Below are 113111 nucleotides of genomic sequence, written 5' to 3' on the forward strand. Positions count from 1 at the left end.
ACGCCGAGGATCTGGTGACTGCAGAAGCGAACCGTCCGGTCCGTCGCTGCGGTGACACCCCTCTAGGCAGGGCCGTTGATTCGGTCAAACGCTTTTTTGCACTTTTCTTTCAATCGCGCGTCAAACCCGCGGAAACACTGGAACTCAGGGCTCCTTAAGGCTTTGCCGCTAGCAGGTGCAGGATGGCCTCCTCGACCGAATCTCCTTCCCGTCCGTCCGACTCGCTGGCCAATCAGGTCCGCAACGCCGTGATCTGGCGGTCGGGCAGCCAGATCCTCGCGCAGCTGGTGCAATGGGCCTCGACCTTCCTCGTGATTCGGCTGCTCGATCCGCACGATTACGGTCTGTTCGCGATGACCGGGGTCGTGCTGGTCTTCCTCAACATGCTCAACGGCTATGGGCTCGCCAGCGGGTTAATCCAGCAACGCGTGGTGACGCCGCTCGCGATTCGCCAGCTGTTCGGGATGCTGCTGCTGCTCAACGCCGGGCTCGCAACGCTGCAGTGCCTGATACTCGCCCCCGCCGCGGCGGCCTATTATCGCCAGCCGGTCGTCGCCGACATGCTGCGCGTCCAGGCGCTGCTCTATCTGACGACCCCCTTCATTGCGCTCCCTTATGCATTGCTGTCCCGCGCGATGGATTTCCGGATGCAGGCGCGCGCCAACATCGTCGCGTCGGTCGCCGCAGCCGGGGCAGCGCTCGCCGGTGCGCTCGCCGGGCTGGGGGTATGGACGCTGGTGCTCGCGCCGATCGTGCTGTTCACGGTCCGCGCGATCGGCATGACGATCGCGGCGCGCTCGCTGGTGTGGCCGAGCTTCGACTTCCGGGGAGCGGGGACGCTCGCGCGCTATGGCGGCGTCATGGCGGTCGGCCAGCTGTTCTGGTTCGCGCAGAGCCAGGCCGACGTGTTCATCGCCGGGCGCAATTTCACGCCGTACAGTCTGGGCCTCTATACCGAGGCGCTGTTCCTCACCCAGATCTTCGTGTCGAAGATCGTCCCCCCGCTCAACGAGGTCGCCTTCTCGGCCTATGCCCGGATCCAGCACGACCGTGCCGCGGTCGCCGTGGCGTTCACGCGGAGCGTGCGGATCATCATGCTCGCCGCGCTCCCCTTCTATTTCGGGTTGGCGGTCGTGGCCGAACCGCTGGTGGTGACGGTGATGGGCGACAAATGGCGCGAGACCGCGCCGGTGGTGCACCTGCTTGCGCTCGCCATGCCATTCATGACGCTGCAGGTGCTGCTGCAACCCGCGTGCGATGCCTGCGGACGTCCGGGGATCGGGGTGCGCAACGGTGCCTTTGGCGCGCTGATGCTCGCGATCGGGTTCCTGGTCGGGGTGCGTTATGGGCCCACCGGGCTCGCGGTCGCGTGGATCTGTGCCTATCCGGTGTATCTGGGATTCAGCCTGTGGCGATCGCTGCCGGTGATCGGCGCATCGCTTCGGGCGGTCGCTCTGGCGATCGCACCGGCGCTGGTCGCGGCGACCGCGATGGCGCTGGGCGTGCTCCTGGTCGACTCGCTGCTCCCCGCGATGGCGCCTTTCGCAAGAGTGCTGAGCCTGGTGGCGAGTGGCCTGGCGCTATACGCCGGGTGGCTCGGTCTGTTTGCGCGCGGGGTGTTGCGTGAGGTGCGCGATACGATCCGCAAGACGCCCCAGGAACGCGCGGAAAGCGATGCCACTTCTGCGGTGAACGTCGCGATCGGGACATGAACCGCCGTCACCGCGGCGAAGGCATGGTTTCCACCGAACCATCGGCGTTCTCCCGCGACCGCGGGAGTCCGGGAGTCGCGCGATCCATAGCCGTTTTGCGCCGTGGCCCTGGATTCCCGCCTTCGCGGGAAAACGGCGAATGACCGGTCGGCAACCCGATGCCGTGTCAGGCGGACTGGATGTAGCTGCGCATCGCCTCGGCGTCCGCCTCGATCCGGTCGATGCGGTATTTGACGAGGTCGCCGATCGATACCATGCCGACGACCCGCTCGCCCTCGACCACCGGCAGATGCCGGATCCGGCGACGAGTCATCAGCGACAGCGCACCGATCACCGCTTCCTCCGGGCCGACGGTGATCGCAGGCGCGGTCATGATGTCGGCGACGGTCCGCGCCAGCGCATCGTTGCCATGCGCGGCGACCGCGTAGATCACGTCGCGTTCGGAAAAGACCCCGACGACGCGCGTGCCTTCCAGCACCGGCACCGCGCCGATCCGACGTTCGGCGAGTAGCGCCACCGCCGCGCGCACGCTCTGATCCGCCGTGACCGAGATGACTTCGCGGCCCTTGCCGCCCAAGATGGCGCTGATCGTCATATCACTCTCCCGCTTCGCTCGTTGGTGAGTCTCGAGGCGCTTGAGAGTTTCACGTTTGCGCGCCAATGGGAAGCATGGCGAAGCGTTCAGGACTCGAGGATCCCGCTTATGCCGCGTTCGCCTGGGCGCGGTATCGTCGGATCCTGGGCTGGATGGGGGTGGTCGCGATCCTGTTCATCGCAGGCGCGATCGGCGTGCTGGATCGGCTGTACGGGCCGCTCGGCTGGGTCGCGATCCTCGCGGTGATCGGCGGGGCGGGCGGTTCGATCATGCTCACCGCGGCGCTGATGGGGCTCGTCTTCCTCAGTTCGGGAAGCGGCCATGATGAATCGATCGACGATCTGGAATAGACGCGGCCGGCAGGCGCGCGGCTGACCGCCCGGACGAGTCCGGGCGGTCATCGTCGGTCAGGCGACCGGGTCGGTCTCGCGCACGATCGGCGGCCGACCGCGGCGACGACGGGGCTTTTCCGCGCCATCGGCATCGGGCTCGTCCGGAACGACCGCCGAGACGTTGAGCGACGGCGGCAGCAGATCGGCCGAGAAGCCGTTGTCCTCGTCCGCGTCCCTGCGCTCGGGCTTGGCGGCGGCGGGCGTTGCCGACGCGTCGCGGCGCGGGCGGCCACGGCCGCGCTTCGGCGGCTCGACCGCGTCGGAGTCGCCCTGGGTCGCGCCGGTCTGGGGCAACAGGCCCGCTTCCGCGCCTACCGGTGCGAGGTCGAGCGTGGGTTCCTCGGTGCGGGGCTCCGACTGGGCGTAGCGATCGTCGGCACCGCGGGGGGTGTCGCCGCGCTGGCGGTCGTACCCGCCCTCGCTTTGGCTGGCACCGTTCTGGCTGGCGCCGTTCTGGCTGCGACGCGGACGATCGTTCTGATCCTCGGTGCCGCGCGCCTCGGCGCTGCCGTTCTGCATCTCGCCATTGGCGCGGTTGCCGCCCCGCTGATAGCCGCGATCGCCGTCGCCACGCGAGTCCTGCCGGGGCTCGTTGCGATTGCCGTCCTGCCGCGTGTCCTGGCGCGCGCCATCCTGACGCCCGCCGTCCTGACGGTAGCTGTCCTGGCGGGGCCCATCCTGGCGGGACCCATCCTGGCGGGACCCATCCTGGCGGGAATTGTCGGAACGATTGCCCTCGGACCGGTTGCCGTCCTGGCGGTAGCCGTTCTGGCCGCCGCGCGGTTGCTCGGCGGGGAGGACGCGTTCGCCCTCGTCCTCGAACTCGGTATCGTCCTCGTCGAGCGTCGCGCCCTGGATGCGCCGCTGGACCGGACCACCATTTTCCTCGATGCGCGCGCGGGTTTCGGCCAGCACGCGGAAGTAATGGTCGGCGAACTGGAGGTAATATTCGACGTTGACGCGGTCGCCCTGCATCTGCGCGTCGCGGGCGAGCGTCTTGTATTTCTCGAGCAGCTGCGCCGCATTGCCGCGGGCGCGATTGTCGATCCGGTTTCCGGTATCGAGACGGCCCGGATTGCCACCACCTTGCGAGCGCTGTTGCTGCCCGCCACGGCCGCGACGGCGACCGGCCTGACGATTGTTGATCAAGTTCTTGTTGTCCTGTCCTTGGAAACCAACCGGGTCGTGCTCCAGAAATATGGATGCAAATGCCCCTTGCGCACCGATCGCCGCCCATCGGCGAAGCGCGCTTGCCAGCGTCGCCGGACCGGGCGACTGCATGACGAAGGGAGCGGGCAACAGCCCATTTTCAACACGTTACGATGAAAATGCGTGCCCCTAGGGGTTGCAATAGCGGTTTGCGGCGCATTCTCCAAGCGGAATATTGGAAAAGCCATGCGATCCGTCAAGCCGCGTGTGTCGCAATCAACGCGCGCGGGTTGCCGCCCAGATCGTGGCGCAGGGCGACATCGAAACCCTCCTGTCCGAGCAATGCGCCGACCGCGTCCGACTGCGTCGCGCCGATCTCGAGGATCGCCGCGCCGCCGGGCGCGAGCAGGGCACCGAGCTGCGGGACGAGCCTGCGATAGTCCGCCAGCCCGTCCGCCCCGGCAAACAGCGCGGCACCGGGTTCGTGCTCCGCGACCTCGCGCGGGAGGTGCTCGACTGTCCCGATATAGGGCGGGTTTGCCAGAATCAGGTCGAAGGTCGCGTCGATCCCGTCCGCCCAGTCGCCCCGCACGAAGCTCGCCCGCTCCGCCATGCCGAGCGTGGCGGCGTTGGTCCGGGCGAAGCCGAGCGCGACGTCCGACTGGTCGATGCCCGCCCCGGTCGCGGCCGGCCATTCCGCAAGCGCTGCGAGCAGCAAAGTCCCGGGACCGGTGCCGAGGTCGAGGATGCGCACGGGCGGTCGCTTCGCGAAATGATCGACCGCGGCGTCGAGCAGCGTCTCGCTGTCCGCGCGGGGGACGAGGACGCCGGGGCCCACCGCCAGCTCGATCGTCCAGAAGCCGCGCGTGCCAGTGATATAGGCGATCGGTTCGTGCGCGAGCCGGCGCGCGAGCAGCGGGGCGAAGGTGTCGGGCACCGCGGCGTCGAGCGCGTAGAGCAACAGCCGCTCGCGCGGGATGGCGAGCGCGTGCGCCATCAGCAGTTCCGCATCAAGCCGCGGGGTTTCACTGAAGGTCGCGAGCGCGGCGGTTGCAGAAACAAGCGCCGCCCTTATTCGCCCCTCCCCTTCAGCGGAGGGGTCGGGGGTGGGGGACGCCTCGCAGAGACCACCGGGGTTGGGTACGCTGGACGGCCCCACCCCAACCCCTCCCCCGAGGGGGAGGGGCTTGCGCGCGGCCTCTTCTTCTCGCCCCTCCCCTTCAGGGGAGGGGATGGGGGTGGGGGAAGCCTCGCAGAGACCACCGGGGTTGGGTACGCTGGACGGCCCCACCCCAACCCCTCCCCCGAGGGGGAGGGGCTCGCGCGCGGCTTCTTCTTCTTCTTGCCCCTCCCCTTCAGGGGAGGGGTCGGGGGTGGGGGACGCCTCGCAGAGACCACCGAGGTCGGGCGCGCTGGACGGCCCCACCCCAACCCCTCCCCCGAGGGGGAGGGGCTTGCGCGCGGCCACTTCTTCTTGCCCCTCCCCTTCAGGGGAGGGGTTGGGGGTGGGGGGAGCCTCGCAGAGACCACCGAGGTCGGGCGCGCCGAACGGCCCCACCCCAACCCCTCCCCTGAAGGGGAGGGGCTTTCCCCCGTTCGCCGGCTCAGCCATCCAGCGACGCCAGCCGCTCCGCTTCGTCCTGCGCGATCAACGCGCCGAGCAATTCTTCCATCTCACCCTGCAGGATCTCCGGCAACCGGTGGAGCGTCAGGTTGATGCGGTGATCGGTGACGCGCCCCTGCGGGAAATTATAGGTGCGAATCCGCTCCGACCGGTCGCCCGACCCGACCATTGATTTGCGCGCCCCCGCGCGTTCGGTGTGGAGCCGCTCGCGCTCGGCCTCGTAGAGGCGCGTGCGCAGGACCTTCATCGCCTTGGCGCGGTTCTTGTGCTGCGACTTTTCGTCCTGCTGGATCACGACCAGCCCGGTCGGGATGTGGACGATCCGCACCGCGGAATCGGTCGTGTTGACCGACTGCCCGCCCGGCCCCGACGAGCGATAGACGTCGATCCGCAGATCCTTGTCGTCGATCTTGACGTCGACCTCTTCCGCCTCGGGCAACACCGCCACCGTCGCTGCAGACGTATGGATCCGCCCCTGTGCTTCGGTCGCGGGGACGCGCTGGACGCGGTGGACGCCGCTTTCGAACTTGAGCTTCGCGAACACGCCCTTGCCCTCGACCGAGGCGATCGCTTCCTTGAAGCCACCGCTTTCGGAGCTGGACGCGGAGATCAGCTCGACCTTCCACCCCTGCCCTTCGGCATAGCGCTGGTACATGCGGAACAGGTCGGCGGCGAACAACGCAGCCTCGTCGCCGCCGGTCCCGGCGCGGATCTCGAGCATCGCGGCGCGTTCGTCTGCAGCATCACGCGGGAGCAACGCGAGCGACAGCGCGCGCTCGGCGTCGGGGAGCGTGCCGCGGATTGCCTCGATCTCCTCGCGCGCCATCGTCTTGATCTCGGGGTCGTCGTCGGCTTCCATGCCCGCGAGCACGCCGAGCTCCGCGCGCAGCCGCCGCACTTCGCCCGCCGCGCGCGCGACGGGTTCGAGCTCGGCATATTCCTTCGACACCGCGACGAAACGGTCGGACGGGAGATCGCCCGTCGCCATCAGCGCGGACAGTTCGTCACGCCGCGCCTCGATCTGCGCGATCCGTTCTGGAGAGATGGAGCTCATGCGGTGCGCATACCCTTCTGCGCTTCCTTTTGCACTTCCCGGGCGACCTTCAGCACTTCCCCGGCGAAGGCCGGGGCCCAGTCGGGATGGCCGACGGAAGCGGGGACAGCCTGAGAAAAATTGCCGTTCCACGACTGGGCCCCGGCCTTCGCCGGGGAAGCAAGTAAGGAAAGCACGATCATGCGCCGACCAACCGCGAGGTCAGTTCCTTGACCGTCTCATGCTCAGCAACATCCGCCGCCGCGCGCGTGCTGAACACCGGCGCATCCGCGTCGAGCCGCAGCCCGACGACGACCTTCGCCCCCAGCTTCGCCGCCTTGTCGAAGCGTTTGCGCGGCGACCCCGTCGCGACCATCTCGGCGGACAGGCCATTCTCGCGGAACAGCTTGAGCGCGCGAAACGCGGTGGACATCGCGCCATCGTCCTCGACCGCGATCACCACATCGATCGTGTCGACCGCAGGCTCCTCGAGCAGCATCGCCAGCCGCTCGATCCCCGCCGCCCAGCCGACGCCGGGCGTGTCCGGCCCGCCGAGCGACCCGACCAGCCCGTCATAGCGCCCGCCCGCGAGCACGGTACCTTGCGCGCCCAGCCGGTCGGTGACGAATTCGAACGCGGTATGGCGGTAATAATCCAACCCCCGCACCAGCCGCGCGTTGCGCGTCCAGGCCACGCCAGCCGCATCCAGGCCCGCCGTCACCGCATCGAAGAAGGCGCGCGCTTCATCCGTCAGATAGGCATCGATATCGGGCGCGCTGTCGGCGACCGGGCGATCGCGCGGATCTTTCGAATCGAGGATGCGCAACGGATTCTTGTCGAGCCGCGCAAGGCTGTCCTCCGACAACACGTCACGGTGCGCTTCGAAATGCGCGACCAGCGCGGCGCGCCACGCATCGCGCGTCTCGGCATCGCCCAGCGTATTGAGCTGCAACGTCACACCATCCGCGATCCCCAGCTCGTGCAGCAACTGGTCCGCGAGCACGAGCAGCTCGACATCGGCGGCAGGCTCGGCCGCGCCGATCACTTCGGCGTCGATCTGGTGGAACTGGCGGAAGCGCCCCTTCTGCGGGCGTTCGTAGCGGAACACCGGCCCGTGCGTCGCGAGTTTCAACGGCGCATATTGCTGCCACCCCTCGGTCAGATAGGCGCGCGCCAGCCCCGCGGTGAATTCGGGCCGCAGCGTCAGCGAATCGCCGCCGCGATCCTCGAACGTGTACATTTCCTTCGAGACGACATCGGTCGTCTCGCCGAGCGACCGCGCGAAAACCGCGGTGCTCTCGAACACCGGGATGTCGACGCGCTGGAAGCAGTACAGCTTGCGCACGCGGTCGAACGCTTCGACCACGCGCGTGAAGCGACGCTGGTCGTCGCCAAAGATGTCCTGCGTGCCGCGGATGCGCTTGGGGGTTTCGATACGAGCCATAACCCGCGATTCTCTAGGCGAGCCCCGCGCCTAGCGCCAGATGCTTGTCGCATGCCGCCGCCGACGGCGCTTGACAGGGTGTTCGCTGCATCGCAGCATCGCGGCAACGGGGGCGACAACAGCCCCTTGCCAGCATCCGCAGGACCGCACCGATCTCGCTTTCGGAAAGGGTTTCCATGCGCCTGCCGCCTCCCCGAATTTCAATGATTTTCCTGGGCCTCGCCAGCGAGCGATCGGCATGAGCGCGCTGATCGCCTGGGCACCCGCCATTGCCGCCATGCTTGCCGCCGGGCTGTTCGCCGGCTTTGCGGCGGGATTGTTCGGGATCGGCGGCGGGTTCGTCGTCGTTCCCGCGATGATCGCGCTGCTCCCGCTGCTCGGCGGGGACCATCGCGAATATACCCATGTCGCGATCGGCACGTCGTTCGCGACGATCGTCGTCACCGCGCTGCGCTCGACCCTGTCGCACGCCAAGCGCGGTGCGGTCGATTTCCAGATCCTCAGGAGCTGGGCGCCGTGGATCGTGGCCGGGGTCGGCATCGGCGTGTTCGTCGCGCAGCGAATGACCGGACAGACGCTGACCTTCATCTTCGCGGGCGGAATCGTGCTGATGTCGATCAACTTCCTCGTGCCCAAACTGGCGCGGCGACAGGTCAGCGACACGATGCCGACCGGCGCCACCCGCGCCGCGATCGCGGGATCGCTCGGGCTGTTCTCCTCGCTGCTCGGAATCGGCGGGGGGACGGTCGCGGTGATCGTGATGACGCTGTGCGGGCGCACGATCCACAAGGCGATCGCGACCGCGGCGGGGTTCGGCTTCATCATCGCGGTGCCGGGGACGATCGGCTGGGTCCTGATCGGTCTCGGCAAGCCGGGGCTGCCAATCGGGTCGCTCGGTTATGTCAACCTGCTCGGCGCGGTGGTGATCACCTCCATGTCGATCCTGACCGCGCCGCTCGGCGTGGCGGCGGCCCATGCGCTCCCGGCCGAGCCGCTCAAGCGCGTGTTCGGGGTGTACCTGCTGTTTATTGCCGGCGTGATGGCAAATCGGGCGCTGCATATGTGACGGGCGGGATTGCGACGGCGCACAACCTCTGCAACACCCCGCCCATGTCTTTCGATGTCGGCAACAAGATTGCTCCGCCCCGGTTCATCCTCTTCACCGTGCTGTTCGTAGCCGGTCTATTGCTCGCGATCCCGCCGCTCGGCTGGGGTCGCGGGACGATGGCGGCGTTCGACGTGGCGGGCACGGTGTTCCTGGTCGCGATCGCTCCGCTGCTCCGTCGCGGCGAGGCGACGCAGATGCGCAAGCAGGCGGCCGCCAACGACGCCAACCGCGCCGGGCTGCTGGTGCTGACCGGGCTGACGATGATCGTCATCCTGACCTCGGTGTTCAAGGAAACGCAGGGCAAGACGAACTTCACGGGCACGCTGCTGATCATCGGGACGCTGGTGGTGGCGTGGCTGTTCTCGAACACGATCTACGCGATGCACTATGCGCATCTGTTCTATTCCGACTGCGACGAAGACGGGAAGGACAGCGGCGGGATCGACTTTCCCAAATGCGACGAACCCGATTATTGGGATTTCCTGTATTTCAGCTTCACGCTCGGAATGACCTTCCAGACCTCCGACGTCGAAGTGTCGTCGCGGCGGGTGCGGCGTACCGTATTGGGCCAGTGCCTTGCCGCGTTCGTCTTCAACATCGGCGTTCTCGCCTTTACGATCAACGTGTTGGGCAGCAGCAGCAGCGGCGGGGGCGGGTGACGGGCTGGACGTACGCCGCCTTGCCAGCTTAAGTCAGTGTAACAGCGTGTCTTCTTCTCCCCTTATCGGAAAGTCCCCTGCATGATCCGTCGCGTCGCGCTCACCGCCGTCTTGCTGTCCACCACCGCGCCGGTGCTGGCGGAGAATTCCAAGCCGCAACCGGTGCCGTTCGTCGACACGATCCCGGCCGCGCAGGACGTCCCCTTCCCCGGCACGATGACGCTCGACATCGACGCGACCGACACCGCGCGTGGCATCTTCACGACGCACGAGACGCTGACCGGCGTGCGCGCGGGGCAGATGGCGTTGCTCTTCCCGAAATGGCTGCCCGGCAACCATTCGCCGACCGGCCAGCTCGACAAGCTCGCCGGGCTGCACATCCGTGCGGGCGGCAAGGAGCTCGCGTGGACGCGCGATCCGGTCGACGTCTACGCCTATCACATCGACGTGCCCGCGGGCGTGAGCAAGCTCGACATCGACCTGCAATTCCTGTCGGCGACGAAGGAAGACCAGGGGTCGATCGTGATGACCCCCAACATGCTGCGGCTCCAGTGGAACTCGATGAGCCTGTATCCGGCGGGCTATTTCACCCGGCAGATCCCGGTGAAGGCGACGGTCAGATATCCGGCCGGATTCACCGCCTCGTCGGGCCTGCCGTCCAGGGCGAGCGGCGCGACCTATTCGTACGAGAAGACCAATTATGAAGTGCTGGTCGATTCACCCGTCCTCGCCGGGCGCTATTACAAGCAATGGGCGCTGAGCCCGCGCGTCAACCTCGACGTCTATGCCGACACCGCCGCCGAGCTCGCCGCGACCCCGGAGCAGATCGCCGCGCACCAGCGGCTCGTCGACCAGGCGGTCAAGCTCTACGGGTCGCAGCATTACGACACCTATGAATTCCTGCTGTCGATCTCGGACCTGATGGGCGGGATCGGGCTCGAGCATCACCGCTCGTCGGAAGACGGCGTGAAGCTCGGCTATTTCACCAAGTGGAACGACGGCCCGGGGCCGCGCAACCTGTTGCCGCACGAATATAATCACAGCTGGGACGGCAAGTTCCGCCGCGGAGCGGACCTGTGGACCCCCGATTATCGCACTCCGATGCGCGGCAGCCTGCTGTGGGTGTATGAAGGGCAGACGCAATTCTGGGGCTATGTGCTCCAGGCGCGGTCGGGAATCGTCTCGAAACAGGACACGCTGGACGGCTATGCGATGATCCTCGCCAGCCTCGACAACCGTCCTGCGCGCGACTGGCGCGACATGGTCGACACCACCAACGATCCCGTCATCTCGCAGCGTCGCCCCAAGGGCTGGCTGAGCTACCAGCGGTCGGAAGACTATTACAACGAGGGGCTGCTGGTGTGGATGGAGGTCGACTCGATCCTGCGCCGCCAGTCGGGCGGCAAGAAGTCGATCGACGATTTCGGCCGCGCGTTCTTCGGGTTGACCGATGGCGATTATGGCGAAGTCACCTACACGTTCGACGATGTCGTCAAGACGCTCCAGGCGATCCAGCCGTACGACTGGGCCGGGTTGCTGACCAAGCGCCTGACCGAGACCGGCGCGCGCGCGCCGATCTCCGGGTTCGCGGCGAACGGCTACACGCTCGTCTATACCGACACCCCGACGCTGACCTTCAAGAACGGCGAGGCGACGCGCAAGACGACCGACCTGACCTATTCGATCGGCACCTCGCTCAACAAGGACGGCGGCGTGACGGGCGTGGGCTGGGACAGCCCGGCGTTCAAGGCGGGCATCACCGTCGGCGACAGCATCGTCGCGGTCAACGGCACGACCTATTCGGACAGCGTACTGAAAGCCGCGATCACCGCCGCCAAGACCGGCAAGGCGCCGATCACGCTGCTCATCAAGGCGAACGACTCGATCACGCCGGTCAATCTCGAGTATCACGGTGGGCTGCGCTATCCGCGGCTTGAGAAGAGTGGGACGGGCGAAGGCGGTCTGGATCGCCTGCTGATGCCCCGCTAAGGCAGACCGGCGTTTTTCCTTTCGTACTCATTCAAATCAAGCAGACAGGACGACCCAAATGCGCATCGACATGATCCCGGTCGGGAAGAGCCCGCCCGACGACCTCAACGTCATCATCGAGGTTCCCACCGGCGGCGAGCCGGTCAAGTACGAGTTCGACAAGGCGAGCGGCGCGCTGTTCGTCGACCGTATCCTCCACACGCCGATGCGCTACCCGGCGAACTACGGCTTCGTGCCGCACACGCTGTCGCCCGATGGCGATCCGCTCGACGCGCTGGTCGTCGCGCGCTCGCCGTTCATCCCGGGCTGCGTCGTCCGTGCGCGGCCGATCGCGGTGCTCAACCTCGAGGACGAAGCCGGCGGCGACGAGAAGCTCGTATGCGTGCCGGTCGACTCGACCTTCCCTTATTATTCGAACGTCAACGAGCGTGGCGACATGCCCGAGATCGTGTTCGAGCAGATCGAGCATTTCTTCACCCACTATAAGGACCTGGAAAAGAAGAAGTGGGTTCGCGTCGGCAAGTGGGGCGACCGCGAGGAAGCGCGCAAGGTCGTGATCGAGGCGATCGAGCGGTATGAGCAAGCCAAGAAGGCCGGCGATCCGGCCCCGGGCATGGACGTCGACGCCTGACACACGCGCCCGTGCGTGCGCGCACGGGCGATATCCCCGTCACCCCGGCGCAGGCGAAATCTTTGCGAACGTCGGGGTACGGACCTGCCATTTGCCGTTTTCCCGCGAAGGCGGGAATCCAGAGCCAAGCAAGACAACGGCCTACCGTTCTCGCAACTCCTGGACTCCCGCCTCCGCGGGAGAACAGCTACGGTTTTGCAGAGGCCATGCGCAGGCCGGGGTGACGGTCATTTCGCGGTTTTCTTCCGCTTCACCGGTGCCCGCATTCCCGCCGCAACCCCGAGCAGCGCCCATTCGCGCAACGTATCGGCATCGTCGTACACATCGTCCGGTGCGCGGCGATAGTTCATCGTGCCCGTCCGCCCTTCCCCCATTTCGAAGCTGAAGCGCGCGCACCCGGCGGCATCCCAGGCCGCGTCGCTCGTCGCATCCGCCTTGAACCACAGCAGGTCATTGGCCACGATCCCGAAGATCGTCCCGTCGAGATACAGCGTCGCGCCGCCCATCATCGCGCGCTTCGTCACGCCGCCGACCGGCGCGAGCGCCTCCTCGACCCAGGCGATCAGTCCCGGGTCGACCGCCATCAGGCCTTGTCCGCGAGCGTCGCGAGCGCGTCGCCGGTGACGCGGTACACCGTCCATTCCTCCATCGGCAGCGCGCCGACCGAGCGGTAAAAGGCGATCGCCTTCTCGTTCCAGTCGAGCACCGACCATTCGAACCGCGTGCAGCCGCGCTCGACCGCCAGCGCGGCGAGATGCTTCAGCAACGCCTTGCCGACGCCGCTCCCGCGCGCCTCGGGGGTAACGTAGAGATCCTCGAGATACAGCCCGCGCCACCCGGTCCAGGTCGAGAAATTGTGGAAGAACAGCGCCATCCCGACCGGCGTCCCGTCGAGCGACGCGATCGCCGCTTCCGCCGCGGGATGCGCGCCGAACAACGCGTCGTGGAGCAGCGGCTCGGTCGCGACGACCTTGTCGGCGGCGCGCTCGAATTCGGCGAGTTCGCGGACGAAATGCAGGATCAACGCGACATCGTCGGCGGTGGCGGGGCGGATTTCGATCATGCGGCGGCCTCGGTCTGGGGTGCGCGAGCGGCGGTGCCGCGGATCGCGAAAACGCACCCCGCGATGATCAGTGCCGCCCCCGCCACGGTATAGGCCGACACCCGCTCGTCGAACACCCACCAGCCGAACATCCCCGCCCAGACGAACGCGGTATATTCGACCGGCGCGAGCACTTGCGCCTCGGCATGGCTGTACGCCCACGCCAGCGCGATCGCGGAGATCGACCCGAGCACCGCCGCGCCGCCGATCGCGGAGAGCTGCGCCACGCTCGGGACCGCGGCGAACCACCACGCGCCGACGAGCAACAGCCCGGTGAGCACGATGCTGGTGAACAAGGCAACCTCGAGCGGATCGGCGACCTGCGCCTGTTGCCGCAGCAGGATCAGCGAGTAAGCGTAGAAGATCGACGCCGCGAAGATCGCGAGCGAGCCGAGCACATGCGCGGTCGAGGCATGCGCCTGCACCTCCCCCGCCGCGATCGCGAGCACGCCGAGGCTCGCGATCACCGAACCGAGGATCGCCGCGCGCCGGATCGTCTCGCCGAGCAGGACGGCGGCGAAGAACAAGGCGATCAGCGGGGCAAGAAAGGTCAGCGCGACGCCCTGCGCCATCGGCACGCGCACCAGCCCCCAGAAGAACAGCAGCACCGAGATCCCGCCGGTCGCCCCGCGCAGCGCATGGAGTTTCAACGCCGCCCGCCCCGGGAAGGCCCGGCGCTTGAGCAGGAACACCGTACCGAGCAGCATGACCCCGACGAACGAGCGCCACAGCACCGCGCTATACGCGCCGCTGGTGATGCTGAGCCCCTTCATCAGGACGTCCATCGCCGAATAGGTCGCGATCCCCATCGCGGCGACGGAGAAAGCCAATGAGGAGGAAACAGGCCGCATCGCTGCCCCATAGCGAGGAGCGCCACCAACGTCACGCATGGCGCAGAAGCGGGCTACCGGATCATGCGGATATCGACTCCGATATCGAGGTCGACCCATGCGCGATCTGCAGAAACGACCGGCAGCGCGGAAGCAAGCGCGAGCGACAGGCACGCACGATCGGCAAACGAGTCATTCTTGCCGACCCGGGGCTTGAGATCGGCCGCCAGGCGCGCCTGATGCTGATCGAACGGAACGATGTCGATCTTCAGTTCGGTGAGTGTCGGCAGTACCGCGTCGCAGGTGCCCGTCCTGCGTGCGATCTTCTCAAGAATTTCGGTGAGATTGACCGTGGAGAGCCGTGCGCCACGTGCCGAGGCGGTCGCCACGTCCGCGCCACGTTCCCCAAAGAGGATCGCAAGGACCGCGGACGCATCCATAACCACGCTCATTGCGCCGGATGCGACCGCAGCCATTCTTCGAGGTCGGCCTCTTCGCGTGCGGCTTCCGCCCGCCGTTCCGCGAGTAGTTCATCGACCATGCTGCCGCTATAGTCGGGCGGCAGCATCGCGCGAAACGTACGCTGCACCTCTTTGACGATCTGCGCGTAGGTCTTGACGATCAAGCCGCCATCCTCCGCCCGTTCGATCACCAGCGAGTCGCCTTCCTTGATTCCCAATTCTGTAAGGAGTTCCGGAGGGATGGCGATCGTACCGCCAGCGATTACTTTGGCATGGTAGGTCATGGTGGGTCCTCCAGGACCCACCAGATACCACAGGACCTATTCCGCCGCCACGGGCACCGGCACCGCCGCCGCCAGCGCCGCGTCGTGCGCCTCGATCGCCGCGGCCTTGTCTTCGACCAGCTTGACGATGTGCTCGAGCATGTCCTCGCTGTTGACCGTGTGATCGGTCACGCCCGACAGATACACCATGTGCTTGCCGTTGCCGCCACCGGTCAGCCCGATGTCGGTCTCGCGCGCTTCACCCGGACCGTTGACGACGCATCCGAGCACCGACAGCGACATCGGCGTGCGGATATGCTGGAGCCGCTCCTCGAGCGCCTGCACGGTGCGGATCACGTCAAACCCCTGCCGCGCGCACGACGGGCACGACACGACGCGCACACCGCGGTTGCGGATGCCGAGCGCCTTCAAAATCTCGAACCCGACACGCACTTCGTCCTCGGGCTCGGCCGAGAGCGAGACGCGGATCGTGTCGCCGATCCCGGCCCACAGCAGCGAGCCGATTCCGATCGACGACTTGACCGTCCCGCCGACGAACCCGCCCGCCTCGGTGATGCCGAGATGCAGCGGGCAATCGACCTGCTCCGCCAGCTGGTGATAGGCCGCGACCGCGAGGAAGAAGTCGGACGCCTTCACCGCGACCTTGAACTCGTGGAAATCATGGTCCTGCAGGATCTTGATGTGATCCATCGCGGATTCGACCAGCGCATCCGGGCACGGCTCGCCGTACTTCTCGAGCAGATGCTTCTCGAGCGAACCGCCGTTGACGCCGATCCGGATCGCGCAGCCGTTCGACTTGGCCGCATCGATCACTTCGCGGACGCGCGACGCCGAGCCGATGTTGCCCGGGTTGATCCGCAGGCACGCCGCGCCAGCGTCCGCTGCTTCGAGCGCGCGCTTATAATGGAAATGGATGTCCGCGATGATCGGCACGCGGCTCGCGCGGACGATCTGCTTCAACGCGGCGGTGCTCTCGACGTCGGGGCAGGAGACGCGGATCAGATCGACGCCGGCGTCCTCGCAGCGGCGGATCTGGTCGATCGTCGCGCGCGGATCGCTGGTCGGGGTGTTGGTCATCGTCTGGACGGTGACCGGCGCGTCGCCGCCCACCGGCACGTTGCCGACCATGATCTGGCGGGACTGACGGCGCATGATATCGCGCCACGGACGTAGGGACATGGGGGGAATTTCCTTCGCTGCGGGGCCGATATAGCGTCTCGATCGCCGAACGGGAACCTTTTGCCGCGCGAAAGCGTGGGCGCTCGCCCGGTCGCGCTGGCCAAAGCGCGATCATCGGCTAAGGGAAGCGCGATGGAACGGCATTATGGTCTGGACTGGCTGCGAATCGGCGCGTTCGGCCTGCTCATCTTCTACCATATCGGCATGGTGTTCGTCCCCTGGGGCTATCACGCAAAGACCGCGCACACGATTCCCTGGGTGGTGATCCCGATGCTCGCGCTCAACAGCTGGCGGTTGCTGCTGCTGTTCGTCGTTTCGGGCTATGCCAGCCGCGCACTGCTCGCACGCGGGCACGGCGCGGGGCGGTTCGCCCGCAACCGGACGTGGCGGCTGCTCCTCCCGTTGCTGTTCGGCGTGCTGGTCGTCGTGCCGATCCAGCCGTGGATCGAGCTGACCACGCAGCGCGGTTACGCCCATGATTTCGGCTATTTCCTGCTCCACGACTATTTCCGCTTCGCGCGCGTGCGCGGGCTGCCGCTGCCGACGTGGCAGCATCTGTGGTTCGTCGGCTACCTCTGGCTGTACACGATGCTGCTGGTGGTGGGGGTCGCGCTGGTCGGGCGGCGGAGCCTGCAGCCAGCGTTCGACCGGGTGTTCGGGTCGGTGCTGGTGTGGCTGCTGCCGATGGCGTGGCTCGTGCTGGTCAGCGCGTGGCTGTTCCCGGGGATCGGACCGACCAACGACCTCGTCCGCGACAGCGTGTCGCACGCGCAATATCTCCCCGGCTTCCTGTTCGGCTTCGCGCTCGCGGGCTCGCCCGCGGCACTCGCGGCGATCCATCGCTGGTGGCTCGCGGCGCTGATCGTGGCAGTCGCGAGCTACGCGGTCGCCGCCGCGATCGAGCTGCGCTGGCCCGGCGGACGTATGCCCGGCTGGCCCTATGGCACGCTGTTCGCGGTGTCGCGCGCGGTACAGGGGTGGAGCACGGTCATCGCGCTGATCGCGCTGGCCGATCGCTACCTCAATTTCGACCGGCGCTGGCGGCGGACGCTGACCGAGGCGGTGTTCCCCTTCTACATCATCCACCAGACGATCATCGTCGGAGTCGAGGGCGCGCTGCTGCCGTTCGGCCTGTCGCCGCTTGCCGAATTCGCGCTACTGGTCGTCGCGACGATCGGTGGTTGCTGGCTGTTTTACCTGATCGGGCGCGAGATCGGCTGGCTGCGGCCGCTGATCGGGCTGCGCCCCTTCCCGCACAAGGAACATACGACATGAGCTGGACCCTGATGCTCCACGGCGGTGCCGGGCAAATGACGCGCGATACGCTGACGCCCGAGCAGGTCGCGGGGGCCGAGGCCGCTCTGGGGCGTGCGCTCGATGCCGGCGCGGCAGTGCTCGCGGGCGACGGCAGCGCGCTGGATGCGGTCGAGGCGGCGGTGCGCGTGCTCGAGGACGATCCGCACTTCAATTCGGGGCGCGGGGCCGCGCTGACGCACGACGGAATCGCCGAACTCGACGCCGCGATCATGGACGGGCGCGACCGGGGCGCCGGGTCGGTCGCGGGCGTCACTGCGACGCGCAATCCCGTCTCGCTCGCGCGCGCAGTGATGGAGCACAGTCCGCACGTCCTTCTCAGCGGCGAAGGCGCGGATACTTTCGCGCGCGAGCAAGGCTGCGAACCCGCGACGCAGGACTGGCTCGTCCTCCCCGAACGCCGCGCGCAATTGGAGGAAATGCTCGCGGGCGGCGGCAAGTTCGACGTCGACATGAAATACGGCACCGTCGGTGCAGTCGCGTGCGATTCGCACGGCCATGTGGCCGCCGCCACCTCGACCGGCGGCGTGACCGGCAAACGCTGGGGCCGGATCGGCGATTCCCCGCTGATCGGCGCGGGCACCTATGCCGACGATCGCGCGGGCGCGATTTCGTGCACTGGCTCGGGCGAATTCTTCATCCGCGTCGGCGTCGCGCACGAAATCTGCGCGCGCGCGCGAATCGGCGGGGAGCCGGTGGCCGACGCGGCAAAGGCGGTGCTCGACGAAGTCCGCGCGATGGGCGGCACCGGCGGCGTGATCGTCGCCGCGCCGGATGGCACCGCGGCATGGCATTTCACCACCCCCGGCATGTACCGGGCGCGGCTTTCGTCCGAGGGCGGGCGCGAGATCGGGGTGTTCGCGGACTGACACACACAGTGGCGCGCCCTCCGCCAAGGCGCTACAGCGCGCGCCATGACTCGTATCCGTCGCGTTCGTTCAGCGTTGATCGCTGTTTCCATCGGTCTGGCTGCGGCCGGGGCGACCCCCGCCGCGGCCTATTGGGAATATGGCCACCAGACGATCGCGCAGATCGCCGCGGCCAACATTCGCCCGCAGACTCGCGTCGCGATCCGCCGCTTGCTCCAGCAGCAGGCGCTGCTCGACACGCCGACCTGCAAGGCGGGCACGATGAGCGAGGCGAGCACCTGGGCGGATTGCATCAAGCCGCTCAAGGACGCCGACGGCAAGCCGCGCCTCGGCTATGCCTACACGTGGCATTTCCAGGACGTCAGCATCTGCCGGCCCTTCTCGCTCACCGACGCTTGCAAGGACGGCAATTGCGTCTCGGCGCAGATCACCCGTGACGTCGCGACGCTCAAGAACCGCCGCGCATCGCAGAAGGACAAGCTTCAGGCGCTCGTCTTCCTGATCCACTTCGTCGGCGATCTCCACCAGCCGCTCCATGCGGGCGAGAAGGACGACAAGGGCGGGAACGACGTCAAGGCGTCCTATGACAGTTATGGTCCGCCGCGGCTCAACCTCCATTCGGTGTGGGACGGGCTGCTCGCCGAGCGCGCGATCACTTCGGGGCCGTCGCTGGTGCACCGCTATGCGCCTGCGGTGCGGGCGAAGGTCGCGGCGGGCGACGTCACCGACTGGAGCCGCGAAAGCTGGCAGGTCGCGCATGACGCGACCTATGCGAGCGTGATGGCCGATCCGTGCGCGCCGACGCCCGAGCGGGTGACGCTCGACGAGGCGACGATCGAGAAGCTGGTGCCGGTCGCGCGGCTGGAAGTGGAGCGCGGCGGGTTGCGGCTCGCGAAGCTGCTGGATGCGGCGCTGGGGTAAGGCCCCCCGTACCAACGCGGTTGACGACAAGGACATGACGGCCCCGGCCTGCGCGAAACTTCTGCGAAAGTCGCTTGATCCCGCATCCCTTGCCACGGCGAAGGCCGGGGTCGTGTCGTTACCCGGGCGTGGCGGGACGGCAGGATGCGGCATCGCCGGTTTTACCCGATAACCTGGCGGCCCCGGCCTGCGCCGGGGTGACGGGGGCTGTCGTCACCCCGGCGAAGGCCGGGGCCGCCAAGTTGGCGCGCGCAACCGCTGTCGCAGGCGGACCCTACCCCCGCCCGCCCCAACGCCACTTTAAACCACCCGGTGTCTTGCGCATCACAACCAGCGTGAACAGCAGTATCAGCGCGAAGAGCACCCCGTTCCCCGCGACGCGGTTCGGGAGCTGCGTCACCGCAAGCATCGAAAGCGCCACGAAACCGAACGTCAGCGCCCACCCCTGCCACGTCACCGGGGTGGCTCCGATTCCGAACGCATGCGGCACGAACCAATAGCCATCATTCGAGTCCCGCATCACCATCCTCCTTCGGTGGCCGCCCGCGTCGGGGCGGGTTGGGCGCCTCCAGCTTCACCCCGCGCCGTGCGAGCGCCTCGCGCAGCAGGCATTCGACCTGCGCGTTGACGCTGCGCAATTCGCCCGCGGCGAGTCGTTCGACCGCCGCATGCAGCGCGGGATCGAGCCGCAGCGCAAACGCCTTCCTCGCGGGGGGATCCGCCATCCGTCCGTGCCTATTGGTACAGCGAGCCGGTGTTGACGACCGGCTGCGTATCGCGCTCGCCGCACAGCACGACCATCAGGTTCGACACCATCGCCGCGCGGCGTTCGTCATCGAGTTCGACCACGCCCTTCGCCGACAGCAGGTCGAGCGCCATCTCGACCATCCCGACCGCACCCTCGACCAGCGTCTTGCGCGCGGCGACCACCGCCTGCGCCTGCTGCCGCCGCAGCATCGCGCCCGCGATCTCGGGCGCATAGGCCAGATGCGTGAAACCGCATTCGTCGACCGTGATCCCCGCCGTCACCAGCCGCGCGATCAGTTCGGTCCGCAGTTCCGCCCCGACCTGGTCGTGGTTGCCGCGCAGCGTCACTTCCTGATGCTCGTAATCGTCATAGGGATAGCGCGCGCCGATCGTGCGCACCGCCGCCTCGATCTGGACGATCACGAACGCCTTGTAATCGTCGATGTCGAACAGCGCCTGCGCGGTGTCGGTGACGCGCCACACGACCTGCGCCGCGATCTCGATCGGGTTGCCGCGCAAATCGTTGACCTTCAATCGCTCGGAAATCATGTTGTTCGCGCGCAGCGACACACGCTTGCGCCCGAGCCATGGCAGCACCCAGCGCAACCCGGTCCTGCGATCGGTCCCCTTGTACGCGCCGAACAATGTGATCGCGGTCGCCTGATTGGGTTGCTGCATGTAGAAACCGCCGGCCACGAACACGCACACCAGCGCGGCGGCGGTGATGATCACGCCGCCGAAATCGGACTCCTGGCGGAGCGCCGTCAGGCCGAAGCCCGCGAACGCGATCGCGGCAACCATCACCAGCAGCATCGCGTACCCGCTCGACGTCGTCGCCGATTGCTCGGCGGACAAGGTGAGCGCGGTGTTGCGTGCGATCGACTCGGACATGCGGACCTCCCGTTTATTATGATATCATATTTATATCAATTTCGGGGCGGCGTAAAGGAGAGGTGGTCACAGTGCCACGCACCCGTCTTCCCGAACTTGTTTCGGGATCCAGCGGCGTCTTTTGGCAAACGCCCGTCGGATGTGCGGCACGGTGGATGCCGAAACGAGTTCGGCATGACGGCGGTATGAGGCGACGGGTAACGCGCCCCACTCTACGCCAGTGTGGAGTGGGGGCGGCCACCCCACCCCGTTCGCCCTGAGCGCAGTCGAAGGGCCTGCGCCGTGCAAGGGGCTTCGACTACGCTCAGCCCGAACGGAGGATGCGGAAGCGTCGCCCACCGTGGAACAGCGAACGCACAAAAAAAGGGCGGCGCCCTCCCGGACACCGCCCCCTTCCCGACCGATCCGTAATTGGATCAGTTCAGGACGATCGTCACCGCGCGACGGTTCTGCGCGAGGCTCTGCTCGTCCGAACCCAGCGCGATCGGGCGCTCCTTGCCGTAGCTGATCGTCGAGATCCGCCCCGCCGCGACACCGCGCGCCGCGAGGTAGTTCTTCGCCGAATTGGCGCGGCGGTCGCCCAGCGCGAGGTTGTACTCGCGCGTGCCGCGCTCGTCGCAATGGCCTTCGAGGCTGACCGTCACGTTCGGATATTTGGCGAGCCACGCCGCCTGGCTGTCGAGGATCGCGCGCGCCGAACCGTCGATGTCATAGCTGTCGAGCGCGAAGTTAACCGTGTTGCTGGTGACCGAGCGTTCGAAATCCGCACGCGACCCCGGAATGATCGCGCCATTGCCGCCGGCATTGGGATCGACCGGCGCAGTATTGCTCGGCGCGGGCGGAATGACCGCAGGCCGCTTCTTGTTGCACGCCGTCGTCGCAAGCAGCGCGGTCGCGATCAGGATCGAGGTCGTTACTTTGGCCATCAGGTTTCTCCTTGGGGAATGGAACGGCACATCCGGTTACACGAGATGCGTAAGCTTGCACCCGGTGATTTGATCCACGTCTATGTCAGGGGCGTAACGGTCCCCACGCGGGATCGGATCCGTCGAGGACGGTCGGCACGCGCCGCACGTTGACTCCGGTCAGATCGACCGACCACAGATCCGCCTTGCCGCTGCCGCCGCCGGTCGAGCGGAAGAACATCAGCACGCGCCCGTTGGGCGACCAGCTCGGGCCCTCGTCCTGTGCGCCATCGGTCAGCAGTTTCTCGTTGCCGCCCGCCGGGCTCATCACGCCGATGCGGAACGCCCCCCCGATCTTGGTATAGGCGATCAGGTCGCCGCGCGGGCTCCACACCGGAGTCGCATAGCGCCCGGAGCCGAAGCTGATCCGCTGTTGTTGCGACCCGTCGGCGTTCATCACGTACAATTGCTGCGTGCCGGAGCGGTCGCTCTCGAACGCGATCCGGCTGCCGTCGGGCGAATAGGTCCCGCCGGTGTCGATCGATGGGGACTGGGTCAGCCGCTGCGGCGTCCCCCCGCCCATCGGCACGCGGTAGATGTCGGTGTTGCCCGAGCGCGCCATCGAGAACAGCACCCACCGGCTGTCGGGCGAGACGCGCGGCGCGAAGGTCAGGTCGGTGTTGGGGACCAGCAACCGCTGCCGCCCCGACGCCATGTCATAGACATAGATCGCGGGGCGATCGTTGAGATAGCTCATGTAGACGATCGAGCGCTGGTCGGGTGACAGTCGCGGGGTCAGCGCGATCGCCTGGCCGTTGGTCAGGAAACGGTGGTTCTCGCCGTCCTGGTCCATGATCGCGAGCCGCTTGATGCGGTGGCCCTTGGGGCCGGTCTCGGAGACATAGACGACGCGGCTGTCGAAATACGGGCCTTCGCCGGTCAGCTTGGAATAGACCATGTCGGCGCACTTGTGCCCGGCACGGCGCCAGTCGCTAGGCGGAACGACGAACCCCTGCCGCGCGATCTCGTTGCGCGAGGTGACGTCGTACAGATAGCAGCCGACCGTCAGCGTGCCGTCGCCGGTTGCGCGGACATAGCCCTGCACCAGCGCGGACGCCCCCGCCCCGGACCAATATTCGAACGTCGGGGCGGACACTTCGGGCACCGTCACGGGCTTCAGTCCGGCCTCGAGCGGCTTGAACAGGCCTGAATTGCGCAAGTCGGTGGTGATGATCTTCGACAGCTGCGCACCGAGCACGTCGGTCCGCCCCGCCGGGGTATCGACCGCCTCGCTGGTCGGCATCGTCGGGACCGCGATGCCGAGCGGCGCGGCGATCCCGCCGACCACGTCTACGACCAGTTCGCCCTGTTGCTGCGCATTGGGCTGCTGCGAGTTCGCCACCCCGGCCTGGGGGGCCGGCGCGGGTTGCGATGCGGGCGCGTCCTGCGCCGCCGCGGTCCCCGCGATCAGCGCGGCACCGGACACCGCCAGCAGGGTCTTGAGCATCATCTTGGGAAGCATCGGCAATTCCTCAGCCCGGAAGTTTGTAGCGCAGGGCGAACTTCTTCCACCCGTGCGGCACGTCGTAAAGCTCGGGTGGCAGACCGCGGAGCGGCGCACATCCGGTAAAAGTCGCAATCGCATTGCGGTCGACCACGTCGACATAGCGCCGATTCTCATCGTCGACGCCGAGACGGTCATCCGAAATTGTCGGTCGAGCGGCAAGCGATCCATCGCGGTTGAGCAGCAGGTGGACCAGCACGACGATGCGCGACGCGCCCGGGCCCGGAATCGGCTGGCGATCCGCGCATGGCTGGACCTGTCGCTTGATCGCCGAACCGATATCGGCGGCCGCCTTGCCGTCCATCGCCGCGGCGGGCGCGGCGTCGGAGGTCTTGGCCTTGCTCGCGCTCTGCGTCAGGCCCTTGCGGAAATCGTCGTCGAGCAGCGATCCGGTCGCGCGCGCCTTGCTCGACTTGGCGTTCGCGCCATTGCCCTTGGCCGCGGCGTTCTTGCTGGCCGCGGCCTTGGCGGCCGCCGCGGCTTTCGCTGTCCTGGCATCGGCCACCGCCCTGGCGTCGGCCGCGGCCTTGGCCTCGGCGGCCTTCGCCTGTGCGGCCCTGGCCTGGGTGGCCTTTGCTTCGGCGGCCTTTTCCTGCGCGGCCTTGGCCACGTCTGCCTTGCTGGGCTTGGCGGGTTCCGCCTTTTCCGGCGGAGACGGTTTTTGGACCGGCTTCGGCTTGGCTTGCGCCTTTGGTTCGGGCTTCGGCTGTGGTTTGGGCACCGCAACGGGCTTGGCCACCGGCTTGGGCTCGGGCTTTGGCTGCGCGACCGGCTTGGGCTGTGGTTTCGGTTCTGCTTTTGGCTGGGGCTTTGGCTCGGGTTGCGGCTCGGGTTCGGGCGCAGCCGGCGCTGCGGCGGCCGGAACGGCGTCGGCCGGGGGGGCGGCGTCTTCGGGCGGGCCGGAGTCGGGCGCGGCGGATTGTGCGGGCGGCTCGGCGGCGGCGGGCGCGCGCTGGTCGAGCGCGACGTCCTGCACCAGCGACACGTCGATCGGCTTGGTCGCGGGCGGCGGCAGCTTGGCCGCGCTCCAGCTCAGCGACAGCAACGCGAACAGCGCGACATGGCCGAGCGCGGCGATGCCGAGCGCGATCCCCTCGCCGCGGGTCATCCGCCCGTCCATCTCAGTTGCCGTCCTGGCTGACCGTCACCAGCGCCACGCGGTTCAGTCCGGCGCGGTTGAGCTCGCCCATCACGCGCATCACCTTGCCGTAATCCAGCTTGGTGTCCGCGCGCAGGAACACCTGCGGCGGCTTGGCGGGATCGGCCTTGGCGGCGAGTTGCGACAGGATGTCGGGCAGCATCGCATCGCCGACCAGATCCTTGGCGACGAACACCTGGCCCTGATTGTCGATCGAGATCTCGATCGGCTTCTGGTCCTGGTCGAGCGCCTTGGCGCGGCTGTCGGGCAGGTTCACCGGCACGCCCGCGGTGAGCAGCGGGGCTGTCACCATGAAGATGATCAGCAGCACGAGCATCACGTCGACCATCGGGGTCACGTTGATGTCGGCCATCGGCGCGCGTCGACCGCGCCCGCGCTGCGAGGGGAGGTTCATCGCCATCGCTCAGCGCCGCCCCTCGCTCTCGAGCTGCCGGCTGAGCGTCGCGTGGAAGCCGTCGGCGAAGCGGTTGAGGCGCGCCTCGATCCGGTTGATCGCATGGCTGAAGCGGTTGTACGCAATCACCGCCGGGATCGCCGCGAACAGGCCGATCGCGGTGGCGAACAGCGCCTCGGCGATCCCCGGCGCGACGACCGCGAGCGACGTGTTGTTCGCGCTCGCGATGCCGGTGAAGCTGCGCATGATCCCCCACACCGTGCCGAACAGCCCGACGAACGGCGCGACCGAGCCGACCGTCGCGAGGATGTTGAGCCGGTCGGACAGGAGGTCGATCTCGTTCGCGACCGATGCGCCCATCGCGGTGGCGAGCCGTTCCCGCGTCGCCGCGCGGTCGACCTGCCCGCCGACGGTCGAGCGCCGCCATTCGGCGACGCCCGCCACGAACACGCGCGCGATCGGCAGCTTGCTGTCGACATGCTGCTTGTAGAAGGCGTCGATATCCTCGGCCTTCCAGAATTCCTTCTCGAACGCGGCGATCTTGCGGCGCGTGCTGCCCAGCCGCAGGACGAAGCTGATGATGATCGTCCAGGTCCAGACGCTGGCCAGCAACAGGCCGATCATCACGCCCTTCACCACCAGATCGGCCTGGAGGAACAGCGCGATCGGCGACATGCTCGCCGCATCGGTATTCAGCATCATCTCGTTCACGACGTCTTTTCCCCTGATGGTGTCTGCGTTTCGCCCAGCACCTGCTGAAACGCGGCAATCCATTCGCGTGGCTGGCGCAGCGGCCGCCCGGTGGGCGACACCAGCGCCGCCGTCACCTCGGCGTCGGTCAGTATCTGACCGCCGCACATGACCTGTTGATGAATATCGACCGAAGCGGCGCGAATGTGCCGCAGCCGCGTCACCACCACCAGCGCATCGTCGAGCCGTGCGGGCGCCTTGTAGCGGATCGCGAGCGCGGTCACCGCATAGGCGCCGCCGCCCGCCTCCTGGTGCGCGCGCTGGTCGATCCCGGCGCGCACCAGCATGTCGGAGCGCGCCCGTTCCATGTAGCGCAGGTAATTGGCGTGGTAGACGATCCCCGAGAGATCGGTGTCCTCGAAATAGACGCGCAGCGGGAAACGGTGCGCGCCCGCCACGATCCGTCCGCTGGCGGGCTGGTCGTCGACCGTTGCGCCGGGCGACGGCGGCGGATCGCGCGGGACATCGCCGCGAGCGGACCCCATCGGAACAGGCCCCGTCGGAACAGGCCCCGTAAGAACAGGCCCCGTCGGAGCAGGCATGGCGGGATCGGTCTGCGGCATTCCGCCTCGCTCTAGCGGCAAGTGGTCGCAACGAAAACCCCGCGCGGCGACGGCGATCCGGCTGGACGGCACCAGTGTACCGCTTAAACAGAACAGATGACCGATTCAGCGCTGCGCATCCGGGGGCTTGCGAAGAGCTTCGACAAGCCCGTCATCCAGGGTCTCGACCTCGATATCGCGGCGGGGCAGTTGTACGCGCTGCTCGGGCCCAACGGCGCGGGCAAGACGACGACCTTGCGGATGGTCGCGGGACTGGCCATGCCCGATGCGGGGACGATCGAGATCTTCGGGATCGACACACGGCGCAATCCGCTCGGCGCCAAGGCGATCACCGCGTGGCTGCCCGACGAGGCGATGCTGTACGACAAGCTCACCCCGCTCGAATATCTCGCCTTCGTCGCGGGGCTGTGGCGGATGGACCCAGCCCATGCCGCCGCCGAAGCCGACCGGCTGCTCCACTGGCTCGACCTGTGGGAGCAGCGCGATACGCGCTGCGAGGGGTTCTCGCGCGGGATGAAGCAGAAGGTCGCGCTCGCAGGCGCGCTGATCCACGATCCGCGGCTGCTGATCCTCGACGAACCGCTGACCGGGCTCGACGCGAGCATGGCGCGCCTGGTCAAGGATGCGCTGCGCGCGCAGGTCGATGCGGGCAAGACCGTGATCGTCACCACGCATATCCTGGAGGTCGCCGAGCGGCTGGCGGACCGGATCGGGATCATCGCGGGCGGGCGGCTGCTGGCGGAAGGCACGCTGCAGGACCTGCGCGACCGTGCCGGGACCGAGGGCATGACGCTGGAGGACACGTTCATCCGCCTGACCAGCGCGCCCGCGGTCGCCGCATGAGCCTCGCGCGCCCGGCGAGCTTCACTTGGCTCGCGCTGCACGAACTGCGGCTGGCGTTTCGCGCGCGGCCGCGGCGGGGCGTGGCGCGCTGGATCGGCTATCTGCTGCTCGCCGCCTGGTGCCTGATCGGGGTCGCGCTCGCCTGGGGGTTGCGCGACCAGCCGATCCCGATCCCGCCCGCCGCGATGACCGGTCTGCTCGCGATCTGCCTGCTCGCGCTCAGCTTCATGACCGCGCAGGCGATGATCGGCAGCCAGCGGACGCTGTACCAGAGCGGCGATTTGCAACTGCTGCTGTCCGCGCCGATCCCGGGGCGGACGGTGCTGCTCGCCAAGCTGCTCGGGATCGTCGCGACGATCGCGCTGACCTATGCGGTGCTGGTGCTGCCGATCGTCGTGCCGGTCGCGGTGCTGGGGCATCCGCGGCTGTTCGGGCTGGTCGCGGTGCTGGTGGCGCTGGCACTGGTCGCGGCGTCGCTCGGGCTCGGGCTGACCCTGCTGATCGCGACGTCGGTCGGCCCGCGCGCCGCGCGCACCGTCGGACAGATCGCCGCGGCGGTGCTGGGCGGGTCGCTGTTCCTCGCGACGCAGCTGATGCCGCGCAGCGCGAGCGGCCGCAGCACCTTCGTCGCGCTGTTCGAGCGGCTCCAGGCAGCGGGGATCGGCACGACGGGGATCAGCGGTCTCCCGGCGCGCGCGGCGTTCGGCGATCCGCTCGCGATCGCGCTGGTGCTCGGCGCCGGTCTCGTCCTGTTCGCGGGCGCGGGGGTGACGCTCGAACGGTCGTTCCTGGCGGGGTATCTCGACGGCGAGATCAAGCTGTCGCGCACCCGCCCCACCGGGCGCGCGAGCGGACGGTTGTTCCACGCCGGCCTGACCCGCACGGTCTTCGCCAAGGAATGGAAACTGCTCGCGCGCGACCCCGCGCTCGCCTTCCAGATCGTGCTGCGGCTGATCTATCTCGCGCCGCTGGTGCTCGGGCTGATCGGCAATCGCCACGCGGTGCCGATCCCCGCCGCGCTCGCCTTTGCGAGCGTATTGATCGCGAGCCAGCTGGTCGGCAGTTTCGCCTGGCTGACCGTCTCGGCCGAGGACGCGCCCGACCTGCTCCAGGTCGCCCCGGTCGCGCGCGACGCGGTCGACAATGCCAAGCTGCTCGCCGCCTTCGCGATGGCCGCGCCGTTCGTGCTGGTCCTGCCGATCGTGCTGTCGCTGCAGACACCGGTCGGCGCGGTGATCACGCTGGCGATGACGGTGCTGGGCGGCGGCTCCGCCGGCTATGTCGAGCTCAAGCTCGGCAAGCCGGGCAAGCGCGGCGCGTTCAACAAGCGCCGGTCGGGATCGATCGTGGCGGGGATCCTGTCGCTGCTGATCGCTTTGGTGTTCGGCGGCGGCGCGGCGGCGCTGGTGTTCCTGGTGGGCGGGGGGATGGCGACGCTGCGATGATCCCGCGCGCGGCGCGGCGGTTGCCCGGCGGCGTCAGTCCGCGTTGTCGAACGTCCTGACCTCGATCGCCTGTTCATCGAAGCCATCGAGCAAGCGCGCGTTGATCCCCATCTTCCCGAAATCCTCCCCGAGCGACTGCCAATGGGTTCCGCAGCCGCACACCGGGCAATGATGGATGCCGATCATCCGGTCGCCCCAGACATAGGCGGTCGTTTCCCCCGTGATGCGGACCTGGTCGGGCGGGAAATAGGCGACGCGCCAGGCGAGCCGACGGCACAGCGAACAGGTGCACGCCGCGACCCACGCCGGCGCATGCGGCAGTTCCACCCGCACGTTTCCACAATGGCAGCTTCCCTGGACGACCATGCCGCCATTTTACACGCAGCGCCGGACGGGCCGCAAGCGGTGCTCAGACGGTTGGTGACGGATCGCGCGCGCGATGATCCCGGGTTTTGGTGGCCGATCTCGGGCGGGGCGCGGCCCTTGGCGGAGCTGACGGTGGCGGGGGGCGGAATGTCTTTTAGCCCACGCGCCATTCCCGCGGCGGCAAGTCCTCCGCAAAAGTCGCTCGGCGCCCGGCCGTCACCCCGGCGCAGGCCGGGGCCGTAGGGTTCCCCGGGCGTGCCGGAGCGATCGAGCGCCGGATCGCCGGCCGGGGCTGGCCAACCGGGCGGCCCCGGCCTGCGCCGGGGTGACGGGGGGGGCAGCGCGACCTGCGCAGTGATCGCGCCTGGGCGGGACTCCATTGGCCCGGTCCTTCCCGTACTGCGCCGTCCGCCAGTATGGATCCCCGCCGGCGCGGGGATGACGGAAAAGGGGGCGTGTGACGCTGTGATGCTTGCAACCGACGCGTCAGGTTGAACGGCGAGAGTTGGTCGATTGCGGTCGGCGCGTTCTGGGACTTTGCTGACATACCTATCTGCCCATTCGAACGACGGCTTTCGCCACGAGCGGACGAAGCCGGCCATGCGAAGAGGAGGCTTTGGAGCCTTATGCTCGCACGCGTTCTCATTGCTTCTTTTGCTGCCACGCGATCGCCTTGCGCAGAACGCGGGACAGCTGCTCGACCGAGTACGGCTTATGGAGCAGCTCGAACCCGTGATTGCCGTTCTGGGCCAGCACGTGACTGTAGCCGCTGGTAAGGATCACGGGAATAGTAGGGTAGAGCCTGCGGATTTGTTGGCCCAACTCCAACCCACTGGTTCCCGGCATGACCACGTCTGAGAAGACGATGTGGAACCGGGTGCAATCCTTTTCCAGTTCGACCAGCGCTTGGGTTGCGTCGCTTGCGAAGACACTTTCGTAGCCAAGCTCGCTCAGCGCCTGCGTTGCGAACTCGCCTACCGCTTTGTTGTCTTCGACGACAAGGACGCAAACACCTTTGCCGTCGACGGTTGCGGGGACGTCCGGCACGATATCCGGTTGCGGCTCGGCATCAAGCACACGCGGCATGTATAGCGTGAAAGTCGTGCCATGCCCCATTTGGCTATCGACACGGATATCGCCTTCAGACTGCTTTGCGAAACCAAACACTTGGCTCAAGCCAAGGCCGGTTCCCTGCCCAAGCTGCTTCGTCGTGAAGAAGGGTTCAAAGATGCGCGCGATCTCGTCGTCGGCTATGCCAGTGCCCGTATCGGTGATCGCCACGGCCACGAAATCGCCGGCGATCGGCGGATGCGTTCGAAGCGCCGGGATGCCGGATACGGGGCCGATCGCGATCGACAACCGGCCTTCGCCATCCATCGCATCACGTGCATTGATCGCCATGTTGACGATTGCTGTGTCGAACTGGCTGCGATCGGCGAGTACCATGCACGGTTCCGGGGGAGCGAGCGTTTCCAGGACGATCCGCGAGCCGGTCAGCGTGCGCACCATAGACGCTACGTCAAGGATGCTGGCGCCAGCGTCGAACACCTCCGGCTTGAGTGCCTGGCGCCGGGCGAAGGCCAGTAGCTGCCCGGTCAGCGCCGCCGCGCGGTCAGCAGTTTCGCCGATCGCGTCGATATATCGCTCACGTCGTTCGGCGGGGAGGTCGGGCCGGCGCAGCAAGTCGACCGAGCCTCGAATAACGGTCAGCAGATTGTTGAAGTCGTGCGCGACGCCGCCGGTCAGCTGCCCGACCGCCTCCATTTTCTGAGCCTGCCTCAGCGCATCCTCGGCCAATTCCAGATCGGCCCCACGCTGCCGTTCGGCGGTCACGTCGCGCGCACTCGAATAAAGCTTTCCATTGTACGGAACGGCAACCCAGGACAGCCACCGCCAATTGCCCGATGTCGTGCGATAGCGGTTCTCGAACTTGAGCAGGGGATTGCCATCGGCGAACCTCGCAAATTCCTGGTCGCTGCTGCCCATATCCTCTGGGTTGACAAAGACGCTGTAATGGACGCCTTCCATTTCCTCCGCGGTCCAGCCGAGCATTTGTTCCCACGCAGGATTAACGCGCTCGAAAAGACCCGTCTTCAAATGGATGACCGACAGCAGTTCGGAACTGACAGACCATGTCAGCGCCCGTTCGCCGACGCGCTCGACCACCTGACGTTCTAAATCGGCATTTAACTCGCGGAGCCGTGCCTCGCTCGCACGGCGTCCATCATCGGCGGCGATGCGCTCGCTAATGTCGAGGAAGGTGCAGATAGCACCGTCGATCCTGCCCTGCCGAATGATCGGGATCGCCCAATATTCCACCGGCAACGGCTCACCATCGATCGGGAAAAACAGTTCATCGCTGACATGCGCGCGGGTGCCAACCCGCGCGCAGATGTAAATCGGACACTCGGTTTTTTCGTAGTCGCGTCCGTCGCGGTGGCTGTGGTGGATAACGTCGTGCAGCTTGCGGCCGACCGCATCCTCCTTGCGCGCGAACCCCATCATGCGCAGGAAGGCGGCGTTGCAATCGGTGGTCACGCCATCGCGGTCGACGGCATAGAAACCCTCCGCCATCGAATCGAACAGGAGTCGCGTGCTAGCCTCGGCCTCGCGCAATGCTTCCGCCGCCAAGCGCTGTTCAGTGCGGTCGCGAAGTACTTTAACGAAGCCAATGACGGTGCCGGCGTCATCGCGCAAAGGCGTCATTTCGCCATTTGCCCAGAACCGTTCCCCATCCTTGCGGATGTGCCAGCGTTCATCGTTACCTGCTCCCCGTTCGAGAGCGCATTGCATTTCAATCTCGGGCCGGTCGGCGGCGATATCTTCCGGGGTGAAGATGCGATCGATTCGCTGGCCGATCATGTCCGACTCAAGCCAGCCGAAGATTCGGCGTGCCCCCTCGTTCCAGGTCGTCACGCGGCCTTCGGTGTCGGTCGCGACGATCGAGAAATCGGTCGCGCTGTCGATGATCCAGCGATTGATAGCTGCGTCTTGCATCTTTCCCCCACGACGTGATCGCCACGCTACGGATTTACCCTGGATTTGTCCCGCGTCGCAGTTCGACCGGCGGCAAGCCGACGATATCGTAAGTCGCCGAGGCGATACCGATGTTGGCCTCGTCGAGTGCGGCAATGATCTGCCGGCTCATCGCGTCCTTGATGGCACGGATCCGGTGGGTGGTGACGATGAAGCGGACGGTGAGTTCGAGCCAGTTGTCGGTGATGCGGAAAAACACCTTAGGATCGAGATCGATTGGATCGACCCCGAACCGGGTTTCCATGTCCGCTTTCGCGTCGGCAGCGATGTCGCGTTCGCTGCCGGCGAACGCGCGCGCGGCGTCGAGCAGGATCGCCTCAACTTTGGCGCGATCCGCTTCGTACGTAATCGGGATCGCCATCTCTTCCCACATGAACGGGAAGTCGCGCGTGTAGTTGAAGACCGGTTCGGAAAAGATTTTGGAATTGCTGACCGTGACGATCCGCCCGGTGAACTGCCGACTTTTCACCCACATGGCCGGGTCGGCGCCTTGAACGCTGGGCGGCTGGCCCATCTCCATGATCGTGGTCTGGATGAAGCCTAGCCGCAGGACATCGCCGCGCACGCCGCCCATCGAGATGCGATCGCCGACGTTGAAGGTACTGCCACGCAGGACCACGAAATAGCCGGCGATCGCGGTCACCGGCTGCTGCAACGCGAAAGCAAGCCCCGCGGTCACCAGCCCGAGTGCAGTGGCCAACCGGGTTGGATCGCTGAACCATATCGACAGGAGGCCCAGAATCAGAATAACCGCGCTGAGCAGGCTAATGCCTTGCCGCGTCCAGAATTTAGTCTGCAATCCGGCAGTATCGGTATTGCGCAGGATAACGCCCACAAGCCACCGGAGGACTCGGCTGACGACGACGACGATCATGACGAAAGCGAGCGAGAGCAGCAGCTTTTGTCCGTTCTCCGGATTTACACCGACCCAGTCAATCCCGAGAAATCGCATTGTACCGCCCCGTTGGCATTGCCGCGTCGCTGACGCGCGCCTGAAAATGCAAGGAGAGGCCGGGTGGCGTACCGCCGCCCGGCCTCCATAATGATCCTTAACGGATCATACGCAACCGTTCAGAGATCGTCGCCAAGCGCTCCCTTGACGCTGCCCTTTACGTCCTGCGCCGAGCCCTTGAGCTGCTGGGCCTTGCCCTCGGCCTCCAGTTTCTGGTTGTCGGTCATGTCGCCGATCTCTTCCTTGACCTTGCCGGCAACCTTGTTGCCCGCGGCCTTCATCTTGTCGGTGAACTCACCCATCGTCATTCTCCTTGGTTGATACGGTTCAGTCGTTCTCGTACTGTGCTATCTGACCGCGGGCGCCTTGTTGGCGACGATCGCATCGCGCTGCTCCTGGCTCATGGCGCTGACGTTCATGTCGGCTGCCTTGATCGCATCAGCTCGGGATTCTCCGCGATCGCGCGCAGCACCGGCCCGATTGTCGAGCATCGCGGCTTGATTGCGGAGCTGGTCAGCATTCTGCTCCATCGTGTCCGCGCGATTGTCTGCAGCGTTCTCGACACGTCCGGCGAGCTTGTCGGATGGGCTCTTGCCGCAGGCGCCGAGCGTCAGCGCGGAGGCAACCAGCCCGAGGATGACGATCTTCTTCATGGTGATATTTCCCTGTTAATGTGGTGGATCAGTGCGCGGCGCCGCAACGGATTCCTTGGATCTTGCACGATAACCTTCGCCCTAGGTGGAGCACACCGCTTCATGCAACATGAGTTAAGCTGTCTGGAACGCGCCACAAAGATGTGATTGCATCAAGCGATCAGACGCAAATGCCCCAAGACGTGAAATTATTGGCGCGCTAGGAATGCCCCCAACCACAAGGACGCGATCATGGCCAAACGACCAGACGGGCACAGCTTGATCGGAGTGCGCGAAACTGCCGATCTCGACAACCTTCGTCTGATCGTCTCGGGCTTGCGCGAAGGCGTGATCCTGCTCGATCCCACCGGCACGATCTTGTGGGCGAACGACGCTGCGTTGGCGATGCACGGAGTGACGACCGTCGACACGCTCGGCCAAGACGCCGCCGGTTATCGCTCTCGGTTCGCGCTCCGCTATCGCAACGGCCATGTTTTACGGGCCGAAGATTATCCCATCGAACGCGCCGTGGCGGGTGAAACGGTCGTAGATATCGTCGTCGAAGTGACCGCAGCCAAGGCCGACGGGATGCGGTGGGTGCACCAGATGCGCAGCCTGATCCTCGCTGACCAGCGCGGCGCGATCGAGGGCCTCGTCCTCATAGTCACCGACATCACCGAGCGCGCCGAAGCCGAGCATCGCTTCCGACAGGCGTTCAACGCCAACCCCGCACCAGCGCTGATCGCGCGGCTGACCGATCTAAAGGTCGTCCGCGCCAACCAGGGCTTCCTCGACATGACCGGCTATGCCGCGGACCGTATTGTCGGGCGCACCGTGTACGAGCTCGATCTGTTCACCCGCGCCGAGCGCCGCGATCTGGCCCACGAGCGGCTCGCGGCAGGCAACCCTGTCCCGCAGATGGAGACCGAGGTCGACTTGCCCGAAGGCGAAACCAAGCTCGTGATCGTCGCCGGCCAGCCAATCGGGTTGGAGGACGAGGATTGCATGCTGTTCACCTTCGCCGACCTTGAACCGCGGCGGAAGGCGGAGACGGCGCTGCGTCATAGCGAGGAGCGGTTCCAGCAGGCGTTCGACCTGGCCCCCGTTGCGATGGTCGTCGCCTCGCTAAAGAACCATGCCTTGCTCGAAGTGAACCAGGCGTTCCGCACGATGACCGGTCACTCCGAGACGACGCTGGTGGGGCGCAGCCCCGGCGAACTGACGCTGTGGGACACCGCGGTGACGCGGCGGCGAATGGAAGAGCAGGTCGAGGCGACCGGCAAGCTGCGCAACGAGGATGCGAAGGTGCGCACCAGCACCGGTCAGTTCCTCGACTGCCTAGTTTCGGCGGCGACGATCGACCGCGCCGGCGATCGCTGCGTGCTGTGGGTAATCCAGGACATCACCGAGCGGCGTCAGTCGGAACTTGATCTGGTCGCGGCGATCGAGGCGGTGATGAGCGACGCCAGCTGGTTTAGCCGCAACGTGGTCGAAAAGCTAGCAAACCTCCGCGCCGACCGGGCGGGTAAGCCACTCAAGGAAACCGCGCAGCTCACCCGGCGCGAGCGGGAGGTGCTGGGACATCTAGGCCAGGGTCAGGACGACGAAGGGATAGCCGACGCCCTAGGTCTTACGCGCACGACTGTGCGCAATCACGTGTCGCGGATCTACGGCAAGATCGGCGTCAACAAACGCGGCGCGGCAATCATTTGGGCCCGTGAGCGTGGCATCGGCGGCAAGGGAATTTCATGACAATCCAACCAGCAGCTCCGAACGGCCGCGATGCGATCAATCCTTGGGCGATGCCATGGCAGGCATGGAGAGCTGTACTGCTGCGCACCTGGAACGAGGCGGGCGACGACAATGTCGGTCTCGTCGCCGCCGGCGTGGCATTCTACGGGTTCCTTGCGCTAGTCCCGCTGCTCGGCGCGGTCGTGCTCAGCTATGGACTTGTTGCTGACCCGGCCACCGTGATCGGGAATGTGCGGGGGCTGATGTCCGTCATGCCGGCCGATGCCGCCAAGCTGATCGGCGAACAACTCCTCAACGTCGTCGCGACGTCGGGTGAGAAAAAAGGCTTTGGCTTGCTGCTTGCGCTTGCGCTCGCCGTTTTTGGCGCCCGGAGCGCCGCCGGCGCGATCGTGACTGCGCTCAACATAGCCTATGAAGAGAAGGAGCGCCGAAGCTTTATCATGGTGAACCTGCTGGCGCTCGGTATCACCGGCGCAGGCGTGCTGGTGATGGTGCTGGCGGTGATCGCGATTGCGGCGCTCGGCCACCTGGAGGACATGCTGCCGACAATGCCTAAACCAGTTGTGGTCGCCGGCAAGATCGCCTCCTATTTGGCGCTCGTGTTGGCGGGCGCCGCTGGGGCCGCCACACTATACCGCTACGGGCCTTCTCGCGAGCGACCGCGCTGGGTCTGGCTGACCCCGGGATCACTGCTCGCTGCGCTGCTTGGGCTCGCGCTAACGTTCGGCTTCGGTATCTATGTCGCCAATTTCGGGAATTACAACGCGACCTACGGGTCGCTCGGCGCGGTCGTGGTCATGCTGACTTGGCTCTATCTGTCGAGCTATCTCCTGCTGTTCGGCGCGGAGCTCAACGCTGAACTCGAGCATCAGAGTGCGCAGGACACAACGCACGGAGCAGCGGCGCCGTTAGGCGAACGCGGCGCGTGGGTGGCGGATCATGTCGCAGGTCAGCAACCGGATGACCAGAAGGACGCTCCTGCGATTGCAGGATCAGACATCGACGACGGACCCAGCGACGCCTCTCGCACTGCCGTTCTGTCAGACGTCAATATCCGGCAAGAACCTTCTCTGCCGGCGCGACTAATCAACTTGTACGTCGGTTCCAAGCTGGGAAAGATCGCCGGAGGCGGCGCAGCCGGCCTCGTTGGGCCGGTTCTAGGCGGAGTCGGCTTCTCGCTTCTGCGCCGACGTGGTCGCGCACGTCTTGGCATTGTGGCAATCGCGGCTGCCGCTGTTTTAGGGTTGGCGGGAAGAAGCTCTGACACATGACAAAGATGAGAATTGCCGGCAGAGAAGCTGGCGCCGATACCACCGGAAATAAATCAAAGGGGCGACGGGATGGCGAACGGTAGGTGTGTATTGGTGAGCGGCGCGGAAAGCGGAATCGGAGCTGCGTGCGCTATCTCGTTCGGAGCGATCGGTGACAGAGTGGTGGTGCTGTTCCACGATGCCCATAACGATGGAAGCGAGACCGTCGCCAAGGTGAGGGCGGCTGGCGGCGAGGCGATCGCGGTCCAGTGCAATGTCGGGGACGAGGTATCGGTGGATGCGGCGTTCGCGGCTGCCGAGAAGGCGTTCGGGCTCGTCACTGTGCTGGTCAATTCCGCCGGAATAAACATGGCGGGCGTGCCAGTGCGACAAATGACGATGCCGCAATGGCAGCGCATGCTTGATACCGACCTGACCGGCGCGTTCCTTACCTCGCGTCGGTTCGTACGAGACCGGCCTGCGAACAGCCCCGGCACGATCATCCACATATCATCGATCCACGCCTATGCGGTGCGGGCCGGCGGCGCGGATTACTGTGCGGCCAAGGGCGGCCTGACCAACTTAATCGAGACGCTCGCGATCGAAGAAGCGCCCAACGGCATCCGTGTGAACGCGATCGAGCCAGGCATGATCCTGACACCGATGAACGAGCGCGCCAGCACCGATCCGGTCTATCGCAAGACGCTTGAACAGAACATCCCGATGGATCGGGCGGGACAACCCGAGGAGGTCGGCGATCTTGCCGTGTTCCTCGCCTCGGACAAGGCGTCGTACATTACCGGCGCGCGTATCGTGATCGACGGTGGCCTGTCGCTGATGCAGGCACTCGGCGCATGATCGGGAGCAAACCCGCAATGCCCGCTTCGACCGCCGGCGCCACGAACCAGTCGGAGATCGCGCCCGGCGTGCCGATCGTGCGGTCACGCCTGCCTGCCGACAGCGTGACCGGGGATCGGAAGGTGCTGGTCTACCCCTCGTCGAATGTCGTCGATTTCAATGTGCAAGAGTTACAGGAGATCCACCTGATGGGTCCGGCGCCACTGATGGCGCGCGATCTGATGAGCCCGTATGTCTGGCTGGAGCCGGACGGCCGGTTCGGCATCATGGTGCGCGCGGTGACGCAGCCCGGCGAGCCGATGACTGACACCGGCATCATCTGGGCCGGCTGGAGCGATGACGGCGTCCACTTCGAGATGCTCGACCAGCCCGCGATCGTGCCCGGCGGCCCCGGCGAAAAGGATGCGGGCGGGGTGGAAGATCCCACCGTGGTGAAGATGGAGGACGGCAACTACGTCGTCTATTACACCGGCGTCGAGGCCGACATGGCGCATGGCGAAATGTTCTATGCCGCTGGGCCGACCATCGACGCCCTGGTGAAGACCGGCGTTGCGCTGGCCTCCACAAAGTCGCTTGGCAACACGAAGGAAGCGACGGTTGACCGCGAAAAGGATGGGCGATGGAGTCTGTTCTACGAATATGCCGCCGACGAGGCCAGTCGCGTGGGCCTGGCGATCGGCCCCAAGGTGGACGGACCGTGGGACGAGCAACCAACGCCGTTCATGCCGCGCGAGGACGGATGGGACAATTGGCACCTCTCGACAGGCCCGATGTTGCTCGACGACCCTGAAATGCCGGTGATGTTTTACAACGGCGCAACGCACGACGCGCGTTGGCGGATCGGCTGGGTCGCGTTCGACCGCGAACTGACCCGCGTGGTGGACCGATGCATCGAGCCGCTGATCACACCGCCGCCCGCAAGAGATCGGACAGCGAGCGACATAGCATTTTCCGCCTCGGTCACCAGTCGCGACGGCGAGGTCTGGCTATATTATTCCCTCGAGGACCGGCGACTGTCGCGAGCGCGGCTGAAGCGGAGCTGAAAGCCGTAAGGTGGTGGAAACTCGTATTAGGCAGACATCCGGCACGGCGAAGGTAGCTACAAGACCCATAGCCGTCAGTCCGGCATTCAATCGGCTCGCCGAAAGCGAACGTTCATTCATATGCTGGGATGAGTTCTGTCTCGTGATAGAGAGGGCCGATGGCCCCAATCTATCAATTTGGAGCGCTAACAACGTGACGTAGCGGTCAGCATGGTCGCGGCGCTTTGCGTGACGATCCTTGTGACGGCAGCGTGCATGTACTGCAGTATCTCAGCTTCACAAGGCGGTTCATTAAAATGGTGCCACCGAGCTGTTCGCGCATGCGCTCGTCGGGCTGCTGCTCGGCGTACCGGCCTTGCTTGGGCTCGGTGTTATCATGATCGCGGCAATGGCGTGCGCGCCATTCTTGCACAATGGGCCGACGGTGCTGGTACTCGGCCCGATCGCGGTCGGCGTAGCGCGCGGGCTGCACCTCAACCCCGATCCGTTCCTGATGGCGGTGGCGACGGGTGCGGGTTGCCATTTCCTCACCCCAATCGACCACCGGTGCAACACCTTGGTGATGTGCCCGGGCGGGTATAAATTCGGGGACTATTGGCGGCTGGGACTGCCTCTTTCATTGCTGATAATCGTGGCCGGGGCGCCCCTCATCGATTTTGTCTGGCCGCTCCGATAACATCGCCGATTCGCCCTCCGATCCCGTGGAGCTGGCCGCGTGTCTTACGGAGCGATCGCCCGGTCGTTCGTTGGTCCTGTAATGACCTATCGCAGAACGCGCCCTCGAAGCTCGTAGCGGAAGGCTGCAAACGATCTCTAATCCGATTGCGAGAGCGTATTGGTTGCAGCGTTGTTCATGCCAATGCGGTATCCAAGCCGGCGGAGCGGTGCAACGCTCAGGCGAGGGTCGCCCCGCTTACCCGCGTCATCGTACCGGTCGAAACCGCAGCGCCGCACCGCCATTGGCATGGGCATCGAGAATCAAACTGCCCGACCGCGAGCGCACCGCCCCTTCGCGTCGGTCGATGGAGGTGTAGACCGTGCCGTCGGTCCAGCTATCGACGTGCCAACGCCCCTTGCCGAGGAAGGAGAGCGGGATCGCCAGATGCCGCGGATGCTCGTCGGTCAGCACGCCAACGAACCAGTCGCTCCCCTTGCGCCGCGCAACGATGATAGAGTTGCCGAAGGTGCCTCCCAAAGCGCGCGTCTCGTCCCACGCGGCGGGCACAAGCTTAAGGAAATCCGCGCCGGGGACCGGGCGGTGTGCGGCATCCTCATAGGCCGAGGGCGCATCGGCCAGCATCATGAACGGACTGGGATAGACCACGAACAGCGCGAGCTGCTGCGCCCGCGTCGTCATCACCATCGGTCCGATCGAGCGTTCCTGGAACTGTGCCGGCGGAACGTTGCGGAAGCCGCCCGGCGTATAGTCCATCGGGCCGACGATCGCGCGGGTGTAGGCGGTGCGAACATTGTAGCCGGACGTCACCTTGGTCGACCAGCGATTGTATTCGAGCCCCATCACCCCTTCTTGGGTCAGGAAATTGGGATAGGTGCGCGCCAGCCCGCGCGGAACCATCGCGGCGTGCAGATCGACCATTAGATGATGCTTGGCCGCTTCGCTGAGCAAGCGATGGTAGAAAGCAACGATTTCCTGATCCTGGCGATAAATGAAATCGACCTTGATCCCGGCGATTCCGAGCCGTTCGTAGAGCGGCAGCGCCTGCGCCATTTGCTTGTCGAGCGTCAGCCAATTGACCCACAGCCACACCTTCACGTGCCGCGCGCGCGCATAGCGCACCAGTTCGGGAATATGCACACCGACTGCGTTGCGTGTGATATTGGCATTGGGCAGATCGACGCTTTCGCCCGGCGGACGCCACGCCCACCCCTTGTCGATCATCATATAGGGCAGGCCAAACCGGCCGGCGAAATCGATATAGACCTTGTAGGTTGCGTCGTTATGCCCAGCATGCGGGACGCTGGGAGCGAGCGATCCCGACCACCAGTCCCACGCCGCCTTGCCTGGCCTGACCCAGTCAGCGTCGGCGACGCGCGAGGGGCTGGCAAGATCATCGACCAGCGTCGAGGCGATCAGATCTTCAGGCCGGTCTGCCAGCATCACTACGCGCCACGGAGTCACGACCGCGCCGTGGGCTATTGTCACCGGCGGCGCTTTCGGCTTGGCCGGGTTTGGCGTCAGCCGCAGTCGTACGCCGTTTTTGTCTCCGTTTCCCGCGAAATAGGCGGCTGCGAAATTCTCGAGCCCGCTTTCGGTCAGCGCCAGCGTTTCGCCGCCGCGGCCGGTGCGGCATACCAAAGGCAGGTCATAAAGGCCACTGTGGGCCAGCGCGCTCGCCTTGATCGGCGTATAGCCGCCTTCATGGCTGTTCTTCATCTCGTAATGCCGCACGGCGAGACAAGCCCGGTCCTGCGGAAACACGAACTGCGTGCGATCGGCTGCGACCGCGATCTGGTCGATGCCGGCCTGCCGCGGGACGACGATCCGCACTGCAGCGCCCTGGTCGCTCACCCGCGCTTCGAGGTTGAAGCGCCGCACCGGCGCTTGGCGGCTTTGCACGTGCATCGTCATCGTCATGAAATGCGAGACCACGGGCGTAGCCCGACCGGGCATCGCATAGCGCTCGTCACGCTTTCCATGATCGACCGCAGTGATCACTAGGTGGTCGAAGCGCACGGCGGTGCCACGCTCGGTCATGTCGAGCGCGAGCGTCGAGGGCGCGATTACGTCGCGGCCGTCGCGGCGAACGCGGAACAATGGGCTGCCGTCATGGGCCAATCCGATTTCGAGCGAAATCCGCGCATTGGGTGAAAGGACAATGCGCGAGCTAACAATCGGCGGCTTCGTGCAACCGGCCAGCGATACGGCAGTCAGGAGCGCGCAACCCGCCCATAAACGGATCGCCAACACGTCCTCCTTAGTCAAATCTGTAGCGGCGCTACGCGATCACACGACGCTTGACGAGTGGGCGCACGATAGATCGATCGCCACGTCAGCCTCACAAGTGTATCCGAACGGCAAAGCCTGTGCGACGAGTGCGCTCACGGCATCGGGGCTCATCTCGGTCGAGCGCTATGGAACAGGAAGCTGCGATGGACTGGCATACGTGGCTCGCAAATGCCGGCGTCACCATACCGAATTCGCCCGATGTGGAGTCGCTCGTTGTTGCCGTCGTGCTGATCGCGGGTGCGGTCGCGATCGGCTGGTTCGCCGGGCACCGCGCCGCGCCTTCAGTTGCTGTTCGACTGAAACGCCTCGGCGGTCGCGCCGCGGTCTTTCCGGAAACATTTGTCGCCTCGGTCATCCAATATAGCGTGATCGCGCTGCTACTGTTGATCGTTGGCAATTCGGCTGCGCTCAGCCCCCTCGCATTGATGCTGCTGGCAGTGGCGCTCGGGATTGCGGTGGCGCGCCTCGTCCATCGCGTCGCCCGCGCCGCGGGTTTGGGCAAGAGCACGGCTACCATCGTGGCGATCGTAGCGTTGGTCGCGACCACTGCGGCGACGCTTGGCGGAATGCAGCCGCTGATCCACGGACTCGACGGGATCGGCATCACGATCGGCAAGCATCGTATCTCGCTGCTCGCGGTGATCAACGCGATCGTCATTGTTGCGGTGCTCTACGTCGTCGCCAAGGCAGCGAACCATGTGCTGGTCCATCTGATCGGCCGTACCAGCAGCCTCGACCTTTCACAGCGCGCGCTGGTGCAGAAACTCGCCGGGATCGGCGTGGTCGTCGTGGCTGTGCTGCTCGGGATCGACTTGCTCGGCATCGACCTGACCGCGCTCACCGTCTTCTCCGGCGCCGCTGGCCTCGCGATCGGGTTCGGCCTGCAAAAGACCTTCGGCAATCTGATCGCCGGGCTGATCCTGCTGATGGATCGCTCGATCAAGCCCGGCGACGTGATCGTCGTCGGCGACACGTTCGGATCGGTTGGCAAGATCGGCGTGCGCGCGGTGTCGGTCGTAACGCGCGACGGCAAGGAGCACCTCATCCCGAACGAGCAATTGATGACCGACGCGGTAGAGAACTGGTCCTATTCGGACCGAAACGTGCGGATCCATATCCCGGTGGGCGTCGCCTATGGCTGCGATCTGGCGCTGGCGCAGAAGCTCATGATCGAAGCAGCCGCCGGCGCGGTGCGCGTGCTCGACACGCCAAAGCCTTCTGTCTGGCTAAAGGCGTTTGGTGACAGCTCGGTCGACCACGATATCCTCGTGTGGATCGCCGACCCGGAACTGGGGGTCGGCAATGTCAGGTCCGACATCCTCAACCGCCTGTGGCGGCTGTTTGCGGACAACGATGTCGAGCTTCCTTTCCCGCAGCGTGATATCCACGTCCGCTCGATGCCTACGCCGCCTGCGCCGACCGGGAACTGAGCGCTCATCAGCCTTCGGCAGGCGCTCCGGCCAAAGCCGCGACGAGGCAAACTATCCCGACTATCAAGAAGCCGACGCGCGCGAGTGTACCGCCCGCCCCCGTTCGCCACGAAACCCACAGCGCGAGCACCGCCTGCATCGCGTAGAACAGCGCGAACGCGCGCGATGAAAGCGCGATCACCGAGAACGGATCGGTCAGCCACACCACCGCAATCGACAGCGCGCTGGCGGTGATGAACGCCTCGCGTACCCCGAGCTTGCGGCGCGAGACTTCGACCATCAAGCCGCCCGAACCGATCGAATCCGCGATCGCCGCGCTCAATTGGCTCGACACCGCGCCGATCAGCACGAAAATGCCGAGCGCCGGCGCGACCAACTCCATGATGTCGAGGATCCCCGCCACGCCCTCTGCGTGCTGCGCCTGACTCAGAAACGGGGTGAGCAAAGCGAGAAACGCAAGGTAGATCGCCGAGGACAGCCACTGTGCATAGCGCATCGTCTTGACGCGCGTTGCCTGGTCATAACTGTCGCCCATGTAACGCGACGTCTCGAACCCCTGTACCGTAATCAGCAGCCCGAGCAGCATCGGTATTCCGCTCCATGACAGCCGCGTCGGCGGGAGATCGAGCGGTGCGCCAGTCCGCGTCGCCCACCACACGCCCAGCCCGGCGAGCAAGCCCGCGATGATGCCGAGTTTGACCGAGACACTGGCATGCGCGGCATGTTCGATCTTGCGAATGTCGCCCGAGAAGGTGAGCGTGGTAAGCAGGAGGATGATGACAGTCACGACGATATTGGCGACCAAGCCGTGCCATTCGGCCGTGATCCCGAGCGGCTTCATTGTGAATTCGGCGAGCAGCTTGAGATAATAGGCGACCGACACCGCATAGGCGATCGCGAGCATCACCTGTGCCGCGCGCATCGCCCAGGCCATCGGATCGTTAAGCGACAGCTTGGGCGCGATGTTCTCGACATGGATGATATTGAAGCGGATCACCGCGCCGACCGCATAAGCGATCGCGAGCAACGCGGCCATGGCGAGGATCGCGGCCGAGCCGAACTCTCGGGCGAGCAGCGGCCCGCAGATCAGGAAGCCCGACCCGATGATCGAAGCAAGCGGCGTCACCGTCGCGCGCCAGGCGGTCGATTTGGCGAACCGACTGAACGTCAGCAGCGTCGTGACCGCGACAGCGGCGAGAATGGCAATAGCAACGATCATGCGGTCATGGCCTCGTCATGCAGTCCCGCCGAGCCAGGCGGCACTATCGCGCAGGCGGCGCTTATAGACGGGTTCGCGCAGTGCATGGCGCAATTCGTCGGCACGCTGCTTGACCCGTTCGAGATTAAACCCGCCGAGTGCCTTTTCGGCGAGCACTTCCAGCTTGTCGGCATAACCCGAGATCAGCGCAAGTCGGTCGGGATCGTCACAGTCGAGCGACACTTCGCCGAGCGCGCGGATGAAGCGCAACGCCGCGACCATGTCGGCCGCGCTGTATTGCGCCAGCGCCCCGAACGATCGATCCATGAAGCCGTCAAATGTCTCGGGATGCGCGATCACGCGCAACATGCCATCATCGTCGACGCGCAGATGCGATGGAAGTTCGCGCCCGGCCATGTCCGACAGCGCAGCACCGAGCCAATCCATGCAGGTGACCGCGGTGAACGGATCGTTGACCCCGGGCGAAAGCGCGCGCGCGGCGATCTCGACCAGTTCGTCGATCAGGAAGCGCAGATCCTGCAGGGCCGATCGCCGCGAACTGACCGAGAAGGCATCGCGAATGACACGCGCGGCTTCGTCATCGCAGCGCTCGGGCGGCCATGCTTCGACCAGCGTACGGCCGACATGGGTGAAGTCGCCTGGCTGATATTGCAGCCGCAGCACCAGATCATGCCTGCGCGCCTGGTCGATAAGCGTGTCGCCGTCGATCAGCTCGATATAGCTGGTGCGCTTGGCGGCGATCAGCATCCGCTGGTTAGCCTCCTCGCTGCTTGCATCCTTGCCGAAGGTAGCGGGAATGCGCGCCTCCCCCGCGCCGTGCGCGAGCGGCTTGCCGATGAAGCGCGGAAAGCGATGGCCGATCTCGAGGATCAGCCGTTCGCCGATGTCCTCGATCACGCTGTTGATGTGAATCTTGCTGGGGACATGGTGGATGAAGAAGATCAGCACCGCGATCGAGCAGATCGCCAGCGCGACTGCAACCAGCAATGCAATATTGGGCACGAAACTGTACCCGCCGCTCTCGTTGGCCGAGCGGATCGTGCGTAACACGACCAGACAATAGAGGAAGGTCGCGATGAAGGTGCCAAGCGTGACCTGATTGCCGCGGTCGCGCATGAAATTGGTTAGCAGCCGCGGGCCATATTGCCCCGAAGCATAAACCACCGCGGCGATCGTCACCGAAAACACCGTACCCGCCACGGTGATCATCGAGCCGCCTATCGACGACAGCATCTGCCGCGCGCCATTGGGATGCGCGGCATAGAGCCAGCTGACGTGCTGCATCCAGGCCGAGCCCGCATAGCCGTCGAGTGCGATCATGGCCATCGCCAGCACAACTGCGGCAAACGCCATGATCGTCGGCACGAACCAATAGCTCGCGCTGAGTTTGTCGCCCACGCGCAGAAACCAGCTTTTCATGAGTCGCCGCGAGTCATTCGGGTACCCCGAACCGCTCGCTCGGCGCCGGATCGCATTTCATGATCTGTCTTTCGTTCGGGGAAGAGGCGCGTCCGGGCCGCACTCGAACCCATCGCAAAATAAAACCTCACTACCACTATCGTTCCGTATAGCTATTGGCGCGGTCTTTATCACCTCCGCCGAGTTCTGCGTAAACAGGCGTAGCCGGTCCGCATGTGGCCTGCCGTCGTGCCATGCTGAGTGATTGCCTGTCCGGAGATGTTTCGAAATGCCCGATTCCCCGTCGACCGGAGCTGCCGAGCGGGCGGCGAGCCCTCGCCTCGACCATTTCGCGCTGTACCGCTGGTGGCGGGCGACAGTGGTCGCGCCAATCGATCACGAGCGCGTCGTCGCCCGTATCGTCGAGGAGAGCGGCTGGTCCAACCGCTATGCCTTCATGACGCTGATGTCGGCGGGTATCGCCGTGCTGGGGCTGTTGCTGTCGTCGCCAGCCGTCGTGATCGGCGCAATGCTGATTTCGCCGTTGATGAATCCAATCTTGGGGCTGGGCTTCAGCCTGGCGCTGTTTGATTTTCGCGAAATGCGGCGGTCGCTGACCGCGCTGGTGATCGGTGCCGTGGCCGCGGTCGCGTTCACCGCGCTGATCGTCCTGGCCTCGCCGCTCAAGGCGCCGACTGCCGAGATCCTTGCACGTACGCGTCCCAACCTGTTCGATTTGCTCGTCGCTCTGTTCGCCGCGCTCGCTGGCACCTTCGCGATCATTCGCGGCCGCGGCGAGACGATCGTCGGCGTTGCCATTGCCACGGCGCTGATGCCGCCGCTCGCGGTGGTCGGTTACGGACTTGCTACCGGCAATATGGCGGTCCTGGGGGGCGCGCTCGCGCTGTTCGCGACCAACTTCCTGACAATCGCGCTCGCGTCGACGGCGATGGCGCGTTTTTACGGCTTCGGCCATTATCTCTCGGGCACGCAGAGTTGGGCGCAAACGATCGTGCTGGCGTTCGTATTCGTCGCAATGGGCATCCCGCTCGCGATTTCGCTCGGCCGGATCGCGCGCGAGACCGTGATCGCGACGCAGATCCGCTCGTTCCTCAACACCTCCTTCGGTGCCAGCGCGCGCGTGACGCAGCTCGACATTGATTTCGACCGCACTCCGATCGTCGTGCGCTCTGTGGTGATCGCCCCGCGCACCAACGCGAAGAGTAGTCCCGCGATGCAAGCGGACCTCGCCAAGCGCCTCGACCAGCCGGTCAAGCTTCAGCTCGATCAGGTACTGCTCGATCCGTCGGCGGGGGCGCTCGAGACCCAGCGCGCCGAATTGCGACAGGCGTCCGACAGCGCCGCCGCCGAAGACGCCGAGGCGGTGCGCGTCGTCGGTCTCGTGGCGCTCGCTGCCGGCGTCCCCAATGACGGTGTGACGCTCGACCGCGACCATCACCGAGCGGCCGCCACCGCCGTGCCGCTGCCCGGCGCGGGCCCCGATGCCTTCCGCGTGCTCGAGCAACGCGCATCGCTTGCCGCGCAAGGCTGGCAAATCACGATCGTCCCGCCGCTGGGCCAGCTCCCCGCGGTCCGCTTCGCCGACAATGTCGATACGCTCGATCCGGCCGCACGCGATGCGGTATTACTCTCGATCTGGGAAGCGAGGCGCTGGAACATCGCCGAGCTCGCCGTGCCAGGACTCCCCGACGGCGCCAAGCCGCCCGCCAAACCCAAGCTCAATGCTCGCCGCGCGCTCGCCATTGCGACGCTACTGCGCGCCAATGGCATGCGCGCCGTCCCCGCCCCCGCGGCAGGCCAAATCGTCACCCTGAAAGCGGCCAGCCAATGAGTGCCCTCGCGATCACTCCGTTCGACGCCGCCGCGATTCTGATCGTGCTGGCCGCCACCCTCGGCTATCTCAACCGGCGCTTCCTCAAGCTGCCGCAGTCGATCGCACTGACCGTGATGGGCGCGATCGCCTCGCTCATCGTTGTCGGGCTCGATCGGCTACTGCCGGCCAGCGCAGTCAGTCACGATATCGTGCGCTTCATCGCTGGAATCGATTTTCACACCACGCTGATGGATGGGATGCTGTCGTTCCTGCTCTTCGCCGGCGCGCTCCACGTCGACTGGAGCGAGATGCGGCGCGGGCGCTTGCCGATCGTGATCCTCAGCACGATTGGCGTGATCCTCTCGACCGTCATCATCGGCCTCGGTTTTCAACTGATCGCCGGCTGGCTCGGCATCGCCATTCCGATCGCCTGGTGCCTGGTGTTCGGCGCGCTGATCAGCCCGACCGATCCGGTCGCGGTGATGGGGATCATGAAGGAAGCCGCCGTCCCGCCGACGCTGCAGGCAACGGTCGCGGGCGAAAGCCTGTTCAACGACGGGGTCGGCGTGGTGGTGTTCGCGATCATCCTGGCAGCGGCGCTGAGCGGGCAGCCGCTGTCGGTGCCGGCCGCGGCCGAACTGTTCGCCGTGGAGGCGGGCGGCGGCATCCTGCTCGGCCTTGCGACCGGCTGGCTCGCCTACCGCGCGATGCATTCTATCGATGATTACAAGGTCGAGGTGATGATCAGCCTGGCGGTGGTGATGGGCGGCTATGCGCTCGCCAGCCAACTCCATGTCAGTGGCCCGGTCGCGATGGCGGTCGCCGGCCTCATTATCGGCAACCAGGGCGTCGCGCATGCGATGAGCGACACGACGCGCGATTACCTACTCAAATTCTGGGCGCTGATCGACGATATCCTCAACGCGGTGCTGTTCCTGTTGATCGGGCTCGAGGTGGTGACGATTCCCGCAGACGGCCGGCTGATCGTGCTCGGCCTCGCATCGATCCCACTTGTGCTCCTCGCGCGCGGCATTTCGGTGGTGGGGCCTCTTGCCGTGATGCGGCCGTTCCTGTCGCTCGGCAAGTTGGCGCCGATCACGCTGATCTGGGGCGGCTTGCGCGGCGGCATCTCGGTCGCGCTGGCGCTCGGCCTGCCCGAGGGCAAGGCGCGCGCCTTCGCGCTCGCGGCGACCTATGTCGTTGTTCTGTTCTCAGTGATCGTCCAGGGCGGCACGATCGAACGCGTGATCCGCTGGCGCTCGGGCCCGTCGCCCCCCCCGGGTGGAGACGCATGACCCCGGCCCTGCTCAGCGCGCTGATCCTAGTCGGCGCGTTGATCCTGTTCGTCTCGGAAAAAGTGCGGCACGATCTCGTCGCGCTGATCGCCTTGTTCGCGCGTTGCTGACCGTCCGTTCCGATAAGCGCGATCGGCAGCTTCGGTCAGACCCGGACGTTCAGCGAAGCAGATATGAACGACTAGCTTTGGTCGAAGGCGGTCATTTCTCGGCGACTGGAAGGTCGATCTTTACCGCGCGGGTCTGAATAGGCGTTACTAAGAACACAACCGCGCTTACCAAACCGACGATCCCCCACCCATACCTTCGCGCGCGCAGGTCAATCACGGCTTTGACTAAGCAGTAGATGGCGGCGGCCAGGGCCGCGATGTTCCAAACGACGAAAGTCCACATAGGACCAAGCTATCGCGGCCCGGTAAGGTCGGCAATGTCGACATCTGGGCATCAGCCGACCGGCCGCTCGTTGCCGCGGCAGTGACGCAAAACGCCTACCCTTGGCATCCACCCATTCCCCCGTCCGACGCCCCCCATGCTGAAGCCGGTCGGCCCGCACCGACGCCCTGCGACGCCCCGTCGGGTCGCCGCGCTGTCCTACAAACCCTATTTCCGCTATACCCCGATCCCGCTCTTTGAACCGTCCGGCCCCGCAACGATCGACCCAGCAAACCGCGCGCCGCGCAGCGGTTTGCGCCTAACCTTAGGCTAACCTTCCGATCGTCAGGCACTGCCCCCGCCAACGGCAAGAGTGTCTTTTTTTACAATACTTTTCCGCACCTTATCGCGCGCTTACGCCGCGCGCAACGCCAGCGCCGCCGCCGCTTCGTCCATCAGGCTCGCGATGATCTCGGCGGCGGGTTCTTCCTTCGTCACCATGCCGACCGACTGGCCCGCCATCACGCTGCCATGCTCGACATCGCCGTCGATCACCGCGCGACGCAAGGCGCCCGCCCAATAATGCTCGATCTGCAGCTGCGCCTCGAGCATCGCGACCTTGCCCTCGTCCAGCGACAGCGCGACTTCGCGCTGCTTGGCGGTGAACAGCTCCGCCCCCGCATTCTTGAGCGCGCGCACCGGAATGACGGGCAAGCGCGAGTCGAGCTGGACGCTCGCCACCGCATCGCGCGCCGAGGCGCGGAGGAACGCCTTCTTGAAATTGGCGTGCGCGATGCTCTCGGTCGCGCAGACGAAGCGCGTGCCGAGCTGGACGCCCGCAGCACCCATGTCGAGATACGCCGCGATCGCCTCGCCGCGCCCGATCCCGCCCGCGACGAACACCGGCACCTTGTCCGCGACTTCGGGCAGGATTTCCTGCGCGAGCACGCTGGTCGACACCGGGCCGATATGCCCGCCCGCTTCCATCCCCTCGACGACGAGCGCGTCGACGCCGCTGCGGATCAGCTTCTTGGCAAGGCTCAGCGCGGGCGCGAAGCAGATCAGTTTCGCGCCGTCCGCCTTGATCTTGTCGATCGACCCCGCCGGCGGCAGTCCGCCGGCGAGCACGACATGCCCGACCTGATGCCGCGTGCACACGTCGATCAGGTCGAACAGCCCCGGGTGCATGGTGATGAGGTTCACCCCGAACGGCTTGGTCGTAAGCAACTTGGTCGCGGCGATCTCGCGGTCGAGCAGTTCGGGGGTCATCGCGCCGCACGCGATCAGCCCGAAGCCGCCCGCGTTCGAGATCGCGGCGACGAGGTTGCGTTCGGACACCCACGACATCGCGCCGCAGACGATCGCGACCTCGCTGCCGAGGAACGCCGCGCCACGCGCCATGCGGCGCTGAAGGCGCTCGGCGCCGATCGAGGAGGTCTGGTTCATGGGACTGGCCTAGCCTTGGCCGGGGGTTTCGGGCAAGCCCCGCGCATGAGACAAGAAATCGGTGAACTCAGCTTCGATACGCCCGGCCAGGGGCTGCACGACTGCACGCGCGCGGTGAACCGCTGGGTGGCGGCGACCGGGATCACCACCGGGCTGCTGACCGTGTTCGTCCGGCACACCTCGGCCTCGCTGCTGATCCAGGAAAACGCCGCCCCCGCCGCGCGCCGCGACGTGGAACGCTATTTCGCCAGGATCGCGCCGGAAGACGCGGGCTACGAGCATGACGACGAAGGCGCGGACGACATGCCCGCGCACCTGCGCGCCGCGCTGACCGCGACGAGCCTGTCGATCCCGGTCGCGGGTGGCGAGCCCGTGCTCGGCACCTGGCAGGGGCTCTATCTGTTCGAGCATCGCCGCAGCGCGCATCGCAGGCTGATCGCGGTACACCTGATCGGCGAATGAGAACCGTCCGCGTCACCCCGGCGCCGCCATGTTTGCGCGCGCAACGCCAGTCCTCATCATAACATGGCGGCCCCGGCCTGCGCCGGGGTGACGGAACCGTTGCCCGTAGCGCGCACCCCGCTGGGAACTTAAGCCCGTCCGATACGCTACGCCCGAAACCTCTCATCGCTGGAGCACCACCATGGAAATCGGATTCGTCGGCCTCGGCCTGATGGGCAGCGCGATGGCGGCCAACCTCGCCAAGGCCGGGCACCGCGTCGTCGCGTGGAACCGCTCGCCGGTGAAGCCCGAGGATGCGCCCGGCGTGACGATCGGCACGCTCGACGACGTGCTGCGCAGCGCGGTCGTCTTCACGATGCTGTCGGAAGACGCGGTGATCCGCAGCGTGCTGCTCGATTCGGGCGCGCTCGACAGCGTGAAACATGACCTGATCCATGTCGTCGCATCGACGATCTCGGTCGCCTTCTCGAAGGAGCTCGCCGCCGATCATGCGCGCCGCGGGATCGGCTATGTCGCCGCCCCCGTCTTCGGCCGCCCCGATGCCGCCGCCGCCGCGCAGCTCAACGTCGTCGTCGCGGGCGACGAAGCCGCGGTCGCACAGGTCCAGCCGCTGCTCGCGGTGCTGTCGGCCAAGGTCTGGCCGCTCGGCACCGACCCGAGCAGCGCCAACGCCGCCAAGATCGCGGGCAACATGATGATCACCATGGCGATCGAGGCGATGGGCGAAGCCTTCGCGCTGGTCGGCGACAATGGCGTCGACAAGGCCGCGTTCCTCGCGCTGATGACCGGCACGCTGTTCGGGTCGAAGGCGTATCAGAATTACGGGCCGAAGATCGTGAGCGAGGATTTCACCCCGGGCTTCCGGATGAAGCTGGGCCTCAAGGACCTGCGGCTCGCGACCGAGCTGGCGGACGCGGCGAACGTCACGCTTCCCGTGCTGGATGCGATCCGCACGCGGATGGCGGACGCGGTCGAGGACGGCATGGCGGACCAGGACTGGTCGGCGGTTGCCGCACGGCCGTTCTCCCGCTGAACGGGGCGCGGCGCTCAGGCCTTTCATCGCATGCTCGCGGGCTATCGCAACCGTTCCGGCACGATTGGCCGGGGTGGATCGACGATTGCACCGATTCGGCTTCGACTCCAGGACAGCCCTGTTTGATTGCCTGATAGAGAGTTGTTGAGGTCTCCGGCCGGCGCGATCCGTCGCTCCATCTGTGCCGTGACGTGGTTACGGTCCGTTCCGAGCCCTCGTGTTGAAGCGCATCCGTTCGCACCCTGTCGTCACGCGCCCCGTGTGCGTGCAGCGAGCCGCCCGACCCATTCGGGCGCCGGCCTGTTCCGCGTCTTCCACGCTCCCGGAGGATATCATGACAACGAATTACACAATCTACCTGGTCAACCAGATGAACTATCAACAGAATTTCTGGCTGTTCCTGACGCCCCCGCAGGAACTGGCCGGCGACCCGACCGTCTACGCCAATTCGAGCGTCTCCCTGGCCATCGACCCGAACGATCCCTCGACCAATTCCTTCACGGTACCGGTGCAATATGTCGTCGCAGCGGGTGCCAGCAACAACGCGGTCGGGCTGAACGTACAGATCAATTCGACGATCTCCCAGGACAGCGACCTGACCCAGACCTGGGATGCCGTTTATGCCAACGTGCCGCCGAACAAGGGCCCCAAGCTGACGCTGGACGCTGCCGCTGCCCCCGCCAATACGATCAAGATATCGACCAACCCCTTCGATCAGGCCAGCAACGAAGCGCTGAACTGGTATGCGAGCCAGTCGTTTGGTATCCAGACGATGGCCGGGTTCATCGGCATGACGTGGTCGCCGACGCCAAACCAGAGCCGTACGCTGACCCCCCAACTGAAGTTCTATGTCAGTGCCGGGACCTACGGTGAATCGACGCTGGCCGACTGGACGCAGGTCAGCAACGACGCTGCGCAACTCTCCGTGCCGTCCTCGTTCAGCAATTTTGCAGCTACGGTGACGCTGCTCAACAACGGAACTTGGAGCGTCACCCCCGGCAAGCCGACCAGCCTCGCGCTGCTCGACGACCTGTCGCTGCTCACGTCTGCGCGCATTCGGGAACTCACCGCCGTAGCCTATCTGTCCGACGGAACCGTTCAGCAAGACCTCGTCACGGCCGTGACTTGGCCTCCTATGAGCGCGAATCCCGCTGTCGCGGAAGATGCGATCCTGAGCGGCACGATCACGGTGCTGACGGCACTCGCCGCCGGATTCCTCTACTTCACGATGAGCGGCGTTACCTTCAACGTCACCAGCAGTACCGATGGCGCAACCAGCGTCAATTTTACCTATAACGGAGCGCTGTCCGCGCAAGCGGTCAAGGATATCGTCGTAGCGGGCGCAAACGCGATCTTTCATTCGCAAAAGCCATAAGCGGCGGACGATGGACACGACGGCGGGCTCGGATGCGACGGGCCAGCCGTTCGCCATCACGCCGGCCGACCGGGCAGATGCCCGCCGCCGCTTTCCGCCAGTAACCGCGACGTCGACGTTCGCGGCTACTGGCGGAACGTCGGTGACCACCGTCGAGATCGTCGCGGAGGTGGACTATGCGATCCCGCTCGTCGCAACCTTCGCCGCCGCGAGCCCCATCCCGCAGTCAGGGCAGCAGATGGTCGCGGCGCTGCAGACCGTCGACACCAAGGTCTATATCGATTTCAACCGGGATCTGCCGCTGTGGTGGTTCGCCGCCGCCTACAAGACGGGGGAAATCGCGGCGAACACCGCGACCTACGTCTATACCAGCGATGCCGACGTGTTCAGTCTCGCGCTTACCCCGTCGATCACCCTCACCCACGACAGCGCCGGCTGGAAGATGCCGGTCTATGACGGGACGCAATATGCCGTGACCATCGGTTTCGGGCTTGGCACCAGCCTGGTCTTCTTCGCCTATGCCGTGCCCGCCAGCCCCAATGCCACCGTGTTGGTCAACGCGGGCGGCTATGTGCTTGCTCAGTCCAGCGGCACGCAGACGATCGGCGACCCCGTCACCAACAGCCAGACGGCGTGGTCGATGCCGCTTGGTGACACATATCTACTGACCTTCGACTCCACCGGCACGGGTACGCTGACGACGACCTGAGCCTTTCCCCCTCGCGCCACCGCAGGCCGCACGCTTCAGGCCGCATCCTCCGCATCCAGCCCGTAGGCCGTGTGCAGCACGCGCACCGCAAGCTCGGTGTAATCCTCCTCGATCAGCACCGAGACCTTGATCTCGCTGGTCGAGATCGCCTGGATGTTGATCCCGCGCTCGCCGAGCGTCGAGAACATCGTCGAGGCGACACCCGCATGGCTGCGCATTCCGACGCCGACGACCGAGATCTTGGCGACGCGCGTGTCGTGCACCAGCTCGCTGAAGCCGATTTCGCCACGCCCCTGGTTGAGCACCTCGATCGACCGCGCGAGGTCGGCGGCGGGCACGGTGAAGGTCACGTCGGTCGATCCCGCCGCATGCGCGATGTTCTGGATGATCATGTCGACGTTGATGTTCGCCCTGGCGAGCGGCGCGAAGATCGCCGCCACCGCGCCGGGCTTGTCGGGCACCGCGATCAGCGTGATCTTGGCCTCGTTCTTGTCGTGCGCGATGCCGGTGATGAGCTGGCGTTCCATATCGTCGATCTCCTCTTCGCCCACGATCATCGTGCCGGGTAATGTATCCGCCATCGGTGCGTCCTCGCCGGTGAAGGACGACAGAACCTGGACGCGGACGCCTTCCTTCATCGCAAGGCCGACCGAGCGGGTCTGCAACACCTTCGCGCCGACGCTGGCGAGTTCCAGCATCTCCTCATAGGTGACCTTCTTGAGTTTGCGCGCGCGCGGCACGATCCGCGGGTCGGTGGTGTAGACGCCGTCGACGTCGGTGTAGATGTCGCAGCGGTCCGCCTTCATCGCCGCCGCCATTGCGACGGCCGATGTATCCGATCCGCCCCGCCCGAGCGTGGTGACCCGGCCGTCGGCGTCGACGCCCTGGAATCCCGGGATCACCGCAACTTCGCCCGCGGCGAGGCTCGCGTCGAGCGCGGCCATGTCGATATGCTCGATCCGTGCCGACGCGTGCGCGTCCGACGTCGCGATCGGCAATTGCCAGCCGAGCCAGCTCCGCGCGGGCACGCCCGCCGCCTGGAGCGCGATCGCGAGCAACCCGCTGGTGATCTGTTCGCCCGCCGAGACAACGACGTCATATTCGCGCGCATCGTACAGCGACGACGCCTCGCGGCAGAAGCCGACCAGCCGGTCGGTCTCGCCCGCCATCGCCGAGACGACGACCGCGACCTGGTTGCCCGCCGTGACTTCGCGTTTCACCCGCGCGGCGACCGAGCGGATCCGCTCGATCCCGGCCATCGAGGTGCCGCCGAATTTCATCACGATACGTGCCATGGTCCGGGTCACGAAGTCCTTGGGGTGGGGCTTGGGGTATTGGGGTGGTCCTGATAGAAAGCGGGTATGAATAGCGCAACCGTAACGTCTGTAACCACTATCGACCCGGCCGAGGCCAAACACTTCGGCGCGATGGCGGCCGAGTGGTGGGATCCCAAGGGCTCGTCCGCGATGCTCCACCGGCTCAACCCGGTGCGGCTGGGATATCTGCGCACGCAGATCGACACGCAGTGGCATGGCGACGAGACGGGGTTCACGCCCCTCGCCGGCAAGCGCGCGCTCGATGTCGGGTGCGGCGCGGGGCTGCTGTGCGAACCGCTCGCACGGCTGGGCGCGGACGTCACCGGGCTCGATGCGGCGGCGGAGAATATCGCGGCGGCGCAGATCCATGCGGCCGCGTCGGGGCTTTCGATCGACTATCGCACCGGCAGCGTCGAGGATCTCGCCGATGCGACCTATGATCTCGTCACCAGCCTGGAGGTGATCGAACATGTCACCGATCCGGCGGGGTTCGTCACGGGCCTCGCGCGCGCGCTTGCGCCGGGCGGACTGCTGGTGCTGTCGACGCCGAACCGGACCGCGCTGTCACGGCTCGCGCTGATCACTTTCGCCGAGGGGAGCGGTACGATCCCGCGCGGGACGCACGACTGGAACAAGTTTTTGACGCCGGACGAGCTGACCCCATTGGTCGAGGCGGCGGGCTTGCGCGTGATCGACGTGCGCGGGCTGGCGTTTTCGGTCGCCAAGGGATTCGTGTTGAGCGACGATACCGGGCTCGATTATTTCGTGACGGCGGTGCGCGACTGAGGGGGACGCGCTTTCGTGTTCCTCCTGGCGGCACCACCCCGGCGAAGGCCGGGGCCCAATAGAGGGACGGTAGCGGCGGCTGCTGCGCTTCAACAACGCGGACATTTCGCTTGGGCCCCGGCCTTCGTCGGGGTGGTACCCTAGACTAGCGTGATGATCCGGCATTCCCGCCTGCGGTGAATTGCGCGTCACCGCCAGCAGCACCCGCACCCCACCGTGAGCAAATTACCGCGCCACCCCGATCGTCCGCCCCAGCCACCGCGCCGCCGCCTCCGGCGACGCCTTGGCGTCATCGCGGTCCACCTGGTAATTCGCCGTGCGCATCGCGTCGACCGACACGCGCCCGATCAACGGCTGCACCGCCGCGAGGAACTTCGCGTCGTGCGCATGTGCCTTGCCCACCAGCACGATCGCATCATACCCCGGGATCGCCCCGCGCGGATCGCTCAGCACGGTCAGGTGCTGCGCCGCGATCCGCCCGTCGGAGGAAAACGCCGAAATCACGTCCGCCTGCCCGCTCTCCAGCGCGCGATACATGAAACTCGGGCTATACGCGTGCGCGCTGCCGAAACGGATCGGATAGGCGCGCTGGATCGCGGCCCACTCGGGGCGTTCGAGGAACTCGAGGTCCGCCCCGAACGTCAACCCCGGCGCCGCGCGCACCAGATCATCGAGCGACACCAGCCCGCGTTCCCGCGCCGCATTCCCCCGCATCGCAAAGGCGTAGGCATTCTCGAACCCCAATGACCCGAGCACCTTCACGCCCGATGTCCGCGCGCTCCACGCACCGATCGCCGACACCATCGCCGTGCGCTTCGGCGTGTCGCGGCGCTTCATCTCGTTGGTCCAGATCGTGCCCGCATAATCGACGTAGATATCGATCGCGCCCGAGCTGACCGCGCCATAGATTACCGCCGAGCCGAGCCCGTCGCGATACCGGACCTTGTAGCCGGCCTGCTCGAGCCGATCGCCGATCAGCCGCGCGAGGATATATTGCTCCGAAAAGTTCTTCGCGCCGATCGTGACGACGCTCCCGCTGGTCGGCCACAGCGGCGCGAGCGCAAGCAGCACCCCCGCGATCAGCACGCCCCCCGCCCCCAGCGCGACCCCGCGCCGCCGCCGCGCGATCGACCGCTCGATCAGCCCGAGCAGCGCATCCACCGCAAGCGCCAGCGCCGCCGCGCTGAAACACCCGGCGAGCACCAAGGCCCAGTTCTGCGTCTGGAGTCCGGCGAAGATCATGTCGCCGAGGCTTGGCTGGCCGACCGTGGTCGACAGCGTCGCCGCGCCGATCGTCCACACCGCCGCGGTCCGGATTCCCGCCATCAGCACGGGGGCTACGAGCGGGGCCTCGACCAGCCGCAGTTTCTGCCACGCCGTCATCCCGACGCCATCCGCCGCCTCGATCACGGCGGGGTCGATCCCCGCGAGCCCGGTGACGCCATTGCGCAGGATCGGCAGCACCGCATACAGCGACAGCGCGAGCAGCGACGGCAGGAACCCCAGCGCGGGGATGCCGCCGCCGACGAGCCCCGACAGGAACAGCAGCAGCGGGTAGAACAACGCGAGCAGCGCGAGACTCGGGATCGTCTGGATCAGGCTCGCGATGCCGAGCGTCCAGCGCGCGACGGCTGGCGACCGCGCCGACCAGATCGCAAGCGGCAGGCTGATCGCGAGCCCGAGGATCAGCGCGGCGGCGGACAGCAGCAGATGCGCCGCGAGCAGATCGGGCACGCGCGTCATCGCCTCGAGGAACGGGCCGGTCATGCCGCTTCGCCCGCCAGTGCGCGCATCCGCTGCGCCTGATCGCGCGGTACCGCGACCAGCGCCTGCGCGACCGGCCCGCCCGCGCCTTCGAGCAACGCGCGCGGCGTTTCGTCCGCGGCGATCCGGCCTGCATCCATCACCAGCACGCGATCGGCGAGGATCAGCGCCTCCGCCATGTCGTGCGTCACCATGATCGTGGTGAGCCTGAGCCGGTCGTGCAGCGCGCGGATCGCATGCCCCAACTGGTCGCGCGTCACCGGGTCGAGCGCGCCGAACGGTTCGTCCATCAGCATCAGCCCCGGCGCGGTCGCGAGCGCGCGCGCGACACCGACCCGCTGGCGCTGCCCGCCCGACAAGGCATCGGGGAGCCGCGTGGCAACCGCGCGAGGCAGATCGACCAGGTCGAGCAACGCGCCGACGCGGTCCGCATCGTGGCCGTCGCCGCCCGCCAGCCGCAACCCGATCGCGATGTTCTCGGCGACCGTCATATGCGGGAATAAACCAATGTTTTGAAAGACATAACCGATTTTCCGCCGCAGCACCGGCGCGGGCTCGTCCGCAACGTTTGCGCCAGCGATGCGTGTGCAACCTTCGCTTGGTTCGATCAGCCGGTTGATCATCTTGAGCAACGTCGATTTGCCCGACCCCGAGCTGCCGACCAAGGCGACGAAGCTGCCGCCCGCGATCTCGACCGAGACGCGATCGACCGCCACGGTCCCGCCGGAATAGCGTTTGGAGACGGCGTCGAACGCGACGGTCGGGCCGGAAGGGGGGGATTGCACCATTGCGATGCTTGTGCGGGACGGTTCAGCGGGCGTCAAACCCGTTGCGGGCCATGCGTAAACTTCCCCTTCCCCGGCGAAGGCGGGGGCCCAGCAGCGAAGGTCGATGTAATCCGGGCGCAGCACCCGATAATAACCCGGCCCGCTCTTGGGCCTCGGCCTTCGCCGGGGAAGCGAAGGAGGAACATCCCTAACCGCCCCCGCAAACCGCGTACCGACCCGGGCTTGTCCCCGGGCCCGCCATGCCGCAGACTCTCCGCCATAGCCCGTGCGGCCCGGTTCAGCGGGACACGTCGGGCATACAAAGGGGAATGGGATGCAAAAGGCGATCTTCATCACCGGCGGCGGCTCGGGCATCGGGCAGGCGACGGCAAAGCTGTTCGCCGGCAAGGGCTGGCGCGTCGGGCTCGCCGACGTCAACCGGCAGGGCCTCGCCGACACCGCCGCGCTGCTCCCGCCGGACATGGCCGAAACCTATGTCATGGACGTGCGCGACCGCGACGCTTGGGTCGCGAGCCTCGACGCATTCGTCGCGACCACCGGGGGGCGGCTCGACGTGCTGTTCAACAATGCGGGGATCGGCACGGGCGGGCCGATCGCCGAGATGCGCTTCGAGGATCTCGACCGGGTCGTCGCGATCAACCTCGTCGGCGTGCTCAACGGCGCGAAGATCGGCTACGCCTATCTCGCGCGGACGCAAGGGTCGTGCCTGCTCAACACCGCGTCCGCCTCGGCGATCTACGGGTCGTCCGGGCTGCCGGTCTACTCCGCGACCAAGTTCGGCGTCCGCGCGCTGACCGAGGCGCTCGACGGCGAATGGTACGCCGCGGGCGTGAAGGTGCGCGACATCGTCCCGAGCTTCATCGACACCCCGTTGCTCCATGCGCCCGCGGGCAACAGCAACCAGTCGATCCGCGACGTCGTGACCGGCGCGGGGCTCGAACTGACCGGGGTCGACCAGGTCGCGCAGGCGGCGTGGGATGCGGTGCATGGCAACCGCGTCCACACCTATGTCGGCAAGACCGCGGACCGCATGGCGTTCGCCGCACGCTGGTTGCCGGGGCGCCTGCGCAAGATGATGCGCCGGGGGATCGCGGCGGATCCGGGCTGACGCGCGGTCAGGCGACCAGCGCCTCGATCGCCTCCGCCATCGCGACGTCCTTGTGCGACAATCCGCCCGCGTCATGCGTGGTCAGCGCGATGTCGACGCGGTTCCACACGTTCGACCATTCGGGATGATGATCCGCCTTCTCCGCCAGCAACGCCACCCGCGTCATGAACGCGAACGCCTCGCTGAAATCGGCGAAGGTGAAGCGCCGCGTGATCGCATCGCGCGATTCGTCATAATCCCATTCGTCGAGCCCATCGAGCGCGGCGGCCCGGTCTTCGTCGTTCAGCGGCTCCACGGTCACTCATGCTCTCCTGCTGGCGCCAAGCGCGCCGTCGCCGTATGGCTTACCGCATGGAGCAGACCGATCAACTCCCGCCCGACGCAGCGATGATCGAAGCGATCGCGCGCGCGACGATCGCCGGACTTCCGCCGGCGTTCCGCGCCCATCTCGGCGACGTGGTGCTGAGCGTCGAGGAGTTCGCCGACGACGCAACGCTCGACGCGCTGGGGATCGAGGATCCGTTCGACCTGTCGGGGGTCTATCACGGCCGCCCGATCGGCGAAAAATCGTCGATGGATACAGCCACCCTCCCCGATCGAATCCATTTGTATCGCCGCCCGATCCTCGACGAATGGGTCGACACCGGGGTCGGGCTCGCCGAGCTGGTCGCGCATGTCACGATCCATGAGATCGGGCATCATTTCGGCCTGTCCGATGCCGACATGCATGCGCTCGAAGAGTCGGCCGCGCCCCGGTGAGCGACGCAGACGTGCTCGCTTTCTCGGGCGTCACCTGCGTGCGGGGCGGGCGGGTGCTGTTCGAATCGCTGTCCTTCACGCTCGCGCCCGGCGGGGCCGGGCTGGTCCGCGGGCCAAATGGCGTCGGCAAGTCGAGCCTGCTCCGCATCGCCGGCGGGCTGCTGCGGCCCGCTGACGGAACGGTCGCGCATCCCCCGACGCGTGCGCTGATGGCGGAGGCGCACGCGCTCGACCCTGCACGACGGCTGATCGACGCGCTCGCCTTCTGGGCGTCGCTCGATCCCGATCCCGGCGCACCGCGCGACCGTGCGGCGCGCGCGCTCGCAGCGGTTGATCTGGCGAACCTCGTCGAAGTCCCGGTGCGCCTGCTCTCGACCGGCCAACGTCGCCGTGCCGCACTTGCGCGGGTGGTGGCGAGCGGCGCGGCGTTGTGGTTGCTCGATGAACCCGCCAACGGGCTCGACACCGCAAGTGTCGGACTGCTCGAAACGCTGATCGCGACCCACCGCGCGAGCGGCGGGATCGCGCTGGTCGCGACGCATATGCCGCTCGCCCTGCCCGATGCGCAGCCGATCGCGCTCGCATGCTGACGTTGATCGCGCGCGACCTGCGGATCGGCTGGGCGAGCGGCGGGATCGTCAATGCGCTTGCCTTCTTCCTGCTTGTCACGATCCTGTTCCCGTTCGCGGTCGGACCGGACACCGCATTGCTCGCGCGGATCGGTGGCGGGGTGATCTGGGCCGCCGCTCTCCTTGCCGCGCTGATGCCGGTCGAGCGGCTGGTCGGCCCGGATGCCGAAAGCAGCGTGCTCGATCAGCTGGCGTTGCGCGGGGTCAGTCTCTCGGCGGTGGCGGCGGCCAAGATCGTCGCGCACTGGCTCGGCTTCGGGCCGCCGCTGATGCTTGCCGCGGTGATCGCGGCGGGGCTGCTGGGGTTGCCCGGCGCGACGCTCGGCACGGTCGAACTCGGGTTGCTGATCGGCACGCCCGGGCTGGCCGCGCTCGCGGTCGCGACCGCCGCGCTGGTAACGGGACTGCGCGGGGCCGGCTCCATCGCAGGGCTGGTCATGTTGCCGCTTGCCGTCCCGCTGCTGATCTTCGGCGCGGGGTCGATCGATGGCGGGATGGGCGCGATCAAGCTGCTCGGCGCGGTGAGCCTGTTGCTGCTCGCCGGCGCACCGTTCGTCGCAGGCGCCGCGATGCGCGCGGGCATGGAGTGATCCTCGTACGGGAACCGGATCGAGACCGTGGATTTCAAGGGATTGGCTGGATGCCCCGTGAGGATTCGAACCTCAATAGGCGGTATCAGAAACCGCAGTCTTACCATTAGACGACGGGGCAGCAGCAGGGCCGCGATTTAGGCGGGGCATTCGCGGCTGTCAACAGATCTGCGCAACGACGCATGGCGCGTGTTTCGCATCGCTTGCTGCAACGGCCCCGCTGCGCTAGCGTTGAACCAAGCACCGAACGACGCGCGAACCCGCGTGTCGCGACGGCAGAACAGAATAAGCGAGTTTTAACGGCATGGGGGACGTTCCGCCCGATATGCCGGTCCGGCAGGCCCGCCCTGCCCGTTCGGCGCCGACCCACGGCCGAGAGGTTCGTGGCAAACCGGCCAACGCCAGGAAGCCAGGAGGCAAGTCCGCGAACCCCGTTGCGCGGGGGCGCGATTCGCGGCATTTCGCCGCGCTCGATCTCGGCACCAACAATTGTCGGTTGCTGATCGCGCGTCCGCAAGGCGATGGCTTTGCGGTGGTCGATGCCTTTTCGCGAATTGTCCGGCTGGGTGAGGGCCTCGCCAAATCGGGGCGGCTGAGCGACGCCGCGATCGAGCGCACGATCGTCGCCCTCAAGATCTGCGCCGAAAAGCTGAAACGGCGCAACGTGACGCTGTCGCGCGCGGTCGCGACCGAGGCATGTCGCCGCGCGGTCAACGGCGCGGATTTCATCGCGCGGGCCTACGCCGAAACCGGCATCCTGCTCGACATCATCACCGCGGAGGAAGAAGCCCGGCTCGCCGTGCTGGGCTGCCACGCGCTGATCGAACCCGGCGAGGATCCGGCGCTGGTGTTCGACATCGGCGGCGGGTCGACCGAACTGGTCCTGGTGGACACCAAGGGCGAAACCCCGCGCGTGCTCGACTGGCACAGCGCGCCCTGGGGGGTCGTCTCCCTGACCGAAAGCGCGGGCCACGGACCGCCGGGCGCAGATGGCGGCGCCGACGGGCGGGCGGCGGCCTATGCGCGGATGCGCGCACTGGTCACCGACAGCATGGCGGCGTTCGCCGCGCGCCTGCCCCGCGGGATCGCGGTGCCCCGGCTCCTGGGAACGTCGGGCACGGTAACCACGCTGGCGAGCGTCTACCTCGGGCTGACGCATTATGATCGTTCGCAGGTCGACGGGCTGATCGTCCCCGCCGCCGCGATGCGCCGGATCAGCCTGGATCTGGCCGGTAAGGATTTGCAGCAACGGGCACAGCTGCCGTGCATCGGCACCGAGCGCGCCGACCTCGTCGTTGCGGGATGCGCGATCCTCGAGACGATTCTCGACCTGTGGCCCGCCGAACGGCTGGGCATCGCCGATCGCGGCATTCGCGAGGGCATTTTGCGCCGATTGATGGAGAGTTCTTCGTGAGCAGAGACGGCGGCGGACTCCGGGTCCGCGTCAAGACCGCGCGCAAGCGTACCGCGCAATCCACGCGCTGGCTCGAACGCCAGCTGAACGACCCCTACGTCAAGCGCGCGAAAGCCGACGGTTTCCGCAGTCGCGCTGCGTACAAATTGTCCGAGCTCGACGAGCGGTTCGATTTCCTCAAGGGCAAGCGCCACGTCGTCGATCTCGGACTGGCTCCTGGCGGCTGGGCGCAGGTCGTGCGGCGCCAGGTGCCCAAGGCGGCGATTGTCGGAATCGATCTCCTCCCGGTCGATCCCATCGAGGGAGTCGAGATCCTTCAGCTCGATTTCATGGACGATGTCGCGCCCGAGCGGCTGATGGCGGCACTTGGCGGCGCGCCCGATCTTGTGCTGTCGGACATGGCGGCGAATACCGTCGGGCATCCCCAGACCGATGCGCTCCGCACCATGGGTCTGGTCGAGGCGGCGCTCGACTTCGCGATCGACGTGCTCCAGCCGGGCGGCGCGTTCGTCGGCAAGGTGTTTGCAGGCGGCGCGGACACTGCGCTGGTTGCGGAAATGAAGCGTAACTTCACCACCGTGAAGCACGCAAAGCCCCCCGCCAGCCGCAAGGCGTCATCGGAATGGTACGTCGTGGCGCAGGGGTTCAAGGGCCGCAAGACGAGCGAGACCGCCGACTGACGCTCAGCCGAGCAGCGCGCGATACTCCGGGTGCTTCTCAATATAGGCGGTGACGAACGGACATTGCGAGACGACCTTCAGCCCGCGGTCGCGCGCCGAATCGAGCGCGGCGCGAATCAGCTTGGAGGCGACCCCACGGCCTTCGATCGCCTTGGGGACGATCGTATGGGTGAAGACGATCGTGTCGTCCTCCCGCTGATAGGCCGCGACCGCGCGCTGGCCCGATACGATCAGTTCGAATTCGGCCTCGGCCTTGTTGTCGGTAACGCGTTCCATGGTGCCGCGTTTGCACGCCGGGGATCGCATTGCGCAAGAGGGCGCGTGTGCCGCGGCTCGTCCACGTCGAACCAGTGGGCACGCGACCGGCAAGGACGGGGTCCGAACCATCCGGTGGACTCGCGCCAGCGTCATGACGGTGGCAATGCCACAACGCGCGTGGTCGATCGAACGACGCGCCGGGCGCACCAGCCACCGACCTTCCCCGTCCCGGGGTCGCGAGGTCGCTTGGCAGGCACGGCGTTAATTGCGCCCGCGCGCCCCTTACGCTTTGGGACCGTGCACGCTAGATCGGGGCATGATGCTCGACCCCCTTCCGATCCTGCAATCGACCTTCGGCTTCCCCGGTTTTCGCGGAGTGCAGGGTTCGGTCGTCGAGCGCGTGCTGCGTGCCGAGAACACCCTCGCCGTCATGCCGACCGGCGCGGGCAAGTCGCTGTGCTATCAGCTGCCCGCGGTTGCGCTGCCCGGCACCTGCGTCGTCGTCTCCCCGCTGATCGCGCTGATGCACGACCAGTTGCGCGCGGCGACCGCGATCGGGATCAGCGCGGCGACGCTGACCTCGGTCGATACCGACCAGATGGAAACGATCGCGCGCTTCCGGCGTGGCGACCTCGACCTACTGTACGTCGCACCCGAGCGGGCCTCGAGCCAGAGCTTCCGTGATTTGCTTGGCCAGGCCCCGCTCGCGCTGTTCGCGATCGACGAGGCGCATTGCGTCTCCGAATGGGGGCATGACTTCCGCCCCGATTATCGCTTGCTCCGCCCGCTGCTCGATGCCTTCCCGGACGTACCAAGGCTCGCGCTGACCGCGACCGCCGATGCGCACACTCGCGCGGACATCCTCGACCAGCTCGGCATCCCGCACGAGGGCATGATCGTCGCTGGGTTCGACCGGCCCAACATCCAGTATCGCATCAGCCCCAAGGACAATGCCACCCGCCAGATCGCCGACCTGATCGCGGAGACGCCCGGCGCAGGTATCGTCTACGTCCAGAGCCGCGCCGGCACCGAAAAGATGGCCGAGGCGCTCGCCAAGACCGGGCGCCCGACGCGCGCCTATCACGCCGGGCTCGATCCGTCGGTCCGGGCGAAGAATCAGGCCGATTTCGTCGCGTCCGAGGACATGGTGATGTGCGCGACGGTCGCGTTCGGGATGGGGATCGACAAGCCCGACGTCCGCTTCGTGGCCCACGCCGGCCTGCCCAAGTCGATCGAGGCTTATTATCAGGAAACCGGCCGCGCCGGGCGTGACGGCGATCCGGCGATGGCGCATCTCTTCTGGGGCGCCGAGGATTTCGCGCGCGCGCGCCAGCGCATCGGCGAGGTCGAGCCCGTCCGCCAGCCAGGCGAGCGGCAGCGGCTCGCGGCGCTGGGCGCGCTCGCCGAGACGGCGGGGTGCCGCCGGCGGATCCTGCTCAAGCATTTCGGGGACGACTCGCCTGAGAATTGCGGCAATTGCGATAATTGCCTCAACCCGCCCGCCAGCATCGATGCGACGGAGGTGGCGAGGAAATTCCTCTCCGCCGTCTTTCGCACGGGGCAGAGCTTTGGCACGGGCTATATCGAACAGGTCCTGACCGGACAGTCGAGCGAGCGCAGTCTGATGAACGGGCATGAGGCGCTCGGGGTATGGGGCATCGCCGCGTCGCCCGAGGAAACCGCGCTGATCAAGCCGGTCGCCCGCGCGCTGCTGCTGCGCGATGCGCTCCGCGCGAACGATTTCGGCGGACTGGAGTTCGGCCCCGGCGCGCGCGGGATCCTCAAGGAGAACGACCGCGTCGACCTGATCGTCCCGCCGAAGCGCGCGCGGCGGACGCGGGGGGGTGCAAGCGGCGGCGCGGCGGCGAACCCGAGCGGCGATCCGCTGTTCGAGGCCCTGCGGACCAAGCGGCGCGAGCTGGCGCTGGAAGCCAGCGTGCCGCCATATGTGATCTTCCACGATTCCGTACTGCGCGAGATGGCGAACCTGCGCCCGGCGTCGCTCGGCGCGATGGGGCGGATCACCGGGGTCGGCGCGCGCAAGCTCGAGGCGTATGGCGAGGCGTTTCTGGCGGTGGTGCGGCGGTTCTAGGGAGCGGGCGTCGGACTACCTGCGCGGGATGACGGCCTGAACGGACCGTACCCTGACCTCAGGCGCGATTTTCATGATCGCGCTCACTGCCCGACGGTTCCACTGCCTTTGCCGCCCGCGCCGCCCGGTAGCGCCGCGTCGCGAGCAGCCCGCCCAGCACGAAGCCACCCGGCACCAGCAACACCGCCGCCGCCACTCCGATCCTGGTCCAGTCCTTGCGATCCATCGAAATCGCCTAGGCGGTCAGCGCAGATCGGTCGCCACGAAATCGGCACAGCGTTCGCCAATCATGATCGACGGGGCATTGGTGTTGCCCGAGACGAGCTTGGGCATGACCGATGCATCCGCGACATACAGTCCCTCCACCCCGCGAACCCGCAGTCGTGGATCGCACACGGCAGCCTCGTCCGATCCCATCCGCGCCGTCCCGACCGGGTGATAGACCGTATCCGCGCGCGACCGGATCAGATCCTCCAGCGCCGCGTCGTCGGACAGGTCGACCGGATGCCGGTCGCGGCCCTGATGGTCGCTGAGCGGAGGCTGTTCCAGGATCCGGTACATCGCGCGTACGCCCGCCTTCATCACGGCCATGTCGCGCGGGTCGGTAAGGAAGGCCGGGTCGATCAGCGGCGCTTCCCGCGCGTCGGTCGATCCGAGGCGTACCGTTCCGTGGCTTTCGGGACGGAGCACGCAGACATGGCAGGAATATCCGTGTCCCGGCACCTTGGTCCGGCCGTGATCCTCAAGCGCTGCAACCACGAAATGCAGCTGGACGTCGGGCGCGGGCGCGTCCGGCATCACTTTCAGGAATGCGCCGGCCTCGGCGAACGGGGTCGTCATCATCCCCTGGCGCTTGCGCAGCCACTGGATCATGCCGCCCGCCATCGCGATCGTCCCCTTCAGCGAACTGCCGACGAATTGCGTCCCCGGCGTCTCGAACGCGGCGACATAATCGATGTGGTCCTGCAGATTGGACCCGACGGCCGGCCGGTCGACCCGCACCGCAATGCCGTGGTCGCGCAAATGCGCCGCCGGGCCGATGCCCGACAATTGCAGCAACTGCGCGGTCCCGAACACGCCGCCGGCAAGGATCACCGCGCGCCGCGCGCGGATCTGGCGGGCCTGCCCGTCCTGAATATAGGTGACCCCGCTCGCTCGCGCGCCGTCGAACAGGACCCGCTCGACCGTCACCCCGGTCAGCACCGACAGGTTGGGGTGCGTCGGTCGGTCGCCGAGATAGGCGCGTGCCGAGGTCCAGCGTTCACCGTTGCGCTGTGTCACCTGGTACAGGCCGATTCCATCCTGCCGCGCGCCGTTGAAATCGGCGTTGTGCGGGATCTGCAGGCTCTCGCCCGCCGCGACGAAATCGCGGCTGCCGGGATTGGCATGATGCTGCTCGCTGACCCACAGCGGACCGTCGCCACCGTGGAAAGCGTCGCCGCCGCGCTCGTTATGCTCGCTGCGGCGGAACCACGGGAGCACGTCGTCATACGACCAGCCGGTGCACCCCATCGCCGCCCAATTGTCGTAATCCCAGCGATTGCCGCGGATGTAGATCATCGCGTTGATTGCGCTCGATCCGCCCATCCCCTTGCCGCGCGGCTGGTGCCCGCGCCGGCCGTTGAGCCCGGTTTGCGGGACGGTCTCGTAATTCCAGTTGGTCTTGGGGGTCTGGAACGCGAGCATTGCCGGAATCCGCGTGCGCAACCCGGTGTTGCGGCCGCCTGCCTCGAGCACCGCGACCGAGAATCTCCCGCCTTCGCTTAGCCGGCCCGCCGCAGCGGCACCGCCCGACCCTCCTCCGATGACGACGATGTCGACTTCTTCCACGGGCTGTCCTCTCACTCTCCACGGCCGTGGCTATGCTGCCATCGTGCCTTGCGTGTCGAACTTGGCACGAACCCGTGGCGGCCGCCAGAGGCCGCGCGTCACGGGATCAGTGAAAGGTCAGCGAAGATTCCAGCGCACGGACCTCGTCCGCAGTCACGCCGAACAGCAGCACGCCGCCGAACATTCGCTCACCGGTCTCGACCCGCACGCCCTCGATGTCCTGGCTCAGCGCGACGGGTGGAAGCAACCGCCGCGCGACGACCTTGGCGCCCCGCCGCTTGAGCATCGCGACCGCGCCCCCGCCCGCGACCAGCGCGGCATTGCCGTCGGTGCCGACCACCGCCCCGTGCGCGACGAAACCTGCGAGCAAAGTTTCTGCCATCTCGCGCGCTTGCGCTGCGTCGCCGATCCGGCTTTCGGCCAGCCGCAGCCAGCGCGCAACCAGGGCAAGGCCGATCAGCCCGGCGAGGCCATAGCCGATCACGTCCCAGCTCAGCGGCATCGGCGCGCGCCGGTCCGCGTCACTGTGGTGTCGACAGCGCGTCGAGCAACGGGCGCAGGCCGGTCAGGTCGTACCCAGCCGCCGCCGCCTTCGCCATGACGGCATCGGGATGCCCGCCCGCCTTGACCGCGGCAAGCGCCCACAGGTTGCACGACCGCGTACCCGAGCGGCAATAAGCGAGCACCGGCCCCTTGGCCTCCCCCAGCACCGCCGCCATCGCATCGATCTGCGGGTGCGAGAAACCGGCATGGGTCACGGGGATCGCGGTGTAGGTCATGCCAACGGCTGCGGCGGCGGCGGCGATCGCGTCGCCGCTCGGCTGTCCGAAATCCTCGCCGTCGGGGCGATTGTTGACGATGTCGGTGAAGCCTGCGGCAGCAAGCTCGGCGATCGCATCGGGCGCGATCTGCGGGGCGACGGCAATGCTGGCGTCGATGGTGCGAAGCGTGGTCATGGGCACCCTTATACCGTCCCAGCGCCGCGGCGAAAGGCTCGGCACCCCACACGTGCCGCCCGCCGATCCCAAGTCGTTCATTAACATTGACTTAAATCAATATATGTTGCGCCGCGGATCTATCGCAGTCATGGCCTCCCGCCACGGACACCACGGAAATCCGATGAACAAACTGCTGCAAGTTCTGGTCGTCATCACGATCGCTATCGTCGTGATGTTCGGGAGTCGCTGGTACATGTACGTCGCTTACGCCGACAGTCCGTATAACGAAGTCGGCATTGCCCTGAATGGCTACGCGCCGGCACCATTGCGGCACTGGGGCTGTGCCAAGCTGCATGCGCGGTTCCCGGGGCAATTGCCCCCGCTTGGCTGCGGCGGCGCTGATGGGCGCAGCTGGATCTGACCCAGGCATCGGAACGCCCGGTTGCGCTGATCCGTTAAGGAGGCGCTGCGATGGCGTAGTGTCACCTCGATCAGCGGAGGCCTTGTGATCGGCGACCTGGGATTGTCGCATTTGTGGGAGCAGCGGCTTGCCGCCGCAGTGACCTTTGCCGTCGCGATCGTGATCGCGCTGGTGTCCTACCGTATCGCGATGCTCGCACTGCGCCGGTTCACCGAGCGGACGCCGAGCCGCGCCGACAACATCGTGGTCGCGCGGATCGCCGCGCCGTTGCGCTGGATCTTCGTGGCGGTCGCGCTGAGCATGGCGGCGCGCGGAATCGACTTGCCCGCCCACCAGGCCGCGCTGGGCCAGCAGATCGCCGGATTCGTCATTCCTGCGCTGGTCGGCTGGATGGTGATCGCGACGATCCGGGCGGCCAACGACATCGTCGATCTGCGCTACGACATCAGCGTCGCGGACAATCTCAAGGCCCGTCGCAAGCGCACCCGCTATGCGATCCTGACGCGGATCGCGGTCATCTGCGTCGTCTTCATCACCTTGTGCATGATGCTGCTCAGCATCCCGGCGATCCGCGCCGTCGGCGTGACCCTGATGGCGTCCGCCGGACTTGCCGGCCTTGCGGTCGGCGCTGCGGCGCAGCCTGCGCTCAAGAACCTGATCGCGGGAATCCAGCTCGCCTTTACCGAACCGATCCGGCTCGACGACGTCGTCATCATCGAGAACGAATGGGGCCGGATCGAGGAAATCCGGCTGACCTATGTGGTGGTGCGGATCTGGGACGACCGTCGTTTGGTCGTGCCGGTAAGCAAGTTCCTGGAAGACAGTTTCCAGAACTGGACCCGGTCGAACGCGCAATTGCTGGGCTCGGTGTTCGTCTATGTCGACCCGGCGGCCGACGTCGCGCGGTTGCGGACGCATGTCGAGCGACTGGTGTCGGACAACCCCCGCTGGGACAAGCGCTTCTGGAACCTGCAGGTCACCGATGCGACCGCCGACGCGTTGCAGTTGCGCGTGCTGGCGACCGCGCAGGATGCGTCGATCGCTTTCGACCTGCGCTGCGACATTCGCGAGGGCCTGATGCGATACATCGCCACCGAAATGCCCGAGGCGATCGTGCGACGCCGTTTGCTGACGGACGGGTTCGCGGGACACACGACGACGGTGCCGGAAAGGCATTGACCGCGTTCGGACGGGACCTTGCCGCGGGACCCTGGGATCGAGATGTCACTGGCGGTAGGAATGGCATCGACCGTTGCTCCATGCCCGGTCCGATACACCGCAAGTCCCATAAAAAGCGGCCGGTGTGTTGCCACACCGGCCTAAGGTCGTCCGCAGGAGGAACATCGTGGGGCCGCCGGGCCACCCGACCCGGCAACCAAACTCGTCAGTAATTATAGGCGCGCTCGCCATGTTCGGTGATGTCGAGACCGTTATGCTCGACCTCTTCGGTCGGCCGCAGGCCGATCGTGAACTTGAGCGCGAGGAACAGGACCGCCGAGACGCCGCCCGACCACACCAGCGTGATGCCGACCGCGGTGAGCTGCTTCACCAGCTGCGCCGACATGCTGTACTCGGCAGCGGTCACCGCGACGGCCGGGAACTTGGTGTAATCGAAATACCCCTGTCCGCCGAGCGACGGCGCCGCGACGATCGCGGTGGCGAGCGCCCCGACGATCCCGCCGATGCAATGGACGCCGAACACGTCGAGCGAGTCGTCATACTTCAGCCACGCCTTTACATAGGTGACGAAGATGAAGCAGATCGGCGACACGACGAGCCCGAGGACGACCGAGGTCATCGGTGCGGCATAGCCCGAGGCCGGCGTGATCGCGACCAGCCCGGCGACCGCGCCCGTCACCGCGCCGAGCAGCGACGGCTTCTTGTGCACGACCTGGTCGATCACCGCCCAGGAGACGGCAGCGGCGGCGGTCGCGACGAAGGTGTTAATGAACGCGACCGCGGTGACGCCGTTCGCCTCGAGGTTGGACCCGGCGTTGAACCCGAACCAGCCGACCCACAACAGGCTCGCGCCGATCATCGTCATCGTCAGCGAGTGCGGCGGCATCGGCTCGCGGCCATAGCCGAGGCGTGGACCGATCACGAGGCAACCGACCAGCCCGGCGATCCCGGCATTGATGTGGACGACGGTGCCGCCGGCGAAGTCGAGGGCGCCAAGGTTGAACAGCCAGCCGCCGTCGGTCGGCGATCCGGGGAGGAAATCGGGGCCTGCCCAATACCACACCATGTGCGCGATCGGGAAATAGACGATCGTCATCCACGCCACCATGAAGATCATCAAGGGCGTGAACTTCACGCGTTCCGCAAACGCCCCGATGATCAGCGCCGGCGTGATGCAGGCGAACGTCATCTGGAAGCAGACATACGCGAATTCAGGAATGTAGACGTTGTTGGAGAAGGTCGCCGCCAGCGTGGTGCCGTCGACGCCGCGCAGGAACGCCTTGGACAGCCCGCCGAAGAAATGGTTTTCGCCGCCCGAGGTAAAGGCCATCGAATAGCCCCACGACACCCAGACGAGCGACGCGATGCAGACGATCATCAGCACCTGCATCAGCACCGACAGCATGTTCTTGGTGCGGACCAGCCCGCCGTAGAACAGCGCCAGCCCCGGGACCGACATCATCAGCACGAGTGCCGAGGAAACCAGCATCCAGCTGGTATCGCCCTTGTTGACCATCGTCGCCATCTGCGCGGCGGTCGGCGCCTTGATCAGCGCGGGCGCCTGCGCCCATGCGGGTAACGCCGCAAGGAACGAGGCCCCCGCCAGCGCCGCCAAACCCGTTTTCATCCCTGGCTTCATCATTACCCCCCTCACAACGCGGTCTCGTCTGTTTCGCCGGTGCGGATGCGAACGGCTTGCCCCACATCGAGCACGAAGATCTTGCCATCACCGATCGCCCCGGTGTTTGCCGACGCCTGGATCGACTCGACCACGCGGGCCGCGACATCGGAACCGCACACGACCTCGATCTTGATCTTGGGGACCATGTTGGTGCTGTACTCGGCGCCACGGTAGATCTCGGTCTGGCCCTTCTGGCGCCCGAACCCCTTGACCTCCGTCACGGTCATGCCTGCGACGCCGATTTCGGTCAGTGCCTCGCGCACGTCGTCGAGCTTGAATGGTTTGATGATGGCTATGACAAGCTTCACGCAAGAACCCCCCTGGTTATTGGTCCTGAGGGGATGTCATGCAATCGCCATGCCAAGACACGATCGACGCGTTACGGCGTATTTTCGGGACAGGAACGGTTACCAAAAGGTAAATTTTTGTGCAGTTGCGAATGTCTGCCTAAGAATCAGGCAGTGGGATCGTTGGGTTGGGCTCGCCCGCGAACCCTTGTGCGCCTGACCTTCGCTGGAGCGCTGCCCTCGTGCGAGCGAACGTTCTGCCGGGCGACAGTACAGAGCCGCTCCGCCGCGCGCCGCTTCAGCCCGCCGCCGTCCCCAGGATGGCGCGGGCGGTATCGGCGTCCTTGTCGTCCACCATCACGCGGACCGGAATGAAGAACTGACTCCCATCCGCGATGCTTGCATTCCCATCGAGCGCGATCGCCATGATCCCCTCGGAGTCTAGCCGCCCGATCACGATATAGGCCTCGTTGCGCCCGAACCGTCCAACCTCGACCAGGCTCATGGCGTGAAATCGCGCAGGTCGGCGACCGTCCTGGCATCGAGCTTGCCGATCAGCGCGACGACGAGATCGACGGTGCGATCGAAATCGGCACGGTCGATGATGCCGTTATGCGCATGCGTATATCGCGCGGGCACGACGAGATTGACCGTCGGCACCCCGCCGTTGGTCGCCTGGATCGCGGCGCTGTCGTCGCCATACCCCTGGACCAGATCGTGTTGCAGCGGGATGCGTGCGCCCGCCGCCGTCGCGTCGACCAGCCGCACGAACTTGCGGTTGGGCAAGGTGCTCGAGTCGTAGAGGAAGATCCCCGGACCGCCGCCCAGCACGGCCTGCGTTTCCTCCGGGTTGCGCCCCGGACTGTCGCCCGCGATCCCGCCTTCGATCGCGATGCCGATGTCGGGCTTGATCAGGTCCGCCGAGGTGCGCGCGCCACGTAGCCCGACTTCCTCCTGGACGGTCGCCACGACGAACAGTTGGTTGGGGTGTCCGGTACTGCGCAGACGGCGCAGTGCTTCGATGATCACCGCGAGCCCGACGCGGTCGTCCCACGCCTTGCCGAGATAGCGATCCCCCTTGCCCATCACCGCGAACGGCGAATCGGGCACGACCGGATCCCCCGGCGACAGGCCGAGCGCGGCAACCTCGGCGGGCGTCTTCGCGCCGACATCGAGATAGAGCTTGTCGCGCGGATAGACCTTGCCGCGTTCGTCCGCCGGCACGACATGGACGTCGCGGATCCCGGTCACGGCATGGACCGGCCCGTTCTTGCCGATGATGATCCAGCGCTGGTCGGGCAGCGCCTGGTCGAGCCAGCCACCGAGCATCTGCATCGACAGATATCCCGTAGGCGTCACGCGCCGCACCACCCCGCCGAGCTCGTCCATATGCGCGTCGAGCATGATCCTAGGCCCGCTCGTGCCGTGCTGCGCGATCACCGAGCCGACGCCGTCATAGCTGAGCTTGTCGGCCATCGGCTTGAGTTCGCGCACCATGATCGCGCGAACCGCTTCCTCGAATCCCGACGGGCCGGGCGCATCGGCAAGCGCGCTCAAGAGCCGTTCGGTACGGTCGCCCGACTGCGCCTCCACAGGACCGGCGAAGATCGCCAAGGTGATGAAAACGGGAAGAAACTTTTTCATGATCGGCGACCTCTCAACGCGGCCCATGGTTGCAGCCAGGCCGCGCCGATGCAAGCGGTCAGACGCTGCGCGGCACACCTGGCCGCCCCGTCCCGCAATCGAGCGCGGCGCGGTCCCACTGTGCGAGATCGGCGGCGGCGTCATAGGTCGACTGACAAAAGGCCAGCAACGCCGCATCCGGATCGGACGCGGCGCGCACCGCGTCATAGGGCAGCAGGAATTCGCCCAGCGCGACGTTCCATTCTGCCGCCGCAGGAACGACCTTCGCTTCGGCATACCCTTCGGGCGCGGGATAGGCGTAGGCGTAGAACGCGGCTTTCGGATACGCATCGCTGCCCGGCCAGAAACCGACGCTGGCTTCCTCATGGCTGTACGCATCGCGCGTCACGGCATCGGGAAGGCCGGGGAAGCTGCCGGGATGGGTCGGCGCAGCGCGGCCCGAGAAACGCGTGACGGCGAGATCGAAGCTGCCCCAGAAGAAGTGCACCGGGCTCGCCTTGCCGACGAAGCCGGTGCGGAACTCGCCGAATACGCGCGCCACCTGAATGAGAGCGCGCCAGAACGCTCGCACGGCATCGGCGTCATAGGGGCGGTCTGCGGTATCTTCGGCGAAGGGGGGCATGTCGGCCATTTCGCTCGGGGTGCCGTCGAAGATGGCGGGTACATCGAGCTCGGTCAGGCAAGCGATGACCGTCCTGTAAAAATGCGCGATACTGCCGGAGTTGAGACCGATCCCGCGGCTGCGGCCATCGCTGGCCATGAACACCAGCCGGTCGTGCAACAGGTCGAACTCGATCTCGAGGATGCGGTCGCCGACGGGGATGGCCGAGGTGGTAAGCCCGCGTGCCGAGACGTAGAGCGGCACGTGCCAGCTATGGTTGAGCCACGGCGTCAGCGCGAGCCGGACCTTGCCGATGATCTGGGCGCGGAGCTGAAGGCCGATCGCGGTTTCGCGCCAGGCGGGCCAGTCGAGGTCCGGCCAGGATGGGATCGTCGGTGCGGTCAACCTGCTCTCTCCTTCCGTCGAGCCAGCGATGGCCGGGTCGCCCTACCGCTAGCGCGATACCCTTCATCCATAGTCGTCGCTGTTCTCCTGCGAAAGCAGGAGTCCAGGGGTTACGAGAGCAACTTAGCAGGACGTTCCTGGCTCTGGGTTCCTGCCTGCGCAGGAACACCAAGGCGAACCGGCCGACATTACCGTCAACGAGGCGACGCCCGCCGGTGCTTACATCGCCGTCCCGCCAACCGTCAGCCCGCCGACCAGCAGCGTCGGCTGCCCGACGCCGGCGGGCACGCTCTGCCCGCCCTTGCCGCACATGCCGATGCCTTCGTCGAGCGCGAAATCGTTGCCGATCCCCTCGACCTTGGTCAGGCACGACGGCCCGTCGCCGATCAGCGTCGCGCCCTTGATCGGCGCGCCGATCTTGCCGTTCTCGATGCGATACGCCTCGGTGCACGAGAAGACGAACTTGCCCGACACGATGTCGACTTGCCCGCCGCCGAACGCCTTGGCGAAGATGCCCGACTTGACGCGCGACAACAGCTCGGCCGGATCGTCATTCCCGCCACGCATGAAGGTGTTGGTCATCCGCGGCATCGGCGCATGCGCGAAGCTCTCGCGACGCCCGTTGCCGGTCGGCGCGACGCCCATCAGCCGCGCGTTGAGCCGGTCCTGGATGTAGCCCTTGAGAATCCCGTCCTCGATCAGCACGTTCTCCTGCGTCGGCGTGCCCTCGTCGTCGATCGACAGCGACCCGCGGCGATCCGCGATCGACCCGTCGTCGACCACCGTCACGCCAGGGGCCGCGACGCGCTCGCCGATCCGCCCGGAGAAGGCGCTGGTGCCCTTGCGGTTGAAATCGCCCTCGAGCCCGTGGCCGATCGCCTCGTGCAGCAGAATTCCCGGCCAGCCCGGCCCGAGCAGCACGGTCATCTCACCCGCGGGCGCTGCAACCGAATCGAGATTGACGACGGCCTGCGCCAGCGCCTCGTCGATCGCGCGGTTCCACGTCGCGGGCTCCATCAGGTCGGTGTAGAGATAGCGCCCGCCGATCCCGAAGCTGCCGGTCTCGCGGCGGCCATTCTGCTCGACCACGATCGACACGTTAAGCCGCACCAGCGGTCGGATGTCGGTCGCCATGAAGCCATCGGCGCGGACGATCTCGACCACGTTCCAATTGCCCATCAGCGATACCGACACCTGCGCCACACGCGGATCGCGCGCGCGGGCGGCGGCGTCGATCGTCTGGCACAGATTCACCTTGTCGGCGAAGGGGATCAGGTCGAGCGGATCGGCGTCGGTATAGAGATGCCGGTTGGTGGCGCGCGGCGGCGCGGCCTTGGGGCTGGCCGACGGATCGATCAGCGCCATCGTCTCGGACGCGCGCTTGATCGCCGCGGCGCTCAGTTCGTTGGCGTGCGCAAAGGCGGTCATCTCGCCCGACACTGCCCGCAGGCCAAAACCCGAATGCGTGTCGTAGCTCGCGGTCTTCAGCCGGCCATCGTCGAAGCCGAACGCTTCGGACTTGCGATATTGCAGGTAAAGCTCGCCGTCATCGGCCTTGCCGAGCGCGGCTGCGGTGAGGGCCTGCGCCTCGTCAGGGGACAGCTGTCCGTCATGATAGAGGAAAGCGCGGGGGTCTGCGGGACTCGTCATACCCCCGAATATAGGAGGCTCAGCGGCCTGCGCCATCCCCATGATCGCGAAGCGTCGCCTGGTCCGCGCCATCGGCGGGTCCGCCGATCAGGATGAAGCGGCGGTCGCAATAGCCGCAATCGACATAGCCGGTCTCGTCGATCTCGAGAAACACGCGCGGATGGCCAAGGCTCGCGCCGCCAGGAATGTCGGTCGCGCCGTCGCAGATGTTGCGGGCGTGGGTGACGCGGAGGATTTCGGGCGGGGCGATCATGGGGGCGCGTGTAGCAAGGTCGGTTATTGGCGACAATGATCAAGTCGGGGGTTTTGAAGGCTAGTGTGCCATTGCGCCGTGTTCCTGCGCAGGCAGGAACCCAGAGCCACACAAGTATCCGCTTGCGGTCTTTGGAACTCCTGGGCTCCTGCCTGCGCAGGAGCACGAGCGAGCGGAACCGCAATTTAGGCTTTCCGCGCACGCCCCGCGTGCCTAATGCCGACTCATGACGGAAGCTGCCATCTCCATCGCCAATTTGAGCAAGACCTACAAAGGCGGCAAGCAGGCGCTCGACGACGTGTCGTTCGACGTGCCGCGCGGCCAGATCTTCGGGCTGCTCGGCCCCAACGGCGCGGGAAAATCCACGCTGATCAACATCCTAGCGGGCCTGGTCAACAAGACCGGCGGGACCGCGTCGATCTGGGGTTTCGACATCGATCAGCACCCGCGCAACGCCAAGGTGTCGATCGGGATCGTCAATCAGGAGATCCTGTTCGACCCGTTCTTCTCGCCGTTCGAGACGCTCGAGATCCAGGGCGGGCTGTACGGCGTCCCCAAGGCCAAGCGCCGCTCGATGGAATTGCTCCGCGCGGTGCATCTGGAGGACAAGGCCAACGCCTATGCGCGCACGCTGTCGGGGGGCATGAAGCGCCGCCTGATGGTCGCCAAGGCGATGGTCCACTCGCCCCCCGTACTGGTGCTCGACGAGCCGACCGCGGGCGTCGACATCGAGCTGCGCCAGCAACTCTGGGCCTATGTCCGTTCGCTCAACGAGGCGGGCGTCACGGTGGTGCTGACGACGCATTACCTCGAGGAGGCCGAGGAATTGTGCGACCGGATCGCGATCATCAACCACGGCAAGGTGATCGCGAACGAACCGACGCGCGACTTGCTGGCGAAGGCGACCGAGAAGATGGTCGAGGTGACGGTCGACCGCGACGTGGCAGTCGCGCCCGCCAACGCCTGTTTCCAGAAGATCGAGCTGAAGGGCACGCGGACGCTCGCGATCACCTATGCCAAGGACAAGGTCAACGCGGGCGAAGTGCTCGCGGCGGTGCAGGCGGATGGCTATGGCATCGTCGACGTGTCGACGCGCGAGGCGGACCTGGAGGACGTGTTCCTCAACCTGACACGCGCTGCGAACGCGTAAGGACGGCCTCCCCCATTTCCGTCATCCCCGCGCAGGCGAGGCCTCTGCGAACCATGGATGTTCTCCCGCGAAGGCGGGAGTCCAGGGGTCGCGAGAACTGTAACTCGTTGTTCTGCGTGGCTCTGGATTCCCGCCTTCGCGGGAAAGCAGCAAATGATGGGTCCGTAACCCGGCTTTCGCAGAGGTCTCGCGCAGGCGGGGATCCATACTGGCTGACGGCGCAGACTATGACGGACGGTGCCTATGGATTCTCGCCTCCGCGGGAATGACGGAAGGGGGGCAAGGTCTCCCTCAAGAATGCCGCGTCCGCAGCAGCGCGAGCCCGAAGCCGATAAAGATCACCCCCGTCACCCGGTTGAACAGCCGCTTGACCGCGGGCCGCTCGAGATATCCCGCGAGCGACCGCCCGCCCAGCGCATAGACCCCGTACCAGAAGCTCTCCAGCACCGCGAAGGTCACCACCAGCAGCGCAAATTGCGGCGGCTTGGGGAACGCAGGATCGACGAATTGCGGAAAGAAGGCGGCTGCGAACAAGATCAGCTTCGGATTGCTGATCCCGATCGCGAACCCGCCGCGGAACAGCGCGCGCAGCGACAGCGTGCGCGGCAGCTCCCCCTCCGCCACGTCGATCGGCGCCCCGTTGCTGCGCCACGCCTTGATTCCGAGGTAGATAAGATACGCGACCCCCACATAGCGCAGCACGTCAAACGCGCCCGGCACCGCAAGCAACAGCGTCGTCACTCCCGCCGCCGAGGCGGTCAGCACCAGCACCAGCGCGAGCAGGCATCCCGCCATCGCCGCGACGCTGCGCTTCAGCCCCATCTCGACGCTGCGCGACAGGATGTGGAGCATGTTGGGCCCCGGCGTCCCGCACAGCAGGAACACCGCGCCGGTAAACAGCCACCAATTGTGGAGGGTCATCGTTCAAGTCTCGGTATCGCGTGAACCTCGCCGCTAGCGGGAAAGTCCCCTAACGTCACCCCGGCGGAGGCCGGGGCCGCCACGTTGCTTTGTGCACCGTCTGCCCCAGACGGGACGGCCCCGGCCTTCGCCGGGGTGACGGGGGGTGTTGCAGCGCTGCTGCCACCCGCCCACACCGCTAGGCAAGCCCGCCAATCCACGATACCAGCCGCTGTGACAGACGTGTGACGTCGGTCCGCCGCGGCACCCGGCCAAAGCGGGAAGTGGAGAAGCGATGCAGTCCGACGTCCTCATCATCGGCTCCGGCGCGGCCGGACTGACCGCCGCGCTCAACCTAGCGGATCGCTTCAACGTCACCGTGCTCGCCAAGGGGCAGCTCAACGAGGGCTCGACCGCCTGGGCGCAAGGCGGGATCGCCGCGGTGCTCGAGGAAGGCGACACGTTCGAGAGCCATGTCGAGGATACGATGATCGCGGGCGCAGGGCTCAACGATCGCGCGACGGTCGAGATGGTCGTCGAACGCGCGCCCGCCGCGATCGCGCGGCTGGTCGAGCTGGGCGTACCGTTCGCGACCGAAACCGCCGACAATGGCGGCGGGCTGCATCTGACGCGCGAGGGCGGGCATTCGCATCGCCGGATCGTCCATGTCGCCGACGCGACCGGCTGGGCGGTGCAGGAAGCGTTGCAGCGCGCCGCGACCGATCACCCCAACATCACGCTCGTCCCCAACATGGTCGCGATCGACCTTGCGACCAGCCGGCACGAGGAACGCTATTCGGGTGCGGGCAACGTGTGGGGCGTCTATGCCGTCAACCGCGCGACCGGCCGGGTCGAGCTTCACACCGCGCGCGCGACGATCCTCGCGACCGGCGGCGCGGGGCGGACCTATCTCTTTTCGACCGCGCCACGTGGCGCGACCGGCGACGGCATCGCGATGGCGTGGCGCGCGGGGTGCCGCGTCTCCAACATGGAGATGATGCAGTTCCATCCGACTTGCCTCTACAATCTCGACGTCAAGAATTTCCTGATCACCGAGGCGGTGCGCGGGGAGGGCGGGCATTTGCTGCTCCCCGAAAACGGCTATCGCTTCATGCCCGAGGTCGACCCGCGCGCCGAACTCGCGCCGCGCGACATCGTCGCGCGCGCGATCGATCATGAGATCAAGCGGCTCGGGCTCGATTACGTCCACCTCGACATCAGCCACAAGGGCCCGGACTTCATCCGCGCGCACTTCCCCAACATCTACGAGAAACTGCTCGGGCTCGGGATCGACATGACGACCGACCCGATCCCGGTCGTCCCCGCGCAGCATTACACCTGCGGCGGGATCGTGGTGGATCTCGACGGGCGGACCGATCTGCCTGGTCTCTATGCGGCGGGCGAATGCAGCGAGAGTGGCTTGCACGGCGCGAACCGGCTCGCGTCCAACTCGCTGCTCGAATGCTTCGTCTTCGGCGAAGCGTGCGCGCAGCATATCGCCGAGCATTGGGACGAACTGCCCGAGCCCCCGCCGATCCGCGCGTGGGACGAAAGCCGCGTCGAGGATTCGGACGAGGAAGTCGTGATCAAGCAGAACTGGACCGAGATCCGCCGGTTCATGTGGAATTACGTCGGCATCGTGCGGACGACCAAGCGGCTCGAGCGCGCGCAGCACCGGATCCGGATGCTGACCGAGGAAGTGAACGATTATTACGGCCACTTCCGCGTCACGCCCGACCTGATCGAGCTGCGCAACCTGCTCCAGACCGCCGAGCTGATCGTGCGCTCGGCGCTGGCGCGCAAGGAATCGCGCGGGCTGCATTACACGCTCGATTATCCGGACATGCTGCCCGAGGCGCGCGATACGATTCTGGTGCCGTAGAGCCCGTCACCCCGGCGGAGGCCGGGGCCGTCTCGTTTCAGGCAGCCGGCCGGCAAAACAACGCGACGGCCCCGGCCTTCGCCGGGGTGACGGGAAATTTTGGCGGGTTTCCGTAGTCCGTACCGTCCTGTCGTAAAGCGAAGGCGTCTGGTCGCAGCTTCCGATCGTACCCATTTCTCAAACCAGATCTGGCCCTATCGCGAGAGTTCAGGGCATGGTGCCGGGCGGGAAACAAATTCGGTGGTTGCGCATATTGTACCTCTGCACCTCATGAAGCCCGCAGCCACCCTGCTGCTCATCTCCGCGCTGTGCGCCTGCGGGTATGGCACGCGCGTCCAGAGCGCGCGCGGCGCGCAGACGCAGGCCCCGTTGGTCGTCGCGATCCCGCCGCGTTCGGGGCCGGCACCGGTCGGCCACCGCGTCCTGCCCCAGCCGCCGATGCTGACCGCGACCATCACGCAACTGGTCCGTGGCTTCAGCGGCAAGGCCGGGGTCGCGGTGCGCAGCGTCGACGATGGCTGGATGATCAACGCGGGCGGGAGCCAGCGCCTGCCGCAGCAGAGCGTCAGCAAATTGTGGGTCGCGATGACCGTGCTCGCCGCGCGCGATGCGGGCAAACTGCGGCTCGACGATCCGATCACGCTGACCCGCGACGACATCACGCTGTTCCACCAGCCGATCGCGGGGCTGATCCGTGGCGATACCGGCTATCGCACGACGGTCGGCGAATTGCTCCAGCGCGCGCTGACGATGAGCGACAATACCGCGAACGACCGGCTGCTCCGTCTGGTCGGCGGGCCGACCGCGGTGCGCGGGTTCATCGCGCGCAAGGGGCTTGGCGCGATCGGCTTCGGCCCGGGCGAGCGGATGTTGCAGGCGAACACCGCCGGGCTGACGTGGCAGCCGTCCTACGCGTTCAACGACGGCTTCAACCGCGCGCGCAACGCGCTGACCCGCGCCGATCGCCTTGCCGCGTTCAACCGTTATGTCGCAGCCCCGCCCGACGGTGCTGCACCCGCCGCGATCGCGACCGCGCTCGCGCGGCTCAAGCGCGGGGAGATCCTGTCGGCTCCCTCGACCTCCTATCTGATCGGGACGATGCAATCCTCGCACACCGGCAAGATGCGGCTGCGCGGCGCGGTGCCGCCGGGCTGGACGTTCGGGCACAAGACCGGGACCGGGCAGGATTTCGCGGGCCGCACCGCAGGCTATAACGACGTCGGCCTGCTGATCGCGCCCGATGGCCGGACCTATGCGATCGCGGTGATGATCGGCGACACGCTCCGCCCGATTCCGGCGCGGCAGCAATTGATGCAGGCGGTCGTCTCAAGCGTCGTCGCGACACATGCGAGCACAATTTCTGCCAATCGCGCCAACACGAGCCGCCCGAACGGCTGAACGCAAAGCGGGCTTCTGCTAGCGCGCAGGCGCTGCTATCGCCGCATGATGCCGCATCTCTATCTTGTCGATGGCTCGGGATACATCTTCCGCGCGTATCACCGCCTCCCCCCGCTCACCAACAAGCATGGCGAGCCTGTCGGCGCGGTCTATGGCTATACCACGATGCTGTGGAAGCTCGCGGACGAGGTACATGCCGCGGACGGCCCGACGCATATGGCGGTGATCCTCGACAAGTCGTCCAAGACCTTCCGCAACGACCTGTACGACCAATACAAGGCGCACCGCCCGCCGCCGCCCGAGGATCTCGTCCCCCAGTTCCCGATGATCCGCGATGCGACGCGCGCCTTCTCGCTGCCGTGCATCGAGACCGAGGGGCTGGAGGCGGACGACATCATCGCCTGCTATTCGCGCGCAGCCTTGGCGCAGGGGTGGGAAGTCACGATCGTGTCGTCGGACAAGGATCTGATGCAGCTGATCGAGCCCGGGCTCGACATGTACGACACGATGAACAACCGACGGCTCGGCGCGGAGCATGTCGCGGAGAAATTCCACGGCATCACGCCCGCGCAACTCGGCGACGTGCTCGCGCTGATGGGCGACAGCGTCGACAACGTGCCGGGCGTCCCCGGCGTCGGCCCCAAGACCGCGGCCAAGCTAATCCTCGAACATGGCGATCTCGAATCGGTGCTCGCCGCCGCCGAGGGGATGAAGAAGGGCAAGCTGCGCGACAATCTGATCGAACATGCCGGCATGGCGCGGCTGTCGAAGGAACTGGTGACGCTCAAATGCGACGTCGCCTTGCCCGAGCCGCTCGAGGATCTCGAACTCAAGGGCATCCCCGATGCGCCGCTGCGGGTGTTCCTTGAACATCACGGCTTCCGCTCGTTGCTCGCCAAGCTGTCGGCAGTCGCGGATGCGCCGGTCCCTGCCCCCAAGTCCGTTCCGACCGAGCAGGATCCGCCGTGCGAGGTCGATTCGTACGAGACCGTGGTCGACGAGGCCGCGCTCGACCGCTGGATCACGCTCGCGCGGCATCAGGGCTGGATCGCGATCGACACCGAGACGACCGGGATCGACGCGACTCGCGCCGAGCTGGTCGGGATCAGTATGGCGCTCCACCCCAATCTCGCCTGCTATGTCCCGCTCGCGCATGGCGGAAGCGGGCTGTTCGCGGAAAAGCCCGAACAGCTGACGGTCGAGGTCGCGCTGGCGAAACTGAAGCCGCTGTTCGAGGATCCTTCGGTCCTCAAGATCGGGCATAACCTGAAGTATGACATGATCGTGCTCGGGCGCTTGGGCGTCGGCGTCGCGCCGTTCGACGACACGATCCTGATGAGCTTCGATCTCGACGCGGGGCTTCACGGCCACAGCATGAACGAACTCGCGGCGACGCATCTGTCGCACAGCTGCATCGCGTTCAAGGACGTGGTCGGTGTCGGCAAGACGCAGCGGACCTTCAACGAGGTCGATCTGGTCGCCGCCACCCGCTACGCCGCGGAGGATGCCGACGTGACGCTGCGGCTGTGGCGGCGGTTCAAGCCGCGCCTCGCCGCCGAGGGTGCGACGCGGGTGTACGAGATGGTCGACCGTCCGCTCGCGCCGGTCATCGCGCAGATGGAGCGCCACGGAATCAAGGTCGATCGCGAAAAGCTCGCGCAACTGTCGGGCGAATTCTCGACACAGATCGGTGCGCTCGAAGTCGATATCCATGCGCTCGCGGGCGGCACGTTCACGATCGGCAGCCCCAAGCAATTGGGCGACGTGCTGTTCGAACGGATGGGGATCAAGGGCGGGCGCAAGGGCAAGTCCGGGGTCTATTCGACCGACGTGACCGAACTCGAGCGGATCGCGGCTGATAAGGACTCCCCCGGCAAGGACATTGCGACCAAGGTGCTCGAATGGCGGCAGCTGTCCAAGCTCAAGTCGACCTATACCGATGCGCTGCAGGCGCAGATCAACCCAGCGACGGGGCGTGTCCACACGTCCTATTCGCTGACTGGCGCGCAGACCGGGCGGCTGTCGTCGACCGACCCGAATTTGCAGAACATCCCGATCCGCACCGAGATCGGCCGCCAGATCCGCGACGCGTTCGTGGCCGAGCCCGGCAACGTCCTGCTCGCCGCCGATTACTCGCAGATCGAGCTGCGGCTCGCAGCGCATATGGCGGACGTGCCGCAGCTTCGCGACGCGTTCGCGAGTGGTGCCGACATCCACAGCCTGACCGCGCAGGAACTGTTCGGCGAGGTCAATCGCGACACGCGCGGGCGCGCCAAGACGATCAACTTCGCGATCCTCTACGGGATCAGCCGCTGGGGTCTGGCGGGGCGGCTCGACGTGACCGCGGACGAGGCGCAGGCGATGATCGACCGCTATTTCGATCGCTTCCCCGGCATCCGCAACTATATCGCGCAGACCACCGAGACGGTCCGCGCGAGCGGCTACACCACCACGCTGTTCGGGCGGAAGACACACTTCCCGCGCATTTCCTCCAAGATCCAGCACGAACGCCAGGGGGCCGAGCGCGCCGCGATCAACGCGCCGATCCAGGGGACCTCCGCCGACATCATCAAGCGCGCGATGGTGCGGATGGGGCCGGCATTGCTCGAGGCGGGGCTGCCCGATGTGCGGATGCTGTTGCAGGTGCATGACGAACTCGTGTTCGAACTGCCCGAAGGCGACGTCGCCGCGGCGAAACCCGTGATCGAACGCGTGATGGCGACCGCCGCCGAACCCGCAGTCCAGCTCAGCGTGCCGCTCGGCATCGAGATCGGCACCGGCCTGAGCTGGGGGGCCGCGCATTGACGACAGTAACGGGGGGCGTACCGACCGACCGTGGGGGCACGGACGACGAGATCAACGCACTGGCCAAGGGTGGCCGGACCAATATCCTCGGCTTCCTGATGCGCCTTGTCGCGCGAATTCCGTTCCTGTTCATCGCCGGGCGGCTCTACGGGCCTGACACGCTCGGCACCTTCGCGCGCGCGGTGTTGTTCGTCGAGGTGGCGGCCCTGCTCGCGACGTTCGGGTTGAAGCGGGGCCTCGCGCTTGCGATCAGCGATTCGGATCGACCGCATGTCGACATCGTGTGGGATTGCCTCGTCGTCGCGGCGCTCGCGTCCTTCCTCGCGAGCGGGTTCCTGCTGCTCGTCCCCGACCTGATGTATCACGGCAGCGCGCCGACCGGGCTCGAACGGCTGTTGCCGTGCATCATCGTCTTCACCGCATGGTCGGACATCACGCTGGCCGCGCTCGCCTATCGCCGCAACGTGAAAGCCACCGTCACCGCGCGCGCGGTGATTGAGCCGTGGACGATCTCGATCGCGGCGGGCGTGCTCTATCCGATTGCGCCGCATGACGGGCTGGTGATCGCCTACATGCTGTCGATGATCGCGGCGCTCGTCGCGTCGCTGGTGCCGTTCTGGCGGAGCTATGGCGCGCCGGTCGGCTGGCGGCTCCATCCGGGGCGGACGCTCGCGCTGATCCGGCGCAACGCGCCGCTCGCGGGGGCTGATGCACTCGAATGGGGGACGCGCAACGTCGACCGCTCGATTCTGTTCGTGATGTTCGAGCCGCGGATCGTCGGCATCTACTGGATGGCGCAACAGGTCGCGTCGATCCCGGGCAAGCTCAAGACGAGCTTCGACCCGATCCTCGGCCCGGTCATCACCACCAGCCTCGCGCGCGGCGACATGGGGGCGATCGCGGCGCAGGTGCGGCAGGTCGGCTTCTGGATCCTTGCCGCGCAGACGGGGCTTGCGCTGATGGGGTCGATCCCGGGCGAGGCGGTGATGGGGACGGTCGGCCCGCAATTCGTCTCGGGCACCGCGGCGCTCGCGTTCCTGCTGTTCGCCGAGGCGGCCGCATCGACCGGCGCGGTGTGCGAATCCGCGCTCGTCTACATCGCGCGGTTGCAGAACATGGCGATTTCGATCGGCATGCTGCTGTTCCAGGTGGCGCTCAGCTTCGGTCTGATCTTCGCGATGCAGTCGGTCGGCTGGCCGGTCGCGTTCCAGGCGGCGGGGCCGGCGGTGGCGCTGTTCGTGTCGGTGACGATCACCTCGATCATCAAGTCGACCTATCTGTCGCGGTTGCTCAAGGCGCCCGTGGCGGGATGGCGTTGGGCGATGGCGTGGGCGGTACTCGCGACCTGCGTCGTGGGGGGCGCGTTCACCGCCTTGCCCAAGCGGTTCGAATGGGCCGAACTCGCGATCGGCGAACCGCTGATGGCGGCGGTGTATCTGTACGTGCTCTACCGCTGGGCGTTCCGCGACGAGGACCGCGCGCTGATCCGGCGGAAACCGGCGGTGGCGGGGTAGGCGGGGCGCGCTATTGCCGCCATAGCCCCGATTCCCCCCATTCCCGCCTTGCATGGCCTCCGCGAAACTTGGGTTACGAACCCGTCCTTTACTGTTTTCCCGCGAAGGCGGGAATCCAGAGCCAAGCAGAACAACGGCTTACAGTTCTCGCGACTCCTGGACTCCCGCTTTCGCGGGAGAACATTCAGGGTTTCACAGAGACCATGCCTGCGCAAGGATGACGGTGTGGAGGAGAGCGCCCCCCCCGATCAATGCCGGAAGTGCCGCACCCCGGTGAACACCATTGCAAGCCCAGCGGCATCCGCCGCAGCGATCACCTCGTCGTCGCGGATAGAGCCGCCCGGCTGGATCACCGCGGTCGCCCCCGCCTCGACCGCCGCCATCAGGCCGTCGGCGAACGGGAAGAACGCATCCGACGCGACCGCCGAGCCGATCGTGCGCGGCTCCCCCCAGCCCGCCTTGTCGGCGGCGTCCTTCGCCTTCCACGCCGCGATCCGCGCGGATTCGAGCCGGTTCATCTGCCCCGCGCCGATCCCGGCGGTGCTGCCGCCCTTGGCATAGACGATCGCGTTCGACTTGACGTGCTTGGCGACGGTCCAGGCGAAGCGGCAGTCGGCGAGCTCCTGCTCGGTCGGCGCGCGCTTGGTGACGACCGTCATCTCGGGGTTGGATTCGCCATCGCGGCTCTGCACCAGCCAACCGCCGGTGATCGCCTTCGCCAGCAACCCGGCCCGCGCCGGATCGGGAAGTTCGCCGGTCAGCAGCAGGCGCAGGTTCTTCTTCGCGGCGAAGATCGCGAGCGCCTCGTCATCCGCGTCGGGCGCGACCACGACCTCGGTGAAGATCCCCGCGATCGCACGCGCGGTCGCGCCGTCGAGCGGACGGTTGAGCGCGATGATCCCGCCGAATGCCGACACCGTATCGCACGCGAACGCAGCATTATACGCAGCTTCGAGCGTCTCGCCGGTCGCGACGCCGCAGGGGTTGGCGTGCTTGACGATCACGCAGGTCGGTGCGGCGTCGCGATATTCGCTGATCAGATCGAGCGCGGCGTCGGCGTCGTTGAGGTTGTTGTAGCTCAGCGCCTTGCCCTGCACCTGCCGCGCCTGGCCGATCCCGCGCGGTGCGCTGCCGCCAGCGGTGTAGAAGGCCGCCGACTGGTGCGGGTTTTCGCCGTAGCGCAGCGATTGCCCGCGCTGCAAAGTGATCGCGAGCGTCTCGGGGAAGGCTTCGCCCTGGTCGACCTGGCCGAACCATGTCGCGATCATGCCGTCATACGCCGCGGTCGCGGCATAGGCCTTGGCGGCGAACTTGCGGCGATCCGCCAGCGTCGTGCTCCCGCCCGCGACCAGCGCGTAATCCGCCGGATCGGTGACGATCGCGACGAAGGCGTGGTTCTTTGCCGCCGAGCGCACCATCGACGGGCCGCCGATGTCGATATTCTCGATGATCTCGTCGCGTTCCGCACCCTTGGCGACGGTCGCCTCGAACGGATAGAGGTTGACCACGACCAGATCGATCGCGCCGATCCCGTGCTTCTCCATCGAAGCGACATGCGCCGCATCGTCACGCACCGCGAGCAGCCCGCCATGCACCACCGGATGGAGCGTCTTGACGCGGCCGTCCATCATCTCGGGTAAGCCGGTCAGGTCCGAAATGTCGCGCACCTCCAGCCCCGCATCGCGCAGCGCCTTGGCAGTGCCCCCGGTCGAGACGAGCTCGACGCCATTCTGCGCCAGCCCCTGCGCCAGTTCGACGATGTCGGTCTTGTCGGAGACTGACAACAGCGCGCGGCGGATCGGGATGGTGGTCATGGGGAGGCTCCAGCGGGAAAGAGGGCGAAATGTCGCGCACCCCCTGCCCGCTCGGGCCGTCAAATTCAATGCGCGCGCTTGAGCACCCAGCCGACATTCGCGCCGCCCGCGGGCGCCTCGCCCGTCACGACGAGCTGCATCGTCGCATGTGGACGCCCCTCGGCATCGATCCACAGGCTGTCCTCGAACGCGAGTGCCCCGCCGCGGCAACGGAATTGCCACAGCCCACCCCCGGGCAACCGCAACAGCGCCGCCATCCCGTCCGCGGTCGGCGACACCTGGATGCCGAGCCCCAGGTGAAAGCGGATCGCGAACGTCGACGGCTGGACCTTGCGGCGCTTGGGCGCAGGCAGCAGCACGTCTTCCCCACGGATTTCCTTGCCGTCGTTGGTCATAACCAGCTGGCGGCGGTGGATCAGTCCGAAGCGGCGGGCATAGCCGTCGTGGCTTGCCTCGATCCGGCTCGACGCCTCGCTTTCCTGCCGGACCAGCTCGACCTCCGCGACGCCGCGCCCGAGCGTGCCGTCGGCATGGATCGCGGTCGAATTGCTGTCGCCGACGACCAGCGTCGAATGCGCGGCGGTGGTGCGCAAGCCTTCCGCCAGATCGGCGGGGAGCTGCGCGATCCCGGCGCGCGCGCCACCACAATTGACGATGATCCGGTTGCGCCCGTCGGACAGTTCGAACGCGAGCGTCGAGGCGCAGCCGCCTTCGACCAGCCGCGCGACCGGCGGCGGCGCGCCGTCGAGGATCAGCACCGCCGACCCCGCCGCCAGCCGCTGATACCCCCAGTCGCGCGCCTGGCGCAGCGGGCGCGTGCGGACCCCGCTCGCTTCGATCACCTGCGCGAGCGCGTCGACGCCATAAGGCGCGCACCCCTGCCAGCTGCTCAGATCGCGATCGGTATGGCAGATACCCAGCAACGCGGGCATCAGCTTGCCAAGCGTCTCACCGAGGAACACGGGCGGTTCGAGCCGGCGCGCGTCATAGACGTCGCGCAGGCAGGTCAGCAGCATGATGAGATCGACCTGCGCGACTGGCGAGCGCGCGACGTTGCCGCCATCCTCGTAGATCGATGCCTGCAGCCCGCGCAGCAACGCCGCCTCGACCGCGGACTGGCGCGGATCGCCGCCGGGAATCAGCAGGGTCGCCGCGACCACTCCGCACAACGCGGCCACGCGCGGCGCGCCCTGCGGTGCCTTGTCCGCGCCCCGGTCGATATGCCGCGCGCCACGCGCGAGCGTGTTGAGGACGCGGCTGCGATAGACCAGATCCGCCGACGACAGGATCAGCGGCGCATGCGCGGTCCACGCGAGGATGCGGCGGCCCCACAGGTCCGCGCGCCACGCAGGTTCGCTGACGGTGTCGGCGTGCTGCACGAGCCACAGCCGCATCAGATGTTCGGCGATCGGCGTCGCTTGCGCGCGCGTCGCGACGGTCGACAGGTCGCGCAGCCATGCGAAACTGTGGAGATAGTCCGCATAGCCCTTCGAGAAATTGGGCCTCGCCAGTTCGAGCGTCTCGATGTCGTACGCTTCGCCGCGAAACGTCAGCATCCCCGCGAGCAGTGCGTGCCCGCGCTTGACGTCCCCGAGGAACGGATCGTCGGGGACCGCGATCAGCTTGAGCGGATGCCGCCCCTTGAGCCGCAACCCGTGGATCGGGGTGCGCCACGTCAGCCGGTGGAAATGCTCCGAAAGACGTTCAGCCAATGACAAGCCCTTGTCCCCGCCAAGCCGGATCAGCCGCTTGCCCTCATCGATCCCATCCCTGGCGTCGAGCTCGGGGGTCGGCCGATCGCGCATTCAGCCGCGCAGGCCGGAGATGTTGGCGGCATAGGCATCGGGCCCGCCGCGGAAGGTCGCGGTGCCCGCGACCAGCGCATCCGCCCCTGCCGCAATCGCGCGCGGCGCGGTGCCATGGTCGATTCCGCCATCGACCTCGAGATCGATAGCGTATCCGCCGTGGTCGATCATCTTGCGGATGCTCTCGATCTTGCGGAGCGAACTCTCGATGAACGCCTGCCCGCCAAAGCCCGGATTGACGCTCATCACCAGCACGAGATCGACCATGTCGAGCAGATAATCGAGCGCCTTCGCCGGGGTCTGCGGGGTGAGCACGACACCCGCGCGCTTGCCGAGGCTGCGGATGTGCTGGAGGCTGCGATGCGTGTGCGGCCCCGCCTCGACATGAATGCTGATCGTGTCCGCGCCCGCTTCGGCGAACGCCTCGAGATACGCATCGACCGGCGCGATCATCAGGTGGACGTCGAGCGGTTTGGCGGTGTGCGGGCGGATCGCCTTCACCACGCCCGGCCCGATCGAGATGTTGGGGACGAAATGCCCGTCCATCACATCGACATGGATCCAGTCCGCGCCGGCCGCATCGATCGCGCGGACCTCCTCGCCGAGCTTGGCGAAATCGGCCGAGAGGATGGACGGGGCGATGCGGACGGGGCGCTGGGACATGATGCGCTCAGCCTCTAGCACGCCGGGGATACGGGACAAGCGCCGCGATCATCGCGCCAGCTTTCGCGCGGGGCGGTTGCTCGCGGTGAGGGTGGACGATCCCGTTCCTGCGCTTCCCCGGCGAAGGCCGGGGCCCAGTCGCGGAACGGAAGAATGCTGGCCGCTGCGCTCGGTTGTCAAAACCTCCGCAACTGGGCCCCGGCCTTCGCCGGGGAAGTATCTGAAAGTTCAGCCCTGCCAATGGGACATGATACTTGAAGCCTGAAGCACGCCAGGGATTCCGGACAAGCGGGCAATGATCGCTCCAGCTCCTACCCGCGGCGGTTACCCGCGGTGAAACGAGCGACCTGTTCCCGCGCTTCCCCGGCGAAGGCCGGGGCCCAGTCGCGGAACGGAAGAATGCCGGCCGCTGCGCTCGGTTGGCAAAACCTCCGCAACTGGGCCCCGGCCTTCGCCGGGGAAGTATCGTGGTGTCAGCCCTGCCAATGGGACATGATGCATGAAACCTGTAGCGCCGGAGATTTGGGACTAGCGCCGCGATCATCCCTTCAGCTTCTACCCGCAGCGGTTGCCCGCGGTGAAACGAGCGACCCGTTCCCGCGCTTCCCCGGCGAAGGCCGGGGCCCAGTCGCGGAACCGAAGAATGCTGGCCGCTGCGCTCGGTTGTCAAAACCTCCGCAACTGGGCCCCGGCCTTCGCCGGGGAAGCACCGTGGTGTCAGCCCTGTCGCTGCCAGCGCGCGATGAAGAAGCCGTCGTTGCCGCCGGGCTTGACCATCCCGGGCAAGGTCCGCACGCATCCCTTTGCGTCGGGCACGATCCCGGCGGGCAGTTCGTCGACCCCGACCGGCACCAGCGCGAAGTCGGGCCGTGCCGCCGCAAAGCGTTCGCGCTGCTTTTCGCCCTCGGCGGGTTCGAGCGAGCAGGTCGCGAAGACGAGCGTCCCGCCCGGCCTGACCCATTCCGCCGCGCGCGTGAGCAAACTGGTCTGCAACGCCGCGAGATCGGTGATCTGCGACGGCCGTACGCGGTGGAGCACGTCGGGGTGGCGGCGGAAGATCCCGGTCGCGCTGCACGGCGCATCGAGCAGCACCGCATCGACCGGCGCGGGCGGCGCCCATTCGAGCACGTCCGCCTCGACGATCTCCGCCGTCAGCCCGGTCCGCTCGAGATTGTCGCGAAGTCGCGCGAGACGACTTTCGGACGCATCGACCGAGGTCACCCGCCAGCCCGCGCTCGCGAGCTGCATCGTCTTGCCGCCCGGTGCGGCGCACAGGTCGAGCGCGGTGCCGGTCCCCTTGCCCAGCAGACGCGCGGGCAGCGACGCGGCGATATCCTGCACCCACCAGCGGCCGTCCTCGAACCCTGGGAGCTCGGGCACATGCGCCGAATCGATCCGGACATGCCCGGGCAGCAACGAGACGCCGCCCAGTTCCTCGACGAAGCGCGCGGTTTCCGCAGGATCGGCAAGCGTGAGGTCGAGCGGCGGGGGGGCCGCCATCGCTTCCTCGGCGGCGTGGATGCCGTCATCCCCCCACGCCGCATGCCAGCGCAGCGCGACCGGATCGGGGAGCGTCGGCAGTTCGGGGAGCTGGTCACCGTTCCGCGACAACGTCCCGAACACGCCGTGGACGAGCTTGCGCGGGCCGCCATCGACCAGTGGCAGCACGGTCGAGATCGCGGCATGCGACGGCGTGCCGAGCGACAGCGCCTGCGCCAGCGCGATCCGCAAGGCGAAGCGCGCCTTCGAATCATCTGGCAGCCGCGTCTTGGTCGCCGAGTCGATCAGCGCATCGAGATCGGGCAGCCGCCGCAACACTTCCGCCGCGATCGCATGTGCGAGCGCGCGGTCGTCGGCGCGGTCGATCCCCGCGGTCGCACGACCGATCGCGGCTTCGAGCGGCAGACCCTGGCGCAGCACCGCATCGAGCATGCGCAATGCGGCACGGCGTGCGGGGACGCCGGGGGCTTCGACGGGTTCGGGACGGGGCATGTAACGGCGGGGCGGTGGCAAGGTCACGGGCTTGAACTCTACGCAAAGGACCGCCAACTGACGGGGGACGCCTTATCTCATGCGTCTGCAAGGAAGTCCCTCATGGCCGCTCGTCCGCCGCATGTGAAGCCACCTGCCTATCTCAGCAAGAATACGCCGGTCCCCGCGCCCGACCCCAAACCCGAACCGCGCGACGCGCGCGACCATCTCGGGCTTGATCCGACTCGCTATGGCGACTGGGAGCTCAAGGGCATCGCGATCGATTTCTGAAGAGCGTCGCACCGTGTTCCTGCGAAGGCAGGAACCCAGAGTCCGACAGAACAACGACGATCCTTTCGTGAAACACTGGGCTCCGGCTTTCGCCGGAGCACGGGGTTCAGCAACGGATCGCCGACACTAAGCCGCTAGCGCGCCTCGCGCCGCAGCGGGCGCGCGAGCAGCGCCTCGATCACCGCGCCGACCTCCGCGCCCTCGAGCAGCGCGCATACCGCCGCGACCACCGGCATCTCGACCCCGATCGCCGCCGCCGCCGCGCGCAGCACCGGCGCGGTCGCAGCACCTTCCGCCACCGTCACGCGGTCCGCGAGCAACTCCTTCGCGCGCCGCCCCTGCCCGAGCCCGACCCCGAGCGAGAAATTGCGCGACGCGATCGATGAACAGGTCAGCACCAGGTCGCCCAGCCCCGACAGGCCGCTCAACGTCTCCGCCTGCGCGCCCCGCGCGAGCCCGAACCGGACCATCTCGGCAAAGCCGCGCGCGATCAGCGCGGCGCGCGCATTCTGCCCGAGCCCCGCGCCCTCGACCACGCCACACGCGATCGCGAGCACGTTCTTGACCGCGCCACCGATCTCCGCGCCGGTCACGTCGGTCGTCGCATAGGGCCGCAGCGCGGGCCCCGCGAGCCGGTCCGCCAAGGCCGCGCCGAGCGCCTCGTCGGCGCACGCCAGCGTCACCGCGGTCGGTTGCCCCGCGGCGACTTCATGCGCGAAAGTCGGGCCGGACAGCACCGCGATCGGCGCGGCGGGGTGAACCTGCTGCGCGACCTCGCCGACGAGCATCTGCGTTCCCGCCTCGATCCCCTTGGCGCACAACACCAGCGGGGTCGCCCCCACCGCGGTCTCCGCCAGCACCGCGCGGACATGCTGCGCGGGCACGACGACGAGCAACGCATCGCACGCCGACAGCGACCCCAGCGACCCGGTCGCGACGATCGTCTCGGGCAGCGTGATCCCCGGCAGGAAGCGCACATTCTCGTGAGTCGTGTTCACCCCCGCGACGACATCCGCCTCGCGCGCCCACAGCAGCACCTGTTCGCCGCCGCGCGCCGCGACCTGCGCGAGCGCGGTGCCCCAGGCGCCGCCGCCGATGACCCCGATCTTCATGCCTTCACGCCCGCGCCACGCACCGCTTCCGCGCCCGGGTCGAGCGGCCAGCGCGGTCGCGCGGCGACATCGAGCGGGTCGGTCAGCCCCGCGGCGAAGCGCTCCGCCCCGGCCCAGCCGATCATCGCGGCGTTGTCAGTGCACAGCCACAAGGGGGGTGCCACGAAGCGCAACCCGTGCGCCCCCGCCAGATCGGACAGCGCAGTCCGCACCGCCCCATTCGCAGCGACCCCACCCGCGACGACCAAGGCGGTCGCGCCATGCGCCTGTCCGAGCGCGCGCACCGTCCGGTCGAGCAGGCAATCGACCACCGCCTGCTGGAACGACGCGGCGATATCCTCGACCGACCACGTCCCCGCCGCCTGCGCGCGCACGACCGCGCTTTTCAGTCCGGCAAAAGAGAAATGCGGCTCGGGCGAGCCTTTCAGCGGGCGCGGCAGCGGGACGATCGCCCGGCCAGCGCGCGCCGCGACCTCGACCGCCGGACCACCGGGGAAGCCGAGCCCCAAAACTTTGGCGGTCTTGTCGAACGCCTCGCCCGCGGCATCGTCGATCGTCGTCGCGAGCCGGCGGTAGCGATTGACCCCCTCGACCAGCAGCAACTGGCAGTGCCCGCCGGACACGAGCAGCAGCAGATACGGAAACGCAAGGTCGGGATCGGACAGTCGCGGGCTGAGCGCATGACCCTCGAGATGATTGACCGCGATCAAAGGCTTGCCCGCGGCATGCGCGAGCGCCTTGCCCGTCACCAGCCCGACCATCACGCCGCCGATCAACCCCGGCCCCGCAGTCGCGGCAATCGCGTCGACTTCGGCGAGCGTGACGCCGGCATCCGCGAGCGCCGCCTCGATCAGCGGTGCGAGCACCTCGACATGCGCGCGCGCCGCGATTTCGGGAACGACCCCGCCAAACGGGCGATGCGCCGCCTCCTGCCCCGCCAGCCGGTGCGCCAGGACCTGCCGGTCGGACGTGACGAGCGCCGCGGCGGTTTCGTCGCAGCTGGATTCGAGACCGAGAATGAGTGCCATGCGCCATCCCTATCGTCTCGCCGGCCACTTGTCGAAGCCCCCCACTTGTCGAAGGCGAACCCCTTCGTCATGACACATGACGAAGGGATGACGCGTGACACAACCACCGCTCAAGCTAGGAACCCGCGGATCGCCGCTCGCGCTCGTCCAGGCCAATATGGTGCGCGAGGCGCTGTGCGCCGCGCACGCGTGGGATCGTGCGATGGTCGAGATCGTCGTCATCCGGACCACCGGCGACCGGCGCCAGGACGTCGCGCTCGCCGAAATCGGGGGCAAGGCCTTGTGGACCAAGGAGCTCGATCGCGCGCTGCGCAGCGGTGACATCGATTTCGCGGTCCATTCGATGAAGGACGTCGAAACCGGGCGTCCCGCGGAAATCACGATCGCCGCGATGCTCCCGCGCGCAGACGTACGCGACCGGATCATCGGTGCCGAGAGTGTCGCCGCCCTGCGCGACGGCGCAGTGGTCGGGACCAGTTCGCCCCGGCGGGTCGCGCAGTTGAAGCGGATGCGGCCCGATCTCGTCACGATGCTGTTGCGCGGCAACGTCGACACCCGACTCGCCAAGCTGGCAGCAGGCGAGGTCGACGCGACCTTGCTGGCCTCGGCCGGGCTGGAGCGCCTGGGACGAGTCGAGGTCGGCACCTGCATCCCGATCGAGGTGATGCTTCCCGCCGCCGCGCAGGGCGCGGTCGGCATCGAGGCCCGCACCGAGGACGCTGCGGTCCGCGCGCTTCTCTCCGCCATCGATGATCAGCCGACGCATGCCTGCGTCCTGATCGAACGCGGGCTGCTCGCGGTGCTGCAGGCGGATTGCCATTCGCCGGTCGCCGCCCTCGCGACGCTCGACGGTACGACCGTGACGCTTCGCGCCGAAGTCTTCGCAGAGGATGGCAGTGCGCATGTCGCGGGGACGCTCAGCGGCGCCGTTGGCGATCCACTCCTACCCGCCTTACTGGCGCGGGACCTGCTCGACCGTGCGCCGCCGTCGGTGCGCGGCTTGTTCGCCGGATGACGCGACGGTTGGTGGTCTTGCGCCCCGAGCCGGGCAATGCCGCAACGCGCGCGCGCGCGCGCAGCGCCGGCTTTACCGCGGATGCGCTTGCGTTCTTCGTCGTCGAGGCGCTGGACTGGACCGCGCCCGACCCGCGCCAATACGACTCGCTCCTTCTCACCAGTGCCAACAGCCTTCGGTTCGGCGGGGCGGAGCTTGCCGCCTTGCGCGCGCTGCCGGTGCTGGCGGTCGGCCAGCATACGGCGGCGGCGGCGCGCGAATACGGGTTTGACGTCGTGGCGACCGGGACCGGGAACGCCGGACAGATCCTCGCCTTGGCCAATCGCTACGGTATCTCCTACGCGCTGCATCTGACCGGGCACGATCGCACGCTCGAGGTGGGTGGCGCGATCGCCTCGCTCATTCCCGTCTATCGAAGCCGGGCACTCGCGATCGATCCAACCGCGCTGGCCACGCTCTCCGGGGCGACCGCCTTGTTGCATTCCACCCGCGCGGCACGCCGGATCGGCGAACTCGTCGATGCAGCGGAGATCGACCGCAGCGGGATCGCCCTTGCGGCGTTCAGCCCGGCGATCGCCGCGGCTGCAGGGTCCGGCTGGGCCGAGATCGCGGTCGCGGACACGCCCGACGACGCGGCATTGTTCGCTGCCCTTGCGCCGTTACCGGCGACGAGCCGTTGACCGTTCGCGTCAGGACGATGATAAGGCACCGCTATGGACGAAACCGCGCCCACCGTCCCCGAGACCGAATTTCCGGCGCAGGCCCCGGGCCACGCACAGCCTGAACCGATTGTCGAAGCGCCAAAGGCGCGACCCGGGCCGGCCTTTGCGCCCCCGCCCTATGCGCCCCCGCCCCCCATCGTGGCCCGGCGTGGCATGGGGTGGCGCACGGGCGTCGCGCTCGGGCTGATCGCCTTTCTGATCGGCGTCGCCGCGGCGGCGCTGATCATCCCGCGCTTCGGCAAGACCCTTGATGGCAAACAGGTTGCGACGATGACGCTGCCCGTTTCGAACGGACAGCCGCCGGTGGTCATCCTGCCCGGCAAGGTGGGCGCGCCCGCCCCGGCAATCGACCTCGCAGCCCTCACCAACCGCGAAGTGGAACTCGCCGACAAGCTCGAGGACCTCGAGGCGCGGGAAGCGGGGATCGACCGCAATGCGCAGCAATCCGCCGCCTATGCGACACGGAGCGAAGGCCTGATGGTCGCGTTCGCGGCACGGCGTGCACTGGATCGCGGGCTCAACCTCGGGTTCCTGGAACAGCAATTGCGCAATCGGTTCGGCACGACGCAGGGCGTGGCGGTTGCCACGATTACCCAGGCGGCACGCAACCCTGTCACGCTCGAGGATCTGCGGGCCGCGCTCGACGGGGTCGCGCCCGAACTCGTCACCGGCATTGCGAGCAGCGGGTGGCTGCAGAGCCTTGGTCGTGAATTCCGCAATCTCATCGTACTGCGCAAGGCGGGAACGCAGTCGCCACTCCCGGTCGACCGTGTCGCGCGGGCGCAACGGCTGCTGGAGGCCGGACAGGTCGAGGCCGCCCTGGCCGAAGTGTCGCGGACACCGGGGGCCAGCCGGGCAACCCGCTGGACCGATGCGGCCCGCCGCTACATCAACGCGCGTCATGCGCTCGACGCGATCGAAAGTGCGGCGATCCTCAGCCCAGGGGTCGATCCGCAGCCGAATGCCGTGCCGACACCCTCGCCTGCCCCGCCGGCGGCGACCGATCCCGTTCCGAACGACCAGCGCCCGACCGCCGCCGCACCGCAAACCGCGATTTGACGCGACGCGAACACACAACGGGCTGACGCCCTGCAAGCCAGATTCGCAGCCCGTCGGGTCTATGGCAGATCCAGGCGACGCCTCGGATCGCCTGGCGCGCGAGTCCGTTAGGGGCGTGGGGCCGGCACGCCGGTTCTTACCCCGAAACCCGCTCGATCAGCGCCATCGCCCCGTGCGGAGCGCGCACTTTCGCGCCGTTGATGAAGAAGACGAACGTGTCGCGCGGGGTTACGGGTGCCGGATCGGCGACATACGGCAAATCCTCCGGCGCGCCGCCAGCCGCCCAGGCGCGCGCAGCTTCCGCCCATCGGTCGAGCGCCGGCGGGGCGTATCCGGCGGGTTCGTCCTCGACCGCGGCTTCAAGCCGGGCATAGACGAAAGTGCCGCTGACATCCGCGATCGCGGGATAATCGGTCGAATCCGCATAGACGATCGCCACCCCCGCCGCGCGCGCCAAAGCGACGAATTCCGGAACCAGAAAGCTTTCGTGCCGGACCTGGACCGCATGGCGCAGTGCAATGCCATCCTGGCTGGCCGGCAGCAGTTTCAGAAACGCGCCGAAATCCTCCGGGTCGAAACGCTTGGTGACCATGAACTGCCACAGGATCGGTCCGAGCCGGTCGCCGAGCTCGACAATCCCCTGACTCGTAAAGCGCGCAATGGATTCACCGGCCTCGGCCAAGATCTTGCGATTGGTGCAATAGCGCGATGCCTTGAGCGCGAAAACGAAGCCGTCGGGCACCGCCTTGGCCCAAGCCGCGAAGGTCGCGGGCTTCTGCGAGGAATAATAGGTTCCGTTGACCTCGATCGCGGTCAGTTTCGAGGCGGCATAGTCCAGCTCGCGCTTTTGTGGCCATTTGTCCGGGAAGAACGTCCCGCGCCACGGCTCATAGGTCCAGCCGCCAATGCCGATTCGGATATCGCTGTTGTTCATGGTCGTCACGCTAGCCGACGCATGGCGCGGACGAAACCTCACACCGGACGTCGCTTGTCCAGGACGCTGGACCCCCGCTTCACTATTGGTTGCCGTACAGCGCGTTACCGTTAAAGGAGCACGCTCTGACGGAATGCCAAGGATAGCGGAATGCTCGCACACAAGCGCGTCGTGGTGATCGGGCTCGGCTATGTCGGGCTGCCGCTCGCCGTGGCGCTCGCCAAGTCGACCGAAGCCTGGGGCCTGGATGTCGACACCGGGCGGATCGCCGAACTGCAGCGCGGGCATGACCGAACCGGCGAGATCGACGCCGACCGCCTTGCCGTGTCGAGCCTGCGGTTGACGACCGATCCCGCAGCCTGCCCCGGCGCCGATTTCTACATCGTCACCGTCCCGACCCCGGTCGATGCCGACAACCGCCCCGATCTGTCGATCGTCATGGCGGCGACGCGCACCGTGGCGAAGATGCTGGTCGCGGGTCGCCGCTCGATCGTGGTGTATGAAAGCACGGTCTATCCCGGCGTCACCGAGGAGATGTGCGGGCCCGAGCTGGAGCGGATCAGCGGGCTCGTCTGCGGGACCGATTTCTTCCTCGGCTATTCGCCCGAGCGGATCAACCCGGGCGACCGCGAGCATACCGTCGACCGCATCACCAAGGTGGTGTCGGGCCAGACCCCCGAAGTGCTCGACGCGGTCGCCGACCTCTACGGCCAGGTGACGACCGGGGGCGTGTTCCGCGCCGCCTCGATCAAGGCGGCCGAGGCGGCCAAGGTGATCGAGAATGCGCAGCGTGACATCAACATCGCCTTCGTCAACGAAATTACCCAGATCTTCGCCAGAATGGACCTGTCGGTGTGGGACGTGCTCGCGGCGGCCGGGACCAAGTGGAACTTCCTCAAGTTCGAGCCCGGGATGGTCGGTGGGCACTGCATCGGGGTCGATCCTTATTATCTCGCGCACCGCGCGACCGAACTCGGCCTGGACCCGCGCATCATCCTCGCCGGGCGCGACATGAACGACGGGATGGCGGACTGGGTCGCGAACGAAGTGCATGCATGGCATGGCGCAGCGGCAGGGCGCGTGCTCGTACTCGGGCTGGCGTTCAAGCAGGACGTGCCGGACCTGCGCAATTCCAAGGTCGCCGATCTGGTCGCGGCGTTCCGCGGGCTCGGCCATGCAGTCGACGTCCATGACCCGCTCGTCTCGGCCGAGGAAGCGCGCCACGAATACGACCTCGACCTGGTCGAGACCCCGGCCGGGCCCTATGACCTGGTCGTGCTGGCGGTGCCGCACCGCGAGCTGGTCGAAGGGTTCGCGCAGTTCGCAGGGCTTCTTGGCAATACGGGTGGGATCGTCGATCTCAAGAACGTCCTGGCCGCCAAGGGTCAGCTTCCGCGCGACGCCAAAATCTGGACGATGTAAACCACCGGAACACATGGTAATGACAGCGATCTCCGCCCCGTTCCGTATCGCTTGAGGTTGGCTTGTTCCAGAAACTGTTCCGCCGTGTCTCCGCCAATATCGCCGCCGCCCGTGACTTTTCGGGTCCCGATGGACAGCGTGTCTATGCCGTTGGCGATATTCACGGGCGACTGGACCTGCTCGACTCGCTGCTCGGCCAGATCGAGGACGATATTGCGGACCGGCCCGCTCAGACCATCGGGCTGGTGTTTCTTGGCGACCTGATCGATCGCGGCCCCGATTCCGCCGGAGTCATCGCACGGCTCTCCTCGCTCCACGCCTTCCCTGCCAAGGCGCTGTTCCTGCTCGGCAACCACGAGGAAATCCTCTTGCGCGTGCTCGCCGGCGAACCCGGCCTGGCGTATGACTGGCTCGGCTTCGGCGGGGATGCCTGCGCCGAAAGCTATGGCGTCCCGGCTGCGGGACTGCAGGCGATGAGCGAGGAACGGATCGCCGAGGTGCTGACCGCCGCAATTCCCCCGGCGCACGTCGACTTCCTCAAGAGTTTTGGCGATACCTTCCGGTTCGGCGACTATCTCTTCGTCCACGCCGGGATCCGCCCGGGCATTCCGGTCGAGGCACAGCAACCGCAGGACCTGCGCTGGATCCGCGCGCCGTTCCTGAGCGATACGCACGACCATGGCTTTGTCGTTGTCCACGGCCATACGATCAGCGATGGCGTCGAGCGGCGGGCGAATCGAATCGGAATCGATACCGGCGCGTATCGGACCGGGGTTTTGACCGCGCTCGTCGTGGAGGGAAGCGACATCCGCTTTCTGGCAACCGGCAGCGCGTCTGTCGGTTGCGAGTGACGGCCCTTGACTATAGAGTCGCGGACTGCATCAGCAGGGATGCGTTTTTGATGCAGGATAAAATTATGATGCGGAACAGGTCGATGTACCGAGCGATGGTGATCGGTCTGGCAGTCCTGCTGGCCGCTTGTGCCAGCGGCCGTGGCGGCAACGTGCCGTATAACGTCAGCAATTTTGGCGCGCCCGACGCGCCAAAGCTCGCGACGGTCGACGACAGTTACAAGCTGGCGCCGCTCGACACGGTGACGGTCGCGGTGTTCCAGGCGCAGGATCTCAGCCGCGATTACGCGGTCGACCAGAGCGGGCGCATCACCATGCCGCTGGTCGGGCGGATCGACGCGGTCGGGCTCAGCACGACCGAGCTCGGCAAGACGATCGAGCAGAAGCTCGGCGAGAAATACATGCGCAACCCCAACGTCACCGTGTCGCTGAAGGAAACTTCCAGCCGCGTCACGGTCGACGGCTCGGTGCGCCAGCCTGGCGTCTTCCCGGCGATCGGGTCGCTGTCGCTGCTGCAGGCGATCGCACTCGCGCGCGGCACCGACGAACTCGCCAACCCGCACCGCGTCGCGATCTTCCGCGTCATCGACGGCAAGAAGATGGCGGCGGCGTTCGACCTGACCAGCATCCGCCGCGGCACGACGCAGGATCCGGCGGTGTACGCCGGGGATACGATCATCGTCGACGGCTCCGGCGTCAAGAAGGCGCAGCGCACCCTGCTCCAGTCCTTGCCGCTTGCTTCCATCTTCATGGCGCTTTGACGCTGCGGTCATAGAGCCGACATAGGGTTACTTTCACATGGCAAGCATCGGGGCCCCAGGTCCTACCAATCTGGCGGTCAATCCGGAGAAGGGCCGCGAACTCGCGCCCGTGCCGCTCGGGGGTGGCTATGGCAGCTACGGCACCGCGCGTGGCGGTCCGGAGCTGTCGCTCGGGCTGTTGTGGCGGATTGCGGTCGAATGGCGCTGGCTGATCCTGGCCGCGATCGGCACCTGCATCGCCGCCGCGGTGCTGATCACGCTGCTCACGCCGCTGAAATATCAATCCACCGCGACGATCGAACTCAATCCGCCGGAAGTCGAGGTGATGACCGACCAGAGCGGCAAGGGGGCGCGGCAGGGCAGCGGCGCAGGTGACGTCAACTTCACCGGCACCCAGCTCAACCTGCTGAAGAGCCAGGCCCTCGCCGAGCGCGTGGCGCAGGACCTCAACCTTGCGAGCGACCCTGCCGTCGTCGGTGAAGGGACCGATCGCGCGACCAATACCAAGATCGCGGCGGGCGTGGTGCAATCGGGCACGAAGGTTCGCCTGCTGCCGCAAAGCGATATCGTCAGCATCTCGTTCGTCGCCCGCAGCCCGCAGCTCGCGGCGAAGGTCGTCAACGGGATCACCGACGCCTATATCGCGACCAATCTCGAACGCCGCTATCAGGCGTCGTCCTACGCGCGTGACTTCCTGCAGCGGCAGATCGCCACCACACGGCGGGACCTCGAACGCTCCGAACGGGCGATCGTCGCTTATGCGCAGCAGCAAAATCTGATCAGCACGACCGGCGGTCCCGGTGAGGGCGCCAGCGACACCAACTCGCTGACCGGAAGCACGCTGGTTTCGCTGAACAATGCGCTCGCTACCACGCAGGCACGCCGCATCGCGGCAGAGCAGCGCTATCGGGAAGCCGTCGCCGGCGGCGCGTCGACCGAAGGGAGTGCCAATGCCGCCCCCCTTCGTGGACAGATCGCCACGCTCAATGCGCAATATCAACAGAAGCTGCAGACCTTCCGGCCGGATTACCCGGAAATGGTCGCGCTGCGCGCGCAGATCGATGCGCTCAAGGCCGCCGTCGTCAGCGAGACGCGCACCACCAATGCCGATCGTGCCGGCTCGCTCCGCCAGGACTATCAGGCTGCGCGGGCCGAAGAGGATCGCCTGCGCGCGCAGGTCGCGGGGCTGAGCCATTCGGTGCTCGACCAGCGCGGGCGCCGCATCCGCTACAACATCCTGCAGCGCGACGTGGATACCAATCGCACGCTGTATGACGCGCTGTTGCAGCGCTACAAGGAGATCGGCGTCGCTGGCGGGATCGGAACCGCGGTCGCCTCGGTCGTCGACCGGGGCGTCATTCCAGGCGGCGCGTTCTCGCCCAATCTCTATCTCAATCTCGCGATTGGCGCGGCGCTTGGCCTCGTGCTGGGCATGCTCGCCGCGATCGTGCTCGAGTTCGTCAACGACACGATCAAGATCCCCGACGACGTCCGCAACAAGCTGCAGCTTCCGTTCCTGGGGGGCATTCCCGTCACCAAGGGCGCCAAGCCGGTCGACGACCTCAAGGATCCGCTGTCGCCGCTGACGGAAGCGTATCTGTCGACCGCGTCGGCGCTCCAGTTCGTCTCGGAGGGCGGTGTGCCCAAGACGCTGCTGGTCAGCAGCACGCGCCCCGCCGAGGGCAAGTCGACATCGGCCTGGGCGCTGGCACAGAGCTTCACGCGGCTCGGCAAGCGCGTTCTGATGATCGACGCGGACATGCGCCGCCCGGCCTTCGTGACCGGGCGCGAAAATGTCGGCCTGTCGCATCTTCTGACCGACTCGAGCTCGCTCAGCGACCATGTGCTCCAGTCCGACGTCGAGAATCTGTGGATGATGCCTGCCGGCACGATCCCGCCGAGCCCGCCCGAACTGATCGCCTCGCCGCGCTTCGCCGCTCTGCTCGCCGATGCGGCCGCAACCTTCGACATCGTCGTGATCGACGGTCCGCCGGTACTCGGGCTGGCCGACGCGCCGCTGCTGTCGTCGCTGGTCCAGGCGACGCTGATGGTGATCGAGGCAGGACGCACCCGCACCCGCGCGGCGAGTGAGGCGCAGAACCGCCTGCGCACCGCCGGTGCGCACATGGTCGGCGCGATCCTCACGCGCTACCAGCCGCAGGCGTCCTATGGTTACGGCTATGGCTATGGCTACGGCCAGGAAAAGAGCCAGTATCGCTATGTCGCGGACGACAACAACAAGAAGCGCCGGATCATGCTGAGCGTCCAGAATGACGACTGAGCGTACGAACCGCGTCCGGGGGATCGCCTCCGCGGTGCTGCTCGCGGGCGCGGGGCTGTGGGTGGCCGGGCTGTGCCTGCGCACCGCCGCCGTGCGGATTCTCCCCCCCGAAACGCCGGTCGTGCGCCAGCTCGCGCCGCACAACCCGGACCTCGTGCTCCAGCGCGCGACGCTGGCGCTGGTCAAGCAGCGCGGCATCCTCGATGCGAAGACGCTCGCCGCGGTGCGCCGCGCCGCGCTGGCTGCGCCGCTGGACGCGCGGCCCTATCTGATCCTCGGCCATCAGCAATTGCTGGATGGGCAACCGCAACGCGCGGTCGCGACGCTCGAGGCGGGGCAGCGGCTCGATCCGCGGCAGCGCGTGATCCACCTGCTGCTGCTCGACCGTTATCTGCGGACCGGGCAGTTCGACAAGGCCGCGACCCAGTTCGCTGTGTCCGCGCGGCTGGTCGGGTCGGCGGGGGAACAGATCGCCGCCGCGATGGCGCAGATGAGCCTCGCTCCCGCTACCCATGACGCGGTGCGCCAGACGCTCAGAACCGATCCCGGGCTCGAACGCGGGGTGCTGGTGGCGATGGCACGGTCCAAGACCGACCCGTCGACGATCTTCGGTCTCGCCAGCCCGGCCGCGCTGCGCGATGCCGGGACGTCCGACAGCTGGGGTCCCGCGCTGATCGCACGGCTCGCGCAGCAGGATCGCTATGCCGACGCGAGAGCGGTGTGGCAGCGCGTCTATCGCCTGTCCCCGGCGCAGGCCGCGACGCCGGTCTTCGACCCGGCTTTCCAGAAGCTTCCAGGATCGGCACCGTTCAACTGGACGCTCGCGAGCGGTACGCTCGGCGCGGCCGACGTGCAGAACCGCGCGCTCAACATCGACTATTACGGGCGCGACAGCGGCGAGCTGGCGAGCCAGCTGCTCGTGCTGCGCCCCGGATCCTATCAGTTCGGCGTCACGCTCGAGGGCAGCAAGACCGCGGCCGGATCGTCGCTGGCGTGGACGCTGCAATGCGCGACCGGCGGCAAGGCGCAGCTGCTCAAGCTGGTGCTCGCCGGGACCGGCACCCCGCACCGTGCCGCCGCGCGCTTCACGGTCCCTGCCAATTGCCCCGCGCAGCGGCTGGCGCTGATCGGCGAGGCGGGTGAATTCCCCGTCCCGATCAACGCGACGCTGCGCGATCTCGACCTGCACGCGACGTCGGAAAGCACCTCATGACCCGGCATGCCGTCGTTCCCGCCTATCTGCTCGCCTGCCTGTTGCTGGGGGGTGCCAATGCCGCGGGATTCCTGCCGAACCTGCTGCTCCAGATCGCGGCGCTCCCGCTGATCGGCTGGTCGCTGTGGCAATTGCTGCAGCAAGCCCCCGCCCCTTCGAGCCGTGCGGCGATCGGGCTGCTCGGGCTATTGGTGCTGCTGATGGTGCTTCAGCTGGTCCCGTTGCCGCCAGCGATATGGACGCTGCTGCCCGGGCGCGGCCCGGTCGCGCAAGGCTATCGCCTGCTCGGCCTCCCGTTGCCGTGGCTGCCGCTGACGCTCGCGCCCGAAGGCGCGGTGGCGAACCTCCTGTGGCTGCTGCCGGCGTTTGCGAGCTTTCTCGCGGTCGTGGCCCTGGGGGCGTTTCGCGGGCGCTGGATTGCCGGGGTGCTGGTCGGGGTGACCATGCTGTCGGTCGCGGTCGGCGCGCTCCAGGTCATCGGCGGGTCAGGCAGCGGCCTTTACTTCTACAAGATCACCAATGCCAACCAAGCCGTCGGGTTTTTTGCCAACAGCAACCATACCGCCACGTTGATGCTGGCATGCATTCCCTTTCTGGCAGCCCTTCAAGCCGCGCTGCTGAAGCGCAGCGGCTCGCGGAGCGGGTCGGCCATCCGGCTGATGGCTGGCGGCGCGTTTGCCATCATCGTCGTCGGACTGGCGATAAACATGTCGCTGGCCGGCATTGGCCTCGGTGTTCCGGTCGCCCTTGCCAGTTGGCTCGTCTTCGGGCGGCAGCGTCCGAATATCCGAAAGGCCCTTGTCGTCGCGACGACACTCGTCTCCCTGGCCGCGCTGGCGGTCATCGTCGTCGGGCCGTTCGGCAACAACCTGGTCGGCGTGCAACAGGTCAATGTCGAGCAGTCGCGACAGGTGTCGTTTGCCCGGACGTTGCATGCGGCGCAGAGCTATCTGCCGATCGGATCTGGCGTGGGGAGCTTCCAGCCGGTCTATCATACGCAGGAACCACTTTCAGCGGTCAGCACGACGTACATGAATCACGCCCATAGCGACTGGATCGAGCTGTTGCTCGAGACGGGGGTTGTCGGCATCGCGCTGGCGGTGGCGTTTATGCTGTGGTGGATCCTTCGCGCGCGCACCATCTGGCGGGCCGAAGAGCGCGACTATTTCGCGCAGGCCGCGGTGATCGCCAGCGCCGCCATGCTGCTGCACAGCATGGTCGACTACCCGTTGCGCACTGCGGCGCTGTCGGCGGTATTCGCCATCTGCGTTGGTTTGATGTCCGGCGTACGGCCCTATGTGCGGCGTGCACGCGTCGAGACTACCGCACGGCACCTCAGCCTATAGTCAGGCCGTCGCGGGCCGCTTGGTCGCGGACGCGATAGCATCGAGATAGCGCGCTTCGACGACGGAGACGTCGAACTCGCGTTCGGCGATCTCGCGGCTTCGACGTCCCATGGCCGCGAGCGCCGCCGGGTCCAGCGCGAGCAACGCCAGCATCGCGTCTGCCAGCGACCGGGCGTCGCGCGGCGCGCACAGGAATGCATTCTCCCCGGCGCGGGCGATTTCCGTGCAGCCGGGGACGTCCGTGGCGATCAGCGGGCGCCCCATCGCCGCCCCTTCCAGCAAGGAGCGCGGCATGCCTTCGCGATAGGAGGGCAGCACCACGGCGGTCGCGCTCGCCAGATAGGGTCGCACGTCGGCAGCCTCGCCGAGATAGCGCAGGATTCCTTCCTCTTCCCAGCGATCGACCATCGCCCGGTCAATCGCCGTGCGGTTCTGCACATCCAGAAAACCGAGCAGCTGGAACTGCGCGTCCGGCCGGGACGCACGGACGATCCGGGCGGCATCGGCGAACTCTACCACCCCCTTGTCGCGCAAGAGGCGCGCGACCATCAGGAAAACGGGATGACTTGGTTGGCCGGCCGGATCGGGGACGAACTGGCCGAGGTCGATCCCCGACCCCGGCAGCAGCTTCGCCTTCTCGCGCCGTACCAGGCGCTGCGCAACGAACAGGTCGCAATCGTGCCGGTTCTGGAAGAACACCGTCGCGGATCGCGCGAGCGCGGTCCGGTACAGCATTTCCACCACGCGCGTCAGCAGCCCGACCTTGATGAAGGCGGTGCCAAGGCCCGAGATGTTGTTGATGACCGGAATCCCCAGCGCGTTCGCCGCCAGCGATCCATAGACGTTGGGCTTGATCGTCCAGCCGAGAAACGCGACCGGCCGGATCCGGCGCAGGATGCGCCAATATTGCGCTGCCAGCTTCAGGTCGTTGAACGGGGACAGCCCCTTGCTGTCGATTTCGACAGGAATATGGCGCACGCCCATCGCAACGAGCGCGTCGCTATGGGCGTCACGCGGTGCCAGCGCGATGACCTCGAACCCGGCCTGCTGTAACCGAACGATCAGATTCCGACGGAAATTGACGAGATTCCAGCTCGTATTGATCGACAGAACGATGGGTTGGTTCATCAAGGTGCCAAGATTGAGGACGTTGTCCGGGCGAGCCATATCGGCTAGGCGGCTTTTTGACGAGCGTCTTCCGCGTGATCACGCGGCCTCCTGCACCTGTGAACGGCGATCATGCTTCCCTATTGGTTACTTTTCGGACTATGGTTGGCGGGAACCTTCAACTTCACGCGTTCGTCCCAAACGTCCTCCAGCCGGCATGCGTTCGTGGTCGCAACGGTGCTGACCGCCTTGATGATCGGGCTACGGTATCAGGTCGGCGGCGATTGGGAGCCGTATCTCGGCATCTACAACAACATTTACTTCCAGCCGCTCATCCCCGCGCTGGGGTTGAGCGATCCGGGCTATGCCCTGCTCAACTGGCTCGCGGCGCAGGCCGACACGGGCATCTGGTTCGTCAACCTTTCCTGCGCCATTCTCTTTGTCGGCGGTGTCGGCCGCCTTGCGTCGCGGCAACCCCAGCCCTGGCTCGCGATGCTGGTTGCGGTGCCGTATTTCATCATCGTCGTGGCGATGGGATATACCCGGCAAGCCGCCGCGATCGGCATCGTCTGCTTCGCCGTGGCGGATGCCAACGAGCGCACCATCATCCGGACGGTGATCCTGATCGGCGTCGCTGCGCTGTTCCACAAGACCGCGCTGCTGATGCTGCCGCTGGCGCTCGGCCCGATCGCCTTGCGCAAGATTCTGACCACGATCGTCGGCGTGATCCTTTTCGCAGCGCTGTTCGTCCTGCTGCTACGCGATCAATCTAATGCGCTCATTACTAACTACGCGCAAAGCAATTACGATTCGCAAGGCGCCGGTATTCGCATAGCGATGAACGTTCTAGCGGGCGCACTGTTTCTCCTCTTACGCAAGCGCATGGAACTCAGCCCATATCAGCAAAGTTTCTGGCTGCTGAACGCGCTCCTGAGCTTTGTATCTGTCATAGCGCTGCTAAATCTTTCAGCATCCTCTGGGGTTGATCGTGTTTCTTTATTTTTAATACCGTTACAGATGGTCGCACTATCGCAACTCCCGCAAGCCCTTGCGACTTCGCGCAAACCGGTCCTGTCTGTGTTGCTTGGAGTAGTATCCTATTGCTTTGCGATTCAGTTTGTATGGCTAAACTTCGCTGACAACGCCGTATCCTGGCTCCCGTACAATACAGTTTTGCTTCCCTAAAGGTTTTCAGCCAAGCCCTAACGGTACTTGAGCGTCGGCGAGCGCTTATCAGGATTACGGCCTGGGATCGTCAAGCGCTTGGCCCAATAGCTTGGCCAACAACCCGCGCCTCACGCCGACCAGGATGCTAGGGATACGTTGCGCTAGCATCCGACCCACCAGACTGAGCCAACGCCGCTATCTACCCCAGCGCAGACGGGCCGGTGTGCTGAAGATCGTTTCTCGCGGGATCGGCCAAATCCGCTTTGGCCGAACGAGCGAGCGCCCAAGCTATACCGACCAAAATAGCCGCTTGGATGCCGTATCCGGTCCAACTCGTCCACAAGCCGTAATGCATGAAATACAACTGCTTCGGAAAGTCCTCCAAGCTTGCGAACGCGCCGCCCGACCACGGAACGATCGTTAATGGAAGCCAGAACTGCGCCATTACAAACGTCGATACCAACAGCACTACATTTCGGCCGTTACGATTGAACCTTCCCAAGACGATCGCCGCAAGCGTTACAAGTATAGGCCATATCGTCGTCAAAAAGCGCGGCTCTCCGACCAAACCAAATGGGAGGGTGAAACATAGAACGGCAACGATCGCTCCTCCCATATGCCGTGCTTCCGAGGCAATCTTTGGCCATTCCACGGCGCTGAAGATGGCCAATGCACCCCAAAATGCACTTAGACTTACAAAGGGTAAGAAGACCTTTCCGACCGCTGGCATTCCGGAAAGGCGCGCCAACACGAATATACTACTGGGATTGGCAACGTGCGGGTTAGAAATAACCCGCACACCCAGCCAAGAAACCAAGACGATAAATACTGCACAGCATATCGCCGTGATCCTACGCGCATCCACCTTTAATGGCAGAATGCCCGTTCTTACCAACGGTACCACTAAGATTATCATAGCTAGTATCATCAGCAGAAACGATGGCACGGCCGTAATGCCTTGTTGCACGATTAAGCACGGATCCTTTAGCGAATGACTCGCCTGTGCTTTCGCTGCGAGCGATGCGGGCAGGTAACTCGCGATATTGATCGGCCCCGACAGGGCAACACATGCCTGGTGCGACGCTGGGATGGCACAGATCGCCGAAAAAATAGCGACCCCAGCAATGATCCATAACCCAACTTTCAATGTATTCTTGCCAAATTGGTACTCCGCTGAATATGGCGACGCCGGGTCATACGGCCGATTAGGCATAAACATACAGAGAATAGCGCCAGTAATTGAGAGTGTGGGCCAGCAGAATGCGCCAATAATGGACAGAATTGATACTGCAAATTTAGAACGTTTCAGATAAGTTAGCAGCAACATAGCCGCTAAAAACAGCGCAACTGGATCGGTCAACACCGGATAAAACATAGTCTGCTTCGAAAACTCGAAGCTCATAAACATTCCGGCAAACCCGAACCATCTGCTGATCACCGTAAGCTTGAGTATGTTGCAGATACTGCGCCATACTTCCGTCAGTCCGACGCACATTAACCCGTTCAGTATCGCAAAGCCGAGGATGATATCCCTGTTTGCCATGTCGCTGCTAAAAAGCAGCAACCCTTGGCGTACCAAAAATGCTGGAAGGATACGCTGGGCATAATAGGTTCCCAGAGTGGTCGAGAAACCTGTGTGCCCCATGTTTCGGACAAGGTCGGCATAAATCACGCCGTCCCAGCCTAGCCCGCCACTCACCGGGACGTGCTCCCCTAGAAACCAACTTGCCAAGACCACGGCGACCACAATGACGGTCATCATGCGATGCGCCGGGGCGGCATCCTGAAATATCCCGAACCACGCTGCGCCTGCTGCGGGAAATGGTTTCCGATCCGGACCCCCGGCGTTTTCGGTCATTGGGCTGAGGTCTCTCTGGGCAGGGGGAGTCACTGGAACTGGAAGCGATCAATTACGGCTTGATACATCCCTGCATCGTCAGCTCGACCAGCGTATCGACCATATAATCCAGTCGCTGCGCATCGATCCCGGGCCACACGCCCAGCCAGAACGAATCCTCCATGATCTTGTCGGTATGCGTCAGGTCGCCGTGAACGCGGTACGCGACGTCGCGGAACGCCGGCTGCTTGGTCAGATTGCCCGCGAACAGCAGGCGGGTGCCGACCTTGCGTTCCTCCAGCGTCCGCGTCAGCGTGTTGCGGTCGATCCCGCTGCCGTCGCGGATCGTCAGCAGATAGCCGAACCAGCTCGGCTCGGTGCCCTTGGTCGGGACCGGGAGATGGTAATAGGCGTCCATCCCGCGCGCTTTCAGGCGCCGTTCCAGTTCCGCGAAATTCTCGCGCCGACGCGCGATGAAACGGTCGAGCTTGGTCAGCTGGCTGACCCCGACCGCGGCCTGCATGTCGCTGACCTTCAGATTGTAGCCGACATGGCTGTAGGTGTATTTGTGGTCGTAGCCGCGCGGCAGCTGGCCGAGGTTCCAGTTGAACCGCTTGTTGCAGGTATTGTCCTTGCCCGGCGCGCAATAGCAGTCGCGCCCCCAGTCGCGGAACGATTCACAGATCTTGGCGAGCAACGGCGAATTCATCATCACGCCGCCCCCCTCGCCCATCGTGATGTGGTGCGCCGGGTAGAAGCTGACCGTGGCGATGTCGCCGAACGTGCCGACATGCTGCCCGCCGACGGTCGCCCCGAAGGCGTCGCAGCAATCCTCGATCAGATACAGGCCGTGCTGCTTGCACAGCGCCGCCACGCGCGCGACGTCGAACGGGTTGCCGAGCGAATGCGCGATCATCACCGCGCGGGTCTTGTCGGTGATCGCGGCCTCGAGCAGGTCGACATCGACGTTGTGGGTCTCGATATCGACGTCGACGAACACCGGGATGCAGCCATATTGCACGATCGGCGTGACGGTCGTCGGGAAGCCCGCCGCGACGGTGATCACCTCGTCGCCCGGCTTGAGCGCCTTGTCGCCGAGCTTCCAGGAGGTCAGCGTCGCGAACGCCAGCAGGTTGGCGGCCGATCCGGAGACGGTCAGCTTGGCGAACTTGCGGTCGAACCGCTCGGCCAGCTCGCGCTCGAACCGCTCGGCGTAGCGGCCGGCGGTTAGCCACATGTCGAGCGAGGCGTCGACGAGATGCGCGCAATCCTCCGCGTCCATCACCTTGCCCGACGGCGGGATGTAGGTCTCGCCCGGGACGAACGGCGCAACGGGTTGCGCGTCGAAGAATTCGCGCGCGCGCTGGAGGATGTCGGCGCGGAGATGATCGGTCATGAGGGCTCTTCTGCTAGGATCGGCGCGCTCGAGCCCTGCGGCTTTTGCGCGGTGAGGTTGATGGTTTCGCGTTCGACGACCATCGGGCCGCGACGCACCTGGGCATGGATCGACGTGACATATTCCCCGAGCATCCCGATGAACGCGAGCTGGACGCCGGACAGGAAGAACAGCGATACGATCAGCGTCGTGATGCCGCGTGGCGCCATGCTCGGATCGAACAGGTAATAGATCACCGCGAACAGCGAGTAGAGGATGCAGATGGCCGCCAGGCCGAAGCCCAGAAAGGTACAGATCCGCAGCGGCGCATTGGTGAACGAGAAGATCCCGTTGAGCGCCTGGTCGACCAGGCGCAGCACGTTGTTCTTGGAAATCCCCGACTTGCGGGCCTTCCAGGTGTAGGGAATGATGACCCGGTTGAACCCGACCGATGCGATCAGGCCGCGGATATAGGGGTAATGGTCGTTGTGCTGGATGACGGCGGACCATACCTTCCGGTCGATCAGCTGGAACTCGCCGACGTTCACCGGGATGTCGATTTCCGACAGCACCTTGACGAGACGGTAGAAGATCGCGCGACAGGTGCGCAGCAACAGGCTTTCCTGGC

At 66.5% G+C, this 113111-nt stretch carries 106 protein-coding genes, 1 tRNA gene and 1 pseudogene (1 of these 108 running past the window's edge); 49 read left to right on the forward strand and 59 right to left on the reverse strand.

The genetic code is table 11. The features are described 5' to 3' along the window. Nucleotides 1–182 precede the first annotated feature (182 nt). Entirely contained in the window at nt 183–1712 is a 1530-nt protein-coding gene (locus L8K25_RS05475) for a lipopolysaccharide biosynthesis protein (RefSeq protein ID WP_242137906.1), read from the forward strand. A gap of 166 nt (nt 1713–1878) precedes the next feature. On the opposite strand, the gene L8K25_RS05480 is transcribed toward L8K25_RS05475, so the two are convergent. Further along, nucleotides 1879–2307, reverse strand: coding sequence for a CBS domain-containing protein (locus tag L8K25_RS05480; RefSeq protein ID WP_242137907.1), 429 nt, complete (start codon nt 2305–2307; stop codon nt 1879–1881). Between the two features lie 74 nt (nt 2308–2381). Here L8K25_RS05480 and L8K25_RS05485 point away from each other — a divergent pair, with 74 nt between their 5' ends. After that, the gene (locus tag L8K25_RS05485) at nt 2382–2657 is read left to right on the forward strand and encodes a hypothetical protein (RefSeq protein WP_242137908.1); all 276 of its coding nucleotides are present in this window, start codon (nt 2382–2384) and stop codon (nt 2655–2657) included. Nucleotides 2658–2714: 57 nt separating this feature from the next. Here the strand turns inward: L8K25_RS05485 and L8K25_RS05490 are convergent, their stop codons facing one another. From L8K25_RS05490 to hisS, 5 genes are all read right to left on the reverse strand, one after another. Next, complete coding sequence (locus L8K25_RS05490) at nt 2715–3848, reverse strand: DUF4167 domain-containing protein (protein ID WP_242137909.1); 1134 nt, start codon at nt 3846–3848, stop codon at nt 2715–2717. A 256-nt stretch (nt 3849–4104) separates the two neighbouring features. Beyond that, the gene (prmC, locus tag L8K25_RS05495; protein WP_242138705.1) at nt 4105–4923 is read right to left on the reverse strand and encodes a peptide chain release factor N(5)-glutamine methyltransferase; all 819 of its coding nucleotides are present in this window, start codon (nt 4921–4923) and stop codon (nt 4105–4107) included. 529 nt (nt 4924–5452) lie between these two features. Beyond that, nucleotides 5453–6526, reverse strand: coding sequence for a peptide chain release factor 1 (gene prfA / locus L8K25_RS05500; protein ID WP_242137910.1), 1074 nt, complete (start codon nt 6524–6526; stop codon nt 5453–5455). Further along, nucleotides 6523–6708: a hypothetical protein gene (locus L8K25_RS05505; RefSeq protein WP_242137911.1), complete on the reverse strand. Its 186-nt coding sequence runs from the start codon at nt 6706–6708 to the stop codon at nt 6523–6525. The genes prfA and L8K25_RS05505 overlap by 4 nt, the downstream gene beginning before the upstream one ends. After that, nucleotides 6705–7949, reverse strand: coding sequence for a histidine--tRNA ligase (gene hisS / locus L8K25_RS05510; protein ID WP_242137912.1), 1245 nt, complete (start codon nt 7947–7949; stop codon nt 6705–6707). The genes L8K25_RS05505 and hisS overlap by 4 nt, the downstream gene beginning before the upstream one ends. A 238-nt stretch (nt 7950–8187) precedes the next feature. On the opposite strand from hisS, the gene L8K25_RS05515 reads away from it, so the two are divergent. The 4 genes from L8K25_RS05515 (at nt 8188) to ppa (ending at nt 12336) form a co-directional block, all read left to right on the forward strand. Continuing rightward, the gene (locus L8K25_RS05515; RefSeq protein WP_242137913.1) at nt 8188–9015 is read left to right on the forward strand and encodes a sulfite exporter TauE/SafE family protein; all 828 of its coding nucleotides are present in this window, start codon (nt 8188–8190) and stop codon (nt 9013–9015) included. A 44-nt stretch (nt 9016–9059) separates the two neighbouring features. Beyond that, nucleotides 9060–9716 (forward strand): DUF1345 domain-containing protein, encoded by a 657-nt coding sequence (locus L8K25_RS05520; protein ID WP_242137914.1) that lies wholly within the window; start codon nt 9060–9062, stop codon nt 9714–9716. Nucleotides 9717–9797: 81 nt separating this feature from the next. After that, nucleotides 9798–11705, forward strand: coding sequence for a peptidase M61 (locus L8K25_RS05525; protein WP_242137915.1), 1908 nt, complete (start codon nt 9798–9800; stop codon nt 11703–11705). Between the two features lie 58 nt (nt 11706–11763). Continuing rightward, on the forward strand, nt 11764–12336 hold the full coding sequence (gene ppa, locus L8K25_RS05530; protein WP_242137916.1) for an inorganic diphosphatase: 573 nt from the start codon (nt 11764–11766) through the stop codon (nt 12334–12336). A gap of 227 nt (nt 12337–12563) precedes the next feature. On the opposite strand, the gene L8K25_RS05535 is transcribed toward ppa, so the two are convergent. From L8K25_RS05535 to ispG, 6 genes are read right to left on the reverse strand one after another with little or no spacing between them, the layout of a single operon-like run. Continuing rightward, complete coding sequence (locus L8K25_RS05535; protein ID WP_242137917.1) at nt 12564–12920, reverse strand: TfoX/Sxy family protein; 357 nt, start codon at nt 12918–12920, stop codon at nt 12564–12566. Further along, entirely contained in the window at nt 12920–13399 is a 480-nt protein-coding gene (locus L8K25_RS05540) for a GNAT family N-acetyltransferase (protein ID WP_010161679.1), read from the reverse strand. Before L8K25_RS05540 ends, L8K25_RS05535 begins: the two co-directional genes overlap by 1 nt. After that, a complete protein-coding gene (locus L8K25_RS05545; protein WP_242137918.1) occupies nt 13396–14289 on the reverse strand; it encodes a DMT family transporter in 894 nt (297 codons plus the stop codon). Before L8K25_RS05545 ends, L8K25_RS05540 begins: the two co-directional genes overlap by 4 nt. A 53-nt stretch (nt 14290–14342) precedes the next feature. Further along, on the reverse strand, nt 14343–14708 hold the full coding sequence (locus L8K25_RS05550; RefSeq protein ID WP_242137919.1) for a type II toxin-antitoxin system VapC family toxin: 366 nt from the start codon (nt 14706–14708) through the stop codon (nt 14343–14345). 8 nt (nt 14709–14716) lie between these two features. Continuing rightward, a complete protein-coding gene (locus tag L8K25_RS05555) occupies nt 14717–15013 on the reverse strand; it encodes an AbrB/MazE/SpoVT family DNA-binding domain-containing protein (RefSeq protein ID WP_242137920.1) in 297 nt (98 codons plus the stop codon). 36 nt (nt 15014–15049) lie between these two features. Next, nucleotides 15050–16192: a flavodoxin-dependent (E)-4-hydroxy-3-methylbut-2-enyl-diphosphate synthase gene (gene ispG / locus L8K25_RS05560; RefSeq protein WP_242137921.1), complete on the reverse strand. Its 1143-nt coding sequence runs from the start codon at nt 16190–16192 to the stop codon at nt 15050–15052. 132 nt (nt 16193–16324) lie between these two features. On the opposite strand from ispG, the gene L8K25_RS05565 reads away from it, so the two are divergent. Genes L8K25_RS05565 through L8K25_RS05575 form a run of 3 tightly spaced genes read left to right on the forward strand, consistent with a single transcriptional unit; the run spans nt 16325 to nt 19296 of the window. Beyond that, nucleotides 16325–17467, forward strand: coding sequence for an acyltransferase family protein (locus tag L8K25_RS05565; RefSeq protein WP_242137922.1), 1143 nt, complete (start codon nt 16325–16327; stop codon nt 17465–17467). Then, entirely contained in the window at nt 17464–18375 is a 912-nt protein-coding gene (locus L8K25_RS05570; protein WP_242137923.1) for an isoaspartyl peptidase/L-asparaginase, read from the forward strand. Before L8K25_RS05565 ends, L8K25_RS05570 begins: the two co-directional genes overlap by 4 nt. Nucleotides 18376–18420: 45 nt before the next feature. Beyond that, complete coding sequence (locus L8K25_RS05575) at nt 18421–19296, forward strand: S1/P1 nuclease (protein WP_242137924.1); 876 nt, start codon at nt 18421–18423, stop codon at nt 19294–19296. A 274-nt stretch (nt 19297–19570) separates the two neighbouring features. Here the strand turns inward: L8K25_RS05575 and L8K25_RS05580 are convergent, their stop codons facing one another. The 9 genes from L8K25_RS05580 to L8K25_RS05620 all read right to left on the reverse strand — a co-directional run bounded on the left by L8K25_RS05580 (nt 19571) and on the right by L8K25_RS05620 (nt 26191). Then, nucleotides 19571–19816 (reverse strand): hypothetical protein, encoded by a 246-nt coding sequence (locus tag L8K25_RS05580; protein ID WP_242137925.1) that lies wholly within the window; start codon nt 19814–19816, stop codon nt 19571–19573. Further along, the gene (locus tag L8K25_RS05585; RefSeq protein ID WP_242137926.1) at nt 19800–20021 is read right to left on the reverse strand and encodes a toxin-antitoxin system HicB family antitoxin; all 222 of its coding nucleotides are present in this window, start codon (nt 20019–20021) and stop codon (nt 19800–19802) included. The genes L8K25_RS05580 and L8K25_RS05585 overlap by 17 nt, the downstream gene beginning before the upstream one ends. 10 nt (nt 20022–20031) lie before the next feature. Then, nucleotides 20032–20934 carry an SPFH domain-containing protein gene (locus L8K25_RS05590; protein WP_242137927.1) on the reverse strand — a complete coding sequence of 301 codons (903 nt, stop codon included), beginning with the start codon at nt 20932–20934 and terminating at the stop codon, nt 20032–20034. A 416-nt stretch (nt 20935–21350) separates the two neighbouring features. Beyond that, entirely contained in the window at nt 21351–21860 is a 510-nt protein-coding gene (pal, locus tag L8K25_RS05595) for a peptidoglycan-associated lipoprotein Pal (RefSeq protein WP_242137928.1), read from the reverse strand. A gap of 85 nt (nt 21861–21945) precedes the next feature. Beyond that, on the reverse strand, nt 21946–23361 hold the full coding sequence (gene tolB, locus L8K25_RS05600; protein WP_242137929.1) for a Tol-Pal system beta propeller repeat protein TolB: 1416 nt from the start codon (nt 23359–23361) through the stop codon (nt 21946–21948). A 10-nt stretch (nt 23362–23371) separates the two neighbouring features. Continuing rightward, nucleotides 23372–24511, reverse strand: a complete 1140-nt coding sequence (tolA, locus tag L8K25_RS05605) for a cell envelope integrity protein TolA (RefSeq protein ID WP_242137930.1) — start codon at nt 24509–24511, stop codon at nt 23372–23374. A 13-nt stretch (nt 24512–24524) separates the two neighbouring features. Next, nucleotides 24525–24962 carry a protein TolR gene (tolR, locus tag L8K25_RS05610; RefSeq protein ID WP_242137931.1) on the reverse strand — a complete coding sequence of 146 codons (438 nt, stop codon included), beginning with the start codon at nt 24960–24962 and terminating at the stop codon, nt 24525–24527. Nucleotides 24963–24965: 3 nt separating this feature from the next. After that, nucleotides 24966–25658: a protein TolQ gene (tolQ, locus tag L8K25_RS05615; protein ID WP_242138706.1), complete on the reverse strand. Its 693-nt coding sequence runs from the start codon at nt 25656–25658 to the stop codon at nt 24966–24968. 5 nt (nt 25659–25663) lie between these two features. Beyond that, nucleotides 25664–26191 (reverse strand): YbgC/FadM family acyl-CoA thioesterase, encoded by a 528-nt coding sequence (locus tag L8K25_RS05620; RefSeq protein WP_242137932.1) that lies wholly within the window; start codon nt 26189–26191, stop codon nt 25664–25666. Nucleotides 26192–26365: 174 nt separating this feature from the next. On the opposite strand from L8K25_RS05620, the gene L8K25_RS05625 reads away from it, so the two are divergent. Continuing rightward, nucleotides 26366–27112, forward strand: a complete 747-nt coding sequence (locus L8K25_RS05625; protein WP_242137933.1) for an ABC transporter ATP-binding protein — start codon at nt 26366–26368, stop codon at nt 27110–27112. Next, nucleotides 27109–28557: a hypothetical protein gene (locus L8K25_RS05630; RefSeq protein ID WP_242137934.1), complete on the forward strand. Its 1449-nt coding sequence runs from the start codon at nt 27109–27111 to the stop codon at nt 28555–28557. The genes L8K25_RS05625 and L8K25_RS05630 overlap by 4 nt, the downstream gene beginning before the upstream one ends. 33 nt (nt 28558–28590) lie before the next feature. Here the strand turns inward: L8K25_RS05630 and L8K25_RS05635 are convergent, their stop codons facing one another. The 5 genes from L8K25_RS05635 to L8K25_RS05655 all read right to left on the reverse strand — a co-directional run bounded on the left by L8K25_RS05635 (nt 28591) and on the right by L8K25_RS05655 (nt 33564). Continuing rightward, nucleotides 28591–28884: a GFA family protein gene (locus tag L8K25_RS05635; RefSeq protein WP_242137935.1), complete on the reverse strand. Its 294-nt coding sequence runs from the start codon at nt 28882–28884 to the stop codon at nt 28591–28593. 681 nt (nt 28885–29565) lie between these two features. Next, nucleotides 29566–31920 carry a hybrid sensor histidine kinase/response regulator gene (locus tag L8K25_RS05640; protein ID WP_242137936.1) on the reverse strand — a complete coding sequence of 785 codons (2355 nt, stop codon included), beginning with the start codon at nt 31918–31920 and terminating at the stop codon, nt 29566–29568. 34 nt (nt 31921–31954) lie between these two features. Beyond that, nucleotides 31955–32911, reverse strand: a complete 957-nt coding sequence (locus L8K25_RS05645) for a mechanosensitive ion channel domain-containing protein (protein ID WP_242137937.1) — start codon at nt 32909–32911, stop codon at nt 31955–31957. A 119-nt stretch (nt 32912–33030) separates the two neighbouring features. Beyond that, nucleotides 33031–33213: a CsbD family protein gene (locus tag L8K25_RS05650; RefSeq protein WP_242137938.1), complete on the reverse strand. Its 183-nt coding sequence runs from the start codon at nt 33211–33213 to the stop codon at nt 33031–33033. Nucleotides 33214–33258: 45 nt separating this feature from the next. Further along, a complete protein-coding gene (locus L8K25_RS05655) occupies nt 33259–33564 on the reverse strand; it encodes a hypothetical protein (protein WP_242137939.1) in 306 nt (101 codons plus the stop codon). Between the two features lie 231 nt (nt 33565–33795). On the opposite strand from L8K25_RS05655, the gene L8K25_RS05660 reads away from it, so the two are divergent. The 5 genes from L8K25_RS05660 to L8K25_RS05680 all read left to right on the forward strand — a co-directional run bounded on the left by L8K25_RS05660 (nt 33796) and on the right by L8K25_RS05680 (nt 39122). Continuing rightward, complete coding sequence (locus tag L8K25_RS05660; RefSeq protein ID WP_242137940.1) at nt 33796–35295, forward strand: PAS domain S-box protein; 1500 nt, start codon at nt 33796–33798, stop codon at nt 35293–35295. A 50-nt stretch (nt 35296–35345) separates the two neighbouring features. After that, complete coding sequence (locus L8K25_RS05665) at nt 35346–36566, forward strand: YihY/virulence factor BrkB family protein (RefSeq protein WP_242137941.1); 1221 nt, start codon at nt 35346–35348, stop codon at nt 36564–36566. 69 nt (nt 36567–36635) lie between these two features. Then, a complete protein-coding gene (locus L8K25_RS05670) occupies nt 36636–37403 on the forward strand; it encodes an SDR family oxidoreductase (RefSeq protein WP_242137942.1) in 768 nt (255 codons plus the stop codon). After that, nucleotides 37400–38446, forward strand: coding sequence for a glycosidase (locus L8K25_RS05675; protein ID WP_242137943.1), 1047 nt, complete (start codon nt 37400–37402; stop codon nt 38444–38446). Before L8K25_RS05670 ends, L8K25_RS05675 begins: the two co-directional genes overlap by 4 nt. A gap of 310 nt (nt 38447–38756) precedes the next feature. Further along, nucleotides 38757–39122 carry an SLC13 family permease gene (locus L8K25_RS05680; RefSeq protein ID WP_277923530.1) on the forward strand — a complete coding sequence of 122 codons (366 nt, stop codon included), beginning with the start codon at nt 38757–38759 and terminating at the stop codon, nt 39120–39122. Between the two features lie 246 nt (nt 39123–39368). Here the strand turns inward: L8K25_RS05680 and L8K25_RS05685 are convergent, their stop codons facing one another. Further along, nucleotides 39369–41372 (reverse strand): glycoside hydrolase family 97 protein, encoded by a 2004-nt coding sequence (locus L8K25_RS05685; RefSeq protein WP_242137945.1) that lies wholly within the window; start codon nt 41370–41372, stop codon nt 39369–39371. A gap of 185 nt (nt 41373–41557) precedes the next feature. Between L8K25_RS05685 and L8K25_RS05690 the strand changes: the two genes are divergently transcribed. Further along, nucleotides 41558–42844, forward strand: a complete 1287-nt coding sequence (locus L8K25_RS05690) for a mechanosensitive ion channel domain-containing protein (protein ID WP_242137946.1) — start codon at nt 41558–41560, stop codon at nt 42842–42844. Between the two features lie 7 nt (nt 42845–42851). Here L8K25_RS05690 and L8K25_RS05695 read toward each other — a convergent pair whose 3' ends face one another. Next, nucleotides 42852–44063 carry a hypothetical protein gene (locus tag L8K25_RS05695; RefSeq protein ID WP_242137947.1) on the reverse strand — a complete coding sequence of 404 codons (1212 nt, stop codon included), beginning with the start codon at nt 44061–44063 and terminating at the stop codon, nt 42852–42854. 15 nt (nt 44064–44078) lie between these two features. Beyond that, nucleotides 44079–45482, reverse strand: a complete 1404-nt coding sequence (locus tag L8K25_RS05700) for a DUF2254 domain-containing protein (RefSeq protein WP_242137948.1) — start codon at nt 45480–45482, stop codon at nt 44079–44081. A 268-nt stretch (nt 45483–45750) separates the two neighbouring features. Between L8K25_RS05700 and L8K25_RS05705 the strand changes: the two genes are divergently transcribed. Together L8K25_RS05705 and L8K25_RS05710 are read left to right on the forward strand one after the other, a co-directional pair. After that, nucleotides 45751–47313, forward strand: a complete 1563-nt coding sequence (locus L8K25_RS05705; protein ID WP_242137949.1) for a DUF389 domain-containing protein — start codon at nt 45751–45753, stop codon at nt 47311–47313. Next, nucleotides 47310–48590, forward strand: coding sequence for a sodium:proton antiporter (locus tag L8K25_RS05710; RefSeq protein WP_242137950.1), 1281 nt, complete (start codon nt 47310–47312; stop codon nt 48588–48590). The genes L8K25_RS05705 and L8K25_RS05710 overlap by 4 nt, the downstream gene beginning before the upstream one ends. Nucleotides 48591–49376: 786 nt before the next feature. On the opposite strand, the gene L8K25_RS05715 is transcribed toward L8K25_RS05710, so the two are convergent. Then, nucleotides 49377–50408: a nitronate monooxygenase gene (locus tag L8K25_RS05715; RefSeq protein WP_242137951.1), complete on the reverse strand. Its 1032-nt coding sequence runs from the start codon at nt 50406–50408 to the stop codon at nt 49377–49379. A 45-nt stretch (nt 50409–50453) separates the two neighbouring features. Between L8K25_RS05715 and L8K25_RS05720 the strand changes: the two genes are divergently transcribed. The 4 genes and pseudogenes from L8K25_RS05720 (at nt 50454) to L8K25_RS05735 (ending at nt 53987) form a co-directional block, all read left to right on the forward strand. Further along, on the forward strand, nt 50454–50870 hold the full coding sequence (locus tag L8K25_RS05720; RefSeq protein ID WP_242137952.1) for a secondary thiamine-phosphate synthase enzyme YjbQ: 417 nt from the start codon (nt 50454–50456) through the stop codon (nt 50868–50870). A 175-nt stretch (nt 50871–51045) separates the two neighbouring features. Beyond that, a pseudogene (locus L8K25_RS05725) lies at nt 51046–51903 on the forward strand (NAD(P)-dependent oxidoreductase); the annotation flags it as partial. A gap of 334 nt (nt 51904–52237) precedes the next feature. Next, on the forward strand, nt 52238–53278 hold the full coding sequence (locus L8K25_RS05730) for a hypothetical protein (RefSeq protein WP_242137954.1): 1041 nt from the start codon (nt 52238–52240) through the stop codon (nt 53276–53278). Between the two features lie 10 nt (nt 53279–53288). Further along, a complete protein-coding gene (locus L8K25_RS05735; RefSeq protein ID WP_242137955.1) occupies nt 53289–53987 on the forward strand; it encodes a hypothetical protein in 699 nt (232 codons plus the stop codon). 35 nt (nt 53988–54022) lie between these two features. Here the strand turns inward: L8K25_RS05735 and L8K25_RS05740 are convergent, their stop codons facing one another. Next, entirely contained in the window at nt 54023–55282 is a 1260-nt protein-coding gene (locus tag L8K25_RS05740; RefSeq protein WP_242138707.1) for an aspartate kinase, read from the reverse strand. 66 nt (nt 55283–55348) lie between these two features. Here L8K25_RS05740 and ubiG point away from each other — a divergent pair, with 66 nt between their 5' ends. Further along, complete coding sequence (ubiG, locus tag L8K25_RS05745) at nt 55349–56089, forward strand: bifunctional 2-polyprenyl-6-hydroxyphenol methylase/3-demethylubiquinol 3-O-methyltransferase UbiG (RefSeq protein WP_242137956.1); 741 nt, start codon at nt 55349–55351, stop codon at nt 56087–56089. 225 nt (nt 56090–56314) lie between these two features. Here ubiG and L8K25_RS05750 read toward each other — a convergent pair whose 3' ends face one another. After that, nucleotides 56315–57856, reverse strand: a complete 1542-nt coding sequence (locus L8K25_RS05750; RefSeq protein WP_242137957.1) for an ABC transporter permease/substrate-binding protein — start codon at nt 57854–57856, stop codon at nt 56315–56317. After that, entirely contained in the window at nt 57853–58641 is a 789-nt protein-coding gene (locus tag L8K25_RS05755; protein WP_242137958.1) for an ABC transporter ATP-binding protein, read from the reverse strand. Before L8K25_RS05755 ends, L8K25_RS05750 begins: the two co-directional genes overlap by 4 nt. 313 nt (nt 58642–58954) lie before the next feature. Here L8K25_RS05755 and L8K25_RS05760 point away from each other — a divergent pair, with 313 nt between their 5' ends. Then, on the forward strand, nt 58955–59749 hold the full coding sequence (locus L8K25_RS05760; RefSeq protein ID WP_242137959.1) for an SDR family oxidoreductase: 795 nt from the start codon (nt 58955–58957) through the stop codon (nt 59747–59749). 7 nt (nt 59750–59756) lie between these two features. Here L8K25_RS05760 and L8K25_RS05765 read toward each other — a convergent pair whose 3' ends face one another. Beyond that, nucleotides 59757–60050, reverse strand: coding sequence for a 4a-hydroxytetrahydrobiopterin dehydratase (locus L8K25_RS05765; protein ID WP_242137960.1), 294 nt, complete (start codon nt 60048–60050; stop codon nt 59757–59759). Between the two features lie 50 nt (nt 60051–60100). On the opposite strand from L8K25_RS05765, the gene L8K25_RS05770 reads away from it, so the two are divergent. From L8K25_RS05770 to L8K25_RS05780, 3 genes are read left to right on the forward strand one after another with little or no spacing between them, the layout of a single operon-like run. Beyond that, entirely contained in the window at nt 60101–60508 is a 408-nt protein-coding gene (locus tag L8K25_RS05770; protein WP_242137961.1) for a metallopeptidase family protein, read from the forward strand. Next, the gene (ccmA, locus tag L8K25_RS05775; protein ID WP_242137962.1) at nt 60505–61098 is read left to right on the forward strand and encodes a heme ABC exporter ATP-binding protein CcmA; all 594 of its coding nucleotides are present in this window, start codon (nt 60505–60507) and stop codon (nt 61096–61098) included. Before L8K25_RS05770 ends, ccmA begins: the two co-directional genes overlap by 4 nt. Continuing rightward, a complete protein-coding gene (locus L8K25_RS05780) occupies nt 61092–61727 on the forward strand; it encodes a heme exporter protein CcmB (protein ID WP_242137963.1) in 636 nt (211 codons plus the stop codon). The genes ccmA and L8K25_RS05780 overlap by 7 nt, the downstream gene beginning before the upstream one ends. 47 nt (nt 61728–61774) lie before the next feature. On the opposite strand, the gene L8K25_RS05785 is transcribed toward L8K25_RS05780, so the two are convergent. Further along, a tRNA-Gln gene (locus L8K25_RS05785) sits at nt 61775–61848 on the reverse strand. Nucleotides 61849–62031: 183 nt separating this feature from the next. Between L8K25_RS05785 and L8K25_RS05790 the strand changes: the two genes are divergently transcribed. Both L8K25_RS05790 and L8K25_RS05795 read left to right on the forward strand, forming a co-directional pair. Then, nucleotides 62032–63141, forward strand: coding sequence for a Ppx/GppA phosphatase family protein (locus L8K25_RS05790; protein ID WP_242137964.1), 1110 nt, complete (start codon nt 62032–62034; stop codon nt 63139–63141). Beyond that, on the forward strand, nt 63138–63821 hold the full coding sequence (locus tag L8K25_RS05795) for an RlmE family RNA methyltransferase (protein ID WP_242137965.1): 684 nt from the start codon (nt 63138–63140) through the stop codon (nt 63819–63821). The genes L8K25_RS05790 and L8K25_RS05795 overlap by 4 nt, the downstream gene beginning before the upstream one ends. 3 nt (nt 63822–63824) lie before the next feature. Here the strand turns inward: L8K25_RS05795 and L8K25_RS05800 are convergent, their stop codons facing one another. After that, complete coding sequence (locus L8K25_RS05800) at nt 63825–64097, reverse strand: GNAT family N-acetyltransferase (RefSeq protein WP_242137966.1); 273 nt, start codon at nt 64095–64097, stop codon at nt 63825–63827. 301 nt (nt 64098–64398) lie between these two features. Here L8K25_RS05800 and recQ point away from each other — a divergent pair, with 301 nt between their 5' ends. Beyond that, entirely contained in the window at nt 64399–66171 is a 1773-nt protein-coding gene (gene recQ, locus L8K25_RS05805) for a DNA helicase RecQ (protein WP_242138708.1), read from the forward strand. 58 nt (nt 66172–66229) lie between these two features. Here recQ and L8K25_RS05810 read toward each other — a convergent pair whose 3' ends face one another. The 4 genes from L8K25_RS05810 to L8K25_RS05825 form a co-directional block, all read right to left on the reverse strand. Next, nucleotides 66230–66397 carry a hypothetical protein gene (locus L8K25_RS05810; protein ID WP_242137967.1) on the reverse strand — a complete coding sequence of 56 codons (168 nt, stop codon included), beginning with the start codon at nt 66395–66397 and terminating at the stop codon, nt 66230–66232. Between the two features lie 17 nt (nt 66398–66414). Then, a complete protein-coding gene (locus L8K25_RS05815) occupies nt 66415–68001 on the reverse strand; it encodes a GMC family oxidoreductase N-terminal domain-containing protein (protein ID WP_242137968.1) in 1587 nt (528 codons plus the stop codon). A 106-nt stretch (nt 68002–68107) separates the two neighbouring features. Continuing rightward, nucleotides 68108–68503, reverse strand: coding sequence for a hypothetical protein (locus tag L8K25_RS05820; RefSeq protein WP_242137969.1), 396 nt, complete (start codon nt 68501–68503; stop codon nt 68108–68110). A gap of 19 nt (nt 68504–68522) precedes the next feature. After that, entirely contained in the window at nt 68523–68957 is a 435-nt protein-coding gene (locus L8K25_RS05825; RefSeq protein ID WP_242137970.1) for a TIGR01244 family sulfur transferase, read from the reverse strand. A gap of 163 nt (nt 68958–69120) precedes the next feature. Here L8K25_RS05825 and L8K25_RS05830 point away from each other — a divergent pair, with 163 nt between their 5' ends. Together L8K25_RS05830 and L8K25_RS05835 are read left to right on the forward strand one after the other, a co-directional pair. Further along, nucleotides 69121–69360 carry a hypothetical protein gene (locus L8K25_RS05830; RefSeq protein ID WP_242137971.1) on the forward strand — a complete coding sequence of 80 codons (240 nt, stop codon included), beginning with the start codon at nt 69121–69123 and terminating at the stop codon, nt 69358–69360. An 84-nt stretch (nt 69361–69444) separates the two neighbouring features. Next, entirely contained in the window at nt 69445–70539 is a 1095-nt protein-coding gene (locus L8K25_RS05835) for a mechanosensitive ion channel domain-containing protein (protein ID WP_242137972.1), read from the forward strand. 205 nt (nt 70540–70744) lie between these two features. Here L8K25_RS05835 and L8K25_RS05840 read toward each other — a convergent pair whose 3' ends face one another. The 7 genes from L8K25_RS05840 to L8K25_RS05870 form a co-directional block, all read right to left on the reverse strand. Beyond that, a complete protein-coding gene (locus L8K25_RS05840; RefSeq protein WP_242138709.1) occupies nt 70745–72178 on the reverse strand; it encodes an ammonium transporter in 1434 nt (477 codons plus the stop codon). Nucleotides 72179–72189: 11 nt separating this feature from the next. Next, nucleotides 72190–72528 carry a P-II family nitrogen regulator gene (locus L8K25_RS05845; protein ID WP_242137973.1) on the reverse strand — a complete coding sequence of 113 codons (339 nt, stop codon included), beginning with the start codon at nt 72526–72528 and terminating at the stop codon, nt 72190–72192. 277 nt (nt 72529–72805) lie between these two features. Next, a complete protein-coding gene (locus L8K25_RS05850; RefSeq protein WP_242137974.1) occupies nt 72806–73012 on the reverse strand; it encodes a DUF2007 domain-containing protein in 207 nt (68 codons plus the stop codon). Continuing rightward, nucleotides 73009–74151 (reverse strand): M42 family metallopeptidase, encoded by a 1143-nt coding sequence (locus tag L8K25_RS05855; RefSeq protein WP_242137975.1) that lies wholly within the window; start codon nt 74149–74151, stop codon nt 73009–73011. Before L8K25_RS05855 ends, L8K25_RS05850 begins: the two co-directional genes overlap by 4 nt. Before the next feature lie 58 nt (nt 74152–74209). Beyond that, the gene (locus tag L8K25_RS05860; RefSeq protein ID WP_242137976.1) at nt 74210–75157 is read right to left on the reverse strand and encodes a DUF5996 family protein; all 948 of its coding nucleotides are present in this window, start codon (nt 75155–75157) and stop codon (nt 74210–74212) included. Between the two features lie 219 nt (nt 75158–75376). Next, a complete protein-coding gene (gene tldD, locus L8K25_RS05865) occupies nt 75377–76807 on the reverse strand; it encodes a metalloprotease TldD (protein WP_242137977.1) in 1431 nt (476 codons plus the stop codon). Between the two features lie 19 nt (nt 76808–76826). Then, the gene (locus tag L8K25_RS05870) at nt 76827–77060 is read right to left on the reverse strand and encodes a zinc-finger domain-containing protein (RefSeq protein ID WP_242137978.1); all 234 of its coding nucleotides are present in this window, start codon (nt 77058–77060) and stop codon (nt 76827–76829) included. A gap of 226 nt (nt 77061–77286) precedes the next feature. On the opposite strand from L8K25_RS05870, the gene L8K25_RS05875 reads away from it, so the two are divergent. Next, the gene (locus tag L8K25_RS05875; protein WP_242137979.1) at nt 77287–78210 is read left to right on the forward strand and encodes an ABC transporter ATP-binding protein; all 924 of its coding nucleotides are present in this window, start codon (nt 77287–77289) and stop codon (nt 78208–78210) included. A 291-nt stretch (nt 78211–78501) separates the two neighbouring features. Here the strand turns inward: L8K25_RS05875 and L8K25_RS05880 are convergent, their stop codons facing one another. Then, nucleotides 78502–79131, reverse strand: a complete 630-nt coding sequence (locus L8K25_RS05880; protein WP_010161597.1) for a LysE family translocator — start codon at nt 79129–79131, stop codon at nt 78502–78504. Between the two features lie 274 nt (nt 79132–79405). Here L8K25_RS05880 and nadB point away from each other — a divergent pair, with 274 nt between their 5' ends. The 4 genes from nadB (at nt 79406) to L8K25_RS05900 (ending at nt 86709) form a co-directional block, all read left to right on the forward strand. After that, entirely contained in the window at nt 79406–80992 is a 1587-nt protein-coding gene (gene nadB / locus L8K25_RS05885; protein WP_242137980.1) for an L-aspartate oxidase, read from the forward strand. Nucleotides 80993–81262: 270 nt separating this feature from the next. Then, complete coding sequence (locus L8K25_RS05890; RefSeq protein WP_242137981.1) at nt 81263–82390, forward strand: serine hydrolase; 1128 nt, start codon at nt 81263–81265, stop codon at nt 82388–82390. A gap of 48 nt (nt 82391–82438) precedes the next feature. Further along, nucleotides 82439–85195 (forward strand): DNA polymerase I, encoded by a 2757-nt coding sequence (gene polA, locus L8K25_RS05895; RefSeq protein ID WP_242138710.1) that lies wholly within the window; start codon nt 82439–82441, stop codon nt 85193–85195. 98 nt (nt 85196–85293) lie between these two features. After that, a complete protein-coding gene (locus L8K25_RS05900) occupies nt 85294–86709 on the forward strand; it encodes an oligosaccharide flippase family protein (protein WP_242138711.1) in 1416 nt (471 codons plus the stop codon). Nucleotides 86710–86957: 248 nt separating this feature from the next. On the opposite strand, the gene purH is transcribed toward L8K25_RS05900, so the two are convergent. The 4 genes from purH to L8K25_RS05920 form a co-directional block, all read right to left on the reverse strand. Further along, nucleotides 86958–88523: a bifunctional phosphoribosylaminoimidazolecarboxamide formyltransferase/IMP cyclohydrolase gene (gene purH, locus L8K25_RS05905; protein ID WP_242137982.1), complete on the reverse strand. Its 1566-nt coding sequence runs from the start codon at nt 88521–88523 to the stop codon at nt 86958–86960. Between the two features lie 65 nt (nt 88524–88588). After that, a complete protein-coding gene (locus L8K25_RS05910; protein WP_242137983.1) occupies nt 88589–90328 on the reverse strand; it encodes a heparinase II/III family protein in 1740 nt (579 codons plus the stop codon). Further along, entirely contained in the window at nt 90329–90991 is a 663-nt protein-coding gene (gene rpe / locus L8K25_RS05915) for a ribulose-phosphate 3-epimerase (protein WP_242137984.1), read from the reverse strand. A gap of 717 nt (nt 90992–91708) precedes the next feature. After that, nucleotides 91709–92983 (reverse strand): RsmB/NOP family class I SAM-dependent RNA methyltransferase, encoded by a 1275-nt coding sequence (locus L8K25_RS05920; RefSeq protein WP_242138712.1) that lies wholly within the window; start codon nt 92981–92983, stop codon nt 91709–91711. A gap of 102 nt (nt 92984–93085) precedes the next feature. Between L8K25_RS05920 and L8K25_RS05925 the strand changes: the two genes are divergently transcribed. Then, nucleotides 93086–93253, forward strand: coding sequence for a DUF1674 domain-containing protein (locus L8K25_RS05925; RefSeq protein ID WP_242137985.1), 168 nt, complete (start codon nt 93086–93088; stop codon nt 93251–93253). 134 nt (nt 93254–93387) lie between these two features. Here the strand turns inward: L8K25_RS05925 and L8K25_RS05930 are convergent, their stop codons facing one another. Further along, a complete protein-coding gene (locus tag L8K25_RS05930; RefSeq protein ID WP_242137986.1) occupies nt 93388–94365 on the reverse strand; it encodes an NAD(P)H-dependent glycerol-3-phosphate dehydrogenase in 978 nt (325 codons plus the stop codon). After that, complete coding sequence (gene tsaD, locus L8K25_RS05935; protein ID WP_242137987.1) at nt 94362–95393, reverse strand: tRNA (adenosine(37)-N6)-threonylcarbamoyltransferase complex transferase subunit TsaD; 1032 nt, start codon at nt 95391–95393, stop codon at nt 94362–94364. Before tsaD ends, L8K25_RS05930 begins: the two co-directional genes overlap by 4 nt. Nucleotides 95394–95487: 94 nt before the next feature. On the opposite strand from tsaD, the gene hemC reads away from it, so the two are divergent. The 3 genes from hemC to L8K25_RS05950 are packed head-to-tail and all read left to right on the forward strand — an operon-like array spanning nt 95488 to nt 98189. Continuing rightward, nucleotides 95488–96408, forward strand: coding sequence for a hydroxymethylbilane synthase (gene hemC, locus L8K25_RS05940; protein ID WP_242137988.1), 921 nt, complete (start codon nt 95488–95490; stop codon nt 96406–96408). An 11-nt stretch (nt 96409–96419) separates the two neighbouring features. Further along, nucleotides 96420–97088 carry a uroporphyrinogen-III synthase gene (locus tag L8K25_RS05945; RefSeq protein WP_242137989.1) on the forward strand — a complete coding sequence of 223 codons (669 nt, stop codon included), beginning with the start codon at nt 96420–96422 and terminating at the stop codon, nt 97086–97088. Between the two features lie 33 nt (nt 97089–97121). Further along, nucleotides 97122–98189 carry a hypothetical protein gene (locus L8K25_RS05950; protein ID WP_242137990.1) on the forward strand — a complete coding sequence of 356 codons (1068 nt, stop codon included), beginning with the start codon at nt 97122–97124 and terminating at the stop codon, nt 98187–98189. Nucleotides 98190–98325: 136 nt separating this feature from the next. Here L8K25_RS05950 and L8K25_RS05955 read toward each other — a convergent pair whose 3' ends face one another. Then, on the reverse strand, nt 98326–99123 hold the full coding sequence (locus L8K25_RS05955) for a DUF72 domain-containing protein (RefSeq protein WP_242137991.1): 798 nt from the start codon (nt 99121–99123) through the stop codon (nt 98326–98328). A gap of 150 nt (nt 99124–99273) precedes the next feature. Between L8K25_RS05955 and L8K25_RS05960 the strand changes: the two genes are divergently transcribed. From L8K25_RS05960 to L8K25_RS05985, 6 genes are all read left to right on the forward strand, one after another. Continuing rightward, nucleotides 99274–100545 (forward strand): nucleotide sugar dehydrogenase, encoded by a 1272-nt coding sequence (locus tag L8K25_RS05960; RefSeq protein WP_242137992.1) that lies wholly within the window; start codon nt 99274–99276, stop codon nt 100543–100545. 62 nt (nt 100546–100607) lie between these two features. Further along, on the forward strand, nt 100608–101396 hold the full coding sequence (locus tag L8K25_RS05965; RefSeq protein WP_242137993.1) for a metallophosphoesterase family protein: 789 nt from the start codon (nt 100608–100610) through the stop codon (nt 101394–101396). Between the two features lie 65 nt (nt 101397–101461). After that, on the forward strand, nt 101462–102157 hold the full coding sequence (locus L8K25_RS05970) for a polysaccharide biosynthesis/export family protein (RefSeq protein ID WP_242137994.1): 696 nt from the start codon (nt 101462–101464) through the stop codon (nt 102155–102157). A gap of 37 nt (nt 102158–102194) precedes the next feature. Next, nucleotides 102195–104438, forward strand: a complete 2244-nt coding sequence (locus tag L8K25_RS05975) for a polysaccharide biosynthesis tyrosine autokinase (protein WP_242137995.1) — start codon at nt 102195–102197, stop codon at nt 104436–104438. Next, entirely contained in the window at nt 104428–105651 is a 1224-nt protein-coding gene (locus L8K25_RS05980) for a hypothetical protein (RefSeq protein WP_242137996.1), read from the forward strand. The genes L8K25_RS05975 and L8K25_RS05980 overlap by 11 nt, the downstream gene beginning before the upstream one ends. Further along, nucleotides 105648–106997, forward strand: coding sequence for an O-antigen ligase family protein (locus L8K25_RS05985; protein ID WP_242137997.1), 1350 nt, complete (start codon nt 105648–105650; stop codon nt 106995–106997). Before L8K25_RS05980 ends, L8K25_RS05985 begins: the two co-directional genes overlap by 4 nt. Here the strand turns inward: L8K25_RS05985 and L8K25_RS05990 are convergent, their stop codons facing one another. After that, the gene (locus L8K25_RS05990) at nt 106998–108125 is read right to left on the reverse strand and encodes a glycosyltransferase family 4 protein (protein ID WP_242137998.1); all 1128 of its coding nucleotides are present in this window, start codon (nt 108123–108125) and stop codon (nt 106998–107000) included. Between the two features lie 111 nt (nt 108126–108236). Here L8K25_RS05990 and L8K25_RS05995 point away from each other — a divergent pair, with 111 nt between their 5' ends. Next, nucleotides 108237–109289 carry an EpsG family protein gene (locus L8K25_RS05995; protein ID WP_242137999.1) on the forward strand — a complete coding sequence of 351 codons (1053 nt, stop codon included), beginning with the start codon at nt 108237–108239 and terminating at the stop codon, nt 109287–109289. Nucleotides 109290–109470: 181 nt separating this feature from the next. On the opposite strand, the gene L8K25_RS06000 is transcribed toward L8K25_RS05995, so the two are convergent. The 3 genes in view from L8K25_RS06000 to L8K25_RS06010 are tightly spaced (at most 52 nt apart) and all read right to left on the reverse strand, a layout consistent with a single transcriptional unit that may run on beyond the window. Beyond that, nucleotides 109471–111129: a hypothetical protein gene (locus tag L8K25_RS06000; RefSeq protein ID WP_242138000.1), complete on the reverse strand. Its 1659-nt coding sequence runs from the start codon at nt 111127–111129 to the stop codon at nt 109471–109473. Between the two features lie 52 nt (nt 111130–111181). After that, nucleotides 111182–112504, reverse strand: a complete 1323-nt coding sequence (rfbH, locus tag L8K25_RS06005; protein ID WP_242138001.1) for a lipopolysaccharide biosynthesis protein RfbH — start codon at nt 112502–112504, stop codon at nt 111182–111184. After that, nucleotides 112501–113111 carry the 3' portion of a glycosyltransferase family 2 protein gene (locus L8K25_RS06010; RefSeq protein ID WP_242138002.1) on the reverse strand. The gene runs 379 nt beyond the window's last position, so 611 of the gene's 990 nt are visible here — the last part of the coding sequence; the start codon falls outside the window, past its right edge; its stop codon occupies nt 112501–112503. Before L8K25_RS06010 ends, rfbH begins: the two co-directional genes overlap by 4 nt.

Origin of the sequence: Sphingomonas sp. TREG-RG-20F-R18-01 (genome assembly GCF_022662475.1) — a bacterium.
GTDB lineage: Bacteria > Pseudomonadota > Alphaproteobacteria > Sphingomonadales > Sphingomonadaceae > Sphingomonas.

What these genes read in the sequence shown, in the direction of transcription:
- L8K25_RS05475 (WP_242137906.1), top strand. Translation starts at nt 183, where the DNA reads ATGGCCTCCTCGACCGAATCTCCTTCCCGTCCGTCCGACTCGCTGGCC.
- L8K25_RS05480 (WP_242137907.1), bottom strand. Translation starts at nt 2,307, where the DNA reads ATGACGATCAGCGCCATCTTGGGCGGCAAGGGCCGCGAAGTCATCTCG.
- L8K25_RS05485 (WP_242137908.1), top strand. Translation starts at nt 2,382, where the DNA reads ATGGCGAAGCGTTCAGGACTCGAGGATCCCGCTTATGCCGCGTTCGCC.
- prfA (WP_242137910.1), bottom strand. Translation starts at nt 6,526, where the DNA reads ATGAGCTCCATCTCTCCAGAACGGATCGCGCAGATCGAGGCGCGGCGT.
- L8K25_RS05505 (WP_242137911.1), bottom strand. Translation starts at nt 6,708, where the DNA reads ATGATCGTGCTTTCCTTACTTGCTTCCCCGGCGAAGGCCGGGGCCCAG.
- hisS (WP_242137912.1), bottom strand. Translation starts at nt 7,949, where the DNA reads ATGGCTCGTATCGAAACCCCCAAGCGCATCCGCGGCACGCAGGACATC.
- L8K25_RS05515 (WP_242137913.1), top strand. Translation starts at nt 8,188, where the DNA reads ATGAGCGCGCTGATCGCCTGGGCACCCGCCATTGCCGCCATGCTTGCC.
- L8K25_RS05520 (WP_242137914.1), top strand. Translation starts at nt 9,060, where the DNA reads ATGTCTTTCGATGTCGGCAACAAGATTGCTCCGCCCCGGTTCATCCTC.
- L8K25_RS05525 (WP_242137915.1), top strand. Translation starts at nt 9,798, where the DNA reads ATGATCCGTCGCGTCGCGCTCACCGCCGTCTTGCTGTCCACCACCGCG.
- ppa (WP_242137916.1), top strand. Translation starts at nt 11,764, where the DNA reads ATGCGCATCGACATGATCCCGGTCGGGAAGAGCCCGCCCGACGACCTC.
- L8K25_RS05535 (WP_242137917.1), bottom strand. Translation starts at nt 12,920, where the DNA reads ATGGCGGTCGACCCGGGACTGATCGCCTGGGTCGAGGAGGCGCTCGCG.
- L8K25_RS05540 (WP_010161679.1), bottom strand. Translation starts at nt 13,399, where the DNA reads ATGATCGAAATCCGCCCCGCCACCGCCGACGATGTCGCGTTGATCCTG.
- L8K25_RS05545 (WP_242137918.1), bottom strand. Translation starts at nt 14,289, where the DNA reads ATGCGGCCTGTTTCCTCCTCATTGGCTTTCTCCGTCGCCGCGATGGGG.
- L8K25_RS05550 (WP_242137919.1), bottom strand. Translation starts at nt 14,708, where the DNA reads ATGGATGCGTCCGCGGTCCTTGCGATCCTCTTTGGGGAACGTGGCGCG.
- L8K25_RS05555 (WP_242137920.1), bottom strand. Translation starts at nt 15,013, where the DNA reads ATGACCTACCATGCCAAAGTAATCGCTGGCGGTACGATCGCCATCCCT.
- ispG (WP_242137921.1), bottom strand. Translation starts at nt 16,192, where the DNA reads ATGTCCCTACGTCCGTGGCGCGATATCATGCGCCGTCAGTCCCGCCAG.
- L8K25_RS05565 (WP_242137922.1), top strand. Translation starts at nt 16,325, where the DNA reads ATGGAACGGCATTATGGTCTGGACTGGCTGCGAATCGGCGCGTTCGGC.
- L8K25_RS05570 (WP_242137923.1), top strand. Translation starts at nt 17,464, where the DNA reads ATGAGCTGGACCCTGATGCTCCACGGCGGTGCCGGGCAAATGACGCGC.
- L8K25_RS05575 (WP_242137924.1), top strand. Translation starts at nt 18,421, where the DNA reads ATGACTCGTATCCGTCGCGTTCGTTCAGCGTTGATCGCTGTTTCCATC.
- L8K25_RS05580 (WP_242137925.1), bottom strand. Translation starts at nt 19,816, where the DNA reads ATGCGGGACTCGAATGATGGCTATTGGTTCGTGCCGCATGCGTTCGGA.
- L8K25_RS05585 (WP_242137926.1), bottom strand. Translation starts at nt 20,021, where the DNA reads ATGGCGGATCCCCCCGCGAGGAAGGCGTTTGCGCTGCGGCTCGATCCC.
- L8K25_RS05590 (WP_242137927.1), bottom strand. Translation starts at nt 20,934, where the DNA reads ATGTCCGAGTCGATCGCACGCAACACCGCGCTCACCTTGTCCGCCGAG.
- pal (WP_242137928.1), bottom strand. Translation starts at nt 21,860, where the DNA reads ATGGCCAAAGTAACGACCTCGATCCTGATCGCGACCGCGCTGCTTGCG.
- tolB (WP_242137929.1), bottom strand. Translation starts at nt 23,361, where the DNA reads ATGCTTCCCAAGATGATGCTCAAGACCCTGCTGGCGGTGTCCGGTGCC.
- tolA (WP_242137930.1), bottom strand. Translation starts at nt 24,511, where the DNA reads ATGACCCGCGGCGAGGGGATCGCGCTCGGCATCGCCGCGCTCGGCCAT.
- tolR (WP_242137931.1), bottom strand. Translation starts at nt 24,962, where the DNA reads ATGGCGATGAACCTCCCCTCGCAGCGCGGGCGCGGTCGACGCGCGCCG.
- tolQ (WP_242138706.1), bottom strand. Translation starts at nt 25,658, where the DNA reads ATGATGCTGAATACCGATGCGGCGAGCATGTCGCCGATCGCGCTGTTC.
- L8K25_RS05620 (WP_242137932.1), bottom strand. Translation starts at nt 26,191, where the DNA reads ATGGGGTCCGCTCGCGGCGATGTCCCGCGCGATCCGCCGCCGTCGCCC.
- L8K25_RS05625 (WP_242137933.1), top strand. Translation starts at nt 26,366, where the DNA reads ATGACCGATTCAGCGCTGCGCATCCGGGGGCTTGCGAAGAGCTTCGAC.
- L8K25_RS05630 (WP_242137934.1), top strand. Translation starts at nt 27,109, where the DNA reads ATGAGCCTCGCGCGCCCGGCGAGCTTCACTTGGCTCGCGCTGCACGAA.
- L8K25_RS05640 (WP_242137936.1), bottom strand. Translation starts at nt 31,920, where the DNA reads ATGCAAGACGCAGCTATCAATCGCTGGATCATCGACAGCGCGACCGAT.
- L8K25_RS05645 (WP_242137937.1), bottom strand. Translation starts at nt 32,911, where the DNA reads ATGCGATTTCTCGGGATTGACTGGGTCGGTGTAAATCCGGAGAACGGA.
- L8K25_RS05650 (WP_242137938.1), bottom strand. Translation starts at nt 33,213, where the DNA reads ATGGGTGAGTTCACCGACAAGATGAAGGCCGCGGGCAACAAGGTTGCC.
- L8K25_RS05655 (WP_242137939.1), bottom strand. Translation starts at nt 33,564, where the DNA reads ATGAAGAAGATCGTCATCCTCGGGCTGGTTGCCTCCGCGCTGACGCTC.
- L8K25_RS05660 (WP_242137940.1), top strand. Translation starts at nt 33,796, where the DNA reads ATGGCCAAACGACCAGACGGGCACAGCTTGATCGGAGTGCGCGAAACT.
- L8K25_RS05665 (WP_242137941.1), top strand. Translation starts at nt 35,346, where the DNA reads ATGCCATGGCAGGCATGGAGAGCTGTACTGCTGCGCACCTGGAACGAG.
- L8K25_RS05670 (WP_242137942.1), top strand. Translation starts at nt 36,636, where the DNA reads ATGGCGAACGGTAGGTGTGTATTGGTGAGCGGCGCGGAAAGCGGAATC.
- L8K25_RS05675 (WP_242137943.1), top strand. Translation starts at nt 37,400, where the DNA reads ATGATCGGGAGCAAACCCGCAATGCCCGCTTCGACCGCCGGCGCCACG.
- L8K25_RS05690 (WP_242137946.1), top strand. Translation starts at nt 41,558, where the DNA reads ATGGACTGGCATACGTGGCTCGCAAATGCCGGCGTCACCATACCGAAT.
- L8K25_RS05695 (WP_242137947.1), bottom strand. Translation starts at nt 44,063, where the DNA reads ATGATCGTTGCTATTGCCATTCTCGCCGCTGTCGCGGTCACGACGCTG.
- L8K25_RS05700 (WP_242137948.1), bottom strand. Translation starts at nt 45,482, where the DNA reads ATGAAAAGCTGGTTTCTGCGCGTGGGCGACAAACTCAGCGCGAGCTAT.
- L8K25_RS05705 (WP_242137949.1), top strand. Translation starts at nt 45,751, where the DNA reads ATGCCCGATTCCCCGTCGACCGGAGCTGCCGAGCGGGCGGCGAGCCCT.
- L8K25_RS05710 (WP_242137950.1), top strand. Translation starts at nt 47,310, where the DNA reads ATGAGTGCCCTCGCGATCACTCCGTTCGACGCCGCCGCGATTCTGATC.
- L8K25_RS05715 (WP_242137951.1), bottom strand. Translation starts at nt 50,408, where the DNA reads ATGAACCAGACCTCCTCGATCGGCGCCGAGCGCCTTCAGCGCCGCATG.
- L8K25_RS05720 (WP_242137952.1), top strand. Translation starts at nt 50,454, where the DNA reads ATGAGACAAGAAATCGGTGAACTCAGCTTCGATACGCCCGGCCAGGGG.
- L8K25_RS05730 (WP_242137954.1), top strand. Translation starts at nt 52,238, where the DNA reads ATGACAACGAATTACACAATCTACCTGGTCAACCAGATGAACTATCAA.
- L8K25_RS05735 (WP_242137955.1), top strand. Translation starts at nt 53,289, where the DNA reads ATGGACACGACGGCGGGCTCGGATGCGACGGGCCAGCCGTTCGCCATC.
- L8K25_RS05740 (WP_242138707.1), bottom strand. Translation starts at nt 55,282, where the DNA reads ATGGCACGTATCGTGATGAAATTCGGCGGCACCTCGATGGCCGGGATC.
- ubiG (WP_242137956.1), top strand. Translation starts at nt 55,349, where the DNA reads ATGAATAGCGCAACCGTAACGTCTGTAACCACTATCGACCCGGCCGAG.
- L8K25_RS05750 (WP_242137957.1), bottom strand. Translation starts at nt 57,856, where the DNA reads ATGACCGGCCCGTTCCTCGAGGCGATGACGCGCGTGCCCGATCTGCTC.
- L8K25_RS05755 (WP_242137958.1), bottom strand. Translation starts at nt 58,641, where the DNA reads ATGGTGCAATCCCCCCCTTCCGGCCCGACCGTCGCGTTCGACGCCGTC.
- L8K25_RS05760 (WP_242137959.1), top strand. Translation starts at nt 58,955, where the DNA reads ATGCAAAAGGCGATCTTCATCACCGGCGGCGGCTCGGGCATCGGGCAG.
- L8K25_RS05770 (WP_242137961.1), top strand. Translation starts at nt 60,101, where the DNA reads ATGGAGCAGACCGATCAACTCCCGCCCGACGCAGCGATGATCGAAGCG.
- L8K25_RS05780 (WP_242137963.1), top strand. Translation starts at nt 61,092, where the DNA reads ATGCTGACGTTGATCGCGCGCGACCTGCGGATCGGCTGGGCGAGCGGC.
- L8K25_RS05790 (WP_242137964.1), top strand. Translation starts at nt 62,032, where the DNA reads ATGGGGGACGTTCCGCCCGATATGCCGGTCCGGCAGGCCCGCCCTGCC.
- L8K25_RS05800 (WP_242137966.1), bottom strand. Translation starts at nt 64,097, where the DNA reads ATGGAACGCGTTACCGACAACAAGGCCGAGGCCGAATTCGAACTGATC.
- recQ (WP_242138708.1), top strand. Translation starts at nt 64,399, where the DNA reads ATGCTCGACCCCCTTCCGATCCTGCAATCGACCTTCGGCTTCCCCGGT.
- L8K25_RS05810 (WP_242137967.1), bottom strand. Translation starts at nt 66,397, where the DNA reads ATGGATCGCAAGGACTGGACCAGGATCGGAGTGGCGGCGGCGGTGTTG.
- L8K25_RS05820 (WP_242137969.1), bottom strand. Translation starts at nt 68,503, where the DNA reads ATGCCGCTGAGCTGGGACGTGATCGGCTATGGCCTCGCCGGGCTGATC.
- L8K25_RS05825 (WP_242137970.1), bottom strand. Translation starts at nt 68,957, where the DNA reads ATGACCACGCTTCGCACCATCGACGCCAGCATTGCCGTCGCCCCGCAG.
- L8K25_RS05830 (WP_242137971.1), top strand. Translation starts at nt 69,121, where the DNA reads ATGAACAAACTGCTGCAAGTTCTGGTCGTCATCACGATCGCTATCGTC.
- L8K25_RS05840 (WP_242138709.1), bottom strand. Translation starts at nt 72,178, where the DNA reads ATGAAGCCAGGGATGAAAACGGGTTTGGCGGCGCTGGCGGGGGCCTCG.
- L8K25_RS05850 (WP_242137974.1), bottom strand. Translation starts at nt 73,012, where the DNA reads ATGAGCCTGGTCGAGGTTGGACGGTTCGGGCGCAACGAGGCCTATATC.
- L8K25_RS05855 (WP_242137975.1), bottom strand. Translation starts at nt 74,151, where the DNA reads ATGAAAAAGTTTCTTCCCGTTTTCATCACCTTGGCGATCTTCGCCGGT.
- tldD (WP_242137977.1), bottom strand. Translation starts at nt 76,807, where the DNA reads ATGACGAGTCCCGCAGACCCCCGCGCTTTCCTCTATCATGACGGACAG.
- L8K25_RS05870 (WP_242137978.1), bottom strand. Translation starts at nt 77,060, where the DNA reads ATGATCGCCCCGCCCGAAATCCTCCGCGTCACCCACGCCCGCAACATC.
- L8K25_RS05875 (WP_242137979.1), top strand. Translation starts at nt 77,287, where the DNA reads ATGACGGAAGCTGCCATCTCCATCGCCAATTTGAGCAAGACCTACAAA.
- L8K25_RS05880 (WP_010161597.1), bottom strand. Translation starts at nt 79,131, where the DNA reads ATGACCCTCCACAATTGGTGGCTGTTTACCGGCGCGGTGTTCCTGCTG.
- nadB (WP_242137980.1), top strand. Translation starts at nt 79,406, where the DNA reads ATGCAGTCCGACGTCCTCATCATCGGCTCCGGCGCGGCCGGACTGACC.
- L8K25_RS05890 (WP_242137981.1), top strand. Translation starts at nt 81,263, where the DNA reads ATGAAGCCCGCAGCCACCCTGCTGCTCATCTCCGCGCTGTGCGCCTGC.
- polA (WP_242138710.1), top strand. Translation starts at nt 82,439, where the DNA reads ATGCCGCATCTCTATCTTGTCGATGGCTCGGGATACATCTTCCGCGCG.
- L8K25_RS05900 (WP_242138711.1), top strand. Translation starts at nt 85,294, where the DNA reads ATGCGCCTTGTCGCGCGAATTCCGTTCCTGTTCATCGCCGGGCGGCTC.
- purH (WP_242137982.1), bottom strand. Translation starts at nt 88,523, where the DNA reads ATGACCACCATCCCGATCCGCCGCGCGCTGTTGTCAGTCTCCGACAAG.
- L8K25_RS05910 (WP_242137983.1), bottom strand. Translation starts at nt 90,328, where the DNA reads ATGCGCGATCGGCCGACCCCCGAGCTCGACGCCAGGGATGGGATCGAT.
- rpe (WP_242137984.1), bottom strand. Translation starts at nt 90,991, where the DNA reads ATGTCCCAGCGCCCCGTCCGCATCGCCCCGTCCATCCTCTCGGCCGAT.
- L8K25_RS05920 (WP_242138712.1), bottom strand. Translation starts at nt 92,983, where the DNA reads ATGCCCCGTCCCGAACCCGTCGAAGCCCCCGGCGTCCCCGCACGCCGT.
- L8K25_RS05925 (WP_242137985.1), top strand. Translation starts at nt 93,086, where the DNA reads ATGGCCGCTCGTCCGCCGCATGTGAAGCCACCTGCCTATCTCAGCAAG.
- L8K25_RS05930 (WP_242137986.1), bottom strand. Translation starts at nt 94,365, where the DNA reads ATGAAGATCGGGGTCATCGGCGGCGGCGCCTGGGGCACCGCGCTCGCG.
- tsaD (WP_242137987.1), bottom strand. Translation starts at nt 95,393, where the DNA reads ATGGCACTCATTCTCGGTCTCGAATCCAGCTGCGACGAAACCGCCGCG.
- L8K25_RS05950 (WP_242137990.1), top strand. Translation starts at nt 97,122, where the DNA reads ATGGACGAAACCGCGCCCACCGTCCCCGAGACCGAATTTCCGGCGCAG.
- L8K25_RS05955 (WP_242137991.1), bottom strand. Translation starts at nt 99,123, where the DNA reads ATGAACAACAGCGATATCCGAATCGGCATTGGCGGCTGGACCTATGAG.
- L8K25_RS05960 (WP_242137992.1), top strand. Translation starts at nt 99,274, where the DNA reads ATGCTCGCACACAAGCGCGTCGTGGTGATCGGGCTCGGCTATGTCGGG.
- L8K25_RS05970 (WP_242137994.1), top strand. Translation starts at nt 101,462, where the DNA reads ATGATGCGGAACAGGTCGATGTACCGAGCGATGGTGATCGGTCTGGCA.
- L8K25_RS05975 (WP_242137995.1), top strand. Translation starts at nt 102,195, where the DNA reads ATGGCAAGCATCGGGGCCCCAGGTCCTACCAATCTGGCGGTCAATCCG.
- L8K25_RS05980 (WP_242137996.1), top strand. Translation starts at nt 104,428, where the DNA reads ATGACGACTGAGCGTACGAACCGCGTCCGGGGGATCGCCTCCGCGGTG.
- L8K25_RS05985 (WP_242137997.1), top strand. Translation starts at nt 105,648, where the DNA reads ATGACCCGGCATGCCGTCGTTCCCGCCTATCTGCTCGCCTGCCTGTTG.
- L8K25_RS05990 (WP_242137998.1), bottom strand. Translation starts at nt 108,125, where the DNA reads ATGAACCAACCCATCGTTCTGTCGATCAATACGAGCTGGAATCTCGTC.
- L8K25_RS05995 (WP_242137999.1), top strand. Translation starts at nt 108,237, where the DNA reads ATGCTTCCCTATTGGTTACTTTTCGGACTATGGTTGGCGGGAACCTTC.
- L8K25_RS06000 (WP_242138000.1), bottom strand. Translation starts at nt 111,129, where the DNA reads ATGACCGAAAACGCCGGGGGTCCGGATCGGAAACCATTTCCCGCAGCA.
- rfbH (WP_242138001.1), bottom strand. Translation starts at nt 112,504, where the DNA reads ATGACCGATCATCTCCGCGCCGACATCCTCCAGCGCGCGCGCGAATTC.